This is a genomic window from Bacillus sp. FSL R5-0434, assembly GCF_038004745.1.
Lineage (GTDB): Bacteria > Bacillota > Bacilli > Bacillales > Bacillaceae > Bacillus > Bacillus halotolerans.
Window position 1 is genome coordinate 1,852,545 of record NZ_JBBORV010000001.1, and the last position, 114,427, is coordinate 1,966,971.

Consider the following 114,427-nt stretch of genomic DNA (forward strand, 5'->3'; position numbering starts at 1 on the left):
AAAATCCCCCTTTAAAAGGGGGATTTTTATCTGCTGGAAGAAATCAGCTGAGGTGTGAAAGTGAATCTTTCCTTGCAAGTGAGACCGGAAGACTTTCTAATCCTCTTAAAAAAGCATTTTTTCTCCATTTCAACTCTTCTGGCGTTACCGTAAGTTCAATTTGCGGAAATCGTTTCAGCAGTGCGTTAAACGCAATTTGCCCTTCCAATCTTGCCAGTGGCGCTCCTAAACAGAAGTGTATCCCAAAGCCGAAAGAGATATGCCGATTAGGTGTTCTGGTTATATCGAATGTTTCTGGATTTTCAAATCGTTCAGGATCTCGATTGGCAGAACCGATTCCTATAAAAATCATGTCTCCCTTTTTGATAGAATGGCCTTGGTAGGAGAAGTCTTCAATGGCCCACCGATTTGCCATCATAACGACAGGGGAGGTGTAGCGCAGCAATTCTTCAACGGCTGTATCTATCATTTCAGGATGCAGTTTCAGTTTCTCTAATTCTTCCTTGTGCTGAAGCAATGCAAGGGTGCCAGATCCGATTAAGTTAACCGTCGTTTCAAGCCCTGCTACCACCAAAAGGAACAGCATAGAGTAAAGTTCTTTTTCACTTAACGTTTGGCCGTCTTCTTCAGCATGCACAAGTTTACTGATCAAATCGTCTTTTGGCTGTATTCTTCTTTCATGAATTAACTTGCCAACATAGTCTTTAAACTCCCGAAGAGCCTGATTGGTCAGTTCTCGGTTGGCCTCTGAAGTATCAACCATGGCATTGGTCCATATTTGAAACTGTGCCCGATCCTCTTTCGGTATGCCCATCATTTCAGAAATCACGATAAACGGTAACGGAGAGGCAAAGGATGCCATAAAGTCTGTTTCATTCTCTTTTTCCATTTCATCTAACAATCGTTCAGTAATTTGTTCGATGCTGATGCGTAGATTTTCAATGGCGCGGGGGGTAAATGCTTGGTGAACCAGTGACCTTAAACGAGTATGGTCAGGTGTGTCTTTTGCCAGCATATGATCTGATACAAAATCAACGTCTTCACTGACATTGAGCATTTCAATTTGTTCTTTACTCATTACATTTTTAACGTCTCTTGTAATTCGGTTGTCTTTAAGAAATGCCATGCAATCATCGTAACGGGTGATTAACCACGCCGGATATGTACTTCCAAAACGGTGTAATTCGAATCGATGAATGGGTGCGTGTTCTCTAAAACGGCCTAAAACTGAAAAGGGGTTTTCATGAAACTCTTTAGCATGCGGATGAAACATCAAATTTTCCATTTTCCATTCTCCTCGCCTAATAGATTAAGACAGATGCATTTATTCAGTTTAGACCAGATGTAAAAGAAAGCTTTGCGCAATCTGTATAACAGAATCCCATTGGAAACGACAACCTGTTATGTCTAAAACTATATATCTATTTTAGGTGCCGTTCAATAGTTTTGGGACGAAAATATCGGCTTGCGGGTAAGGAAATGATTCCATGCAAAAAAGCGCCTTTGGGGCAATTTCAAAGGCGCTGTATTCTTTCGACCAGGTGAAAGTTTCTTCATTTGTTTTGTACATCAATAGTATATACCGCACGATCTGTCAGTACCTTCAATCCGCCATTTTCTTGGTGAATGTGAATATCCCCTAATAAAGGAATTTCATAAGCGTTCTGCGGAAGCGGTACGTCTCCAGCTTCAGTAAAGGTTGTTCCTTCGCCTTCCAGGACGAGTTCGTCATTTGCAACGTAGTCGTCAGGGTGGTTTGCGCTGCGTATGCCCACTTTTTGAAGGTGAAGAACAATCTGATCCAAATCTGAAATCTCGTCTTGGTTATTGGTCAGTTCGCCTTTTCTAATATCAAGCGTCTGGCCGATCCGCTCTCTCAACCATTCAGAAAGCTCAGTGTTGTTGAGTGCCATCAGTCATTCCTCCTTTTGATCTATACTGTAACTATTCCCAATTGTTTTATGTTTTACACTCTGCTGGGATATACCGGCTTATGTATGCTAAAAAACACTGCTGACCCTTTAACGAACCAGCAGTGTTCACGAAGATCATGAAATCTTATTCACCAGGAATAGCTTTCTCAGCATTGATTGCTCCGGCACCGTAAATATTCGGGTCTTCGCCTGTCCATTTATCAGCCCCATTTTTAAGCAGCTCTTTCACTTCGTCCGGCGTAAGATCTGGATTTTGCTGGAGTATTAAGGCGGCGATTCCCGCACAGATCGGCGTTGCCATTGATGTCCCCGACATTGTAAAATAATGAGACCCTACACGGCTTGATTTTTGCAGCTTATCGATATATGAATTCGGTGAGCGAAGGGATATGATGTTTACGCCCGGTGCTAAAATATCGGGCTTTTCTTTCCCGTATACAGTCGGTCCGCGGCTTGAGAAAGAAGCAACTGTATCATCTTCGCTGCTTACTGTATTGTTATCGTCAAACGCGCCGACAGTAATGACTTTTTCGCTTACACCAGGGCTTGAAATTGTCTGCGGATCAGGGCCTGAATTTCCGGCAGCAACACAGACGACAATCCCGGCGTTCCAAGCTTCTTCAACTGCTTTGACTAATGGATCTTCCAGTTCATTGTCATAACGCAGCGCATCGCCGCCAAGGGACATGCTGATAATATCAATTGGTTCATCCGGATTGTCCTCATTATATTGAATACACCATTCGACGCCTTCAATAATGTCCGCTAACGTGCCTGAACCTTGTTTGTTCAGCACTTTTACTCCGATTAAATTGGCTTCCGGTGCAGGTCCGCGGTATTGGCCGGAAGATGACGCGCCGCTGCTTGCGACATCACCTGCGCAGTGTGTGCCATGTCCATTATCATCATACGGCTCTGTTTTTTGGTTTACCATATCGGCAAATCCAATAATTCTTCCCTCTAAGTCAGGGTGCGGGTAGATTCCTGTATCGACTACTGCGACTGTAACGCCTTTACCGGTTAAGGTTTGCCCGCTTCTGACGACTTCCTTTGCATGGCTTGCTTCGGCTGCTGTGTCAAGAAGCGCTTTGACTTCGCGGTTTAAATACACTTTGCGAATATCGCTGCATTCAGAAAGAAGAGAATGCAATGCTGAAGGGGTAACCTCTGCGCTGCAGCAATTGATTTTGTTAAAACGGTTTTTTAGCTTGCTGCGTTTTTCTTTTTGTAAAACCCGTCCCGCCATTTGAAAGCCGGCCTCATGGCAGCCTTCCTCGAATTCAATGATGACCGACATTTTTTTTCTGTTTTTTAATTTTGTTTCAAAAAACTGATGTAAAAAGCAAGGAGTCCACTTGAAGGGCTTGTAGAGCTGCAAGACGCTTTCACGCAATGGCCAATCAAGCTTATGAGCGTTTGCTCTCACCATTTGTACCATAGAGTAGCCAAACATAGATTTTCCTCCTATTATGAAGTTCTCTGTATACTCTATGAGTGGATCATATGTTTGGTAAGTTTGTTTGTCCTTTAGAGGAGGCGGACAAGAGTTTGTTTTTATGAATCTTTTGAATCTGATACGAAAGAATCATGTGTACTGTTAATCATTAGGTATTGAAAAAGAACGTTTGTTCGTATTATCATTTATATATATCAAACAGGAGGAGCGATAATCGTATGAATATCTTCTTACGCCGGTCTTTGGAAGATCAGATACCAATCAGCATTATATATATGAAGAAAGACGGCACCATAACAAAAAGAACGATTATCGTCAGGCAGAAAAGCAAAACACAAATTAAAGCTTTTTGTTTTACGAACCATCAGATCAGAACGTTTTTATTAGACTCTATCCTCTCCTGTGACTTTGTGCGAACAAGGAAGCAAGAACCCCGGTTCGCAGGACTATAACAGGCCGTCCGCTTCAGCATCCCGGACAGCCTGGTTTTTAGTAAAACCTTCCTTATTCCTCTATACATTTAATTACCAAGTGAGGTTATTCCTACCTTTTTCGTTTTTCCTCTCAATCTTTTTTCACTGATATTTGAATATAACCGCTGATAAATGTGACATTCAATTGATTTTTTGAAACCGGGAACTTTTTCACTGATGATATGGTGTATACAATGGTAAGATAAAACCTATTGACTATACCTCATATAATGAACCTTGCCATTCTTGTGAAAGGAGTTTAACATGAGAAGATTTTTACTAAATGTCATATTAGTCTTAGCCATAGTCTTATTCATAAGATATGTTCATTACTCATTAGAACCTGAACCATCCAACCAGCCGGATACATATTCAAATTTCAGCAGTCTGGCAGAGAATGAGGACCCTGCTGATTATGATATTTCTTATCAAGAGAAAAAAGGGAGCAAAGTTTTAATCATGTCTCCGCACGGCGGAAGAATTGAAGGCGGAGTAAGTGAGCTTGTGCGTTATTTCAACGATGACTACTCGACTTACCTGTTTGAGGGCTTAAAGTCACATGATAATCAAACGCTGCACATTACAAGCACCAACTTTGATGAGCCATTGGCTGAAGAGAAGATCAAGGAGCACCAGTACGTTGTCGCTTTTCACGGATATAAAGGAGAAAAGAAAAATACACTTGTCGGAGGAACAGACCGTAAGCGGGCGAAAATGATTGTCAGAGCTCTTGAAAAAAGAGGGTTTTCCGCTGAATTAGCGTCCTCTCAAAGCGGCCTTGCAGGATTAAGTGCAGATAACATTAATAACCAGGGGGAAACCGGGCTGAGTATCCAGCTGGAAATCAGCCGTGAACAGAGAGAAGCCTTTTTTGATGATTTTTACTATAAAGATAGGAAATACACGAAAACCAGTGAATTCTACTCTTATGTCCGGGCGATAAAACATGTACTTGAAAAAGAATATTCCTAATAAGCAAATCAGAGGACAAAATCAAGGAAGATCAGTAGACTGAAATGGAATCCATTGAAGGAGGCAATCAAATGGCAGATCATCATTTTTATTTAAAAGCGAATTGGCCGGGAAAACGCAATGATGTCGGCACAATCGAAAGCGGGAATCTCATCACGTCTATTTCTATTCCTAAAGAAATGGACGGACCGGGGGAGGGGACCAACCCGGATGAAATGCTTCTCGGGGCAGCGGCAACCTGTTATATTATTACGCTTGCTGCTATGATGGAAAGAAGCGGACTGGAAAAAGAAGATCTGCAGATGGAATCAGAAGGCATAGTCGATGTGACAAGAGGGATCTTTACATACAAAAAAATCATTCACCGCCCCGCAGTAGTCCTCAGACACGATGCCTCAGAAGAAGACGTTGCGTTAGCCCACAAGCTTTGTGAAAAAGCGGAGTCTTCCTGCATGATCTCACGAGCCATTCAAGGAAACGTCGAACTGCAGCTAGAAGCTTCTGTAAAAATATCGGAGCAATCATAAAAAAGCAGACGGTCACTGACAGGCCGTCTGCTTTTTTTCTTTATTAGGGGCTTTTGACTGATTTAACAGCACAACGCCTGCAATAACGAGTGTCAGCCCAAATATACCCTTCAAGCTGATGGTTTCGCCAAAAAGCAAAAAACCGACTACAGCTGTAAGCGCCGTCCCGATACCGGACCAAGTGGCGTAAGCGCTTGATAAGTCTATGGTTCTTAAAGAAAAGCTTAAAAACGTGAAGGCGGACAGAAATCCGGCAGCCACTCCGATAATAGGCCAGAATTGCGTAAAGCCTTCGGAGAGTTTGAGCATTGTGCTCCCAAATACTTCAGATAATATGGCAAGAGCCAAATAAAGAAATCCTCTCATATACAACACTCCCTTACTGCCAATTAAGCAGCACAACACCTGAAATTAATAGAGCAATCCCAATAAGTCCTTTTACATTCAGTTTTTCCTTGAAAAATTTCGCACCGATAACGGCCGTCAGCACCGTACCCACGCCGCTCCATGTCGCATATGAAAGGCTTAGAGGGATGCGGTTTAAGGTAAGCGACAGCATATAAAAGGCAAGGGAATAACCAATCACGACCAATGCACTCGGCTTCCACTTTTTGAAGCCGTCAGACACTTTCAGCATGGCCGCTCCGATTGATTCTGAGCATATGGCAATTGTGAGGAATAAGTAACCGATCATCATCGTAATCCTCCTCACTCAAAATATGATAAATGTTAGGTAATGAAAAGATCATCAGCTAGAAAAATATTAGTGCAAACCTATGTATGAGTCAAGAGATTCATTTCAACTCAGATTCGGGGGATAAAAAAGACCCCTTTTATAAGGGGTCTGCCGGGTTTAGTAGTAATATGGGTACGGGGGATAAGGATATCCGCCATAAAAATAAGGGTTAAATAAAGCACTTCCTACAAGTCCGCCTACCAGCCCGCCAAAAAAAGGTCCTCCGTAAAATCCAAACGGCCGTCCAAAGCCATAGCCAAACCCAGGTCTTCCAAATCCAAAACCTGGCCGTCCAAACCCGTAGCCGAACCCTGGTCTGCCAAAGATTCTTGCATCATTTTCGTCAATGAAATATTCCACTTCGTTCATTTTTTCTTTCCTCCAATAATAAAGTGTAGATGATGCAGTGTATTCAGCCTACCCAAATTTGATTGGGCGTTCAGCTGAAAAAGAAGGAGAGTGAATTGATTGGGCCTGTATCAGTCTGACTGGGCCATGGCGCCGCCTCACGTACATGCTTATCGTGCTAAAACAACCAGTGAACAGGGGCATTATCATATCATTGAAGGTTTTACTCAGCCGGCAAACGGAACGAATACGGATCGCCATACACACTACTTCACTGGGATTACTTCGTTTGAAAATGGTCATTTCCACCGCTATTACGGGATCTCGGGCCCTGCCATTCCCAGGGCTGACGGAACACATTATCACAAAATTGAAGAAAACACTTATCTCGCTTATAACGAGCCGATTCAGATCCGTTACGGAGGCGTTGTGTACGATCCCCGAAATCACAGCAAAAAAACGCATCGCCATCATTTGAAAGGCAAGACACGGGAAATTGTCGGAAATGAGCCTCTTGGCTGGTAGAAGAAATGTTTACTGCTGCAAAAAAAGGGCAAAATGGATAGGTGGTTATATATGATGAGTGCTATAATGGGGGGAGATTTGTAAAAGAGAGTGATACATAGTGAAAAATAACAAACAGCCCGTTGTCATATTAGTCGGACCAACGGCAGTGGGGAAAACCAATTTAAGCATTCAGCTTGCTAAGGCTTTGAACGCGGAAATTATCAGCGGAGATTCCATGCAGGTTTATAAAGGAATGGACATCGGGACAGCTAAAATCTCTGAACAGGAGACAGAAGGTGTGCCGCATCATCTGATTGACATTCTAGACCCGGCAGATTCTTTTTCCACCGCGGATTATCAAGGCTTGGTCAGAAATAAAATCAGCGAGATCGCAAAAAAAGGAAAGCTTCCGATGATTGTAGGCGGTACAGGGCTTTACATTCAATCCGTCCTTTACGATTATACCTTTACGGAAGAGGCGAACGATCCGGCGTTTCGGGAAGAAATGCAGAAGGCTGCGGCGCAGGAGGGAGCTGAATTCCTTCATGCTAAGCTGGCTGCGGCTGATCCGGAGGCAGCAAAAGCGATTCATCCGAATAATACAAGAAGAGTGATTCGCGCACTGGAGATTTTACATACATCTGGTAAAACGATGTCGCAGCATTTAAAAGAGCAAAAGCGGGAGCTGCTGTACAATGCTGTATTAATCGGGCTTACAATGGACAGAGACACGCTTTACGACAGGATTAATCAGCGAGTCGATCTGATGATGGAAGCCGGACTTCTTCCGGAAGTGAAACAGCTCTACGACCGAAAATTGAGAGACTGTCAATCGATACAGGCGATCGGCTACAAGGAGCTGTACGCATATTTTGACGGATTTGTGACACTTTCTGAGGCTGTCGAGCAATTAAAACAAAACTCCAGACGGTATGCGAAACGCCAGCTGACGTGGTTTCGCAACAAAATGCCGGTTGACTGGTTCGATATGACCCCGCCTGTTGATATGGAGCTGAAAAAAAAGGAAATTTTCACACATATAGCAGGAAAACTGCAACTTTAATCGAAACTGTATGATATAGAGAATCAAGGAGGACGAAACATGAAACCGATTAATATTCAGGATCAGTTTTTGAATCAAATCCGCAAAGAAAATACGTATGTCACTGTTTTTTTACTGAACGGCTTTCAATTGCGCGGCCAGGTGAAAGGCTTTGATAACTTTACCGTATTGCTAGAATCGGAAGGTAAGCAGCAGCTTATATATAAACATGCGATCTCAACTTTTGCACCGCAAAAAAACGTCCAGCTTGAATTAGAATAGACCATAAAGATAAAACGAAATAGAAAAACCTCGGGCTGAAAGCCCGAGGTTTTTTGTGTCGCAGAAGTTCCTATAGAGATTACAAAAAATATAGGAAATTGGTTATTTGTGTAAAACTCCTATTGTTGTACAATGATTTGTGATCATGCTGGAAAGGGGAGAGGGAAATGAATCACAAACGAAAACGTGCCATATCATGGGGTCTGGTGTTTTTCTTAACATTGCTGTTTGTCACGCTGCCGGTATCTAAAACTTGGGCTGCAAGCGTAAATGGCACGCTGATGCAGTACTTTGAATGGTACCTGCCTAATGACGGACAACATTGGAAACGCTTGCAAGAAGATGCGGGGCATTTATCTGAAATTGGAATCACTGCTGTATGGATTCCGCCTGCATACAAAGGAACGAGTCAATCTGACAATGGATATGGCCCATATGATTTGTACGATTTAGGAGAATTTCAGCAAAAAGGGACGATGCGCACAAAATACGGCACAAAACCGGAGCTTCAGTCAGCGATCAGCTCCCTGCATTCGCAAAACATCCAAGTATACGGTGATGTTGTTTTGAATCATAAGGCAGGCGCGGATGCAACGGAAGATGTAACCGCGGTCGAAGTGAATCCAAACGATAGAAATCAGGAAACATCAGGAGAGTATCAAATAAAAGCATGGACAGGCTTTCATTACCCGGGCCGCGGAAGCACGTACAGCGATTTTAAGTGGCATTGGTACCATTTCGACGGAGCGGATTGGGACGAATCCCGAAAGCTGAACCGCATCTATAAGTTTCGAGGGGATGGAAAGGCATGGGATTGGGAAGTATCAAGGGAAAACGGCAACTACGATTATTTGATGTATGCAGACGTCGACTATGATCATCCGGATGTTGTCGCAGAAACGAAAAGGTGGGGTACCTGGTATGCAAACGAGCTTCAACTCGACGGTTTTCGGCTCGACGCTGTTAAACATATTAAATTTTCTTTTCTGAGTGATTGGGTAAAGGCAGTCAGACAATCAACAGGAAAGGAAATGTTTACAGTTGCAGAGTATTGGCAAAATAACCTGAACGAGCTCGAAAACTATTTGAATAAAACTGATTTTAAGCAATCTGTTTTTGATGTCCCGCTTCACTATCATTTGCAGGCTGCATCCTCACAGGGGGGCGGCTATGATATGAGACATTTGCTGGATGGCACTGTCGTATCGAAGCATCCGATGCAAGCGGTAACATTTGTGGAAAATCATGATACACAGCCGGGGCAATCATTGGAGTCGACTGTACAAACATGGTTTAAGCCCCTCGCTTATGCCTTCATCTTAACAAGAGAGGCTGGTTACCCGCAGGTTTTCTATGGAGATATGTATGGAACAAAGGGTTCATCGTCAAGGGAAATTCCGTCGCTCAAAAATAAAATAGAACCCATTTTAAAAGCGCGTAAACATTATGCATACGGGACCCAGCATGATTATTTTGACCATGAGGATGTGATTGGCTGGACGAGGGAAGGTGATCAATCGGCCGCCCAATCAGGATTGGCTGCATTAATCACAGACGGTCCTGGCGGGTCAAAGAGGATGTACGTCGGAAAGCAAAATGCCGGCGAGACATGGTATGACATTACTGGGAACCGCTCCGATCCTGTTACAATTCATTCTGATGGATGGGGAGAGTTTCATGTAAACGGAGGTTCAGTATCCATTTATGTACAGAAGTAAGAAAGGGAGGGGCTGAAAGGCTAACACAGCAGCCTCTCTTGTTTTTTATCTTGCGTGGTCTTTTTTATAATGAGAACATAAGAAGGAGGAAAGTGTATATAATGTAAAAAAATTTGAACGTAAGAGGAGTGAACGAATGTTTTCTGAATCTGAAGCGGAGTTGAGACGAATCAGAATTGCACTTGTCTGGATTGCTGTGTTCTTATTGTTTGGTGCGTGCGGGAGAGATGAAACAGTGATTGAAACAGATAGCGGAGATTCTTATGAAACGCCCCAGCCAAGTTCATTTCCGCTCGAAAATAATCATTTTGGAATCGTAAATGACGGCAATATAGAAATTTATGAGTATAATGAGGCTGATAACAAGGTAAAGCTTAAAAAAGCGTTTCCGTCTGATGAGCTTGAATAAAATTCACAAGCATGGAATTTTACAAAGCAGACGCAGGCCGCTAAACTGAATACTGACACAGAACATACAGAGGGTGAAATGATGAAGCATAAGATTATTGTCAATCACTGGGAAGAAATCTGTGAAGACGATTCCTGCTATGAATATGGAACGAGTATTATTGTTAATGGAAAAGAATTAATCAGAGAAGCCTCAATTATAAGCGCATTGAAGGCAGTTTTAGAAGAAATCGGCGCTGATGCAGAAATAGAAGAAACAGTCGAAAGCGAAAAATGCTGTGACAGTATAAGAAAAAAAAATCTAGACTACTAAGCAGTTTTTTTTCATGTTATGATATACATCGGCTTAAAAACGACACTTCGAGTAGGATGAGAGATGATTCTCGTTCTGCTCTCTTTTTTGGGCCCTGATGAGGGTGCCAGAGAGAAAATATGAATTTTTTATTAAAACGAATCTATATATTGTGTTTTTACCAGAGGGTAGTATACTATATATAGTGTTAGTGGTTGAGAGATTCATATTTTTTGATAGGTCGTGATAAAACGTGGTACAAATCATATTTGATTCAAAAACAGGGAATGTTCAGCGCTTTGTGAATAAAATAGACTTTCAGCAAATACGCAAGGTGGACGAAATTGACCACCTGGACACTCCGTTTGTTTTGGTCACCTACACGACAAACTTCGGCCAGGTACCGGCATCAACACAATCATTTCTCGAAAAATACGCCCATCTCTTATTAGGGGTCGCTGCGAGCGGCAATAAAGTATGGGGCGATAACTTTGCGAAAAGCGCCGATACCATTTCAAGACAATATCAGGTGCCGATTTTGCACAAATTTGAACTCAGCGGCACATCTAAAGACGTTGAATTGTTTACTCAGGAGGTAGAAAGAGTTGTCACAAAATCAAGTGCCAAAATGGATCCAGTTAAATAACGAAATCATGATCCAAAAAGATGGAAAATTCCAGTTTGATAAGGATAAAGAGGCTGTACATAGTTATTTTGTAGACTATATCAATCAAAACACAGTTTACTTTCACGATCTAAAAGAGAAGCTGGATTATTTGATTGAAAATCAATACTACGAAGAGGAATTCTTAAGCCTTTATTCTTTTGAAGACATTAAAGAAGTGTTTAAGACAGCTTACGCTAAGAAGTTTCGTTTTCCTTCCTTCATGAGTGCGTTTAAATTCTATAATGACTATGCTTTGAAAACGAATGACAAGAAAAGAATCCTCGAGCGTTATGAGGATCGGATCTCAATTGTTGCGCTGTTCTTCGCAAACGGGGACACTGAGAAAGCAAAAGAATATGTGAACCTAATGATCAATCAGGAATATCAGCCCAGTACACCGACATTTTTGAACGCCGGCAGAAAACGCCGCGGTGAACTGGTGAGCTGCTTCTTGCTCGAAGTCAATGATTCATTAAATGATATTTCAAGAGCGATCGATATCTCCATGCAGCTTTCTAAACTGGGCGGCGGGGTTTCTCTTAACCTGTCCAAGCTTCGCGCGAAAGGTGAAGCCATCAAAGATGTTGAAAATGCCACAAAAGGTGTTGTAGGCGTCATGAAGCTTCTTGATAACGCGTTCCGTTATGCTGACCAAATGGGACAAAGACAAGGATCTGGTGCGGCGTATTTAAACATTTTCCACCGCGATATCAATGATTTTCTCGATACGAAAAAGATTTCTGCCGACGAGGATGTGCGCGTCAAAACACTTTCTATCGGTGTAGTCATTCCGGACAAGTTCGTTGAGCTTGCGCGTGAGGACAAAGCGGCTTATGTATTCTATCCGCATACCATCTATAAAGAGTACGGACAGCACATGGACGAAATGGACATGAATGAAATGTACGACAAGTTCGTCGACAACCCTAGGGTGAAAAAAGAGAAAATCAACCCGCGGAAATTGCTCGAAAAACTGGCGGTGCTTCGTTCTGAATCAGGCTATCCATACATCATGTTCCAGGATAATGTCAACAAAGTACATGCGAATAACCATATTTCAAAGGTGAAATTTTCTAATCTTTGCTCTGAAGTGCTGCAGGCATCTCAGGTTTCTTCTTACACTGACTACGATGTAGAAGATGAAATCGGTTTGGATATTTCCTGCAACCTGGGATCGCTTAACATTCTCAACGTGATGGAGCACAAATCGATCGAAAAGACTGTTAAGCTTGCGACTGATTCCTTAACTCACGTATCTGAAACGACTGATATCCGTAATGCACCTGCTGTAAGACGGGCAAACAAAGCGATGAAATCAATCGGTCTCGGCGCTATGAACCTTCACGGATACCTTGCGCAAAACGGCATCGCGTATGAAAGTCCAGAAGCGCGCGACTTTGCGAACACATTCTTTATGATGGTGAACTTCTACTCTATCCAGCGTTCTGCAGAGATCGCAAAAGAGAAGGGCGAGACGTTTGATCAATATGAAGGATCAACCTATGCAACTGGTGAATACTTCGATAAATACGTTTCAACTGATTTCTCGCCGAAATACGAAAAAATCGCAAATCTATTTGAAGGTATGCATATCCCGACGACAGAGGACTGGAAACAATTAAAAGCATTTGTGGCTGAACACGGCATGTATCACAGCTACAGATTATGCATTGCGCCGACAGGCTCGATTTCATACGTTCAGTCAAGCACGGCATCTGTCATGCCGATTATGGAACGGATTGAAGAAAGAACATACGGCAACTCAAAAACGTACTACCCAATGCCTGGGCTTGCATCTAATAACTGGTTCTTCTACAAAGAAGCCTATGATATGGATATGTTCAAAGTCGTAGATATGATCGCGACAATCCAGCAGCACGTTGATCAGGGAATCAGCTTTACATTGTTCCTAAAAGATACAATGACGACTCGTGATTTAAACCGGATTGATTTGTATGCACATCACAGAGGAATTAAAACCATTTACTATGCAAGAACGAAAGATACTGGGCAAGACAGCTGCCTTTCTTGTGTTGTTTGATTAAAGGAGAGTTTATAGTGACGAAAATTTATGACGCAGCAAACTGGTCAAAGCATGAAGACGACTTTACCCAAATGTTTTATAACCAAAATGTGAAACAGTTCTGGCTTCCGGAAGAGATTGCTTTAAACGGCGATCTCCTCACTTGGAAGTACCTCGGGAAAAACGAGCAAGACACGTATATGAAGGTACTGGCCGGATTGACTCTTCTTGATACAGAGCAGGGGAATACAGGAATGCCGATCGTGGCTGAGCACGTAGACGGCCACCAGCGGAAAGCCGTGCTGAATTTTATGGCGATGATGGAGAACGCCGTTCACGCAAAATCGTACTCTAATATTTTCATGACACTGGCACCGACTGAAACGATTAATGAAGTATTCGAATGGGTCAAACAAAACAAATTTTTGCAGAAAAAAGCGCAAATCATCGTCGGACTCTACAAAGCGATTAAAAAAGATGACGAGATTTCACTGTTCAAAGCAATGGTTGCATCTGTGTATTTAGAAAGCTTCCTATTCTATAGCGGTTTCTATTATCCGTTATATTTCTACGGACAAGGAAAACTGATGCAAAGCGGTGAAATTATCAACCTGATCCTTCGTGATGAAGCGATTCACGGTGTTTATGTCGGACTTCTCGCTCAAGAAATCTACAATAAGCAGACAGAAGAGACAAAAGCAGAGCTTCGCGAATTTGCCATTGACCTTTTGAATGAGCTTTATGAGAATGAGCTTGAGTATACCGAGGACTTATACGATCAAGTCGGACTCTCGCACGATGTCAAGAAGTTCATCCGCTATAATGCGAATAAAGCGCTGATGAACCTTGGATTTGATCCGTACTTTGAAGAGGAAGACATTAATCCGATCGTTTTAAACGGATTAAATACAAAAACAAAATCACATGACTTCTTCTCCATGAAGGGGAATGGGTACAAAAAGGCGACCGTTGAGCCGATCAAAGACGATGACTTTTTCTTTGATGATGAAAAAGAGCAGATATAATATCTGCTCTTTTCGGCTTGAAGGTTGAAATAGGAGGACGCAGTAATCATGGGAAAAATGGATGAAATCATCTTGGTCGCTCCGCGCGATGAAGTGTTTAAAAAAGAAAAATTGACTTTTCAAGGCGTAAACAGTGAAGATGCCCGAGTAGCAGAAATTATGGCTCAAATTGAGGCGACCTATTCTGAAATGAGAAGGGGAGACGCAGAAGAAGATCCTCATTATAAGCAGCCGATTCCTTATGTCGTCATTAAACGCGAGGATGAAGTTTTCCTTTATGAGCGGCTGGCTGGCGGCGGAGAATCACGTCTTCACAATAAGCTTTCTCTTGGCTTTGGCGGCCATATGAATCATATTGAAGGAGCTGCTTCCTTTGCCGAGGTCTTAAAGCTGAACACAGACCGGGAGCTTGATGAAGAACTGCAAATCGAAGAAGAGGATAAGCAGGCCATTGTCACATTAGGTTTGATAAATGATGATGACAACAGTGTCGGCAAAGTGCATATCGGTATTCTATCTGCGCTTCAATTAAAGCCAGGCTCACATGTGGAAGTCAAAGAGAAAGAGCAAATTGCGGGTAAATGGATGAAAATTTCTGAACTAAAACAAACAGACATTTATAACCGTCTGGAAACATGGTCGCAATTCGTGGTTGACATTCTTGAATAAAAAAACCCGGTTTCTCATGAAGAGGAACCGGGTTTTTTTATCAGGCATGCTCGTCCGCAAACAGTATTATGATTCTAGGAAGACCATAGCGTCAAAGCCGGTATTCTCAGCTCTGGCAGCAAGGGCATCGGCATTATCTTTGGAAGAAAAAGCGCCGATCTGAACCTTATATAATCCGTCCTTTAAGAGCACAATGGCGTCAAAGCCCTTAGACTCTGCGCTGCTTGCAAGATTGTCCGCATTTGCTTTAACCTTAAAAGCCCCGATTTGAACCTTATATAACCCTGAGTCGGATGTTTTCTGAAGGCTGAAGGATTGCTCTAACCCGTTTGCATGTCCTCTTGCCAAGCTTTGAATAAAACTGCTCGTTTTAAGCTTGTTCGCATCTGTAACCGTATCAATAAAACCGTTTTCCGTAAGCAGGGCAGGCATTGAGGATTCCCTTAATACGTGGAAGTTTGCTGTTTTTTTACCGCGATCGGAAAAGTCGACAGCTTGTATGACTTCAGAGTGAATCTCCGATTGGTAAGTCGTTGTCGGTGCTCCGACTCCCGGATAAATGTAGCTTTCGAAACCTGTTCCGCCCCCGGAATTAATGTGAATGGATAAAAAGAAATCGGCTCCCCAGTTATTTGCAGCATTTGTCCGGTCGCTTAAGCTGACATATTGGTCGCTTGTCCGGCTCAGCAGCACAGTAACACCCTCATACTCATTCGTCAATATAGTGCGTAAAGCTAAAGCGATTTGCAAGGTTAACGTTTTTTCTTGGAGACCATTGCCTGTTGCGCCTGGATCGGACCCGCCATGACCTGGATCAATAAAAATTTTAACCATTCTCCATCACCTCATTACAGGATATGAAAAAAGACGGCTTCTGCTTGTACGATTATCATCCGGCAGAAAAATGAGGAAATAACCCCTGTTACCCGAAAAATTATTTCTCGGGAAAGCGCACAATTCAACAGGATGTGACAGGAAGGTTGCTAAAAGTTTGTCTTCTAGTCGGTTTAATAAAGGTGGTTATTCAATCAAATTCAGCAGAAAGCGGAGGGGTATCTCTGTAAATGATGCTGACATACACAACGGTCTCCATGCTGCTTCAGTCTTTTTGACTGTGGTTTGGGAGGTCAGTCAGAACGTACTCAATGGAAATAACATTCAGACATTCTTTTTGTTTCCTATTAATATCACTCACTCTTGGTTGCATGGGTTAACGTTTATACTCACTCTTTTCCTCGGTGCCATTATTTTGCTCTCCAGTTCTTCATCGGATTATTGGGCATTTGTATTTGAAGAAGTATGGGGATTTGACATCATCCTAGGCTTAGTCTCTCAGGAAAGTTGATTTCCCGGGTGTTTTACCCGGATTTGTTCCAAAAAGTTGCTGGCTTTTATACATCATCCCAAAATCCTCACTCTGATGAGCCGACAATCGGTTTAGATATCCTGCGCGAAAAGAAGAATACCCAGAAATTTCTTCATCATGTAAATACTGAGCATAAAACGACGATTCTTCTCACCTTCCATCAAATTGATGACGTTGAACGTTTATGTAAACGGATCATCCTGATTGAGGAGGGAGAAATATTCGACGGACCGAAAGAAAAGCTGTCACAATTGACGAACAGTAAGAGAAGCTCAGCTGTTGAAGTAGACGCCGTTCATGCAGACTGGGGTTTACTTTCATGTCAACCTACTGAAGTGAAAGGGAAGTATATCTGATAATTCATAAATTCCTCAGCTCATTACAAGCATATCTGCGCATTGAAAATATCCTAACTGAGGTTTATACATCGAAGAAATATCACTTTCATAGCTGATTGTTCTAACAAATTTGCTTAAAATAAAATCTCTTGGTTTGTCCACCCTGTGTTCGTGAATACAATAAGAAATAAAGTATTTCTCGGGAAAGCGCAGGATTCCCCATTGTTCCCGAAAAAAAAGCATTTGTTTCGACACATGATAGGCGTTTGTCACATAAGGCATACGCTTGAATATCATATAGAGAGAACTGAGAGGTGAAAATGTTGGAGCGCGCTGTGACTTATAAAAACAACGGACAGATCAACATTATTCTTAACGGACAAAAGCAGGTGCTGACAAACGCTGAGGCAGAGGCGGAATATCAAGCGGCTTTGCAAAAAAACGAAGCTAAGCACGGCATTTTGAAGGAAATAGAAAAAGAGATGAACACACTGGTTGGAATGGAGGAAATGAAACGAAACATTAAGGAAATATACGCTTGGATTTTTGTCAATCAAAAACGTGCGGAACAGGGCTTGAAGGTGGGAAAGCAAGCGCTGCATATGATGTTTAAAGGAAATCCGGGAACTGGGAAAACGACAGTTGCACGGCTTATCGGCCGGCTGTTCTTTGAAATGAACGTACTGTCAAAAGGCCACCTGATCGAAGCGGAACGTGCTGACTTGGTCGGGGAATACATTGGCCACACCGCCCAAAAGACGAGGGATTTAATCAAAAAGTCATTAGGCGGCATTTTGTTTATAGACGAAGCCTATTCCCTTGCAAGGGGCGGCGAAAAGGACTTCGGGAAAGAAGCGATCGACACGCTTGTCAAGCATATGGAAGACAAACAGCATGAATTCATTTTAATTCTTGCCGGATATTCACGGGAAATGGAGCATTTTTTATCATTGAATCCCGGTCTCCAATCCAGATTTCCCATCTCCATCGATTTCCCGGATTATTCCGTCAATCAGCTTATGGAAATTGCGAAACGGATGATCGCAGAGCGGGAATACCAGCTCAGTCAGGAAGCTGAATGGAAATTAAAGGATTACTTAATGACAGTCAAAAGCACAACAAGTCCCATTAAATTCAGCAATGGCCGTTTTGTCAGAAATGTCATAGAAAAATCGATCAGAGCGCAAGCCATGAGACTTCTAATGGGCGACCAATACTTAAAAAGCGATTTGATGACCATTAAAAGCCAAGATCTTTCAATTAAAGAAGATACCGCTGGCTCGATATAGACCTCTTCCTGTGAGAGGTCTTTTTTTCTAATGTATTTCTTGTTTTCACAGCAATCGATTTGTGGTATACACATGCAGGGTTTGGTATGATAATACTACTGCCCAATATGCAATAGAAAGGAACATCCATTTGAAAGAACAAGAAACAAGACAGGAAAAGGCCATTTTAGTCGGATGTCAGCTGCCGCATATCACAGATGAGCATTTTGAAAATTCCATGGAAGAGCTTGCATCACTGACAAAAACAGCAGATGGAACGGTATTGACCAGCGTCACGCAAAAACGAAACCGGGCTGACGCAGCTACATATATAGGAAAAGGGAAGGTTGAAGAGCTGAAGACGCTCGTTGAAGAGCTTGAAGTCGATCTTCTTATTTTTAATGATGAACTGTCACCAAGCCAGCTAAAGTCCTTGGCAACTGCGATTGAAGTAAAAATCATCGACCGCACGCAATTGATATTAGATATTTTTGCGAAAAGAGCAAGAACAAGAGAAGGAAAGCTTCAAATCGAGCTGGCTCAGCTCCAGTATGCTCTCCCGCGTCTGACTGGACAGGGGATCAACCTTTCCCGGCAAGGCGGAGGGATCGGCGCGAGAGGACCGGGGGAAACAAAACTGGAGACCGATCGCCGCCATATTAGAAATCGCATTCATGAAATTAACACGCAGTTGTCCGCTGTCATTCGCCATAGAAGCCGCTACCGTGAAAGAAGAAAGAAAAACGGTGTGCTGCAAATCGCTCTTGTCGGGTATACGAACGCGGGGAAATCAACGTGGTTTAACCGCCTGACAAGCGCTGACAGCTATGAAGAAGACCTTCTGTTTGCCACGCTGGACCCTATGACCAGAAAAATGGTGCTGCCAAGCGGCTACAGCGTGCTCCTGTCAGATACGGTCGGATTTATTCAAGATCTTCCGACGACACTGATCGCTGCATTCCGCTCAACGCTTGAAGAAGTAAAAGAAGCGGATGTGATTCTGCATCTGATTGATTCCTCAAATGAGGAGTACACAGGGCACGAAAAAACGGTGCTTCGCTTGCTGGAAGAGCTTGAAGCAGATGATATCCCGGTGCTGACGGCTTATAACAAACGCGATCAAAAGCTGCCTGACTTTATCCCGTCCGTTGGAAAGAATCATATCATGGTCAGTGCAAGATTTGAGGAGGATACTGAAAAGTTTAAGGAAGCCATCCAGCGTTATTTGCGCCAAGAACTGTTAACGCCTTTTGAAGCGCAGGTACCGGCAAGTGAGGGCAAGCTTCTCTCGAGAATCAAATCCGAAACGATGGTTGACCGTTTTCATTTTAATGAAGAAAACGAACAGTACGACATATCAGGATATGTACAAGAAGAGCAAAGTATCATCGGTGAATTGAAGAAGTATATGTAAGAAGGGAATACAAGGACATGTTCGAAACTTTAACACACGGAGATTTATTAAAAAAAACAGCAATGGAAGTGGAAACGGAAATTGCCGGCGTTCATAAACAAATAGAAGAAATCAGTGAACGCAATGAATGGAGAGTGCTTCAAAGCTATAGAAAACACAAGGTGAGCGACACTCATTTTACGCCGTCTACAGGATACGGCTATGATGACATCGGAAGAGATACACTTGAAAGCATTTATGCAGATGTGTTTGGGGGCGAAGCCGGGCTTGTCAGGCCTCAAATTATATCAGGCACACATGCGATTTCCATTGCTTTATTCGGTGTCCTCAGACCGGGGGACGAGCTGCTTTATATCACAGGCAAGCCGTATGATACGTTAGAAGAAATTGTCGGCGTCAGAGGCGGAGAAAATTCTGGATCGCTAAAGGATTTTCAAATCGGCTACAATGCGGTTGAACTGACTGAAGACGGAAAAATAGATTACGATGCTGTCGCTGCAGCTATCAATCCGAAGACAAAGGTGATCGGCATTCAGCGCTCAAAAGGATATGCCAATCGTCCTTCTTTCTTAATTAGTGAAATCAAAGAAATGATCCGCTTTGTAAAAGAAATCAATGAAAATCTTATCGTATTTGTGGACAACTGTTACGGAGAATTTGTAGAAGAGCTGGAACCTTGCCATGTAGGCGCCGATCTCATGGCGGGATCTCTTATTAAAAATCCGGGAGGCGGTCTTGCCAAAACAGGCGGGTACCTCGTTGGAAAATCTGAATGGATCGAGGCTTGTTCATACCGAATGACTTCACCGGGCATCGGCCGGGAAGCCGGAGCGTCTCTTTACTCGCTCCAGGAAATGTATCAAGGCTTCTTTTTGGCGCCTCACGTTGTGTCACAAAGCTTAAAGGGAGCGGTGTTTACAGCGAGATTCCTTGAAAAACTGGGCTTCACTTCAAACCCGAAATGGGATGCGAAAAGAACAGATTTGATACAATCCGTTGAGTTTTCCGACAGAGAAAAGATGATTGCCTTTTGCCAGGCCATTCAATATGCATCGCCGATCAATGCCCACGTGACGCCTTATCCAGCCTACATGCCGGGATACGAAGATGATGTGATTATGGCAGCGGGCACATTTATACAAGGAGCAAGCATTGAATTATCAGCTGATGGCCCTATCCGCCCGCCATATGTAGCGTATGTCCAGGGAGGATTAACCTATGCGCATGTGAAAAATGCCATATGCAGTGCAGTGGATTCTTTAATGGATAAGAAATTAATTTGAATAGTTTAAAATTTTCACTGAATTTCATGTTAAGAATCCTTACATGTTATTGACACAAAATATAACATCACCTATAATGAAACTAAGTTAAGAAAAGGAGGAAATTGAGATGAGTGATAACATTCGCCGCTCAATGCCTTTATTTCCAATAGGAATTGTCATGCAATTGACCGAATTATCAGCAAGACAAATTCGGTATTATGAGGAAAATGGACTGATATTTCCAGCTAGAAGCGAAGGAAATAGACGATTATTCTCATTTCACGATGTAGATAAACTGTTAGAAATTAAACACCTGATTGAACAAGGTGTAAACATGGCAGGAATTAAACAAATTCTGGCGAAAGCTTCGGCTGAGCCGGAACAGAAACAAAATGAGAAGACGAAGAAACCAATGAAACATGATCTGTCTGATGACGAACTGAGACAGCTCCTGAAAAACGAGCTTATGCAAGCCGGCCGTTTTCAAAGAGGAAATACATTCCGTCAAGGCGACATGTCCCGCTTCTTTCATTAATCCGTTAGCAACTGTTTTGCTATATACATTTACCTTTTAGAGGAGGAGTTTTACGAAATGGCAAAGTATACAAGAGAAGATATCGTAAAATTAGTAAATGAGGAAAACGTCAAGTACATCCGCCTGCAATTTACCGACATTCTTGGAACAATCAAGAACGTTGAGATTCCTGTAAGCCAGCTTCCAAAAGCACTTGATAATAAGGTCATGTTTGACGGATCTTCTATTGAAGGTTTCGTTCGCATCGAAGAATCAGATATGTACCTGTATCCTGATCTAAATACATTTGTTATCTTCCCATGGACAGCTGAAAAAGGTAAAGTAGCACGTTTCATCTGTGATATTTACAATCCGGATGGCACACCTTTCGAAGGTGACCCGCGAAACAACTTAAAACGGATTCTGAAAGAAATGGAAGACCTGGGCTTCAGTGATTTCAATCTAGGACCTGAGCCTGAATTCTTCTTATTCAAATTAGACGAAAAAGGCGAACCGACGCTTGAATTAAACGACAAAGGCGGATATTTCGACTTAGCGCCAACTGACTTGGGAGAAAACTGCCGCCGCGATATCGTTCTTGAGCTTGAAGAGATGGGCTTTGAAATCGAAGCATCTCACCACGAAGTAGCGCCTGGCCAGCACGAAATCGACTTTAAATATGCTGGTGCAGTCCGTTCTTGTGACGACATCCAAACGTTTAAACTAGTTGTTAAAACAATTGCCCGCAAACACGGTCTGCATGCGACATTTATGCCAAAACCGTTGTTCGGTGTGAACGGTTCAGGTATGCACTGCAATCTATCACTCTTCAAAGATGGCGTTAACTCATTCTATGATGCAAACGCAGATCTTCAGTTAAGTGAAACAGCGAAACACTTCATTGCAGGTATCGTGAAGCATGCAACAAGCTTTACAGCAGTAACAAACCCGACAGTGAACTCTTACAAACGTCTTGTTCCTGGCTATGAAGCACCTTGCTACGTTGCATGGAGCGCGCAAAACAGAAGCCCGCTTATCCGTATCCCGGCTTCCCGCGGCATCAGCACACGTGTTGAAGTGCGCAGCGTAGATCCAGCTGCGAATCCGTACCTAGCACTTAGCGTCTTGCTTGCTGCAGGTTTAGATGGAATCAAAAACAAACTAGAAGCGCCAGCTCCAATCGACCGCAACATCTACGTGATGAGCAAAGAAGAGCGCATGGAAAACGGAATCGTCGACCTTCCTGCAACACTTGCTGAAGCATTAGACGAATTCAAATCAAACGAAGTGATGGTCAAAGCTCTAGGCGAGCACCTATTCGAGCACTTCATCGAAGCAAAAGAAATCGAGTGGGATATGTTCCGCACGCAAGTACATCCTTGGGAGCGCGAACAGTATATGTCTCAGTATTAATCTGATAAACCTTGATTTGAGAGGGTTTTAGATTAATAACTAGGTGGTCAAGTTAAGTGGGATAACTAGAAACAACTAGTTTGACCACTTTTTGACCACCAAAAAAATTAAAAAAATTTAGGACAAAAGTGAATTCATGTATTCTTCATAACCATCCACTGATGTATTTTCAAGCTTCTCAGATATATGAGAGTATACGTCCGATGTGATGGTTATATTTTTATGTCCGAGTCTTTCTTGAACAAACTTCATACTTGCACCTGATTCTAGAAGAAGGACAGAATGAGTATGTCTTAAACCATAAATTGCCATTTTTTCTAATCCAGCTTTCTTCAGAATGCGATTGAGTGCATTGAATTTTGGGTATTCTAAATCAATAAGGCTGCCGTTCATACTTCCGCAATAAAAAAGGAAGGTAAACAGCAGCCATCTTTATTATTGTGGGAAACTTGTGTTCTAACAGCAGGAGATGCGAAACATGAGCCAAAGGAGGACAACACTGTGTGGAAAGTTTTAAGACAGTTACTTAAGAAACAGAAAAATCAAAGTTCACTCGATGAAGGTTATTTACAGATTATGGAAAAGGATATAAATCTAGAATTTAAATAAATGATATTTGAGCTGGAGAGCCTGGGGGAAGTAGTATCCGAAAAGCTGCAAAATAAGTATATAGATGTTTTTAAAGCTCAGGGTAAACCAAATCTTAGCATCAAAGTTTGTAGAGACATAGATGGACAGGGAAGTGTAGTGTTAGCTGCATCTCCTGCACTTAAAAAAGATTTTGGAATCAAAACAGGATCAAGACTTTTTGAGATATCTGAGGATCCAAGAATACACATTGTAAATCCGCAAATGAAGCTTTTCATCAGAGTTTCGGCTGAGATTACAAAGCTGTTTTACAGATTTGTTCCTGAAAAATGTGTCCATACGTATTCAATCGATGAATCTTTTTTAGATGCAGGAAAAGAAGATCCTGAAGAAATGGCCAAAGCAATACAAAGTAGCATGTGGAGAGAGTTTGGCCTGATGTGTACAGTTGGAATTGGTGAAATACATATGAATAATCAATCCAGAAATAAGGAAAATTAACTAAAAAATTGTGAGGAACATTCAATGAAACGATTTATTTTAGTTTTATCCTTATTGAGTATTATTGTTGCCTATCCCATTCAAACAAACGCCAGTCCAATGCCTTGCAGTGTAATACTGGAACCGGTAGATAAAAATTTTAAAAATGCTAAAGGTGTAGCATTAATCTATAAGGTGCAATTGAACCCACCGAGTGCTGCCAGAACCAATATAAGCATTCTTGCTGTCCATCTTCCTGCTCCTTCTTCTTTTGGAACTTACGACAGTTACGAAGGATTTGCTACTAAACCTGGTGAGATTAGTTGGCGGTTTAAACTTTATCCTACTCCTGAGGAAGAGAGCCCTAGTTGGGCGGGAAGATTTGACTTAATTACAGCCGAAATGAAGAATGTTAAAGTTCAAGTACGTCTTTCTAATTCTAGAACTCAACAGTTGGGGCCAAGTGTATTAACGAATAATATTCAATCTTGTGATTAGAAGTTATTTGAGGGCACAACAGTGAAAATAAATTTGGATTGGGTTGAAGTGGATGATTAAATCGATTATTTTGTCTGAAGAGAATACAAAAATAACTGTCGGAAAACCAATAAGCGAAGAATCGATAATGAGCATTGTCGCTGCGGTAATGTATTGGTTCTGGGACTCCACATTCCTTTGTTTAACTTAAATCACGTATTTTACAACGTTCACAACAAGTATAAAGGCCGCTGATCCGAACAACAAATACCCTGACCTTGTTTGTTTATTTGAAAGTATTCCACTCCCACTAAAACAAAGAGAAGTGCAACTAATACTTGGAGAGAAATCAAGAGGAATTCACTTTGACTATATAGAGAATACACACATAGTATCAAAGCTGCACATGAAATAAAAATTTTTGAAGCTTTAAGCAAAGAACCACTCCTAATGAAGTTTTTATTAAACCTTAACACGTTATATATTATTGGAGAGGCAAAGGGATCAAGATAACGAAGTATTTTAAACAAATTTAAAACAAAAAGAGCATTAAATTACATGCTCTTTTTTTCAATTTCCTCGCATCAGATCCGACCGTCTCATTTGCTCAAGCCGGGTTCCTGATTGAAGCTGTATGAAATAGTTTCAAATTATTTTTTGGATTGATGTATTTGTCGTTTTCGGTTTTATAAAAAACGCTGTATAGAAATCTTTCATTTTCTCTAAAGGCTTTGGAAATTGTTATTACTAAATACCACTCCCGAGAAATGTATATACATTCACACTTTCTGTCGTGAAAATTTAAATGTATTCATAAAGATGCCGCAGCATATCAGCAGTGCGCCGATGATGATGTTTATGGTGATCTGTTCGTGCAATTGCAGCCATCCAAAGAATAGAGCCAATACGGGAACGAACATTAGTGCCATGGATGCTTTTGACGCTTCGATTTGATTGAGTACCCAAAACCATACGACAAATGTAAAGCCGGTGGAAAGCAAACCATTAAACACCAATGACCATATCGCCTGATATGTCCACTCGGCTGAATGCACCGGTTCCAATATAAAGGAGAAAACCAATAACATGACGGCTCCCATCAGAAGATGCCAGGCATTCATATGAATGATATCGATATGCTTGAATTGAAGCTTGCTAAACACATTTGCGATTCCCCAGCTAAGCGCTGCCGCAAGGACGCATAGTTCTCCAAATAAAGCGCTTTGATTGACATGCAGCATTTCTTTTCCAAATATAAATAAAAGTCCGAAGAAGCCGCTTATCAGCCCGATCGTTTTATACACATTCATTTTTTCGTTTAATGTAAAATGGCTGATCACCGTAACAAATATAGGCATCGTATACACCAAAACAGAGGTTTTTCCTGAATCAACAAATTGCATTCCATACGTTAAGATCCCCATATAACCCAGACCCATTAGCAGGCTCATGATGATATAGCTTTTGACATGTGCTTTTCCTATTGAAAGTTTCTTTCTTTGAATGAAGAGAATGAGAAATAAAGGAACCGCCCCGATGAACAGGCGCAAAGCCGAAAACAAAAGCGGGGGGAGGTCATGAATTCCAACTTTCATCGCTACCCAAGTATAGCCCCAAATAAGTGTGACAGATATGATTCCCAGCATGACTTTTACCATTATAAAGCCGCCTTTCTTGTTTATATATTCGTGCTGGTTTCTATCATATGTTACATTTATATATAACTGAAATACATTTTTATTATTGGGGGTATAACCAAATGGTTATGAACATGAACCACCTTCACATATTTGTAAAAGTCGGGGAGAAATTGAATATTACCGAAGCGGCAAAAGAATTGTTCATCTCTCAGCCAGCGGTTAGCAAAGCGATTAAAAATCTGGAAAGCTCGCTGCAGCTGAAATTATTGATCAGAGATAAACATCATGGTTTAATGCTGACTGATGTCGGAAAGGAAATTTTGCTGCTGGCGAGGCAAATGAAGGGGATTGAAAGCAAAATATATCAAGTAGCCAACCGGGAAAACAAGCTGTTAAGCGGGAAGGTGAAAATCGGTTCATTTCCTGCTGTTTCAACAAATATCATGCCGCAGGCGATTGCGGCATTCAGATCAAACTACCCGCTGATCCGCATAGAATTGGTCGAAGGGACCTCTGATCAAATCAAAGGATGGGTCGAGGATCGAACGGTTGATATTGGGGTCGCAGCATCTCCATTTGAACCGTTTGACCATCAACTATTGTGCAAAGACTATATGGTGGCTGTCATCCCACCGCAATATGACGAATTAAAACAGGAAAAGCATGTTGACCTCAAAACATATCAAGATGACCTTATTTTTTGCAAAGGCGGTCATGAAATTGCGATGTCAAACACGTTTCAGCGGCACCACATTGAATTAAAGGAAAACTTAACTGTGCAAAATGCCGAAACCTTGATCAATATGGTCAAAAACAACTTGGGCATAGGCATTATTTCAAACTTTACACTGTCATCTGTCCCGCATCAATTGATCAAAAAAGACATCTTTCCGCGGATCACCCGTGATATTGGCGTTATGGCGCATTCTTTTGATGAAATAACGCCGGCGGCGCAAGAGTTTATCAAGGTGTTGAAAGCAGATGTGATTTAAATCCGTACACAAAAAAACATAAGGCGGTCAATCATAAGAAAAAAGCAACAATTCGAACGTTGCTTTTCCCATCACCTTATTGAAACTTTGTGCCCATGGATAAATATGATTATGATTGGAAAAGCCTTTTTTAAAATCAAAAAGCTGTTAAGCTGGGTTAATTATAATCCAGCTTTAAAATTGACATAAGAAGGATGAGTCTATGCCAAACATTATTTTCAAAGAACAAGATAAAGTATGGTCTGCAGATCAAAAAATGTGGTATAAACGTATGCTTGATGTAGCAGATGAGATTATTAATATTGAAGAATTAGATAAATATAAAGTTAGTGGAGATGAACCAGGAGAGTTTTCACCAGCTAAGATGCAAAAACGAAATGAATACATGATTGATCACAGTGAAGCAATAGTAGCTGTTTATGATGGAACTAAAAGTGGCACAAGGACTGCTTAAATTATGCCCAAAGAGGTCATTTAGGGCATCAACTATGGAGGCTTCATCCCGATTATAGCTTTGAATTGGATATATCTTATACATCTTAATAACCCAGCGGGAGGTAATAAAGCATTGAATCCTTTTAACTACAGATCTGAACAGAGAGGATATGAGCAAGAATACTATGGGGGTTATTGTAATCAAGTGAGAAACCTTGGTTTAGTACCTATCCCATTTCACAGGTTTCAGGACTTTTTAAGAGAAAGCTACTATTCAACAAGAACAAAGAAGGAAAGAATGAGATTTCTAATTAAGATCACAGAATCACAATAAAAGGATTATTTTATCTAGAGAGGACTGGACAAAATAATCAATAATAATACTCTATCGTAAGTTCATATTTGAATAACATTGAATTTAAAAAGGGAGCTAGAAGCCCCCAATTGCGATCTTATATTCGTACACCTTCATAGTGCCCAATCCAATATCCATCTGAAACTTTCGTAATACCTTTTAAATACCAGCGATATCCGCCGTCTTCAAATGAGTTGGCAAAAATACCTGTACTGCTAGGTAAATCCCAAGTGATAGCTTGAGCTTTAAAATCATCACTTGCAACATTAGCTATTCCCTGATCCGGGCTTGGGCTTGTACTTGCAGCGAATGCTGGAGATGCTGAAACAAGTAAACCTACAGATAATGCAATACCTGTTAATGCTTTTTTGTAACTCATGTAAATCCCCCATTCTTATAATTTTTTCTTGCAATTACATTATATGGTTTTGGCCGATAGGGAAATAGCGAAATTACTCCCATATATATGGAAATTGTGTGTCGGTTAATGTCGTGATAGATGAGAAGGCAAATGGAGAGATGGATTATAGGATGGAATCATAAAAAATATAGAATAAAAATAAAATAAGTGGAGGTTATATTAGTGATAAAGAGGAATCTTCTTAGAAACCACGTTGATGAGATTATCGGAGAATATTACGCTGCTAAAGGACATTCAGTTCAGAGTATTGATCGCCAAGAAAATGGTCAACTAATTGTTGTTACGCAGCGAGCAGCTAAAGAACAGAAACAAGAAAAAGTCGATATTGCATTTGATTTTGTACATAGAAGACAGCATAAAAAGAAATGCCTTTCTTAAAACAAGAAAAAAGGAGCTAAAAAGCCCCTACCTTTAAATTTAAACAACTTTTGTATAAATAGCCGTATAAAACTGAATTGAGTAATCGAAATAATATCTTGTAAGAGTATAAGTATATCCGTTGTATTCAATAGAAGGCTTGAAGTTTGGTATTGGGCTAAGCTGATATATGGTGTCATAATCATATTCATCACTTTTTACTACCACTTCAGACGAAGAACTTGTTGCCAAGGCAGGAACAGCGGATATTAGCATGCCGAATGTTAAAGCAGAACTCAATAAAATTTTTCGAGGGTTCAATTATATCAACTCCATTAACATTTTATACATTAATTATGAGGTAAATGGAAGTTGCTTCGGAAGTGAATAATGGATCATAAATAGTTAAAATCGTGATTTTAATTAGATTAGGGGGAAACGAATGAATCAAGATATTCAGTTTTTAAAAGAGCTTCAGAATGAGTTGAAAACACAAGACAACGATTGTCAAGCTTCACCGCGGTATTGGACAGTCGGTGATTATGAATGGGCTGAAGCTCGGGAGGAAAACGCAGAACGCTATTCTGTATACCTGCCATATATTGCAGAATCATATGTTTTAGATGATTATCTAGAAGAAATAAAAGATGATAGTGAGCTGTCTAAGGAAGCCCTTATAGAGTTGCAAGAAATTGAGGATGACTATGATGATGTCATTGAGTGGATTCAAAAATACATTGATGAAGGAGCAGAACTAATTCCAGAAAGAAAGGTTCACATTATACAACCAGATACAATGTTTTTGACAAAAGCAGAAGCAAAGAGCCACTCAAATTGAATAAGCATCATTATACTTCAGAAGCTCATACGTACGCGATGACATCTTGGAGAGCGCCAAAAGTTGAAAGGTTGCTTAAAATTCTCGAACCGTTTGATTGGAGTTCAATAACGATATCTAAAAAAAAGATAGTTTTTAACCAGATAACTCAAGGGTACGCTACCCGCAAAAGATTTAGATTTTACAGGTAGCGAGTAAATTACAGATAGCGTCTTTATAGCCTGAAACGCCGTTTATCTTGAAAGTGATCGGGGTACTTCTTTTTTGGATTAAATGCAAGAAAAATTACAACAGCAATAAAACTATCCCAGCTCTTTTCAAACAACCAATTAAAGAATAAATCAAGTAAATAATTCATAACTATCTCCTCCATTAATTAAAATAAATTTGACATTCAACTTAGTAAGCAACAAAGGTATTTACAATTAACCTATTGGAAATTAAGGTGAAAATTTAAACGGGAAATTAAAAAAAGGGGGAAATTTAAATGACGAAAAGCAATCAAAATGTTCACGTACTGGCTGACGAAACACTTGGCGGCATCAAGCGCGAATATGTAGAGGTCAAAAGAAAGGCAAAAATTGGTGAGAAGGTAATTATCGTAGACGCTGATGTTCAAGACGAGGAACCGTATGATAACGGAGATATTTTCAAAGTAAAAAAAAAGTACGGGCTTTCTGAAACGGCTAGGAATAGGTGGTAATCCAATTGTCGGGAAATATATTTCTGCATTACACTTTATAATGTCTTCCTTTTCTTCTTTAGTTTGATCGCTATTTAGAAACTCTTCGCAATACTTTACTGTAAATAGCAAACCTTCTTTACTAATTTCCCTCAATAAATTCGTCTAATGCGTGTTCAGGGGATCGGATATCTTGATGAAATGTTGCACCTAAAAAATTTTCTAATTCGTCTAAGAAATCATAACTTTCATCCATGATACTTCCTCTCTTTCTATTTGGTTGGATATCCTGTAAGAATAAAGTTACCGTTGTTATCTTTTTTGAGTATAATTTTTGCGTTTGTAACGTTTTCTACTAGTTCTGAATTTCTTGATACACTTCTACCGATTATTTCTCCATCGCCCTTGTATCTTAACATTAATTTAGGTTTTTTAGGATCATCAATCCAATTTTCGATTTTCTTTATATTTTTTGGATCGTTTAAAACTGAATTAGCAATTCTCTCAGCGGTAGCCCTGTCTTTGAAAGTAGATGAAGCTGTAATATGTGGGTTAGGATCAGTTCTCAGTCTTTCTATTAATTCTTCGTCGGTCCTTCCAACGTGTCTTTCAATAAAATAAAAGAAAAAGCAAAACTTGAATCATTATTGAAGTGGCAAAAGACCCTCTCATAGAGAGGGTCTTTTAACTAATTAAGGTGCTGTTCCGCAATCAACTTTGTATTCGTCCTCTGTTACTTTCTTTGAATAACAGAGATAAGGAGTTTGACCAGTTTCACTTTTCCAAGCATTAAATAACATCAAAGAATAAAGACTCCCTGATGATTTGTCACTTTCCCTTTTTTGAAGGATTGTGAAATAGCTTTGGTATGGGTATCCCATTTTATAGATTTCATGTCTTATGGCTCCTTTTTCTGAAGAAGTATTGAAAAAAACTGGTGAAAGGGGAGGCATTAAAATTAATATGATTAATACTGTTGCTAAAATAGATAGCAATATTTTGGTCCTTTTTCATTTTTTTCTACTATCCTTTTTTGTATTTGATTTTACGTTTTATTATTCATGTATTTTATGCCATATTTCCGTTGGTGTAAATGTAAAAGTCTCCTATATTCTGAAAACATGGATGGTGTTAAGAAAAAAGTTCTGTTGACTTCTTTATTTTGTTGCCTGTTGCCTTTACTGTTTTTGTCGAATCATGTATTTGCCGCGTCTTCTGAAAATGAAGAAAAAGATAGAACGTATGTATCAAATGACATTGGTATGAAAGAGCTTAATACAATGTTAGAACAACAAAAAAGAGATTTTGAGAACAGTGAGCCTTTTGCTCATAAAGATGTTTCAAAATTAACTGATTCTGATGAAGGTATTTTGTTGTATTATGCTTTCACCACAGTTGACAAACAAAAGCTGCATGAATTTACATATAAAATTAGTGATGTCACTACTTATGAAGAAAACAATAAAACATTTGTAGAGGCCTATATTGTTAGAAACTTTGTTTTTGGTGAAGAAAAAGTAGATACAGGGTTAGGAGACAATATTAAATTAGAGATTTCTAATAATAATGTTTCCAAGAAACAAAGTCTTTCATCAGAAAGCAAAGTGGCACCTAAGACAAAAAAATCTTCTACGCTTCATTATGAGAATGAAGGTGACGATTCGTCAAATATAAAATTGGATGAGTTTTTAAAGAATTACAAGCAAGAAGTTGAAGAAAATAAGGAACTGTCAACGCAACAAAAATCTGAAAAAAAGATCAACGGGGCGGAAGTCTCTGCATCTGCTGTAAAAGGATATAATCGTTGGAAAGCCATGGAATACGCTGACAAATATGCTTTTTCTCCAAATAAAAATTATAAATATTATAAAAATGGAGACTGTACTAACTTTGTATGTCAGGCTTTAAGAGCGGGTTCAATGCCTTATTTCAAAGAGTGGAAGCCTTATACAAATGCATGGATTAATGCAGGTTATTTTAGAAACTATATTTTAGAACCTGGCGGCATAAAAATGAAAACTGTAAAAGACGTTTATACGAATGTTGCGCTTGGTGATGTATATCATTATGATACTAGGAATAAAATAGGTCTTTCTCGTTCGATGGTTGGATGGAGCACACTGCTATTGTTACTAGCCGAGCTAATAATAAGATTCTTGTGAGTTACCATACTACCAATAGACACAATGTCCCTAGAGAGTATTACACTTCCAAAGAGGGTGGAAAACGTTACGCAAGTAGCATCCGTATGTAATTAAGATTTTTGATTTGATGAAAATTATATAATTTTAGGACGTGGTGGCGCTGTTGGACTTTTCATTTCCAAAATCGCCACCACTTTTTTTGTTTAGTGGCTGCGTGATATATCAAAATATCAAAAATAATCAATTATAAAAATGGAAAAGGGGAAGCCCGAGAAAATGCATATTTTTCATAAAGAAAAAGCCACCATTTACCTTCCATGTCCAAGCTCTTTTTAACAAGTGTTTGGTATAATTATCACAGGTAAAATAAACCGCTTTTAAGGACTTTCTGCCTAATTGAAAGAAATTATATAGTACATGTATGTTGTTAATTCTTTTGCTAATGAGCTGCTGAATTAAATTCTTATGTTTTTGTTTCCACGAATATTTCTTCTCCCTTATGCATCCCTGGAAGATGCAGTACAAATAATGATCTTGTCTGTGATATATCAGCCACTATAGGCCTGAGAGTTCCCTCACATACTCTCTGACTTTTTTTATAAAAACTGTTTTCGCAAGGAGTTATTGATTCATCCTATAAATGACATATAATAGAATCTAGGTGTTCTTGAGCAAAAGAGGCAGAATAGTTGAAAAAAGCCGAAGTGAAAACGATATAATACAAGTTGTACTACAAATCAATTTCGTTTGGAGGCAGTTTGATGTGATAATTAAAATGACTCAATTTAATATGAAGGATTTTAATAAACCAAACGAAAGTTTCATTGTATCAGGGAGAATTATCCCAACATTTAAAAACAATGTTTGGAAATATACAGAAGAGATATTTTCTGAACCTTATTTCAAGAAATATGAAGATGATGAAATTGATATCAGTTATATTCAAGAAGAGGAGAAAGCTGTATTTTTTTATTACGTTGAAAACAACTGCGTTGGTCGGATTAAGCTTCGTTCTAATTGGAATGGATATGCACTAATTGAAGACATTGCTGTTGCAAAAGATTATAGAAAAAATGGTGTTGGGACAGCATTATTAAATAAAGCTATTGAGTGGGCAAAGGAGAATAGACTTAGTGGTCTTATGCTTGAAACACAAGATATTAATGTTTCAGCTTGTCATTTTTATGCGAAAAATAACTTTGTAATAGGTGCAGTCGATACTATGCTTTATTCAAACTTTCCAACAGCAAATGAAAATGCAATTTTTTGGTACTATAAATTTTAGTTTTAATAGATGCATTTCAATTATTTGAGAGAATTTGATGTATCGCCTTGTTGAAATGATGGACCATCAAACGGCGGTCTTTTTATTCCCTTCAAGAATTCCACTGTGGTTTTATTTTTTGGGCGCTAGAATAAGCATATGGTCTTTTATTTGCCTTTTCATAAATATAGTCCACAGCATGTTCTTTTTTCAGTCTATGTTTGATCAGATCATGTTAAAATTTCACTGAATTCAAGTCAAAAGGGGAATGTGTTTATGCTGGGAATCAAAGTTGAAAAATCAAAAGAAAACTTAATAATCAATTGGCAACTATTCAAAATGGAAATTCCAATCAAAGAAATTAACAATGTATTTCTTGGCCAAAAAAATTGGGTTTCCTTATGGATCTACGGATAGGGTAGTGATTAAAACAGCAAATAGCACTTTTATTTTGTTCACCCCTAATGCTGCTTCAATAATGAATAAAATCGCATTCTTTGAATCTTAATCAGTATGTAAAAGTAAGTTGGTGAGACTATATGTAATTTCTGAATAAAATTCTTCTTTTATTTAGAAAAACCATAACAAAAAAGATAGAAGGTGGAACCTCCTATCTTTTTATCCTTCCTATTCTTACGAACTCGCCAATTAAAGAGCCAACAATGAAAATAGCCAGTGGAATCACAGTAAACTTGTTCCCCAGTACCCCCATGTAAACGAAATAGCACGCACATAAAACAAGGAACAAAAGGATATATCTTTTTATTATCCTATTAATAACTGTTGTTTTTTCTTGTTGCATATTTTCACCTCGTTTTTATGGCCAACAATTTGCCGGAATTGGTCTGCTTCCAAAGAATTTAGCGCTGTCTGCTGTTCTTAAGACTTTCTTTCTTGACGAGTCTTCATAGAATTTTGTCCTATTGGCATAAGGATATGCATTACATTTAAAGGCATAACAATACTGGAATACCGTATAATATGCAGTTGTTTGTGTACCTGCTAAAAATGATACAATACTTAGTATGACATTGTAAGGTGCTTTTGAGACTGCGGCGATTGCTGCGGTAGCAACACCAACTGAAACTCCCTTCAAATTGTATTTATAATTGTATTTACCCATGTATTTTCCACCTGGTGGAATTTTCATAGTTGATGCATTTGAAGGTGATGAAATTCCATCTTCTTGCTTGATCAGATTATCGATAAATTTGAATTAGGAGATTACAAATGCAAAAAATTGAAACCCACCGATTAATTTTAAGAAATTTTTGCGAGGCAGATTCTCAAGGCTTGTTGGAATATTCGGCTAATCCAAGAGTGAACTGCTTTCTTGATGACAGAATTTCTACGTTAGAAGAAGCTGTCTTAAGAGTGCAAAATAGAAGCAAAGATGACTCTTATATTGCAGTCTGCTTAAAAGATAGTGATGATATAATAGGAGAACTATTTTATTTTAAAGAAGAGCCAGATACCTATTCTATTTGTTGGAATTTCAATACTCAATTCGAAGGGATGGGATACGCAAGTGAAAGTGCGAAGGCTTTCTTAAAGTATCTCTTTATGCAAAAAGGAGCAAGAAGGCTTTATGCATATGTTGAAGATGATAACTATAGGTCTCAAAAATTATGTGAAAGATTAGGTATGCGTAAAGAAGGTTATTTTCTTGAATTTATTTCATTTACTAAATACGAGGATGGAACACCTAAATATGAAAACACTTTTCAATATGCATTGCTAAAAAAAGAATGGTTAAAACAACAGCCCAGTTAATAGAATTTAGGGGGAATAGTCTCTCTCTTTTCACCCTAAAGTTTATGAAGAAATATACTTAAATAAAACGGGGAGCTATAAGGAGACTTATACGAATTAAACACAATGTTAAAGTATTGTTGCTTTTCCGAGTAAGCATCCTCAATCTAAATAAAATAATGGTTTTATCCATAAAACAAAAGTTTGCAAATTAGGGAGAGAACATGCTTAATGCAGGTTCTTTTTTTATTCAATTATTAAATCATTTGAATAATTGTCGATATTTAACATGTATAAAGATGGAAAGGTTGCTCTAAGATTATAAAAAGCTCTGAAAGGATTGTGGTTATCGGTGGTAAATGTAAACTCAAGTGATCTTATTTATGATCCAAAATTCTTAGCATTTTGCAGTTTGGCTACTGAAGGGTATGGAGGGAATAATCCAACACCTTCATCCATTAGTTTTAGTGAATTCTGTGAAAAACTTGAGAAAAATGAGGTAGTTGAACCCGAGAATAAAAAAAGCTCACTTGACATAAATAAGTCTTTAGATTATTGGAAATCTAGATTAAATGGTGGAGGTAGTCTTTCTGCAATGGATTTGAAGGTATTAGATATTATTAAAAAAGCTTACAACTTAGGTATGGTTAACAAAGATAACATGTTACTACGTAACGAAGCAATTAGTGCTTACAAGAACTCAATTTGAATATGAAAATAGCGCCCTTTTAATTATTGAATTTATTTTCTTGTATATGCTCCTCATGTTCTCTGATGCTGCTATGTCTTGTTTGAATAACAATTGCTATGACCGCAGATTAAGTTGGTGCATAAAGAGGAAGGGTATGAACCCTTTCCTTTTTATATTAGTATTATTGATAATAGCTAAAACAGTTTTTATGGCCAGTATCGTTGCGTGTTGCCATCTTCCCCCTCAAACACCCCTCATCAAACAGTTGTATTTGTATATGGAACTTTCCAAATAATCTGTTGATGAAAGTGTTATTTCCTCTTCTTGAAAAATCCTTCTTTCTTTTCTGTTTTTAATTTAATAATTACTATACTATTTTTACGCTTGACTTTTTTACTGTAGCCTTTTAAAGTATGGAATGTTGTTTAGACTATGTTTAACGACTTTGATACTGAAATTAAAGGTGGCTACTTAGATGAAACAAAATGGAAATCCTTGGGCGCTATTGCCGCTAGTCTTATTTGTAGGCCTTTTTGTCGGCTCTGGTGTATTGACTGGAGATTTCTATAAATTGCCGATATTGATTGCGGCAATTATAGCATCAGCTTTCGCGCTTTCATTTAACCAGAAGCAATCTCTCAATCAGAAAATAGAATGGTTTGCTTCCGGGGCGGGACATCCTGATATTATTATGATGGTTATCATTTTTATATTAGCGGGTGCTTTTGCTTCTGCAGCTGAGACGATGGGAGCGGTACACTCAACCGTCAACCTTGCTTTGAGCATTATTCCGAAGCAGTTTATACTGCCAGGGCTTTTTATCATTGCTTGTTTTATTTCTGTTTCGATGGGAACATCGATGGGGACAATTGCCGCAGTTGCTCCAATTAGCGCCGGTTTGAGCGGAGAACTCGGCTTGTCTACTGCAATCGCTATTGCAGCTGTTGTCGGCGGAGCTATGTTTGGAGATAATCTTTCTTTTATTTCGGACACCACCATCGCTGCAGTACGGTCACAAAAAACACAAATGATGGATAAATTTAAAACGAATTTTTTGATCGTTTTGCCTGCTGCTATCATAACTATCATTTTATTATTTTTTATACCGACAGGACACGTAGGACATACCGGAGCTGAATCTTACAGCTGGTTTAAAGTACTTCCTTATGTTGCCGTGTTAGTCTTTGCGTTAATTGGTTTTAATGTGGTGGCTGTCATTTTTGGAGGATTGATCTTAACAGGAATTATAGGGTTTGCAAGCGGCAGCTTGACGCTTGAGTCTTATTTTAAAGCAATTACGGATGGAATTGCCGGAATGTCTGATCTTATCATCCTTTCAATGTTAATTGGCGGAATGGTCGGCGTCATGAAACAAAACGGAGGGATTGACTTTTTGGTGGAATTCATTTCCAAAAGAATCCATTCGAAAAAAGGTGCTGAAGCCGGTATTGCCGGATTGGTCAGTGTTACTAACCTAGCTACTGCCAATAATACGATTGCTATTATTGCAGCCGGACCGATAGCCAAAAATATCTCTGATGAATTTAAAATCGACAATAGAAAGTCGGCAAGTATCTTAGATATCTTTTCCTGCGTGATACAAGGCTTAATTCCTTATGGCGCCCAGATGTTATCGGCCGGGAAGTTTGGGAATATTTCACCTGTCAGCATCTTGCATTACTCTTTCTATCCTGTTTTAATCGGGATCTGCGGCATCATAGCAATTATATTCGGACTGCCAAAATTCACAAGAAATGAGAAATAAATATAAAAAAGGTACCAAACGGTACCTTTTTCTTTTTTAACCAAAATTCGTAAAAACATATAGAAATGATGAAAAAGGAAGATAGAGAGTGTAATGAAAACAAGCTTTCACAAGGGTTTTAAAGCTCTTGTTATTTTTTATGTCTTCTAATTTTTAGAGGTTTATTTATTTGGAGACGTGTAGATTGTTTTAAGTAAGGATCATTCGAGGATATGGAATAGCATTACCAACATTTACATCGAACTTTTGTTCTTGTTTTATGTTAAATAAGGAACTTTTATTCTATTGATATTAAAACAATAAAGGAGCGAGACAAATTGCTTCATTCGTTGTCTAAAATGTGGGGATAGGAGGGAGGATAGAAAGAAACCTGATCCGAATGGAGATATCGACTGTAGACCAGTTAGCCAAGTTTCCCTTAGAGCTGCTTGAAAAAAGTTTGGAATAAAGGGTAACAAGTTGTGCTACCATGATCACGGAAATTGATTTATCAGAAATTGGTGCTCCTTTGATGCAGAGGCAAATTAGTTTTGGTAAGAGTCAGATTTTTCTGAGGGAGTATACAAAGAGGGAAGAGATTAAAGCTGTTCTCTTGGAGATTTGCAAGAAGGGCACGTACACATAACAAAGTTGGTCGAACAATAAGCTTGGGGATTGGTTACAGTAAGGATGAGCTTGGGGGGGATTTCATCGATCCAAAACAATTGATCTTCCTACAAATATCACGATGGACTACAGATGCTGCTTGATGCTCTTTCATAAGTTTTACTCAGGTAAGATAGTGAGAAGTATCTCGGTTACGTTATCAAATATTGAAGATGAAGTTAATCAACAGTTGAGTTTATTTGAAGTGGATAATGAAAAGAGAAGAAAGCTTGGATTCGTTATGGATGGGATTAGAAGCAAATATGGCTCGAAAGCGATTCTGAGAGCAGTTTCTTATACACCTGCAGGAACTGCGCTTCACAGAGCTAGGCTTACTGGTGGGCATAAGTCATCACAAAAAGTGACTAAAAATATAATCGTTTTTTGTTATCATTTAGTTAAGAAACTAACTCATATAAATTTAAACTTCTATTTGCTCTTCAGTTTCACTATAGGGAACGCCAACAATTTTCTCATTACAATCATAAGAGCCTGGCTATATTGAGGCTGCAGGCTCTTATCACATATGGTATTATTTTTTTGTATAACGCACCCAGTCGTAATGAGCGTATAGAGGTGTTACACCATTGTAGGAACCGAGCCATTCATCTACACCCGTACCATTCCACAAGTTCATCATGATCTTTCCTGGTGTTGTCGGAATTTGGCTTGTCGCAGTATGTTTTAATTGCCCATCGACATACCATTTAATAGAGTTTGGCTGCCAATCGAACGCATACGTATGATTGGCATTTGCTGCATCAAATCCGAGATCCACAATCTTCTCATGGTTTCCTACACCATTTGTATAATAGTTAAATTGAACCTTTGTTGTGTCTTTTCCTAAAAATTCGATATCAATCTCATCCCAAGGAGTTCCATCCGTGGGACCTGTGTAGGTGAAGAACGATGAGACGATCCCTGCGTTTTTAGCTGGTTTCATTCTGACTTCATAAAGTCCATAGCCATATGTTTGAACAGAGCGGTTTTCCCCGCAGTCAAACTTGTTATAAGATGGACTTGTTAGCGCCAAACGCATTTCACCTAATGACGTCACTGATACGTTATTTGCACGCCAAGTGCAGTTGAACATATTTCCATTCGAATAACCATTTGCTTTTTGCCATAATCCGGAGTTATAGCTGTTAAAAGGGTCAAAAAACGATCCGCCGGTTTGAGCCGAGGCAGTAGAAGTGACTGTAGACAAACTCATAAACAATCCAGTGATAAAAAGCAACAACACTCGTTTCATACGATTAGACATGTTGGTATCCCCTTTCTTTGAAAGCGTTTTCTATATCGATCATACATGATTCTTTTAAAAGGGAACATCAGTCAAAATAATGATAATAACAATCTTCTTACTAGAATCATGTAAGTAAGAAGTATCTCAGTTATTCTGTCTAATATTGAAGATAACTCTAATCAGCAAATAAGCCTATTTGAAAGAAGAAAGCTCGGGTTTGTAATGGATGGGAAAGAAACAAATTTGAATCGAAAGCGATCCTGAGAGCAGTTTCTTATACACCTGCAGGAACTGCGCTTCAGAAAGCAGGTCTAACTGGTGGACATAAATCGTAAAAATAACCCCTTCAAAATTTGAAGGGGGAATGATGCATATTTAAGAAGTATGACCTCTACTAGCAACTTCAAATGAATGTCCATCAGTGAAATAACCAATACTTGCTGTATGCCCTCTACGTGCTTCATGGACATCTTTTTGAGTGTTAGTTAAATAAATGCTGACAAATCCAATTAAAACAATGGCTAAAATAAAGACAGATGCATGCTTAAGTTTCATAAAGACAATCCCCTCTCTGAATTTGTTTACGGGCATAAAGCACTTTCTCATAAAAAACATTAGCTACTTTATGGTCTTCTTTTTCATTATAATACTTCGCTGCATCTGAGGCTAAATCCTCCACGTCTGAAAGCATTGATTTCGATTCTAAATAATTTAGAATCGAATTTAATTTTTCTTTGTCGTCATCAACATGTAAGGCATTAATGAATTCAAACATTTTAGCCATAATTTCATCATTTAAATTCTTGGACAAAGACAGACCATGTGCACACCAAGAAATTGCTTCTGATTGATTCCTCATTTTAAATGTGGTTTTTGATAACATTAACAAGATATCTAATAAACGATTTGAATGCTCGTACCCGTTGTTTTGGTATACTAGTATACCTTCTTTAAAGTACTCAGCTGCCTTTTCATAAACTTCCTCAGCAAATGAACATAAGCCAAGGTTATATAGGGACGAACCTATTAAACGTGGCATGTCGATTTCTCTCGCTTTGTCTAGAGCTTCTTTAAAATGAGGAATCGCTTTTTCAGGATATTCCATATCTAAATAGTTAAGTCCAATAACAAACGAACATTGAATAACCCTTACAGTATAAGTTTCATGTGCTTTATAACTTTCTATTGCTTGAACAATATGATGCATCGACATATGTGTCTGCTTCATATGATAATAAATCTCTGCAACTTTGTAGTGGAATTCTGCTCGCTCTATCTCATCTGCGACAAGTGATAGCTTTTTCTCGGCTTGCTTATAGAAGCTTATGGCATTAAGATATTCGTACTGTTCAAATTCATACATACCCCGGAAAAAGTTAAAATAATATTCAAGAATTCCCTTCAAATCAGTTTGGTTACTTTCGATCTTTTCTAATAAGTCTGAAATTTTAGGGCGTTCTTCGTTCATTGTTTTGGGTTCAAGGTAATCCAGCATCAATTGGTGACGAAAACACATGAGAGAATAGTACAACAATAAATCTTGGTCTTCCTTCATATGCCTTATTTCTTCCTCGACCTCAGCTTTCAATATTTCCGAATCTGGGACACTAAACAATCTTATGTATTTATACCACTCATTTATTTTCACTCCGACTTTAGAAGAAGAGATCATTTGCTCCAAGACAAGCCCTCCTATATTAAATATGTAATATTTTATCATATTTAAATGAATAAGGAAGATTAATGTTATCTTAAAAACGAAAAAATACCCTCCTCAATTAAGAGAACGTAGGGGTTTATTGTGCAGATTCGTAATCCATTGCTTGTTCACTGTCAGAAATGACTTGAGTTGTGGGTCAACCACAATTCCCATTGCAGTTAAAAAAGTTAGAAGTGCATTAATTTCTCTGTCAAATTGTCAACAAATACAATCAAGTCATATATCGTACACGAATAACATGCTTATCGTAAAAATTAAAAAAGAGTTTAAAAAGGCGATAAACATAAGGATATTTGCTAATTGGATTGGTGAATAGGGATTAAACGAACGTAAAACGTAAGAGGGAGTAGGGAAGTGGCTGCTTTAAGTAAATATTGAAGAAAAAGAGGGAATTTTAAGAGAGAAAAACATTGGCACTATGCGGTTTTACGATAGCGATTACGATATAAAATAGGGTGATTTTGAGGCGGAATTAGGAAAATGAAAATATTTGGGTAGGGTGTGGAAATGGCAGTGCTATAGACACGTTTGTTCTTGTTTTTGAGTATTTAGATGTAAATATGCCCCCATATATTTGGTAGTTAAATCCCGATATAATAGCTCTTTTACATGCAATTTAGTTACATATAATGAATATGAAATAATGTTTTATGAGTGCATATATAAATGCGAAAATTCAAGAATGTTTTTTAAAAAAACAAAATGATTTCTGGCTTGAGTAGAGACAGATATCTATGTATTTGATCGTTTTCGTAACAGGAAAGATTAAAACAAACACTTATTTTATACTTTTATAAGAAATAGTTGTTCTGATGAAGCACTGCATATATTCAATCTTGTCTTTAATAATGAAGATGGAGAGTCCATCGTTTTTCATATATGTAGGCTTGAATTTTAGAGACGAACTTATACAGCAATCACATCAATGGTATGATCAAGTACTTATATTGCAGCTAAGGGTGAATCAGTCGAGACCATAACAGAAAAGAAGGAATTAGGGAAAGTTTATATTGCATTTGATTTCATACATAAGATACCAATAGAAAGAGGCAATTAGCATAAAAAAGGCAAAGAGTTAAAACTCTTTACCATGAGGTGTTTTCCTTAACCGATTCGCAATAAGCTTCATTAAGTTTACTGCAATAGATACCAAAACAATGATCAAAGCGATCTCAAGTAAGATGATAAGTCCAATATTTAAGTTTAGCCTCTCAAAGTAATCACCGATAAAGGAAAGGAGTTGATAAATACCTAGCATTAGAGCTATAAAGATTGCTCCTAAGACAATTAGAGATTTTTTAGAGAAATCCTTGGCATGTTCAAAATGATAAATGATTAAGAATACAAATAGACAAGCCATAGCAATCTCATGAGTCAACGAATCACTTGCTGAAAACCCTTGCACAATTAAGGAAGCAATTAATCCAATTATTCCGATTATTTTATTCAAGACATCACCTGCTTTGTATGATCCTAGGTGTCAGCTTACCAATTAAAGGGGAATTTCTCAAGACGATGTACTTTAAAGTTAACTTAAAATCATGATTCCAAGGAGCGAAGATAATGAACGCTTATGTAGTCGATGACAGCAAGTATAAATGTATTTATGTAGGAACTGAATAAGCAGCTGCTTTAAATAATGAATTTGAAAGTGAAACAAGAGTAAGGGTTTGATTCGGAGGCAATCACATAAAAACATTTGAGAAAGAACTGTTAGATACTATACGACAAGCTGAACAAGTCTAAATAAAAGATAGTTTTTTAACTAAACATATAAGGATGGATCGTTATCGGAAAAACACACGTATCGATAACGATCATAGAAGGATGATTTAGTTTATATGGCGGCGTCTCTCTTCGAAGTGATCATGATACTCATTCTGTTTTGATTTGGACTTGAATACAAACCATATTACAGCAGCTAGTGTATAATCCATGACTTTATCAAAAGTCCAATTCGCAAAAAAATCCAGTAGAAATCTCATTACATTTCACCTCCGAGACAAAATGTACAATCTCTTGAAAAGCATACGTATGAAATGCCTTTCATTATTAAAAAGTGAAATGAAATATGGGAAACTAAAAAGGATTTAAAAAAAATCACATTACAATCAAAATAAAATATTTATTTTATTGAAAGGGGGGAAGGGCAAATTAAACGCATGAATGATATTAATGACCTGATAAAGCTTGTCGCAAGCATTGATCGTCGAACTTTTTATAGCAAAGAAAACATCTCAGGAAAACCCAATCAAAAAGCGTATTTCAAATTCAGAACACGCTATTCTTTGTTGATAATTACACGGGGGAAGACGTTTATCCGCATGAATTACGCCACGATCCAAACGGCTTCTCACACGGAGGTAACGTGTGGCAGCTGATCAATAGTTTTAGAGAATTCATCATAACAGGGAAATGCGGCGACCTGAGGGATGTATGAAAATTCACAATAAAAGGGAAAGGAGATTGGATTTATGAAAAGTATCGTTTACCCTTATAGTTTGATGAATAGATGAAAATTAAATAAACAAATTAAACTATGTACTAAATTTTCATTAAGCTTTATAGGACTTGGCACTAAGGAGTTAAGTAACGGAGAGTTTATACTCTCCAGGATTCGAAGGAAGGTATGCGGAGTTTACCGTGTTTAGTCTTAAATCTGTGCTTAACCTTACATTAGATAGGCTCAATAAATACATATTCATCAGATTCAGAATTTACTTGTTTCATAGAGAGGAACTTACTTCGTTCTGCATGTGGCATGAATTCCATAAATCCAGCTGAAGTTCCATCGGGATAGGATAGAAGGAATTTTATATCCTTCTTGGTGTAGCCGGTTATGAGAACTTCAGTGTAATCATAATTTATCACTTTCAGCCAATTGTGTGAACGTTTATTGATTTCATAAGGAGAGTCAGCTTTCTTGAGCACGATTCCCTCTAATTTTTTTATTTGGCTAAGGTAAAGTAAGTTAGTCCGTTACCTTGAAATTCCTTCGATAACAAAGACATTAGGATGATTCAGTTCAAGTGAATTCAAAACTGTCTTACGCACAGTGAGCGGCTTAGAGGCAATTGACTGACCGTCTTTGCAGATAACATCGAAGACACAGTAAACAATCTTATGAGCTGGATTTTTTGGACATGATATGTTCCATTACAGCTTCAAAGTCAGGAGCACCTTCTGGGGCAGCTACAATGACTTCACAATCTCTAATGTATATCTCCTTTAAACGAAATGGTTCGAATGGAGGTTAATTACAGATATTACTCCATCAGATTTAGAAACAAGAATTGTGATTCTGCGAAAAAAGGATCAGGCTAGGCGGAACAAGACCACTTATAATATAATTTTTTAGGTATTTGTAATTAAATTACAAATATTCTTAATATTTGCTTGTGAATTCGTGATATTATATTGAAGGGGACGATCAAAAGCTTTGGGGCGTAGTAATTAAGGATGTTTTAAATAGATACGAGTGCTACCTCATGTCAAAGTCAGAAAAAATATTATAGGAGGTAACATATGTTTAAGTTTACAAAGAAATTCTTAGTTGGGTTAACGGCAGCTTTGATGAGTATTAGCTTGTTTTCGGCAAACGCCTCTGCAGCTAACACAGACTACTGGCAAAATTGGACTGATGGGGGCGGAACAGTAAACGCTGTCAATGGGTCTGGCGGGAATTACAGTGTGAATTGGTCTAATACCGGGAATTTCGTTGTTGGTAAAGGTTGGACTACAGGTTCGCCATTTAGGACGATAAACTATAATGCCGGAGTTTGGGCGCCGAATGGCAATGCATATTTGACTTTATATGGTTGGACGCGATCACCCCTCATAGAATATTATGTAGTGGATTCATGGGGTACTTATAGACCTACTGGAACGTATAAAGGTACGGTTTACAGTGATGGGGGTACATATGACGTGTACACAACTACACGTTATGATGCACCTTCCATTGATGGCGATAAAACTACTTTTACGCAGTACTGGAGTGTTCGCCAGTCGAAGAGACCAACTGGAAGCAACGCTACAATCACTTTCAGCAATCACGTTAACGCATGGAAGAGATATGGGATGAATCTGGGTAGTAATTGGTCTTACCAAGTCTTAGCGACAGAGGGATATCAAAGTAGTGGAAGTTCTAACGTAACAGTGTGGTAACAGATTATCTTTAATCAGGGGTAGCTAACGGGCTGCTGATCGTTCCTTGAGAAATTTTATAATCGTTGTTATTGTGAGTTTACTAAGAAGCGACGGCCTTTTAGTTGGAATCCCAATATATGGATCGAGTATGGTGAATGATTATTAAAATCGTTAGGAATGGTTAAAGGTCGTTTTCTACTAGGTGAACGGCCTTGGCATTGCTGGAGGTAGGGTATTCTCCAGCAGGTTTTATAACTTTCCCTATAAGTGTAATAGAATAGTATTAATTTTTTGTTTAATAGCGATATTTTTTGTAGTCTGCGCTTGCTCACAAGAGACACCTTCATTAAATTAAATTTATCAGATAAAGATTTATACATATCGTTGATTAATTTCGAATTGCTTAGAGACAAAAATGAACAATATGCCAATGTTCTTTAGGAGCTGTAAAAAGATGATCCTTATTTGTTTATTAAGGCTTTAAAAGAAGGATATGCCGTTAATCAACCAATTGAATTTGATGAGGCCATTGTACGTTTCGTTAATGGAGAAGAACTGGCTATTGTCCATAAAACAACCGGCAAGAGGTTCAATGATTGTGAAAATGAAGAATTTTCCTGATGGATTTACTTTACAGACAATGGATATGTGGTTGTGGAGTGAAATTGTTGAATGCACACAGCTCTTAGTTTTTGATCAGTTAGAAGCTTATTTTAAGAAAGAGTCAGCAACTTCAGAAGATATAGTTTGAAAATCCGGATAACTCTGAAATGTCGTTATATGTTCATATATTAAGAAAGTAAGCGTACCGGCAACTGAAGCTAGGACGCTTTTTTTGTGATGGCACCTCAATAAAACAACAATTTTAATCAGAAGGGAAGTGGGATATACAGGAATTTGAAACAATAACAGTTATAGAACGTATAGTGACTGTAGGGGTTATATTGCTTCATATGAATGTTGTGAAAGGAGTATCCATATGCAATTTCATCATACCCAAAGCGGAAAACAAAACAATCATCCAAAATGGTTGGTAACTATCTTGCTAAGTTGGGGAACATTCGTATTTGCTTTGTTTTTTGCTACTTTAATCGGTTCAATAGCCCACCAAGCAGGAGCTTCTAAACTCTTACAGCAAGGTATACAATCAGGCTTAGTAACATTAATTACTGTTCCATTACTCTACTTTCTTCTCAAACGGACGTCTAGTAGGCCATTTTGCTCTATCGGACTGTCTGGGTGGAGGCAAGCCGTTCCGAAAGCCATTATGGGTGCAATGTACGTCATTATTCTTTCCGGATCTGGATTCACAATCGCCCATTTATTGGACTGGGTCAAAATTTCACAATTTCATTTCTCTATCCATTTAGTTTCAGTATTGCTCTTAAATATGATTATCGCTTTCTATTATGAAGCTTTTCCAGAGGAATTAACTTTTCGTGGGGCGGTGTACTATGCTCTAAAGAGGCGATTTAACTGTTTCATGGCCTTGCTCCTGCAGCCGATTCTGTTTGTGCTTGCACCAATAGCTGTAAGTGGTTTGCAGTATATAGCTGGAATTAAGTCACCTGCTATCACATTAGATTACATCGTTTTATTGTTGTCTTTTGGATTCATCCTTCAACTCCTGCATATTGTAACAGGAAGCTTATGGACGTCAATCGCTTTTCATCTAGCCTTTCTCGAACATTCTCGGTTCTTCGTCCTGCAGGGGGAGGAACGCTTTATTACCTATGAAGAAATTGTTCCGGGAACAGGTGCGTTGTTTGTGGTCTTTTTTATGTTGCTTATTGTCGGTACTCTGCTATTAATACCTGTTGCAATAACTCGCCGAAATGCTATTCAATGGTTTAAGAATAAGAAAGATACCCAAGATGTTTGATATCTGAATAAAACAGCAGTTTTAATGAGACATAAATCTCTTGGCACAAAGGGAATAGTGCGGAGGGATTGCCATGAAAATCTTAAACTTTAAATTTGATAATTCTTTCTTTTGAAGTACATGCAGCGTTTACTGCTAATGTGGCTTTTCCAACTGATTAAGATATTCAGATGGATATGCTCATGATGAGTAAAGCGATACTCAAGACAGCTGGCTACACAAATTTCTTCATCCGGGATACATACTTTATAGATAGAGATCACAATTCAGTTTATTGTTCTTGTCACTTTGAAGAAACAAAGTAAATCTATTTGTAAAGTTCGGACGTGACGGAGCTTTAGTCTAGTCTAGATTTAATTCAGGAAGTAGGTATGTCAATTTTAACAATAATTGAGATCATCATAGTGATGCTTACATTGTGAAAGGGGATTTAAACATGCAAGTTTTAAGGATCATATTTGTTCATGTCTTGTCTGCATTATCAGCTGCTGTTGTTTATGTTTTTGGCATTGATTATGATGGCTACATTCCATACTTCTTAATAAGTGTTATTCTGTTTATCTTTTATGTAATCTTTGCTGCACCTGTTCAATATTTCGTAAATCGCAATCCAAAGAGGTTTAACCCGAAATATTTCCTCATATACATATTCTTTTCCTTCTTAGTATGGTTATTCTTCACTGTAATTACTGATCCAAAGAACACCTTAGAGAACACCTTAGACTTTCTAATGGAATACGAAGTTTACTTATTTAGTATATCATTTGCTGTAATCTTTTGGATCTGGGACTCTGTTTTTCTGCAAAACGAGAAAAAGGCAGCAACTAAGTAGCTCAAGTATTCATAATGCTTATTCTTAATCAATCGAGAAATAACACCTAAAATTCCTATTTGGTATTGTGATCCTCTTTCTAAAATTGCAGACGATAGGGGGATAAGTGTGTAAAACTGAATCCCTCTTATTATAGGATCTTAAATCAGCATAAAAGAGGGATTGACCTCACATTTGCAAAAAAATGAAAGAAAAAATCTACACGTACATTACTGGAGTTGATATCTTAAAAATCTCGCCATCTCTTATATAAAAACGGGGGATGCGGCGGCTTAATGTAGACACCACTTCATAGTTAATCGTATTAAGCATTTCAGCAACTTCATCAACGGGAATCTCAGCTCCCTTTTGGTGACCGTAAATCACAACTTCCTCTCCTTGTTTGCCTTCACTCTCTCCTAAACTAACCATGATCATATCCATTGTCACTCTTCCCGCCACCGGCACTCGTTTTCCGCGATGAAGAACAAACCCGCGATTGGAAAGCGCGCGAGAATAACCGTCAGCATATCCGATCGGGAGTGTAGCAATGACTTCACCGGGATTTGCGATGTATGTAGCACCATAACTAATGGTCCGGGGTTCTGTCAGCATGGTTTTCACATAAGCGATACGCGCCTTTAAACTTAATGCAGGTTCAAGCTTAACGAGATGTAGTTGTTTTATATATGCTGAAGGATATAATCCATATAAGCCTATACCTAAACGAATCATATCAGCGCTAAATTCCGGAAAAGCGATAGCCGCAGCCGTGTTGCTCATATGCACGGTGGGCAGCTCAATGTCTTGGTTTTTTAAAAAACGGAGAAAACGGAGAAATTGATCGTGCTGCAGTCTGGTTAGAGTGGTGTCTTCTTCATCGGCTGTTGAAAAATGTGTAAAGATACCTTCCCATCTTAGGAGTTTACTTGCTGTTAATGCCTTCACTACTGCTAAAAGTTCTTCTTTTGTACGTACACCTAATCGGCCCATACCAGTATCCACATTAATATGAATACCCAATCGGTTAGTGCTCGCTTCACTTTCCAATATATCGTTAGCTTTTTTAATCCAATCAACCTGAAATGCTGATAACTCTATATTCCAAGCTGCTGATTTTTTCACACAACTAAGGGATGTAAAACCAAGCACAAGGATAGGCGCTGTAATTCCCGCTTTTCGTAAAACGATTCCTTCCTCCACGCTGGCAACAGCGAGCTCACTAGCCCCGTGTTCCAGTGCATGGCGCGCCACTTCTACAGACCCATGACCATAACCGTTCGCTTTTACGACAGCCATAATTTTGGTCTTTTTTGGTATATGATGGCGTATTGCTCGCAAATTTTTTTTAATGGCATCAAGATTTACTTCGATCCAAACTTCTCGGCAGAGCTTTGTCATCGACGCTTCCTTCCTTCTTATAGAATAGTGTAAAGCGCATTTAGCCGTTAATAAATCCTGTAACATTGATGGTTGGATGCTTTCAATCTGATTTTATTCAACCTTAACTGAAATCATTCAACAGCAAACTCTTGATCTAACGAGAAGATGCTAACCGATGGCCGAAGTCGACAGTACTTTCATTTTTTTATATTAGCTGATTAGTTCAATTTTGATTTTCTTCACTTAGGTGAGGATTGATACGGTGACCGAGGATCAGATAGTACATCTAAACAAAAATAGCCTGCCTATGGCAGTACATTTACTGATTTAATTCAACGATTGCTTGACAACATTGGTATTGGTTAAGGCATGATTTCATAACACTAGGCGTTGTGGATGCTGAAGTAGACATTGATTACTCACTTAAGTCAAAGCTCTATTAGCGAGGGCTCACGTTGTGCTCAAACAAAGACCAGACGCTTAAGAACGATATGATAAGACGAGATACATCAAAGGATAAAGTCCTGTTCATACTAATTGTCGGGAGGTATGCCGACTTATGATACATATTTGGATCACTGGCCTTTTATTATTGGCTCAGCCCAGCGAGCCATCTGACAGTTTAGCGATCACACAACAAGGACGGACGATTGCTACTGTTCACCGCGAAGATTTTACGATGCCTCTTCCCGGTACCCCAATGATTGATCATGAAAAATACCGTAAGTTTATCAAACGGCTTGATCAACAAATTTACCGGGAGCCCATAAACGCCAAGCTTAACGATCAAGGAATCATCATCCCGGGGAAAATGGGTTACAGACTTTATCAACAAGCGTTTAAGGAGAAATTTTATGCCTATTTCTTTGGTCATGGCCCATACAAAATAGAAGTGCCGGAATTGAACATTTATCCGAAAGTTGACAGCGAGTTGCTTGCTCACATCAGTACGCAGCAATTAGGCCAGTATGTAACTTATTTTAATTCAAGCAATAAAAGCCGTTCACACAATATTTCTCTTTCTGCAAAAGCAATTGACAATCATGTTGTTTTTCCAAATGAGACGTTTTCATTTAACCAAGTTGTTGGGATGAGAACTCAGGACAAAGGATACATGCGTGCACCTATTATCGTGAAAGGTGAGTTGTCTGAAGGTGTAGGCGGGGGAATTTGTCAGGTGTCATCAACATTATTTAATGCTGTCGATCGTGCAGGGCTGCAAATCGTTCAGCGCTATTCTCATACAAGAAGCGTACCATATGTGCCGTCCGGACGTGATGCAACCGTAAGCTGGGGAGGCCCTGACTTTCGCTTTCATAATCAATATAACCAACCGGTCCTAATCCGGGCCAAACGATATGAGGGAAGTATGATTGTTACACTTTATTCCTCTGATGTCATCAATATCAAACTGCGAAAAGTTCCCAAAGCGCCATCACAGCTACCAAAAGAAATAAATGCCGAGCGATAAATCATAAGCTATTCATTCACCTTATGCAACCTGACGACTTCTTTTATGGGAGGGTGAGTTAGAGAGACATAAGGTTAAGTCCAAATGCTGAGTTCTCTAAACGAAAGCTGATTTTGATTAAATCTTTACTTCCTGGTCGAAATCTTACTGAAATAGCCCTCTATAATCCGGCAGCTATTTATAAAGAAAAAAGCAACAATTCAAACGTTGCTTTTTCCACTTTATCTTATTCAGAATGTTGTACGCCAATTCCTTACTATGTGGGATTCGACTTTTATTAAAAAAGATTCTTAACGATTATAAAAATGGACTAGTATCTATCCTGGTAGAATTTTTCCCCTTAACTTGTTTTAACGTCGCTACTATAAGAAAGCTGACAATCACTAACAAGAGCCATGAACTCACTTTTCCTAGATGAACGAGACTCCATGTATCGGTTTGGTTTGGGTATTCCCAAGCCCCAAAAAACGTTGCGATATTTTCGGCTATCCATATAAAGAATCCGATGAGCATAAATGAAAGGGCGAGCGGCATACGGTAACGAGTCCCATTCACCTCGTATGTGACCCATGATTGCCAAAAGACGATCAAGACAAGTCCAGATAACCAAAAGCGGACGTCAATCCAAAAATGGTGGATGAAAAAATTCAAATAAATCGCAGCGGCGAGAGGTACAACGGCCCAAAACGGCGGCCACTTAACCAGTTCAACCTTAAGCCTCCTCCATGCCTGGCAAAGATAACTGGCTACACTTGCGTACATGAAGCCGCTATACAAAGGCACTCCAAAAATTTTGGAATACCCCTCCTCCGGATAAGACCAAGAGCCCATATGTACCTTGAAAAGTTCAAGAGCAAGTCCAATAAGGTGGAACATTGTGATCACCTTTAGTTCATCACGTGTTTCAAGCCCTGAATACACCATCCACCATTGCATGAGCAGGCAGATGATGAGCAGCCAGTCATACCGTGGCAGAAGGGGAAGCGGTATGATTTGTGTAATTGCCAAAGAGGCAAAAATAACGACAGGAAACAGACATGATAGGGCCTGCTCCCAGCCAAAACAAACGAGCTGTTTAAATGCTTTCATGAATTTTTGCCTCCAAAGGTTTTTTTGATTAAATGGAAGGCCTGTTTAGTATAGTACTAAATAGACATAGGGTTATGTGCATAGAATCACCGCCGAGCAACTATCTTTTCCTTTCATGATTATTCCTGCTTTATTAAGCCTGGGTGTCATCATCACTTCGGTATTCCAAAATATCTCCGGGTTGACATTCTAAAGCCTTACAAATCGCCTCTAAAGTTGATAATCGAATGGCCTTTGCCTTTCCATTTTTCAATATAGAAAGATTAGCCATCGTGATTCCAACCTTCTCAGACAGTTCCGTTACGCTCATTTTCCTTTTAGCCAGCATCACATCAATATTGATTATAATTGCCATTGTTTTCACCTCAGACTGTTAAATCATTTTCTGATTTTATATCTATAGCTTCTTGCAAAAGCCTTTGGAGAACAGCAGCAAAGACTGCGATAACCATTGAGGCAAAAATAAGGACCAATCCGATTAGTATAATACCTGGAGCGTCGTCCATCTCCGCGATGAGATAGAAGAGTGGCATGCCTGCCACAAGTAAAAGACTGATGGTGATTGCACAGTATTTTATTTTCTTTAAAGCTCTTACTGATAATTCCGAGAAAGCTTTATTCCGGTCAATATAGCTTAAAAGTGTAAAGGCTTGATACAGAGCGAAATAAAAAGGTATCGCCGCTGCATACAAATCGATATAAACAAGATATTTCAGATAAGAAATATCTGGATACAATTCCTCTGCAAAGTTCGCTATCTCCGGCACTAAAAATATGCACAGAGCAAGAACTGGAATTCCAATAAGAATAACAGCTATCTTTAAAAAAAGTGTTGATCCTCGTTTCATAAAAAGCACCTCACCTAATATTGTCGATTTGAATTTAACATATTATTTATCGTTTTACAATAAAAAAGTATTGATATAGATTATTTTCTTGTTGTTTTAAAACTATCCTTTTCACTTTGAACAAGAAAAAAGCATTCCTCATTACAGAGAAACGCTCTATATCTTTAATCGATTCAATTTAAAAATTGGGCAGCTGACTGAATCATTGACTAACTATGGTTTAAAAATAACGCATGGCACATAAGGGGTTGTTTTTGAATCATGTACACGTTCGTTTATTTTGCTTAGGCGAAGGTGATATATAAAGCAATCTGGCAGGGTACTTAATGGGCTTCAATAAGCTCAGGTGAATTGTTTTTAGGTGAGTTAACTAATGATGAAACCTGGTATGCTTCCATGTCATCAGCATCATATGGCAAAAGCAAGCTTTTGAGAAAATCGGGATCTGTATTTTTAGGGTTCAGCCATTCTTTTTCATGATCGTGACTCAATATAACCGGCATTCGATCATGGATATTTTCCATAAGCGCATTAGGTTTTGTCGTAATGATTGTGCAAGTGTAGAGCGGGTAACCTTCAAGCGTATTCCACTTTTCGTATAAGCCGGCAAAAGCGAACAGATTGGATGATTTCAGCTTGATTCTCATAGGAATCTTAGTTTTTGGATCAAGGCGTTTCCATTCATAAAAACTGTCGGCCGGAATGATGCAGCGTTTGCTGACAAGCGGTTTTCGAAAGCTGGGTTTCTCGGCCAATGTTTCAGCACGAGCATTGATCATTTTATAACCGATCTTTTCATCTTTAGCCCAAGGAGGAATGAGACCCCATCTTAATTTTCCAAGGCGGTTGCTTGATCCATCATTAATAATGGTAAGGATGTTTTGTGATGGCGCGACATTATAGCTGGGGTGATATTCGTCTTCAGGCAAGAAGTGATCTATGTTGAATTGCTCAATGATGTCGTCAAATTCTGAGAATAAAGTGAATCTGCCACACATGTTCATCATCCTTTTGGTTTTTTGAATATTGTACAGGGTTGGTATATGAAAATCAAAAAGGGGAATGTGATGCAGCAAACAGTGAATGTTAAAGAATTAAAGTGTGGTTTAGATCCGAAGTGGAAATATAAAAGTTCACAGCTATTAATTAAGGCAGGCTTTTTGAAGAGAACGGAATAGCAAAGATCTGAAATACATAACAAGAACAGATCTATATTGGGTTGGTAATTTCGAAATCTGTTAAGCTAAACACAAAAAGGGTGTGGTATTGAGTTAATCAGTGTGAGTTTATATGGATTTACATTTATCAGGCTTCTGAGGACAAATAAAGTGTTCAGGTTATACAACAAAAAAGGACGCCGGCATTGCCAGCGCCCTTTACAGCATTCCTTATTTATTAACAGAAATCGTGACATTATTTCCAGAAGGGAGGACTTTTGCAAAATCCTGTGTATCTACGACAGGTGTCACTGCTTTATTGTCGATTGTGATATTGTTAAAAGTTGTTGAAAAAGTTGCTTTAATGGCAGAGCGTTGGCTTTCAGCTGAAACCGCAGCGGTGGCAAGCGTTTTCCATTTCGACAGAGTGCCGATGTTTGTTCCTTGAATTTCCATGATAATACGTCCGGTATAGCCGTCATTGTTCGTTCCCCAGAGGGTCATGCGAGTATTCCCGTTCAAGTTTTTGTAGATCGTCATTTGCACTGTGCTTCCGGGACGAAAGCCTTTATTATAAGTGAATTTCTCTTTTCCTTCGATATACGTTTCATCATTTTTAGAACCGACTTTCATGAGCGGTTTCCAGACGTTGTATTGTTTGCTGTACTGAAGGCCGATATCTGCCTCAGTTCCGTTTTTTGCGCTAAAGCCTGAATAAATATAAGGGGTAGAGACAGAGTCTTGGATGTTCACAGTGTCGGGAAGCTTAATTTTAGCCGTGAATACAGCGCCTGTACTGTTTAGGTAGGCGCGTCCGCCGATTCCCTTAGGCAGCTGAGAAGCCGCTTTTGCCACTTGAGTGTCTGCTCCTGGAAGACCTGGAACTCCTGGAACTCCTGAAGAAATAGTTCCTAAAAGAATAGCTGTTCCTACTGCACCTGCAATTAATACTTTTTTCAACAAAATTCCCCCTTTTAAAAGTGGTTTCTTCAATTATTATACCTTATTTTGGAACTTCTTTTATTAAGATAAATCGACAAAATCGTTAAAATCTCTTGTTTATGAATGGGTTATGTTTATATATTGACACCATAGATCTAAAAATAAACTAATTAAACTATGTACCAAATGTTCAATTTTTATTAAAAAAACGGCATTAAGGAGCAAATAATAATTGTAAGACATTCACCAAAGGTAAAAAAGCTTTATCCTTTTTTAACAAATTAGACCTATGATTCGTTTAGACATTGAAGTTACATAGTTTTTTCTGCAAAAAAACCCCCGGCCATTGACCGGGGAAGCAAAATTGAGGAGATTAAATGGAGTTTTAGCAGTGTTTCTTACGCTTTTTATACTCTACAACGTAGTCATAGTCTTTTTTGTCGTGATCATAATGTTTTTTGTCATAATCACAGTAGTAATCTTTTTTGTCATGGTGATCATAATGTTTTTTGTCATAGTCGTAATACTTCTTGTAATACGTTTTCTTAACCGTATAATACTCTTCTTTATATTTTTTGTAATAACCCATAAATACCCCTCCTTTTATGATCATACGCTTTATTATATGGAAGTTAGAGTTTGCGGATTGGACAGTTTAAATTGCAAAAGTAAAAAAGGGCTGTCCAAAAAAAGAAGTTGAGGAAAAATCAGAGGAAAACTGAGGGATCATGCAGAAACAACAATATAAAAAAAGCCGATATGCATCGGCCAAATCATTTTACCTTACATTTGCTTGTCTTCTTTGTTTTCTGAACCACTACTTCTTATGTCTTGAGTTAATCCGCTGGTCGCTTTTTTAAATTCTGATAAGGCTTTTCCGGCAGATCGGCCAAGCGCAGGCAGCTTATCAGGACCAAACACTAAAAAACCTACAAATAAAATAACTAAAATTTTTGTGACGCTTAATTCCATGATGCTTCTCCTCCTCTTGTTTGAAGTACGAACCCTTATTAACAAATTATAAAAGATGGCGGTTCAAATGAGAATACGTCTGTTTTGAATATTTTGTATAACACAGGCGAAGGGAGAATGATGTGATTTATTCAGGAAAAATGCTGATGATAAAACGTATGGCTTCCAATGCCATAGACATACCTGCAATTTTATTTAAAGGGGGGTGATATATATATAACTGTAAGTTGCTATGATCAAAATAAGGGGGAGATATTAATTATGAGATGCAATAAGCTAATAGGGTGCCTGTCTGTTTTCATGTTCGCTGTCGCTTTTCCATTATCTGCACATGCAGAAAAAGCGGGAACTGCTGGAGCCGGAGAGTGGGATAAGCTTGGGACTTACACTTATACTTATTCAAGTCCGACGGTATACTCGAGCGGAGGTGATTTTAGAGTTTGTCTTTCAGGAAGTACACCTTTCTCCGTATCGCTGCATCTATATGAGGATGATGCTGGTGACAACCCTGATGAATATGTGGGTTCTAATTATTTTTCACCCGGAGAATGTCATACCTTTAGCAGTATCGGGAAATTTGTAGATGGAAGCAATAACAAGGCAGAGTTCTTTGTTACTGATTACTCTGGTAAATCAAAAACAGTTACGTTTTACGATTGATTGAAGATATAGTTCAGTGAATTTAACTTTGTCATGAATAAAAGAGAGAGGGAGCTCTCTCTTTTTATACTGTATGAGCAATGAAATACCTTACTCTTGAACAGCTTTGCCAAGTCGTTCATTCACAATGCCTGTCCAGCCGCCATCCATTTTATCCCGAATGACTGAGCTTTTCTCGTTTACCTTACCGATCATTTCATCAGGCTTCTTCCAACCGCTGTGGATGAGAGTGAATTCTGTTTTGTTCCCTACGTCTGTTAATTGAAATGTAACAATCCATCCATCAGTATCCCATTCAAAAGAAAGCTCTCCGGGAGCATGAACCGTCAAAACTTTGCAAGGTGATGGTCCAAATGGTGATTGTAAATGAAATTTATATCCTTCCTTCAGCTGAAAATCATTCGGCATAAACCACTTGGCTATGCCTTCTGAAGTTGAGACTATCTCCCAAACCTTTTGAATAGGCGCCTCTAATGTTACATGTTTCGTAATGTCCGGTAATGTTTTTTCTTGATATTTATCCATATATTGCTCCTCTTTATCCAATATATACTTTCAAGCAAATTTTATACATCTAACGAAATCATGTCCATAGTGAGCATGAATTATGCTGAATCTGTTGTCCGGTGTTTCATTCTATAAATTTCACGATCTTGATGATTTATCTGGCTGCAATGGGCTTTTATGAACAAAGATTTCTTTTTAATCAATTAGCATTTCGGGTATTTGTGCACTGATCAGTTTTGTGTTATTGGCCAATGTGCTGTTTTTCTGGAAAAAAAGAAGAGCATAGCATATGTCTCAGGCATTTTGACTGTAGTTAATGTAATTATGCTGATAACTCTGCTTTTTCTATTGTGATGAGAAGGTAAAGAAGGAGGGTTCTTCGTGCTCGGTAAAATAAAAGCGGCCATTGATAATAGTCCGGGAAAACCCGCGAAAATTGTAGTTAATGAAAGCACACTTCAGCAGTTAAAAGAAGAGATGCGTTTTGTTTATGTTTCCAAACCTAAAACCATTATGGGGATACCTGTGGAGGTTTCAGATGATGTAGAAGGCTTTGAACTCAAATTTTAACGTTAATATATTTTAATACTATAAATATGCTAATATAGGAACTGCTAGAAAAAGAAGGGAGGAGGGGCTGTGAAACAGAAGCCGATTTATGTCGAAATCGAGATGACATCTGACCTAGACAAGCTTTGGGAATATACGCAAAACCCATCGCTACATAAGGAATGGGATCTGCGGTTTTCTGATATTACATATTTACACAGAAGCGTAAATGAAGCGCAGAGGTTTCTTTACGAGACAAGAATTGGCTTTGGATTAAAGGTGTCAGGTGCTGGTGAAACCGTGGGTACGAAATTGCATTCCTCTCAAAGAGTATCCTCCCTGGCCTTTTCCTCCAACCATCCGTTATCCCTGATTAAAAAAGGCAGCGGGTATTGGAAATACATACAGCATGATAACGGGAAGCTTACATTTATGACGCAGTATCAATATGAAACGGCATATGGCTTTCTAGGAAGATGGATTGACCGTTTATTATTTCGGCCGCTGTTGGGCTGGGCAACAGCATGGAGTTTTGATTCATTGAGACTTTGGATTGAACAAAATAAACATCCGAAACAATTGATCCGTTATGCGTTTGTCTATATGCTGACGTGCTTGTTTTTTAGTCTGTTTTGGTTTTACCACGGGTTTATAGATCTTGAAACGAACAACATGGCAGGAGCTGCGAAGATAGGATTGGGCATTTTATGGCTGAGTCCATTAAAGAGAAAATGGACACTTCATGCTGTGCAGACCTGTATCTTTGCTGTCTTCGCTTTTCTAGATGCTGGAATATATTCTTTACTGTTAAGTGTGATTACTGCGGCAAGCGGCTTGATCAGTCTCCGGCTTCCAAGTGCTCGGCATACGAAACGAAAAAGAAAGAAGTGAAATGGTGAGTTCAATGTATAAAAAAACAATTATAAATTATCATCTATTACATCCCAAGCTGCAGAAACGTTATCAATTAGACAGGTCACATACATTCAGCGGAAGAGGAACGATGTCAGAAATAAGCGGAGGTTCTTTTTTTGTCAGAATGCTGCTGAAGTGCGGGGTGTTTTTTAGATGTTTCTTTTCAGAAAGAGGAAAGGACATCCCTTTTACAATTAAAAACAGAACATGTCTTACGAAGCAGGAACATACGGGGATTGAATGGAATCGGACTTTTGTCTTTAAAGATAAAAAGCGTTTCTTTGATGCAGTTATGGTATACGACGAAAATGAAAAACGAATACTTGATTTTTTCGGCCAACCTCATATTATGCTGTCCGTTTTAACTTTTGAAGCACTCTCTGACGGGTCTCTCTACATTACATCAGGAAAGCAATGGCTATTAATATGCGGAAAAAGAATTCCTTTGCCAAAATGGCTGAGCGGTAATTCCACTGTTTGCGAAACTTTTGATGAAAGCAACAACTGTTTCACTATTCAAGTTCATGTGGAAAATGCAATTCTGGGAACTCTTTTTTATTATAAAGGGACGTTTCAGGAAACAGAGGGAGAAGTATGTTAAAACGAAACGGCATCATTAGTGCGCTTTGTATCATTTGGTTTCTTGTATCTGAAGCTCCCGACATATCAGTTGCGGAGGCGCTTGTCTTGTTTTCCATTCTCTTTTTTGTGCCGGGAATTTTTCCTTTTGTTTTTCATCAATCAGCTCACAGGACTATTCAATTTTCGGAAAAATTATTGATGCACATCTATCCGGCAGCAGCTGTTTTCGCGGTGTTAGCCCTTGTGACCGACGTGGGGTATTTTGCACTGATCTGGTGGATATACACTGCTTTGTTGGCTTTATATGGTTTGTTGCGGCTCTTGAAAACAAAAATACATAGAATCGAAGAAACATCTATTTTATTTGGACTCGTTTATTTAGGAGGAGGGGGATTTTGGTTTTTTGCCTATGCTGCGCATTTACATATCCTGCACTTCAGTCCTCTTATTATTTTGCTCACAGCTGTTCATTTTCACTATTCTGCTTTTCTGATCCCGATCTTTAATGGTTTACTTGGCAGAGTCAATAGAGAAAAACGGGTTATGTACGGTTGGGTGACATGGATTATTTTACTGTCGCCGCTCCTCATCGCACTCGGAATAACATACTCAAAAACACTTGATATCTTGGCGGTTGGTATCTATATGGCGGCACTTTATCTTAACTCATACTTAATATTTAAGACAGCTTTTCGCAGTAAGACAGGAAAAGTGCTTATCCGACTGTCTTCTGTCGTGTTAATGATAACGATCTGTTTCTCTTTCATTTACTCATTCGGTGTATTCCGGCAAGAAGTCACGCTGACCATCAGCCAAATGATTTGGATACACGGTGTCGTGAACGCATTCGGTGTTATTTTGCCGGCTCTTGCAGGATGGAGAAAAGAAAATCCTCAGCTATCGGATGCGAGTGTCAAGGTTTTCAGCCGTATATACGGAAAGAGAACAATCGGAAAGAACTTTTTGCGCAACATTCACGCTGAAAATAACATTCAATATAGCGGACTTGTGGATGATATGAGAAGCCTTCGTTCAAACGATTTTTCACCGGAGCATTTGACACCGTTGATTGTTTCTTTTTATGAACAGACGAAAGATTATGAGGTAAAAGCAAAAGTGACGTGGAGCACTTGGTTTCAGCCCTTTGCGAAAATGTATGAATACATCAGCAAAAGAACCGGACAAATACATCTGTCAACGAATCCTGACTGGTATAGGATGCACAGTACAATAAAAGGTGTCCATTCAAAAAAAGACGGAAGAAAAAAGGTACGTGCCTGGATCAGAACAAATGAAAAAAACGAAACCATTTTTACCGCGCTGTATTCTATATATCGCTCAAAAGGGGAGGGGTACATGAATATTTCTCTGCCGCTTCCTTTCAGTAACATGACAGGCATTTTAAAGCCTTATCATCACAAAGAGAACCTGATTTTGACCAGCAGGCGGAGAAAAAGCGGTGCTGGGGATGAAGGGATTTATCTTAGAACAAAAGTCGGGACCTGCCCGCTTCCATTATCTGAAACCTTTCTTATAAAGGCGCCGGCGGGTGCAAGCAGGTTAACAGCTGTTCACGAAATGTGGCTGTTTGGGATTCAATTTCTAACTGTAGATTATGACATTACATATTGCCCGTCCAAATGAATAATATAAAACAAAGACAATAGTTCATCTGACAGTCTCTCGTCCGGTAAACAATCGGTTCGGCACATTTTCATGCTGCACCTCATACAGACGGGGAAGGAAGGGTTTTTATGTTTTATATCAGTTTGTTTCTGATTGTATGGCTGGCTGCGGGATTTGCAGTGGGGATGAAGCAAGTTTATGTCGATCAGCTATTCGATAAAGATGTAATCGAAAGGCTTGAAAAAGAAGCAGGTGACTATGATCTTGTTGACCGTTTTATCAAACACCGTTTCATTTATATTGCAGCAGTGACTTTAAGCGGATTTATTGCTGTTTACAGTGAAATAAAAGCCATGCCGCAAAAGCGGAGAATAAGAAAAATTGAAAAAGACATTAATAAGCTCAATAAAGTAAAGAAACGCAGGAATAACAGAAAGTAAAAGGTGCACAAGCCAGCAGGCGAGTGCATTTTTTTATTTAATGGGGGAATGAGAATAAAGCCGGTGCGATCTTACTTTCTTGCTAAGGAGTATAAATTCATAAATGTGAAGAACAGCGCCCGGGCTAATGGTATATAATATTGTGAATTTAACAAAAATTTAACAAGGAGGACGAGATAATTCGTGCTAAAGCCTCAAAGAGTCCAGCATCCTGTGTTTTTGGTTTTGAGGCGGAGTAGATGAAACCGGCCAAAGTATCCCTGCTCCGCCGTTTGCTCCATTCCTTGAAGCATGTTGATTGTAACATAGTCAAACGTTTTCCATCAACTTTAAAAAATGTAAAATTATTGTTAATTTTCTTGTTGTTTGTTCCGGTTTCTTCTGTATATGCAGAGGATATCTATCAGAATTTCGAGGAACTAAAGAATCACGAAGATCCTTCAGATTATAACATTGCCACAAAAGAAACCGGCAGCTCTGTGCTTGTTTTAGCTATTCACGGAGGAGGTATTGAAGGCGGCACAAGTGAATTAGCGAGAGAGCTCAGCAAAGAATATTCCATGTATTTGTTTGAAGGTTTGAAGACGTCTGGAAATTCAGTACTGCATATAACAAGCACACATTTTGATGAGCCTCAGGCACTGAAGCTTGTAACAAGTCATGAGTATGTCATTTCATTGCATGGATATGCAGGAGAGGACCAACAGATACAAATCGGCGGAACAGACCGATCAAGAGCGGCAGAATTAGTTTCAAAACTGCAAAAAGCCGGTTTTCCGGCTGAATTGCTTGGTACGGATCATCCGCATGCAGGCGTAAGTCCAAACAATATAGCGAATAAATCAAAAACCGGTTTGAGCATCCAGTTAGAGATGAGTACAGGTTTCAGAGAATCTTTGTTTGGCATCTTTTCTTTAAAAAGCAGATCCACGACTCAAAATGAGAGGTTTTATGATTTTACAGAAGTGATGACCCATTTCATAGAAAACAGCTATTAAAATAAGGAGGCTTTGCGCCTCCTTATTTTTCGTCCTTCTGATCATTGGCTTCAGGAAACAATTCATCTGATGCCTCAGTTTGATATTGCAAAGTGTTATCTTTGACATTCAGTTCGTTTCGGAATGTTTCATCGAGCACATTTTTCAGTAAATACCGGTGAAAAAAATATTCAAAAACAGTAAGGCAGACAGACGCAATCAGAGCGGCTGCAAACGGTGAGAAACCGTTTCTAGTTTGCGTTTCAAGAAAGACCCAAAGAATAACGAGTGAAAGTCCGAAGTCAGCCAGTGAAGCTATCATATTGCTGGTTCTCGGCAAGATCAGGATGTCACCGGAAAGGTATGTTACAAAGCTTAAGAAAAATGCAATAAACAGCACACTTAAAAAGGAAGCATGGTAAACTCTATCCAAAATCACATACAATAGGGCAAGAGTTAAAGCTGTCTTAGAAGCAAGAGCGATAATATGTTTCATTTGATCACCTATATTTGTGGCAAATCTTTAGCGGTATCTGCAGCCTCAAGATCGACACTTATTTGCTGAGTTAAATCTTTAGAATGATAAAAACCCTTTGCAGCCATATAATGAAAAATTTGTTCATGGGTATTCATCGCGTCATGTAAATATTGCTGCAGCGTTTCCCTGACTTCTGGGGAAGAAGATTCTGTGATGGCAGCTGCAATATTCCTTACGCCTGTCTTTGCCGATATTAAAAAATCCGTTGCGATCACTTGTTCGGTCATGCTGCCCATTCCGGCTAATTTTTGAAAGAACTCATTCACGCTTGTTCACCTCTCACTGACAGCAATTCCTGCAAACGCGCAACCTGCTGTTTTGTTTTTTGAGCATCCTGCTCAAGAATACTCTTTAATTCTTCATCTTGTACAAGTCCCGTCATGGTTGAAGATTTTGTCAAACAAAGATTCTTAAACGTAAGCAATTCGTGCAATTCCAACGTTTCATGAAGGCCGTAGCCATTCATAATGGTCATTCCCTTCTGAAGTAATATGGTTTATTTTGAACAAATTGTTTTTGTTTACACTGGTATTTTTTGCTGGTCGTTTGAAACTTTCTGGCTGCAATGCCCGTACACAAGGGGTGGGGTGAGCTTCTGTTAAAATAATCAATTATTCACTGGTTTTTAATCATCTATCTTTAAATACTAAGGAGGAGACACAGTGGAGATCAAAGGGATCAATCACTTGTTATTTTCTGTTTCTGATTTACTGACTTCCATCGAGTTTTATCAAAATGTCTTTGATGCTAAACTGCTGGTTAAAGGAAAGAGCACTGCATATTTCGATTTAAACGGCATATGGCTGGCTCTCAACGAAGAGCGTGACATTCCCAGAAATGATATTAACGCTTCTTATACCCATATCGCTTTTACAATTGAGGAAAGCAAGTTTGAAGAAATGTCCGCAAAATTAAAAAACCTTCATGTTACTATTTTGTCTGGGAGAGAACGAGATGAACGGGATCGAAAATCAATTTATTTCACTGATCCTGACGGCCATAAATTTGAATTCCATACAGGAACTCTTCAAGACAGACTTCAATATTATAAGCAAGCTAAAACCCACATGGATTTTTACGATTGAAAAAGTACGGGAAACAGAGTAACAGGGAATATACATATTTATCTTCTGGGTTTAATATATGGTAAAGGAGGGGGATTGCAGTTGAGAAATAAAATATTGCTCATGACAGCTGTTTTGCTATGTGTTTTTGGAACCGGGACCATTCATGCAGCAACTTCACATTTTGAGCATAAAACCGACTTTATTCTAAATGACGGAACAAAAGCGCTTTATGTAGAAAACATTAGTGATGTACCGGCAATGGATTATTTTTTAGGATACCAATTTACGATATTAGGAGTGAACACTTGTTCAGTTAACATTAAGCTTCAGCGAATGGGACTTGCAGGGGATTATACTACGTTAAGCACAAAACAATTCACCGGTAATTGGTTTGACTTTAGCGCTCACGATAAGGTTTCCATTGAACCGTATCACCGGTATCGAATATTAGCTGAAGAACATTCAGAAAACTGTGCAAGTGTTCATGTAAAAGGCCGCTATGGTGTAGAATATTTTAATTTTGATTGATGCTCACATTTTTGAAAAGAAGTGAGCTTTTTTTGCAGGATAAATTAACTAAATAAACTATGTACTAAATATTCAGTATATTTCCTTTTGCCTCGCTCAATATAAAAGAGGAGAGTATAACTCATCTTTTCACGTCCGAAAATCGAAACATTTATAAGAAAAGAACGTCTAATTTTTTAAACAGAACTATTTTTTAAAAAAGTTTCGTTAAGGAAAGAAAATTTCTTGACTTCAACAATTGAATGATGGATAATTATGGTGTAAACATGATGTTCTTTTTCCTCCTATTCAGGTTCGCACCTAAGCCAGGGCGAACCTGCTTTTTTTAAAAACAAAACCCCCACTCCGCAAAGGAAGAGGGGGTTTATTCTTTGTAACTGATAGTTCAATAGTTTAATGGACAGTTCTGAACACACCAATTACTTTTCCTAATATGCTGACATTCTGCAGTATGATCGGAGCCATGGTTGGATTTTCAGGCTGTAAGCGAATGTGTGTATCCTCTTTATAGAAACGTTTTACCGTAGCTTCATCATCTTCTGTCATCGCCACTACGATTTCACCGTTATTCGCCGTGTTTTGCTGTTTTACAATAACATAGTCCTTATCAAGTATACCTGCGTCAATCATACTGTCACCCATGATCTCCAGCATAAACACATGCTCATCCGGAGGAACCATACGGTCAGGAAGCGGGAAGTATTCTTCAATGTTTTCAACCGCTGTAATAGGTGAGCCCGCCGTTACTTTTCCGATTACCGGCACATTAACGACTTGGCTTTTTGGAATCTCTACTTCTTCATCCAGAATTTCTATCGCTCTTGGTTTTGTCGGATCGCGTCTAATCAGCCCTTTTGTTTCCAAACGGGCCAAATGGCCATGGACAGTAGAACTGGACGCAAGGCCGACAGCCTCTCCGATCTCTCTAACCGAAGGCGGATATCCTTTTGATTTAACCTCTGCTTTAATAAAACGGAGGATATCAAGTTGCCTTTTTGATAGCTTCGTCATTTTTTGCACCTCTAAACGTCGATTTTAAATAGATTATAGCATGATTTTCCTGACAGTACAAACATAGGTTCGAAAAAAACAATTGACAGAAACATTTGTTCGTATATACTGAAATTATAAAAAAGCGAACAAACATTCTTGTCGGAGGTTGTTATCATGAATAAAGAATCTATTATTTTTGTCGGCCTGTTCACTGTGATTCTAAGCGTGGTTATCCTTCTGTTGTCATATACAAGCAGCGACCAGGAGCTTAATCAATATGTTAAAATAAAAGTTCAGTCTGGGGATACGCTCTGGTCGCTTGCTGATCAGGTGGATGACTCAAAAAAGATAAATAAAAGTGATTTTGTTGAATGGGTAGCTGAAAAAAATAATCTCCAGACGTCTGAGATTCAGCCGGGGGATGAATTGGTGATTCCATTAAAAAAGGAACACCCGGCTGCATACGAACTGGCTACTGTTAAATAGAGAGGAAAGGTAGAAAGGTGAAAGCACTCATTTATGCCCGAGTAAGCACAAATAAAGAACAGCAAGAAACCTCATTAAAGCGGCAGGAGGAGGAGCTTACGGCCATTGCTGCCGAGAACGGCATGGAAGTCGTCAAAGTGATTTCTGAAAAAGCCAGCGGATATGAAATGGACCGGGATGGTGTATTTGATTTGCTTGATCATATCAAGAATTCAAATATTGATGTGATTTTAGTTCAGGATGAAACAAGACTCGGCCGGGGAAACGCAAAAATTGCACTTCTTCATTGTATTTACAGGGAAGGTGTAAAAGTATATACGACCGCTCACAGAGGTGAGCTGGAGTTATCAGAGGCTGACTCTATGGTGCTGGAAATCGTCAGCATTGTGGAGGAATACCAGCGGAAAATCCACAACATGAAAATTAAACGCGGAATGAAACGCGCAGTGAAAAATGGTTTTAAGCCACAAAAGAACCTGAAAAACCAGCATGAAAACAGCGGAAAAGAAAGAATAGAAGTTCCGATCTCGGAGATTGTCCGGTTGAGAGCGAATAAACTGACGTTTGCTGAAATCGCGGCTACGTTGAGAGGTTTTGGCTATGATGTGTCAAAGGCGACAGTCCATCGGCGTTTTCAGGAATACATAGAGAATGAGCAGACAGGCGAGTGAATCAGTTGTAAAACTCCTCTTGTTTTAGTAGTATATAGACAAAATGCAATAAAGGAGTTTATCATGATTTCAAACGAAAAAATTGCCAGAATCAATGAACTTGCCGCAAAAGCTAAAGCTGGCGTTATTACAGAAGAAGAAAAAGCTGAACAGCAAAAGCTCCGTCAAGAGTACCTAAAAGGATTTCGTTCTTCTATGAAAAACACATTAAAAAGTGTAAAAATCATTGATCCTGAAGGCAATGACGTAACACCTGAAAAGTTAAAAAGAGAAAAAAATAATAACAGACTTCACTAATAGAAGAGGAATACGGCAATATCGTATTCCTCTTTTGTATATACTACAAACAACAGCGCTTTCTTCAAGCGACAAAATTCATCAAGTTTCTCTCAAATTTAAGCTGAAACAGTTGAGAAAAAGTCGTCAGACATTTATGATGAAAGGGTACAACATATAAGGAAGGGGATTTTTATGGATACAATTGAAAAGAAATCAGTTGCTACCATTCGCACACTATCAATAGACGCTATTGAAAAAGCAAACTCTGGTCACCCTGGTATGCCTATGGGGGCAGCGCCAATGGCATATACGCTATGGACAAAATTTATGAATGTAAATCCGGCAAACCCTGGGTGGTTTAACCGCGACCGTTTTGTTTTATCTGCGGGACACGGATCAGCACTTTTATACAGCATGCTTCATTTAAGCGGGTATGATCTCAGCATTGAAGATCTTAAGGGATTCCGCCAGTGGGGCAGCAAAACACCGGGGCATCCGGAATTCGGACATACAGCCGGTGTTGATGCAACAACAGGGCCGCTTGGACAAGGAATCGCAATGGCGGTCGGAATGGCTATCGCAGAACGCCATTTAGCCGAAACTTACAACCGCGATTCATTCAATGTAGTCGATCACTATACATACAGCATTTGCGGTGACGGCGATTTAATGGAAGGTATTTCTTCTGAAGCCGCTTCACTTGCAGGCCATCTTCAGCTTGGCCGTCTGATCGTATTATACGATTCTAATGACATCTCATTGGACGGAGATCTGGATCGTTCATTCTCTGAAAACGTGAAACAGCGTTTTGAGGCGATGAATTGGGAAGTTCTTTACGTTGAAGATGGAAACAATATTGAAGAATTATCTGCGGCAATTGAAAAAGCACGCCAAAACGACAAGAAACCTACATTGATTGAAGTAAAAACGACAATCGGTTTCGGTTCTCCTAACCGTGCCGGCACTTCCGGTGTTCACGGTGCTCCGCTTGGCAAAGAAGAAAGTAAATTAACAAAAGAAGCTTATGCATGGACGTATGAAGAAGATTTCTACGTTCCGTCAGAAGTATATGAGCATTTCGCAAAAACAGTAAAAGAATCCGGCGAGAAAAAGGAACAGGAATGGAATGACCAATTCGCTAAATATAAAGAAATTTACCCGGAACTCGCTGAACAGCTTGAGCTGGCTATCAAAGGAGAACTTCCGAAAGACTGGGATCAAGAGGTGCCTGTTTATGAAAAAGGAAGCAGTCTGGCATCCCGTGCCTCTTCAGGTGAAGTTCTGAACGGCCTTGCGAATAAAATTCCGTTCTTTGTCGGCGGTTCTGCAGACTTAGCAGGATCAAACAAAACGACGATTAAAAATTCCGGTGATTATACAGCGCTTGATTACTCAGGCAAAAATTTCTGGTTTGGTGTTCGCGAATTTGCTATGGGTGCAGCCTTAAATGGTATGGCGCTTCACGGCGGACTTCGTGTATTCGGCGGAACATTCTTTGTCTTCTCTGATTACTTGCGTCCGGCCATTCGCCTTGCAGCATTAATGGGTCTTCCTGTGACATATGTCTTTACTCACGACAGTATCGCGGTCGGTGAAGATGGACCGACTCACGAGCCGGTTGAGCAGCTTGCTTCATTACGCGCAATGCCTAACCTTTCTTTAATCCGCCCTGCAGACGGTAATGAGACAGCAGCGGCTTGGAAGCTTGCGGTGCAGAGCACAAATCAGCCAACAGCGCTTGTATTGACACGTCAAAACCTTCCTACAATCGACCAAACAGCTGAAGAGGCATTGGCTGGTGTAGAAAAAGGTGCTTATGTTGTTTCTAAGTCTAAAAACGAAACACCTGACGCTCTTCTCATCGCTACGGGCTCAGAGGTTGGCCTCGCAATCGAGGCACAGGCAGAATTGGCGAAAGAAAATATTGATGTTTCTGTCGTCAGCATGCCTTCAGTAGATCGTTTTGAGAAACAATCGGATGAATACAAAAACTCCGTGCTTCCGTCAGATGTGAGAAAACGTCTTGCGATTGAAATGGGCTCATCATTTGGCTGGGGCAAATACACAGGGCTTGAAGGAGACGTGCTCGGTATTGACAAATTCGGCGCCTCCGCTCCTGGCGAAACCATTATCAATGAATACGGCTTCTCAGTTGCAAATGTTGTGGATCGAGTCAAAGCATTAATCAATAAATAAGTTTTTCAAAGGGGATGAGTCAAATCATCCTCTTTTTCTTGTTTATCCGACAAAAATAGTATTGGCTGTTTAACAGTAATAGACAATTCTTTCTTCTCTTCTTTTGTATAATAGAATGCAAATGAAATGCTGCTGGAAAAGGGGATGAGAAGATGGAACGTCACTACTATACGTACCTGATCAAAGAGGAATTTGCCAATCACTATTTCGGGCGGGAATCGGTTATGTTTGAGCTGTTTCAAGACTATCATTGGACAAGCCTGACGAGGCAGCAGTATGAAATGACAGAGAAACAAATTCAATATATCACGAAACCCATTCCGATTTTACATATGCATCAGCGGTTAAAAATGAATTTGAACAATACAAACTATACACAGCTGGATTATATTTATAGATTATCTCTCCCGAAAGCAAAGGGACAAGCGTCTTTTATGATGAAAGAACACATGATTGAAATTGTAGCTAACGGAGATTACGAGGCGGAAACGATATTTTTTGAAGTTCTTCGTAAAGTAAGCCCTTGCTTTCTCGCAATGGATTTCAATACGAAGCGGTATGGGTGGTTAAATCCGGTGAAAGAAAGAAATTTTGTCTAAAACCGAAGAAAAAGAGATGTAAATGTTGTATAATAGCTTTTGGTTTAGTACACTTTAAACTAGACAACATGAAGGAGGAAATAAAATGACTTTATGGGTTGGCATCCTAGTGGGCGTTGTTGCACTGCTCATAGGTGTTGCACTCGGGTTTTTTATTGCTCGTAAATATATGATGAGCTACCTTAAAAAGAATCCGCCTATTAATGAACAAATGTTACGCATGATGATGATGCAAATGGGAATGAAACCTTCTCAAAAGAAAATCAATCAAATGATGAAAGCCATGAATAATCAAACGAAATAATACGTAAAGATTATGATATAGAGAAACATGGTTATAAAATAAAAAACCCTTTATCGGGTTTTTTATTTTGCAATCATTCATCACCCGCTACTGCTCGAAGGCGCTGCTTTTGATATTGTATGAGAAGATGGTCAAGCTCCTGACTGAGTTCTATCGTAATATGAGATGTCATTCCGTTCGCCATGACAATTTGCAGCAGCTCTGCTCTTTTTTTTTCAATTTCATTTAATAGATGCTCTCTAATCACAGGGATGTATCCTTTCATACATTAGATCTTCAAAAGTGAATGTTTATATTATATCCATATTTATACTAATTTTCAAATGAGAAGGAGTACAATGTCTCAATGTCAAATTAAATTATATAAGTTTTTTTTGAAAATAGAAATCCTTCGAGTGAAAGTGTTAAAAAAATGAAATGATTTTGTCATAACTTGAAGGAATGTCAAATCATGAAGGGATGATGACATGGGAGATGTGAATTATTTTCTGACATTCGGCGCGGGATTTTTATCATTTATTTCGCCTTGCTGCCTGCCGCTTTATCCGGCTTTCCTGTCATATATTACAGGAGTCAGCATGGATGATGTGAAAACAGAGAAACTATTGCTACAAAAAAGAAGCTTGGCCCATACGCTGTTTTTTTTGCTGGGGTTTTCAGTGATTTTTATAGCTTTAGGATATGGAACATCTTTTATTGGAACCCTGTTTAGGGATTATCATGATGCCATTCGGCAAGTTGGCGCTTTGCTCATTATTCTGTTCGGTTTTATTACGCTTGGCGTGTTTCGGCCTGAAGTTATCATGAAAGAACGCAGAGTCCATTTTAAGCATAGGCCAAGCGGTTTTTTCGGTTCCGTTTTAATCGGTATGGCTTTTGCGGCCGGATGGACGCCTTGCACCGGTCCCATTTTGGGGGCTGTTATCACATTAGCAGGTACGAATCCTGGCTCAGCGATACCGTATATGATGCTATATGTTCTCGGATTTGCCGTTCCGTTTGTATTATTGTCGTTCTTCATCACGAAACTGAAGTGGATCAGGAAGAATCAGCTTTTGATCATGAAAGCGGGCGGTGTACTTATGATTGTTATTGGGGTACTGCTATTTTTTGACTGGATGAACTTGATCATTATTTTACTGTCGGATCTTTTTGGTGGATTTACAGGTTTCTGACTGTTAAATTACTTTTGCACTACTACTAATCCTTTTGTTTTTGGTACAATAAGACTATTACCTGAGGAATTCGATTTTTGGAGGGGAATATGACAAGAGTTTTAGTTGTAGACGACGCCAAGTTCATGAGAGTAAAAATCAGAGAGATCTTGGAAGAGGCAAATTACATAATAGCAGGCGAGGCGGCGGACGGCGAGCAAGCGGCTGACCTGTATAAAAAACTTCGGCCGGACTTAGTGACCATGGATATTACGATGCCGGTGAAAAACGGCATTAAGGCGCTTCGTGAGATCATATCCTTTGACCCTAAAGCAAAGATAATCATGTGTACCGCAATGCGCCAGCAAAGAATTGTGACGGAAGCCATTGAACTTGGGGCAAAAGATTTTATTGTCAAACCGTTTGAGGAGTCCAAAGTATTAGAAGCTGTCAACCGCGTTATGGGAAATTGAAAGTCATTTCTTTTCAAAATGGTTTTTTTTATTGTTTTGGAGTATAGTATATAGTGTCAACACTCCGAGAAAACAAAGGAATGATAAGTATGATGATTATAGTTTCATCAATTGTTGCTGTTTTAATGGCTGCAGCTGTGATGGTGGTCAGAATTAAGTCTTCCGATAAGCCCGTTTCACCGAAAAAAATCATTCTCCCGCCGATTTTTATGAGTACGGGGGCGTTAATGTTTTTATTTCCGGTTTTTTGGGTAACGGGTGAAGAGTTTTTAGAAGCGATCACTTTAGGCGTGATTTTCTCTATTTTTCTTATAAAAACTTCAAAGTTTGAAATTAAAAATAATGAAATTTACATGAAACGCTCTAAGGCATTTGTCTTTATATTAATCGGCCTTTTAGTGATCAGAATTGTGATGAAATCAATTTTAAGCACATCGGTTGATTACGGCGCACTGAGCGGAATGTTTTGGATTCTGGCTTTCGGTATGATTGTGCCGTGGAGAATCGCCATGTATCTGTCATACCGAAAACTTCAAAGCGAGCTGCAGTCAGCAGACATTCAAATGAATTAAAAAACCTTTCCTCCTTGCGGGAAAGGTTTTTTATTTAAGAAGGGCCTGATAAGGTTCAATATCGATTTTCTTGTCTCTTAGATGTTTCTTTAAAAAGGTATGGTCTCTTTTCGGAGTAGCCAGGATATAACCTTTGATAATAAGCCGCTGATCAATTGCTGCTGCGTTTTCTTTTAATGCCAGCTCTCCGATTTTTCCGGCAATTTTTGCTCGAGCTATATCTCTGAACAGCTCCGGAACAGGTGTGACCAATTCATCGAGAAATTGTTTGTTTTCATTGCTCCATAGATGTCTGCTGTTTTCAATATAGTAATCCTGCCAATCCAGCTCAGATTTGCCGTCCTCTTTTGGTAAACGCTTTAAAAACTTTCGAAACATAAAAAAACCGCCGATTGATAACAAGACAATCATCGTGATCACCCAAAACAGAATAAACCACAAAAACCAGCCTTCCAGCATCAATCATTCCCCCTTATACTAACCATATTGTATATGAAGAAAGAATAGAAGAACAATGTTTTAAAAAAATAGAAAAAAATGATAGACGTCTAGTCAAAAGAGATGGTAGATCATATTCTATTGTATAGTGAATCTGCTATTTGGCCATGGGAGAGTCACTAGAGGGTATTTGACGATAAATGGACGGAAAAAAAGTCACTTTCATTATAGGGGATGAAAGTGACTTTTGATTTTAGCTGAGAGGGAATTGAAGAGAAAAAGAAGAGCCATCATTCGTCTCTTTATTGACGGCAACTGTGAGAATTTGATTTTCACATTCAGTCTCAATCGACTTGTCATTCAAATAAAAAGGAAGCATCATTTGTTTTTCAAGAGTCTGTTCTGAGGATTTAACCGTCAGGATGAACTCACATCCGGACAAGGTAATTGTGATTTGTGTCGGCTGTATAGCCGACAGATCTGCTTCAATAATATATTGCTGACTTGTTTCATATAGATCAATAGGTAATGTTTCGTCGTACCAGGCGAACGGATCTTCAAAAAATTGCCGAAGCCATTCCTCCATGCCATCGAAATCATTAGCATCGTTTCGTTTTGAATGGGTCATGGAAGCATTCCTCCATATATCAACCTTGCTTTAGCTTATGCAGTTGGTCAGAAATGGGTGAACGCATAAAAAAACAGACGCTAAGGTCTGCTTTTATTACATATCATGGCTTGAATTGTGCTTTTGTCTTGTGTGATTTCTGTTTTTCACTTTCTTGCTTCCGCTGAGGGGTTCCGGCTGACCCGGATTGTGTCCTTTAGGAGCGTTTTTATGCATATCTTTACTTGTATTTTTATTGGTCATAAAATGAGAACCTCCTTAAAAGAGTTCAACGTTATTGATTGGTTTTTCTTTTTTTGTTATTTTGGCGTTCTGCTTCAGTCAGTACAAGCTGATCGTTTTCTACATAGCCGGCGCCTTTGCCTTGGCTTTTCGCGTCATTCATCCCATTTATTACGTGATTTGCTTTTCGTTTGACCATCATTATCACCTCAATCATAATATGGCTTCTTTCAATGAGGAATATGAGAGAGTGCAGACAGTAAAATTTCCCGATTTTTCGCCCTGATAAGCCGATCTTATTGTATTTAATAAAAACATTGATATTTACTTATGTATGATTTTGTTTTAATATGAAATTGTGAGAAAATTGTGATGGAATGTAATGTTCATCTGAGAATGAACTGATCTGAAGGGGGATTTTGGAGAATGGCAAACGAGCAAAAAACTGCAGCACAAGACGTTTTCCAAGCGAGAAAATCGTTTACTACAAATGGGAAAACTTATCATTACTACTCTTTGAAAGCATTGGAAGATTTGGGGATCGGAAATGTGTCGAAGCTTCCTTATTCCATTAAAGTTCTTTTAGAATCTGTATTGCGTCAAGTGGACGGATTCGTCATCAAAAAAGAACACGTGGAAAATTTGGCAAAATGGGGAACTGCCGAGTTAAAGGAAATCGATGTTCCGTTTAAACCATCTCGCGTTATTTTACAAGATTTCACTGGGGTACCGGCAGTAGTTGACCTTGCTTCATTACGTAAAGCAATGGCAGCTGTCGGCGGAGATCCTGACAAAATCAACCCTGAGATTCCTGTTGATCTTGTCATCGACCACTCTGTACAGGTTGATAAAGCGGGCACTGAAGATGCTTTGGCTATTAATATGGACTTGGAATTCGAAAGAAATGCAGAGCGTTACAAATTTTTAAGCTGGGCAAAGAAAGCGTTTAATAACTACCAGGCAGTACCGCCGGCAACAGGTATCGTTCACCAGGTAAACCTTGAGTTCTTGGCAAGTGTTGTCCACGCAGTCGAAGAAGACGGAGAACTGATTACGTATCCTGATACGCTGGTAGGAACCGACTCGCATACAACAATGATTAACGGAATCGGTGTTCTCGGCTGGGGTGTCGGCGGAATTGAAGCGGAAGCCGGAATGCTTGGGCAGCCTTCTTATTTCCCTGTTCCTGAGGTAATCGGCGCGAAACTCGTCGGAAAGCTTCCGAATGGAACAACAGCCACTGACTTGGCGTTAAAAGTGACACAAGTACTGCGTGAAAAAGGCGTAGTCGGTAAATTTGTTGAGTTCTTCGGACCGGGAGTTGCTGAACTGCCGCTGGCAGACCGTGCGACAATCGCTAACATGGCTCCGGAATACGGTGCAACATGCGGATTCTTCCCTGTAGATGAAGAAGCTCTAAATTATCTGCGTTTGACAGGCCGCGATGCTGAACATATTGACGTAGTAGAAGCATACTGCAGAAGCAACGGCTTGTTCTACACTCCAGATGTAGAAGACCCGCAATTTACTGATGTCGTTGAAATTGATTTGTCTAAAATTGAAGCAAACCTTTCCGGCCCAAAACGTCCTCAGGATTTGATTCCGCTTTCTGCTATGCAGGAAACGTTTAAAAAGCACTTAGTCAGCCCTGCGGGTAACCAAGGATTCGGATTAAACGCCGAAGAGGAAGACAAAGAAATTAAATTTAAATTGCTTAATGGCGAAGAAACAGTCATGAAAACAGGTGCAATCGCTATTGCTGCGATTACAAGCTGTACAAATACATCTAACCCATACGTCTTAATCGGCGCCGGCCTTGTGGCGAAAAAAGCGGTTGAATTAGGACTCAAAGTGCCTAACTACGTGAAAACATCACTTGCACCGGGTTCTAAGGTTGTTACAGGATATCTTGTTAATTCAGGCCTTCTTCCATACATGAAAGAGCTTGGTTTTAATCTCGTTGGATACGGATGTACAACATGTATCGGAAACTCAGGTCCGCTTTCACCGGAAATTGAAGAAGCAGTTGCGAAAAATGACCTGTTGATTACGTCTGTTCTTTCTGGAAACCGTAACTTCGAAGGACGTATTCATCCGCTTGTGAAAGGTAACTATCTTGCTTCTCCGCCGCTTGTAGTAGCTTATGCGCTGGCTGGAACAGTGAACATTAACCTGAAGACGGATCCGATCGGTGTCGGAAAAGACGGACAAAAAGTGTACTTCAACGACATTTGGCCGTCAATGGACGAAATTAATTCACTTGTTAAACAAACTGTTACACCGGAGCTCTTCCGCAAGGAGTACGAAACAGTATTCGATGACAACAAACGCTGGAATGAGATTGAGACAACAGATGAAGCGTTATACAAATGGGATAATGAGTCAACATATATCCAAAACCCGCCATTCTTCGAAGAAATGTCAGTTGAACCAGGCAAGGTTGAACCTTTAAAAGGCCTTCGTGTTGTCGGTAAATTCGGCGATTCAGTCACAACCGACCATATCTCTCCTGCAGGGGCAATCGGAAAAGATACACCTGCCGGAAAATACTTGCAAGCAAAAGGTGTGTCACCTCGTGACTTTAACTCCTACGGTTCACGCCGCGGAAACCATGAGGTTATGATGAGAGGAACATTTGCAAACATCCGCATCAAAAACCAAATCGCGCCGGGCACAGAAGGCGGATTTACAACGTACTGGCCGACTGGTGAAGTGACATCAATCTATGATGCCTGCATGAAATATAAAGAAGATAAAACAGGCCTTGCCATCTTAGCGGGCAAAGATTATGGTATGGGATCTTCCCGTGACTGGGCTGCAAAAGGAACAAACCTGCTCGGCATTAGAACTGTAATTGCTGAGAGCTTTGAAAGAATTCACAGAAGTAACCTGGTATTCATGGGTGTGCTCCCGCTTCAATTTAAACAAGGTGAAAATGCGGATACACTCGGCTTAAGCGGTAAAGAAGTGATCGAGGTGGATGTTGATGAAAGCGTACGCCCTCGTGATATCGTTACAGTAAGAGCAATTGATGAAGACGGAAGTGTAAAAACATTTGAAGCACTTGTGCGCTTCGATAGTGAAGTTGAAATTGATTATTACCGCCATGGCGGAATTCTGCAAATGGTGCTTCGCGAAAAAATGAAGCAATCATAATGTATGAAGAAGAGAAGGCAGCCTGCTTTCTCTTCTTTTTATGAAATAAGATAGCTCCGGGGGTGAATTGATGCTGAAAAAATGGGTGGCAGGAATCCTGTTGATTGGGCTTGCCGGATACATGTGCTGGAACATCTATCAGCAATTTAGCAAAAAAGAAATAGGCATTGAAGAGGGACAGCAAGCGCCTGACTTCACTCTGAAAACGCTATTAGGAGAAAGGACCTCTTTATCAGATGTCAAAGGCAAAAAAGTTCTGCTTAACTTCTGGGCAACTTGGTGCAAACCGTGCCGACAGGAAATGCCGGCGATGGAGGAACTGCAAAAGGAGCACTCAGATGTAGCGGTTATTGCAGTTAATTTCACTTCAGCTGAGAAAAGCGAGAAAAAGGTGCAAACCTTTGCTGATACGTATCATTTAACCTTCCCCATTTTGATTGATAAAAAAGGAATTAATGCTGACTATAATGTGTTTTCATACCCAACTACGTATATTTTAGATGAAAAAGGCGTGATTCAAGACATACATATCGGGACCATGACAAAAAAAGAGATGAAAGAAAAACTGGATCTTCATTAGATTCAGTTTTTTTATGTGCAAACATGCTTACAAATTTTCAGAATTGGAAAAAATAAAAGAATACGCGGAGGTGAGAAGAGTGAAGAAGATGAGAAAACGATCTTTTCATGAGCTCGTCATGGAAAACAAAAAAGAGCTGATGACGAATACGGAATATTTAAATCAGCTTGAGGAAAAGCTTGAACAGCGATTTAAGCAAAAATAACCTTTAATTTGTATTCATGTTTGCCCCTCCTTTTGAGAATCCTATTTGTTGAGGAGGGATAAACATGGGAAACAACAAGAAAAACGGTCAGCCTCAATATGCTCCAAGCCACTTGGGTACGAAGCCTGTTAAATATAAACGCAATAAAGGGGAAAAAATGCACGATACTTCTGGTCAGCAGCCAATTATCATGCAGACGAAAGGCGAGTAGCGCCGGATTGATTTTATTCTAGGAGGTTCATCCCAATGACAAAAAACCAAAATCAATATCAGCAGCCTAATCCTGACGACCGTTCCGACAACGTAGAGAAACTGCAGGATATGGTCCAAAATACAATCGAAAATATAGAAGAAGCAGAGGAATCAATGGAGTTTGCTTCAGGAGAAGATAAGCAGCGCATCAAAGAAAAAAACGCAAGACGGGAAGAGAGCATCGAAGCATTTCGCAATGAAATTCAAGACGAATCCGAAGCGAGAGAAAACGGATACCGTTCGTAAAAACCAGGGAAACCTGGTTTTTTTCTTTCTGATTTGGATGTGGTAAAATGGGGCTAAACTGATTAAGGGAGCAGAGTATCTTGCATGTATCAAAAACAGAAATAGAAGTGCGTTACGCCGAAACAGATCAAATGGGGATCGTGTATCATGCGAATTATCTTGTTTGGATGGAGGTCGGAAGGACGGCACTCATTAAAGACCTAGGCTTTTTATACAGTGATATGGAAAAGAAAGGCGTGCTTTCTCCAGTCGTTGATATCAATATTTCCTACAAAAAACCCCTCCATTATGGAGAAACTGCGGTGGTGCACACATGGATTGAGGAATACAACGGCTTTAAAACCATATATGGCTACCATATTTATAATCCGGCTGGTGAGCTATCTATTCAAGCGAAATCATCTCATATTTGTGTGGATAAAGAAAGTTTTAAACCGATTCAGTTTCGTAAGGCTTTCCCCGATTGGCACGCAGCATATGAAAAGGCCAAAAAATAGGAAGTGAATGACATATGGCATTTGGCGTGAAACGGGAGGAAGTTAACCGCTGGAAGAAGGCAGTCAAAAGAGGGGAAATCGCATTTTTAACACATTATTGGCTGGATGACCGTTTCCCGGAATCTAAAACCGTGACAAAAGCAGGCTGTGCAGATATTGATAAGCTGGTTCAATGGGGTGCGGCGTACGGTTTGAAGGAAGAATGGATACATAAAAAAAGCGAATTTCCCCACTTTGATCTATTGGGCGAGACGCAAAAATATATCTTAGAACAAGAAAAGCTGACCGACCATCTCACACGTTTTCATTTATAAAAAAGAACGCATATGATATGCGTTCTTTTTCTTAATGGTATTCAAATACAGGCTCATCAGCCGACTCTGAATAGCTGACGAGAAGATCATGGTTGTCAAAGTACCAAAGATCACTTTCTTCAATAAAGAAGGTAATGCCGCCGACTTCTGCCGTGACTCCTGCCTCTTGGGGAGCATCTTTCGCCACTCCGAGAGAAAAGCCTTTTTGAACGTTGCTGCAGCCGCCATAGCGGACGAAAAATCGAACTTGGTCTCCGTTTTGTAAATCGAGCTCTTCTTTATACCAGTTCAGCGCGTCTTCGTTAACTGTCATATTCATAACAGGACCCCCTTTTCCCTTTGTTATCATTTGATTTTCTCTATTATAAACGTATAAGGCTATCTCGTGTCAAAATAGAAGTTTTTGAAACATTTATAACCATTATAACCATTTGACTTTAGGTTCTGTTTTATTGATAATTCGTTTGATATTCGCCCGGTGCCTGTATATTACAAAAACAGTGAGCAGCGTGACGACAATCAATAAATACTTATCATGTACAAAGAGACTATATATGACAGTATATATCCCTGTTAACATTGATGACAGAGAGACAAATTTAGTCAAGTATAAAAAGATGAAAAAGACCGCAACCATTGTAATGAATAACAGAGGTGCATAAAACAGCAAGACGCCTCCCGAAGTTGCTACGGCTTTGCCGCCTTTAAATTTGGCGAACACAGGAAACACATGGCCAAGAACCGCTATGACTCCCGCAAGGAGCGGATGAATATCAACATGCATGAGGTAAGGCAATGCAGCTGCCAGTGTCCCTTTTAAAATATCTCCGGCTATGACAACCGAACCAGCTTTTACGCCCAGTGTACGGAACGCGTTGGTAGCGCCTAAGTTTCCGCTTCCATGCTCCCGAATATCAATTCCCTTGGCAAGCTTCCCTACGATTAAGCCAGATGGAATGCTGCCTATCAAGTAGGCCAAAATAATCAATAAAGCAATTAACATCTACATTTCTCCTTTTTTAATGTCCCTAATCTCTATTTTAACATGAGATATCATGATCTGATGATAAGTTTTTTTGTAAAGTTTGCTTACAAATCTAATCAGCCATACATCATATTTTGATTTCTTCCTTTTCGGTCGTGTAGAATAAACAAAAAGGAGTGGTCTATCATGCAAAACCCTTCAAAAGCGGAAATCAAAGAAATTCTTGATGGAAGTAAGAGAATTGCTGTAGTCGGGCTTTCAGACCGTCCCGATAGAACATCGTATATGGTATCAAAAGCGATGCAGGATGCGGGATACGAAATCATACCAGTAAATCCGACGATCGAAGAGGCGCTTGGTGTAAAAGCCGTATCATCGTTACAAGAAATTGACGGTCCGATTGATATCGTAAATGTATTCAGACGTTCAGAACAGCTTCCTGATGTCGCTAAAGAGTTTCTGGAGACAGATGCCCCGGTATTTTGGGCGCAGCAAGGCCTGGTAAACGAAGAGGCTTATCAGATGCTGAAGGAAGAAGGCAGAACGGTCATCATGGATCTGTGCATAAAAGTGGCACACGCTGTAACAAAATAGGTGCAGAGCTGCAAAAATCCTTGTGAATTCAAGGATTTTTGCTTTTTCATGTAAAGATATTGTTTGCGAATTACTGTGAAACAGATACAATAAAGCTTGAACAGCTTTTTTTGAATGCCTTGCTAAGCTGGGTTCCGGCCGTTCGATTTGCGAAGGTCCGCTGCTTTATATATAATAAACAAACATACGTTCTCATCTTGGAAAAACAGCACTTTTGGATGTTTTACGGAATGATTCGTTAGCTGTATGTTGAGAATGGGATGACATTGGTTATAATGGAGAGTCCAAGGCAGAAGCGCACCGGGGCAAGGATTATGAAAAATACTTTTATACAATTGACAAGTAACAATGAAAAAGAGAATGTTAGTTTTTTGAAAGGGGTTTGTACGTTTGGCTAGAAAACAGCAATTTGATTACAACGAAGATGCCATACAGGTGCTGGAAGGCCTTGAAGCCGTAAGGAAAAGGCCGGGTATGTATATTGGCTCAACCGACGCGAGAGGCTTGCATCACTTGGTTTATGAAATTGTAGATAACTCCGTCGATGAGGTACTTGCCGGCCATGGAGATCACATTATCGTTAAAATACATAAAGACAACAGTATTTCTGTACAGGATAGAGGCCGCGGCATGCCGACTGGAATGCATAAACTCGGCAAACCAACCCCTGAGGTCATTTTAACGGTGCTTCACGCAGGCGGAAAATTCGGTCAAGGCGGTTATAAGACAAGCGGAGGGCTTCACGGCGTCGGCGCATCTGTCGTGAATGCTTTATCTGAATGGCTAACGGTTACGATTGAGCGGGACGGCTTCGTCTATCAGCAGCGTTTTGAAAACGGAGGTAAACCGGTCACATCTCTCGAAAAGATTGGCAAAACGAAAAAGACAGGCACACTTACTCACTTTAAGCCTGATCCGACAATGTTCAGCACAACAACTTATAATTTTGAAACGCTTTCTGAACGCTTACGGGAATCAGCGTTTTTATTAAAAGGATTAAAAATTGAACTGATTGACGAGCGGAACGGCCAGCGTGAAGTCTTTTATTATGAGAACGGAATAGAAGCGTTTGTTGCTTACTTAAATGAGGAAAAAGATGCTCTGTCTGAAGTGGTCTCATTTGAAGGAGAGCATCATTCCATCGAAGTGGATTTTGCGTTTCAGTTTAACGACGGCTATTCAGAAAATATCCTGTCGTTTGTTAACAACGTCAGAACAAAAGACGGCGGTACTCATGAGTCAGGTGCAAAGACAGCGATGACGAGAGCCTTTAATGAATATGCGAGAAAAGTGGCTTTGCTGAAAGAAAAGGATAAAAACCTTGAAGGCACAGATATAAGGGAAGGGCTTTCAGCTATAATCTCTGTCCGTATTCCTGAAGAACTTCTTCAATTTGAAGGACAAACAAAAGGAAAACTCGGCACAAGCGAAGCAAGATCTGCTGTAGACGCAATCGTATCAGAACAGCTTGCTTACTTTTTAGAGGAAAATCGGGACACCGCTACTCTTCTTGTGAAAAAAGCAATAAAGGCGAGCCAGGCGCGAGAAGCGGCACGTAAAGCCCGGGAAGAAGCCAGAAGCGGCAAAAAACGAAAAAAATCAGAAGCGACATTAAGCGGTAAGCTGACACCTGCGGGTTCGAGAAATCCGGCAAAAAATGAATTGTATCTCGTTGAGGGTGACTCTGCGGGCGGTTCAGCAAAGCAGGGAAGAGACCGCAGATTCCAAGCGGTTCTGCCATTGCGCGGTAAAGTCATTAACACGGAAAAAGCAAAGCTTGCTGATATCTTTAAAAACGAAGAGATTAATACGATCATTCATGCCATCGGCGGCGGTGTCGGGGCTGATTTTTCAGTCGACGACATTAACTACGATAAAATCATCATTATGACGGATGCCGATACTGACGGCGCTCATATTCAAGTGCTGCTTTTAACCTTTTTCTATCGCTATATGAAGCCGCTCATTGAGAATGGAAAGGTATTTATTGCACTGCCTCCTTTATATAAGGTCAGCAAAGGCAGCGGGAAAAAAGAAATCATTGAATATGCATGGTCTGATGAAGAGATGGATGATGTACTGAAAAAAGTCGGCAAGGGCTATACAATCCAGCGATACAAGGGTCTTGGTGAGATGAACGCAGATCAGCTGTGGGAAACGACGATGAATCCGGAATCCCGTACGCTTGTAAGAGTCAAAATTGACGACGCGGCACGTGTTGAGAGACGCGTGACGACATTGATGGGCGATAAAGTAGAGCCGCGCAGAAAGTGGATTGAGAAAAACGTAGCTTTCGGCTTAGACGAAGAAAGCAATATTTTAGAAAATGAAAACTTATCGGTCGCTGAGGAGGTTTAATGATTGTCACAGCCAGAATTATTTCATGATTTACCATTAGAAGAGGTGATCGGCGACCGTTTTGGACGCTATAGTAAATATATTATTCAAGACAGGGCGCTTCCTGATGCGCGCGACGGTTTAAAGCCCGTACAGCGCAGAATTCTGTATGCGATGCATACGGACGGAAACACATTTGATAAAAATTTCAGAAAAGCGGCCAAAACGGTCGGTAATGTCATCGGTAACTACCATCCGCACGGTGACAGTTCGGTGTATGAAGCAATGGTGCGGATGAGCCAGGATTGGAAAGTGCGGAATGTATTAATTGAAATGCACGGGAATAACGGAAGTATAGATGGAGATCCTCCGGCGGCCATGCGTTACACAGAAGCGAAGTTGTCTTCGATTGCATCAGAGCTTCTGCGGGATATTGACAAAAATACTGTTGAATTTGTCCCAAACTTTGATGATACAAGCAAGGAGCCTGTTGTACTTCCGGCTATGTTCCCTAACTTGCTGGTCAACGGATCTACCGGTATATCTGCAGGATACGCGACTGATATACCGCCTCATCATTTAGGAGAGGTCATTGATGCTGTTATTAAACGCATTCAAATGCCGTCATGCTCTGTAGACGATCTCATGGAAGTGATCAAAGGGCCTGACTTTCCGACAGGCGGAATTATCCAGGGCGTTGATGGCATTAGAAAAGCCTACGAAACCGGAAAAGGGAAAATTATTATCCGCGGAAAAGCTGAGATCGAAACGATCAGAGGCGGACGTGAGCAAATTGTGATTACAGAAATTCCGTTTGAAGTCAATAAAGCCAACCTTGTGAAAAAAATGGACGAGTACCGTATTGATAAAAAGGTTGAGGGCATCTCCGAGGTTCGAGACGAAACAGACCGAACCGGCCTTAGAGTGGTCGTAGAACTAAAGAAAGAAGCAGATGCCAAGGGCATTTTGAATTACTTATATAAAAATACTGATTTACAGATTACGTATAACTTTAATATGGTGGCGATCCACAACCGCCGTCCAATGCTGATGAGTCTGCCATCTATTTTAGATGCATACATCGGCCACCAAAAAGAAGTTGTGACAAACCGATCCGTTTACGAGCTTCAAAAAGCAAAAGACAGACATCACATTGTAGAAGGTCTTATGAAAGCTTTATCGATCTTGGATGAAGTTATCGCAACGATTCGCTCCTCAAGCGATAAACGTGACGCCAAAAACAATTTAATGGCGAAATATGAATTCACTGAGCCTCAGGCTGAAGCTATCGTGTCCTTGCAGCTATATCGTTTAACAAATACCGATATCACAGCGCTCAAGGAAGAGGCTGAAGAGCTCAGCAAAAATATTGAAGAGCTTGAATCGATTTTGAGCAATGATAAAAAGCTGTTAAAGGTCATTACAAACAGCTTAAAAGCGCTGAAAAAGAAATATGCGGACACGAGACGCTCTGTCATTGAAGAAAAAATTGAGGAAATCAAAATTAATCTTGAAGTCATGGTTGCCTCTGAGGATGTATACGTGACCGTTACAAAAGATGGCTACTTAAAGCGCACAAGCCAGCGTTCCTTTGCCGCTTCAAACGGACAGGATTTTGGAATGAAGGACACAGACAGGATGCTGCACCAGTTTGAAATGAATACGACAGATGTGCTGCTGCTTTTCACGAATAAGGGAAGCTATATCTATTGTCCGGTTCACCAGCTGCCTGATATCAGATGGAAGGACATGGGCCAGCACTTTTCTAACATAATCACGATTGAACGTGACGAAACGATTGTAAAGGCCATACCGATAAAAGAGTTTGATCCATCTGCTTATCTTTTATTCTTCACGAAAAACGGCATGGTGAAAAAGACAGAACTCACCCATTACAAAGCACAGCGTTATTCTAAAGCACTTGTGGCGTTAAATCTAAAGGGTGAAGACGAGCTGATTGATGTACATGTGACAAATGGTGACAGTCAGATCTTGATGGCGACACATCTCGGATATGGCCTATGGTTTGGAGAAGATGAAGTAAATGTTGTGGGCGCACGTGCAGCTGGCGTTAAAGGAATTAACTTGAAAGATGGAGACTTTGTCGTGTCAGGAGAAATTCTGAATGAGTCTGATTCTCTCGTATTGTTTACACAGCGGGGAGCGGTCAAACGTATGAGTCTTTCTGAGTTTGAAAAGACCTCCCGTGCAAAACGGGGAGTCGTTATGCTGCGTGAACTGAAGAAAAATCCGCATCGTGTCGTTTCGCTGTTCGCGTGCGGACTAGATGAATGGTTTATGGCAGAAACGGAAAAAGGGGACAGAAAAGAACTGCAGGCTAAAGAGCTGCGAACAAACGACAGATACAGCAATGGTTCATTCTTTATTGATGAAGAAGAATCAGGCAATGTCACAGCTGTCTGGCGTCTTACAACTGAATAATCATTAAAAAACCCGCCCACATATCGTGAGCGGGTATATTTTGTTTTTCATCAGCTTTCATGGCTGGTGAATAAGTCTGTCACGGCATGAATGACTTCAATACCTTGCCATACAAATAAGTTCAGCGCTGTGAAAGAGAACAAGCCTAAAATCACCATTCTTAAGATAAACAACATGTTAACAGCCTCCTCATATTTTCGTTATATATTCGGGTGATGTTGAACATGAAGTTTGTCGAAATAAGACGATTGATAAAATTTGGCCAGTATAAAGCTTTTTCTTCGCTGCCGTCTCCGGGAGTAACATATATCTTTGTTTTCCGCGGTCATCAGCAGCACAGCCATTGAGAAGGCAGTCAGCGCAAAAGCTCCGGTGATGGATTTCTTTTCATCATCTGCATTTTGGCCAGCTTTCATCTCATGCATTTCCTGCTGGTCGGCTACCGCTTTATAATGATGGCCAATATCAAAGGCGTGGGGAATTGAGAACAAATGAAAACTGGCAATCGCCAAAAATAAGATGGACGCTTTAAGTATCGTTACTTTTTTCAAATGATCTCCCCCCTTCGATATTACTGAATATTTTTATAATGATACCCCAGACCATCTTAAAAGTAAACCTGATTTATTAAATTTAAAAATAAAATTCACTTTGTTAAGTATATATCGTTTCAGTTCCTTTTTAAAGTGAAATGTCTTTTATTAGTATATGTATACCCGATCTAGGGTGTGATTCAAAACATATTTTAAAGATATGTTTGCAGCTCAAACATTATCACGATATACACCCTAAGGTTAGGGAGAAACAAGCGGAGAATGAATAGAAAGGGAGACTCTTTTTATTGATTTCTAATGATTTTATTCATAGAAAATAAAAAATCAAACTAACATAATATTCTTCCGAAAAAACTTTCTAATTCGACATATTGTGATATAATAATACTCGTTGTGTTAAAAAATCTAACATCAAAAATGAATTCAGCATGAATTGCAAAAACGGGAGGTAAGTATGGAGTCTTTTTTCAGCAAAATGATTAATATTCCAAGTGCCTTTATTTGGGATTATTTAGTCTATATTTTAGTAGGACTTGGATTATTTTTTACAATTCGCTTTGGTTTTATCCAATTCCGATATTTTATTGAAATGTTTAGAATAGTAGGTGAGAAGCCTGAAGGAAATAAAGGCGTTTCATCTATGCAGGCGTTCTTTATTTCTGCGGCATCCCGAGTTGGTACAGGAAATTTGACTGGTGTGGCCTTAGCAATTGCGACAGGCGGACCAGGAGCTGTATTTTGGATGTGGGTTGTAGCTGCTGTAGGGATGGCTTCAAGCTTTGTTGAAAGTACGTTAGCGCAGCTTTATAAGGTGAGAGACGGGGAGGATTTCCGCGGCGGACCGGCCTACTATATCCAAAAGGGGCTTGGAGCTAGATGGCTCGGCATTGTATTCGCTGTTTTAATTACTGTATCGTTCGGTTTAATCTTTAACGCTGTTCAAACTAACACAATAGCGGGTGCCTTAGATGGCGCTTTTCATGTGAATAAAACAGCAGTAGCCATCATTCTTGCTGTTTTAACTGCGTTTATTATTTTTGGCGGTTTAAAACGTATTGTGGCGGTATCACAATTAATTGTTCCGGTAATGGCAGGCATTTATATTCTTATTGCTTTATATGTAGTGATTACTAACATTTCTGCATTCCCAGGAATTATCGCAACAATTGTCAAGAACGCTTTCGGCTTCGAACAAATTGTCGGCGGCGGTTTAGGAGGCATCATTATAACCGGCGCAAAACGGGGACTATTCACTAACGAAGCAGGAATGGGAAGCGCGCCGAATGCAGCTGCGACAGCTCATGTTTCGCACCCGGCAAAACAGGGTCTTATTCAGACATTGGGTGTATTTTTCGATACATTTATTGTCTGTACATCTACTGCGTTTATCGTATTACTTTACAGCGTAACGCCAAAAGGTGACGGTATTCAAGTAACACAGGCTGCATTAAATCACCATATTGGAAGCTGGACGCCGACTTTTATAGCCATCGCAATGTTCTTGTTTGCATTCAGTTCAGTTGTCGGAAACTATTATTATGGTGAGACAAATATTGAATTTATTAAAACTAGCAAGCTATGGCTGAATATTTACCGTATCGCGGTTATTTTTATGGTTGTTTACGGATGTATGGCAGACTTTCAACTTGTTTGGGACATGGCGGATCTCTTTATGGGGCTCATGGCGCTAATTAACTTAGTTGTGATCACACTGCTGTCAAATGTAGCATACAAAGTCTATAAAGATTACGCGAAACAGCGCAAACAAGGACTTGATCCTGTGTTTAAAGCAAAAAATATCCCAGGATTGAAACACGCTGAAACTTGGGAAGATGAGAAACAAGAAGCATAATTTATAAAGAATACGGCTGCATTCAATGACTTGAATGCAGCTTTTTATTTGCCGAAAAAAAGCGGAATCTTTTGATTTCATCAAAAAATAACGTGTAAAGTCCTGATCAAACACTTTTATCCCTGATATACACGTGTCAGCTGTATAGGAAGCAACACAAAAAGAGTCAATAGACAGGCTTTTAAGCCGCCTAAAAACAAGAAATTAGGTTGATAGACAATCATGAGAAAGATTTTTACAATGAGTGCGTGTTTAAAAAAAGAAAGGGAGGGAGAGCGGCAGCTATTAGCCATACGTTCTACATGATTATTTGAAGGAGGAGAGAATGCTATATGAAACGTTCAGTCTCTATCTTTATCGCATGTTTATTAATGACAGTATTAACAATTAGCGGTGTCGCGGCACCAGAAGCATCTGCAGCAGGGGCGAAAACGCCTGTAGCCCTTAATGGCCAGCTTAGCATTAAAGGTACTCAGCTAGTCAATCAAAACGGAAAACCGGTGCAGCTAAAAGGAATCAGCTCACACGGTTTGCAGTGGTTCGGCGATTATGTCAATAAAGACACTTTAAAATGGCTAAGAGACGATTGGGGAATTACCGTCTTCCGGGCGGCAATGTACACGGCTGACGGCGGTTATATAGAGAATCCGTCTGTGAAAAATAAAGTCAAAGAAGCTGTTGAAGCGGCAAAAGAGCTCGGAATATATGTCATCATTGACTGGCATATTTTAAATGATGGCAATCCAAATCAAAATAAAGAGAAGGCAAAAGAATTCTTTAAGGAAATGTCAAGCCTTTACGGAAGCTCACCAAACGTTATATATGAAATTGCTAATGAACCGAACGGTGATGTAAATTGGAAGCGCGATATCAAACCGTATGCGGAAGAAGTGATTTCCGTTATCCGTAAAAATGACCCGGATAACATCATTATTACCGGAACAGGCACTTGGAGCCAGGATGTCAACGATGCTGCGGATGATCAGCTTAAGGATGCAAACGTCATGTACGCGCTTCATTTTTATGCCGGTACACACGGCCAGTTTTTAAGGGATAAAGCGGACTATGCGCTCAGCAAAGGAGCTCCGATTTTTGTAACGGAATGGGGGACGAGTGACGCTTCCGGAAATGGAGGGGTATACCTTGACCAGTCGAGGGAATGGCTGAATTATCTCGACAGCAAGAAAATCAGCTGGGTAAACTGGAACCTTTCTGATAAGCAGGAATCATCCTCAGCTTTAAAGCCGGGGGCATCTAAAACAGGCGGCTGGCCGTTATCAGATTTATCCGCTTCAGGGACATTTGTAAGAGAAAACATCCGCGGTCTCCAAAATTCGAGTGAAGACAGATCTGAGACGCCAAAGCAAGAGAAACCCGCACAGGAAAACAGCATCTCTGTGCAATACAGAACAGGGGATGGAAGTGTGAACAGCAACCAAATCCGTCCTCAGATCAATGTGAAAAACAACAGCAAGACCACCGTTAACTTAAAAAATGTAACTGTCCGCTACTGGTATAACACGAAAAACAAAGGTCAAAACTTCGACTGTGATTACGCGAAGATCGGATGCAGCAATGTGACGCACAAGTTTGTGACATTACATAAACCTGTAAAAGGTGCAGATGCCTATCTGGAACTTGGGTTTAGAAACGGGACGCTGTCACCGGGAGCAAGCACCGGAGAAATTCAAATTCGTCTTCACAATGAGGACTGGAGCAATTATTCACAAGCCGGTGATTATTCTTTTTTCCAGTCAAATACGTTTAAAGATACAAAAAAAATGACATTATATAATAACGGAAAACTGATTTGGGGAACAGAACCCAAATAGTGACTGTTTTGACGGACATCACAATTGGTGTCCGTTTTCATTATCTAATCAGCGGCAAAACAAGGAGGTACAAGCTGTGGACGAAACATTGAAACAGTATATGTTGCTGTTCAAACAAAACAGCGACTTGGTTAACGGACCGGACTATCCAGGAAAGGAAAAAGATATCCAAAACCAAAAAGAACAGATTGAAGCCTACGAAAAACTTCTGCAGCAAGGCTTTACCAGCGATTATGATTATGATGAGTTTGCTGATTCGGTGATCAAATGCGCATACGGTGATATGACATTGGAAGATCTGGAAGCCGTATATTATGGGTTGACTTCGCCATTTTAAAGTTTCTTAATAAGACTTCCTGAAGCTCAGGCATTTGACACTTGAAATGAAAAGCAATCGAAATTGGCCAACCTGCAAGTAATTTTCTTATTCTGTCTCACTAACTTAAGTATACTTTGTTATTGAGACGGAATTTCTTTGAAATTAATTACTTCCTAGAATATATATTATGTTAACTAAAATAAGTCGTAAATCCACACCATTGTTGTTCAGCCTCTCTTATGCCAGGATTATTATCTGTATAAGAAAAAAACTTTAAAGTAGCTCGCGAAAACAATAATTGTTTAGGTGCAATGAAATTTGACAAATCATTGCACCCTTGAGCTTGTAATAATAATCTATTTCGTCAGTTGATTTTTTTAATTGTTTTGCCGCTTCCAATGCCCAATTCGGTTATGTCACTTGTTGCTGGTCTTCTTGATCAAGTCCACGCCATCGTATGCCAGACTCTCCACACTTGCAGCCTTCTGCAGTATGTAATGATCAAAAAAGTTCTTCGTATAGTCTGTAACAAGATTTCGCATCTCTATAGCATCCCGTTCGCCTCTGAGTTCCTCATTAACACTGGTAAACACGATGTCGCAGTAATCTAAATGCGCAACACGATCAACAGAGAAATAATAGGTTTCCATGCTATTGTTAGCGCCAATTATCGCATTCATGTTATAGTTAGGTTCACAAAACAGTAGCAAAAAGGGTTTCTTAAGGTCGCTGTCGAGAAGGTCGAACGCACCGCTATCCAAGCCAATCCCGCAGGCGAACCGGTCGTCGTCCCGGCAAACAATCGCCGTCGCAGGCCCTCCATAAGAATGTCCGACTATGCCCATGCCGATGTCAAGCAACAATCTGCCCTTAAAGATGGAATTCAGCTCTCCAGAGTCCAATTTGTAAAGATAATCGGCTACATACCTTACATCTTCTGCCTGTAATTCACTATACTCTGTTAACTTGGCAAGTATCGGCAGTGTAAGCACGTTATGGCACATCTCAATGGCAGTTTCATCGTCAGGCCGCATCTCCATCTTACCAGCCAACGCCAGCATCTCCGTATCTTCAGAAAACGCCATAATGACATCCGAAAAATCCTTTGATACATTAAACAGGCGCCCATCTTTACGCTTATACATTGTGCTATTCTGATGGCCGATGCTTACCACAACATATCCCATGCTTGCCAAGTCTGTACAGATCACTGTACCCCATTCTGGAGAACCGCCACCGCCGCAAACATAGAATAACACCGGATAGCGCTTTTCCTTCCCGGAGAGAGCAATGTCGTCGTAACACTGGGTCTTGATATCGATAGAGAAAAAATCCTTCTTTTTAAGATACTCAGTGACAAGTGGCTGATCATTAAGCATCTCATAGACTTCAGAAAACATGTACGTTGATGTAGTCTTCCCTTCGCTGCTGTCAGATGGATAATACACAAACGCCGTCAGTTCTCTTTTTGAGTGATCTGATGCCGTGTACTCAACATCCATCTGGGTTCGACCAACAGCATAGCCGCCAATTGGTTCTGGAAATGCGTCATAAGTTTTCACTTTCTTGTTCCCCCTTCATTAATAAAAGTGGCGAATGTGAAATACATACATTGCGCTATAAGCGCTTTTCAAAACTGTTTTAGGGTCTGTTTCAACAAGAACCCAAAAATCGTATTCTAGATCACTGAACAAGCGAACATTCCTTTTTAGTTAAGGACTATATAATTCCCAATAATTATTTCCAAACTTGCTGCTTCTTTTCATGTTAATGAGCGAATACATGTGCACATCTCTTTTAACAAGATTTTTCTATAAAATTTCGACAAGGTTCTACAATACCCTTCTATAAATATTCATAATATCTCAGTGATAGTGCATCGGTCGTTCAGAATGGATCCACTTTTACTTTCCCAAATAATAAAGGGTAATACAACTCTGTCATTTTCAGAAACAGAATTGTATTACCAAAAATTCAAAAAAACCCATCAAATTAAATATATAATTTCTTCCTCTAGTTTATTCCTCTTCTCTGGTTTTGCTATATGGATTTTTGGCAAAACATGTCCGCGGGCCCGCTTGCCTGAGGTCCCCTTAACGATTTGTGACAAATGTTGTCACGCTTTGAGCTGGAAGATGGGCCCAAAAATGATTGCCCGTTACATTGAGATTCGTTCCAGGTTGAAGATTGCTGCTTCCGCTTGTTATCCACCTAGATACCTGAGAAGCAGATCCATTCTGCAACACAAAGTTTTGGTTGACCCCTGTATTGCTTTTGTTAATGGCAACAATAACGACCTTGTTGTCACCTTTATAGGCTGACACGTAAACGTTCGCATTAGGATTTTTCGTTGCATCTACCCTTACATAGCCGGGACGCACAAACTTCGAGAAATGAGCCATATTGTAACCGCGTTTGCTGATCGTACCGTCCTCTTTCATAGGACCGTAAGATCTGCGGATGTACCACCAAACATAAGATTGAAAATCTCCCTCCACCATTGAATGGTGAATATGCTCTGAAACGCCTAATGCCTCGGGCCAGCGATCCGCTGAATTGTTGTCACTGTTTGGATAGTATACTTCCGTCATCCATAGCTCTTTCCCTGCTCCTTTTTGTTTGAATAGAGGATAAGGAAACTGACTGACCTGAGTACCGTACAGGTGAGTTCCGAGAATATCCATATTCCTAAGCGCCTGTGGATCGTTCAAAATGGGGTCCGATATATTTTTAAAGTACTGAAAAGATTCTGGTGCAATGACACGTGCATTAATGGAACCGGCATTTTCTCTCATGAAACGAAGTATTTCTTGCGGAGTCCACCACGTCCATTCGTGCGCATAATCAGGCTCGTTTTGAACAGAAATCGCATAAAGATTCACGCCATTATTCTTCATGTAGGTAACAAAATCGTTAAGATGCTGCGCGTATGCGGCGTACTTATCGTATCTTAGCCGTTTAGCTGATGTGTCACCATTACGATTGAAAGTCTCAACCATATCGCTTGGAGGATTCCAGGGAGAAGCAAAAACGATTGCTCCATGTTTGATCGCACTCTTTGCAGTCTCCACTTCTCTGTACCAATTATTTCTATTTTCATCCACATGAATTCTTAAGATTGAAAAACCTAACTGATTCTGTCCATTGCCAAAAGCGGTTTCTCTTTGAGCTGCTGTCAAATCTCCAATCCAAGCCGGGTGGTTCATGCCTCCAAAACCGCGGATCACTTGTTTTTCTGCAGATAAATTAATTGTTACATCACTTGCTGCTAAAACTTCAGTAGCACCTGGCCCGGCTAACATGACTGACAGCATAGTGAAACATACCAATAATACACAAATTGGTTTTTTTACGCTTGAAATCATTTTTTCCTCTCCTTCATATGTCTTTTACGGTATTAGAAGAATCTGATCTGTCTTCTTTTATATTGCAAACAAAAGGTTGTATATCAAACTTTTCCTTATATCCATAATGGGGGCTGCTCCGGCGTTGGTCAGTTCTGCACCCTTCTCGTTTCTTAAGCGGAGCCATTACGGTGCTATCTTTGCGTAAACTGCCAGTAATCAAAATTAAACAAGTTTCCTGTACCTGTTCCGGTAAATACAAAGAAAACTTTGTGTACACCGGTTGCACCGCTTACCGCAGTTTCTATTTCTCTCCAGGTTTGCGCTCCGCCTGTGGAAGGTACATTCAGGGTTCCTGCAAGCTTACCGTTTGCACTGTCTAGACGCACTTCTATTTTCCCGCCTATAGTGGATGCTACATTTGCTTTAAACGTTCTGGCACCGCCCGCCCCGAAGTCTGCATTTCCTACAGCAATCCAGTCTCCGTTATGAACGCTTGTTACATTTTGATTATTTACCGGCCCGCCGGTTGCTGAAGATTTCTCGGTCAATATGCGTCCATTCCAGGCAAACGTTTCAGCTTCTACCCGGTTAAATGGATTCAAATTGGAAAGCTGTGTTACGCCTGCATAATTTGCCGCAACCTCTTGAATGGATCCATCTGCATTATGCACCAGTTGATTAATATGGGGAGAACGGTATCCTTTGCCGGCCCCGAACAGAGCGGAACTGACAGTTTGAGCATGGTACACCACATACCACTCATTTTTTAAATTGAAAACAGCATGGTGGTTGTTTCCGCCACCTCCGAAAAATGCTCCCGGATTTTTCAGGAAGTGCCCTCTATATGTAAAGGGACCCATGGGACTTGAGCTGGTCATATAGCCGATCTCACCTGGGGGTTTATCGGCCGGGTGCGTGCCCCCGAAATTAATGCAATAGGAATAGTAATATTTTCCGTTATGCTTATGCATTCCCGAATCTTCAAACATAAAAGGCGCATCAATTGTAGCTGCACTTCCAACAACACTGGTCATATCAGGCCCCAATTTCATGACTCTTGCTGTTTTAGGATTGGCCCATTGTCCCTGCGTTGGATTTGAACCGCCAGGAACGCCTCCCCCGGCATACAGGTAACCGGTGCCGTCATCATCTACAAATACTGCCGGATCAAAAAGCCATACAACACCGGACATTCCTGGCGTACTTGGCGTTACGAGCGCTTTTCCGATTGGGTCGGTCCATGGGCCAATCGGGCTGTCTGCGGTGAGAACCCCGATACCTCCGCCGCTGTTTGCGAAATAAAGGAAGAATTTATCCTTACCATTTATCTTTTTAACTGCGACTGACGGGGCCCAGGACGCACCTGCCCATTTCGCAATCCCCCGGCCGCCATTAGCCCCGTTGGCACCTGCTACCGGAATGGCTCCATGGTCTGTCCAGTTCACCATATCCGCTGAAGAGATGACGAATACTCTATTCAAATTGGCAAATGAGTTATCCTTAATCGTTCCGTTGCTATTATATTCATAGTCATCACTTGACATATAGATGTAGACTCTTCCGTTATAGGTCAGCGCAAACGGATCTGCTCCCAAATGATGGTCTATAAGGGGGTTTGAATTCCCTGCATGTTTTGCAATTGTAGTACTGGCTGCATACGCAGACTCCCCAAATAAGCAACTCAATAATAAAGCAAGAACCCATAAACATACGCTACACTTTTTACTCATGACTTAACATCCTCCTTTTTTCTAAAAATGGGGGGTGATCACACAGGTCATGAAGGACACATAAATCGGATGCCGATCATATCATCGAACGGTGAAAAGCGCACTGACATTCAAATAAGTATATTTAGCCCCCCCCTTTTCCTCCGCCATCCTGATGACACGTACCACAGCTTGCCGATGCATGCTGCTGGCAGGAAATAAAAAGGCAGGATTTTTCAAGAGTTCCCTCCGATCACATTGAATAGAGATGCAATATTATACAAAATATCCCTTTATCTAACATCCTAGCATGATTATAATAAATGTGTATAGAATACTTTCGGAGGAATTATTGTTCGGTTTTACAAAGAAACTGGATACATTTATTCATTGAATATATAAGGTGGGAAAATCAGTCTTAAAAGGTTTTCAGGCGCAAAAAAACAGCCGTTCAGAGCGGCTGTTTTTTTTAGAGTACAAGAACTATTGCGGTATACCCGCCGTCCATAACTACGGCCTGACCTGTGATGCCTTTTGCTTTGTCGCTGTCCCTCTCGAGTGCGAGAAGCCTTTATGTAATAAGCCATTCACCCCTTCCTGTAAACCGCTGTAAGTGATGACCCGTTCTCCGCCTTGTTCATAGGGGGCGTCCTGGAAAGCTCTCATTCTGACGCTGTAATATGTTTCTTCCTGCATCATATTCCCCTCCTTTCTAACCTTGAGAATGAATGTTAACTAAACTCATTAAAGGTTAACACTTGTGCAATTAGTGTTCCTCGTAAAATATGCCAACCTGCACGATCAAACTATTAACTTAATGAATCTGCAAGGCCTCATTATTTTTTCATGTTTTGTTCATATTTTAGTAATTGTTTATTCAACACTGTCCTCTAAAGTAATCCATATCAACAAATGTGACAGCCATCTGCATTTTTTATGAAGGGAGGTCAAAACCGGGTGCCGTTATGTTGAGGAAAAAATAAAAACATTAGGCCGTTTTTGCACCGTGGGCGTCGGCAATACGCTGATAGATTTTGGTGTCTTCTTTCTTCTCACCGCTTGTCATGTCCCTTATCTGCTAGCACAGATCTGCTCCTATTCGGCAGGTATCATCAACAGCTATGTGTGGAACCGGAATTGGACGTTTCGTGTAAAACGTAAGGCTGACGGAAAAGAGATCGTGCGCTTTCTCATGATTAATATTGCCGCGTCGGGGATCACCTTTTTGCTGCTTTATTTGTTTCAAAAAGGCGGCTGTTCGCTTTTGGTGAGTAAGCTCGCCGCCACTATCGGTGGAATGATGATGAATTTTATAGGAAACCGAATCTGGGTATTTGGAGATTTGCTGAAAAACATACAGGATCAGGAGTGAAGATGAATGAGAAAAAAAGTGAGAAAAGCGGTCATTCCCGCAGCGGGTTTAGGAACGAGATTTCTGCCGGCGACAAAGGCGCAGCCGAAAGAAATGCTCCCGATTGTAGACAAACCAGCAATTCAATACATTGTAGAAGAGGCCGTAGAGTCAGGAATTGAGGATATACTGATTATTCCAGGGAGAAACAAACGCTCGATTGAAGATCATTTTGACCGGTCGGCGGAATTGGAATTCAATCTGCGGGAAAAAGGCAAGACGGAGACGCTTAAGGAAATACAGCAGATTGCCGATTTGGCCAATATTCATTATATCCGCCAGAAAGAACCGCTCGGCTTAGGTCATGCGGTGCTGTGTGCGGAGCATTTTATCGGAGATGAGTCTTTTGCCGTTCTATTAGGCGATGATATTATGGTGTCTGAAAAGCCGGCTCTTCGGCAATTAATGGATGTATACGCCGATTATGGCACAGAGGTTGTCGGCGTACAGTCTGTTCTCCCTGAGGATGTCAGCAAATATGGCATTATTCAGACATCAGGCTCTCAAAGCCATGTGTATGAAGTGAACGATTTAGTTGAAAAACCGTCTCCGGAAGAAGCCCCTTCCGAAACTGCAGTGATGGGACGATATGTACTGAATCCTTCTATCTTCCCTGTTTTGAAGTCGATCGGGAGAGGCGCAGGCAATGAGATTCAATTAACAGATGCACTTCGTGAGGTTTGCCGTACCCAGCCTATTCATGCGCGGCTTCTGGAAGGAAAACGATATGACATTGGCGATAAATTGGGCTGTTTTAAAGCAAGCACCGAAATCGGCTTAATGCGTCCTGAAATGAGATCTCAGCTTTTAGCTTATTTAGAAGAAGTGCTCAAACGGGAAACAAAAGAAGTGCTGCGATAAAAAAATTTGTAACCATCTTGCTCGTCAATCAGTCATATAATAGTGAAAAAGATAAGGACAGGTTGTGAAGAATGTGGGCAGTTTGATAAGCGAAATTTTAACTTGGCTGACGAATATGGGATATGCGGGCATTGCAATTGGGTTGATGATCGAAATCATACCGAGTGAAATTGTATTGGCCTATGGCGGCTATATGGTATCGGAAGGCACGATTGGATTTATCGGCGCCATCATTGCGGGGGTTATCGGGGGCACCATTGCCCAGATCTTTATTTATTGGATCGGACGCTATGGCGGCAGGCCGTTTTTGGACAAATACGGGAAGTACTTATTGATTAAAAAGCATCACATTGACATGTCAGAAAACTGGTTTCAAAAGTACGGTACGGGGGTTGTCTTCTCGGCACGTTTTATACCGGTTGTCAGACATGCGATATCAATTCCCGCAGGCATTGCCAAAATGCCGTTTCTCAAATTTGTGGTACTGACTGTACTTGCTATCATTCCGTGGTCTATCCTGTTTGTTTATTTAGGCATTCAGCTCGGAAGCCAGTGGGATGACGTTGAGAACATTGCGGGCACTTATACAACACCGATTATGATACTGGCTATAGTGGTCATTGCACTTTATTTTGTCATAAAAAAACGCACAGCCATTTTTAAACGATAGCTAATGGATATGCATAGGGAGGACTCTCCACTATGCATATTTTTTTGTTATTTTCGATGATGATTTGAAAGCTTCATATGTTCCGCTAAAAATGCGACAAACACTTCATCCCGTACAAGAGATGCCGCGTAATTCCTTTTAATAAACCATTCTGCTTCCTCAAAAGCCGAGAAGGTTTCATCCTGTGTCTCCCCGTTAATTTGAATGTTCCATGCGTTGTCCGAAGGAAACAGGAAGAATCTCATTTGTTCGCGATTTTCGTATAATGAGCCGTTTGCCGACCCTTTCAGATTATAGAAATTACGGAATGCATCTGGGCGGACCGGTTCCATTCGGAATGCTTCAGCTACAAACAAATCGTATACTTCGTCCGTTATGGAACAGCCTGAAGCCTTCGCATGCCCCCCGCCTCCGTACCGGCCTGCTACTTCTGAAACATCAATGTAATCATGAATGGTGCGCAAGCTGGCTCGTTTTGATCCCATGCTTAAAATGGCAATGTAATCAAGATGCGGATTGTCTTTTCCGAGTCTGTTTCCGAGTTCAGAATGGTACGATTCTGCGTGAACGATACCTACACAGTGTTCGTGAACAAAGGTTTGCACCATTTCTCTTTTTTTCCTGCGAAGGTAGCGCTCGATTTTCTCTTCTTCTAAATCAAGCAGTTTCACTTCAAATTCATCAAAGAAGAATTCGTCATGGTCAGAAAGCCGCTGAATCATTTTTTGTTCAAATTCATCGATTGAAAGCAAAAAGAAAAGGTCATTGAGCCGCTTTGCCTGTTTTTGATCGTACTGCTCCCATTCCCAAGTGTCGTATTGGCGGATGAGCTCTGTAAATTGATCTAAGGCGTTTGTCGGCTTCATCAAATCATTTTGGACAAGATAGTCGTATAAAAGAGATGTGGCCGATGCAAGACGTCCGTCATCGTATTCCACCTGGACAAATCCCCACTCATGCTCATTCAAATGAAGGGCTGTTTTATGGTGGTCAATCAGTTTCACTTTTCCGCCCGCATGGACATACTCGTTCAGCCTCTTTTCATTTTCTTCATTGACAGCAAGATCCGTGATAAATAAGGCATCGTGTCTGCTGCTCTCTTTTGCTTTTTCTAAGAAGTATTGGACTTGAGCATTTAAGCCGTTGACAGAGTTATAACGGACCTCAACTTCTTTCCCGAAAGCCAATTTCGCAACGATCCCGCACCCTACTCCGTCCAAGTCGTTATGTGAATATAAATGGTACATAATAAAGGCCCCTTTTTATCATACTGGAGATTGCCGCTATAGGTGTGCGGCAGCCTTTATTTACTATTGTAAAAAACAGAGGGTTTTATGCACAGTTGATTAGTTTACATAATAAAATTATCTAAAACAATAAAAAGAGCGCTTATCACGCTCCTGGTACTTCCTTTTAAACTGGATAGACCGGATGTTTTCGATTGGTGAATGTCACTTCCTTTGTCATGTACGCCATAAGCCGTTTGTGCAATTCCTCGCGCAATGAATTGGCTGGGATTACCGCGTCAATGATCATCTCTGAAGCCAAGCGGTATATATTGATGTCCTCTTTGTACTCCTCGCGTTTGCTGCTGATAAATTGAGCCTTCTCTTCTTTCGGCAGCTCGGAGATTTTTTTGGCATAGACAGCGTTTACGGCTGCTTCAGGGCCCATTACGGCGATTTGTGCGGTTGGAAGCGCTATGCAGCAATCCGGTTCGAAAGCCGGTCCGGCCATAGCATATAATCCCGCTCCATAGGCTTTTCTCACAATTACAGAAAGCTTGGGGACGGTTGCTTCTGACATCGCTGAAATCATTTTGGCTCCATGGCGGATAATTCCGGCCTGTTCTACCTTTGTGCCGATCATAAAGCCGGGAATGTCCGCTAAGAACAGCAAAGGAATATGAAAGGCGTCGCATAATGTGATAAATTTAGCGGCTTTGTCCGCTGAATCGTGGAATAAGACACCGCCTTTTACTTTTGGCTGATTCGCGATAATTCCGACAGGATGTCCGTGAATCCTCGCAAGACCTGTAATGATTTCCGGTGCGAATAAAGCTTTGATTTCAAAAAAAGAGCCTTCATCTATTACACGATCGATCAGCTCAAACATATTAAAAGGTGCATTTTGGTTTTGCGGAATAACGTCGGAAAGCGGTATGTCAAAGAGCTTTGGCGGCCGTTTTTCTTGTACAGGCGCTTTTTCTTTATAATTTGCCGGAAAGTAAGATAAATATGAGCGTGCCAAGTGAATGGCTTCTTGTTCAGTTTCAGCGAGAATATCTCCGCAGCCAGAAACTGAACAATGCATGCGGGCGCCTCCCATCTCTTCAAGTGACACCTTTTCGCCGATCACCATTTCCGCCATCCGCGGCGAGCCTAAATACATGGACGCGTTACCGTCTACCATGACGACAATATCGCAGAAGGCAGGAATATAAGCACCCCCAGCTGCGGACGGGCCGAATAGAAGGCAGATTTGGGGAATGCGCCCTGACAATTTGACCTGATTGTAAAAAATTCTCCCTGCGCCTCTTCTGCCCGGAAATACATTGATCTGGTCGGTGATTCTGGCGCCTGCCGAATCGACTAAATAAATGAGCGGACAGTTTAATTTTTCTGCTGTTTCTTGTATTCTGATGATTTTTTCGACTGTTTTTGCTCCCCAGGAGCCTGCTTTCACTGTAGAATCATTTGCCATGGCGCAGACGGTTTGGCCGCCGATTTTACCAATGGCGGTTACGACTCCGTCGGCGGGAAGCCCGTCTGACATACATTCTGCAAAAAAAGCGTCCTCAAGCTCGATGTCATCATCAAATAAAAGGGCAAGCCGCTCTCTAACAAAGAGCTTGCCTTTTTCTTGGTTGCTGCGATGATACTTCTCCGCTCCGCCTTTTTGTATCCTTTCCGCCCGTTCTGTTCGTTCTTTTTCATAATCCATAAGGTATTCCCTCCGATCTTTATTCTCCCGTGTATACGGCACGTCTTTTTTCTTGAAAGGCTTGAAGTCCCTCTGTCCTGTCCTTTGTCGGGATCGTGTGTTCATACGCTTTTTGTTCAATTGATAATCCCGTTGCAAGGTTTGTTTCCAATCCTTTATTGATCGCGAATTTAGCCTGGCGGACGGCAATTGGTCCGTTAGCTGAAATGGCTTCTGCCAGTTCCTCTGCTTTCGCCATAAGCTCACAAGAAGCCGTAACATGTTCTACAAGGTTTATCTCTTTGGCTTCATGTGCGGTTATGCGTCTGCCTGTATAAATGAGTTCTTTTGCTTTTCCTCTGCCGATCAGACGTGGAAGTCTTTGTGTCCCTCCTGCGCCTGGGATAATAGCTAAAGCCGTTTCCGGAAGGCCTAACGTAGCGTTCTCGGCTGCTATTCGGATGTCGCATGCCAATGCCAATTCAAGCCCGCCTCCTAAAGCACTTCCGTTTATGGCTGCTATCACCGGCTGCGGCAAGGCTTCGAGTAAAGCAGCGGTTCTGTGAATGAAGGATACACTTTTGAGAACCTGATCTTGTTTCATTTTTATTCTTTCTTTTAAGTCTGCTCCCGCACAGAACGCTTTTTCACCGGCGCCTGTCAGGATGACGCAGCGGATTTTCGTGTTGAATTCGATTTCTTGGAGAATGGATTGCAGGTCTCTAAGCATTTCTGCCGAAAGGGCATTTGCCGCATGGGGCCTGTTAAGGGTGATGACAGCAATGTGTTCTGTTTTTGCAGTGAAAAGAATAGATTCTCCCATTGGTATTTCCTTTCTTTTATAAAGATGATTTATACACCTGTAAGTTTCGGCTCGGAAGATGTTTCCCGATTTTCTCCTCGATCCATTTGGCTGCTGGAAGTAACTTGGCGAGCTTTACGTTTGTTTCGATTCCCATTTGATCAAGCATGTACACGATATCTTCTGTCGCGGCATTTCCCGATGAACCTGGAGCATATGGGCAGCCGCCAAGCCCGCCCGTTGAGCCGTCAAATGTGGTGATGCCCATTTGCAGAGCGGTGAGAATGTTGGCGAGAGCCGTTCCCCTTGTATCATGAATGTGGAGTGCGAGCTGGCTTGCCGGGAATCGTTTCAAAAGCGCTTCAAGTACGATTTCAACCTGTACAGGATTTGCCGCGCCGATCGTATCTCCAAGCGATAGTTCAGAAATTCCGAATTCAAATAAAGATTCTGCCAGGCGAATCACTTGTTCGATCGGTACATGTTTTTCATACGGACAGCCGAAAACTGTGGAGAGATAGGCTCTTACTGTAAGATTTGCTTTTTTTGCGTCGTCTGTTACTTGTTTGAGAACTTGGAGAGTGTCAGCAGTGGATTTGTTGATGTTTTTTACGTTGTGTGTTTCGCTTGCGGACATAAAGACAGAAGCTTCGTCAATACCCCCTTCCAGCGCATTCTCCAGTCCCATTTGATTAGGGACAAGTGCTGCGTACGTGATGCCTTTTACCCGGCTGATGCCTTTTGCCACATCTAGAGCATCTCGAAGCGCGGGAATCCATTTTGGATGAACGAAGGATGTTATTTCGATATAGGAGAGTCCTGTCTGGGAAAGCTGGTTGATCCAAGTGATTTTGTCTTCTGTTGCAAGCCACACCGGTTCGTTTTGCAAGCCGTCCCGCGGGCCGACTTCTCTTAACATGACTTTTTTAGGATAGGACATGGTAAGCCTCCCCAATTATTGAGTTGGATCGTTCAGTTCGAGCAGCACATCACCTTCATTCACGAAATCACCTTCCTTTTTTTTCACTTCTTTGACTGTTCCGCTTCTCTCTGCAACAATCGGGATTTCCATTTTCATTGATTCTAAAATGGCGACTTCCTGGCCTTTTTCAACGTGGTCTCCGGCTTTGACATGCACCTTCCACAGGTTCCCTGCCATTTGAATGTGTATCGTCATGACAGCTGCCTCCTTTATAAGTTGTTTTTCAAAAAATCAGTTGTGACGTCTCCTTTTTTGAATGCTTCTGATGAAGCAGCCTGTAAGAGAAGCGGAATATTCGTTTTGATCCCTTCTATCCGATAGTCACGGAGTGCCTCCTTTAGCCTCTCAATCGCTTCCTCTCTGTTTTGGCCTTTGACGATCATTTTGGCGATCATCGGATCGTAAAAAGGCGTAACTGCGCTCCCTGTTGTTACTGCACATTCGTGTCGGACTCCATATTGTTCCGGGAGAGAAAAAGCGGTGATTGTTCCCGGTGACGGATAGAAGGTTTTCGGATCTTCCGCATATATTCTGACCTCTATGGCATGCCCGTTTCGTTTTATGTCCTGCTGAGCGAATCTGAGAGTCTGTCCCTCCGCAACCCTTAATTGCTGCTCAACTAAATCTAAACCTGTAATTTCTTCAGTCACGGGATGTTCTACCTGCAATCTCGTATTCATTTCCAGAAAATAAAAGTTTTTATTTTCATCGACTAAAAATTCGATCGTTCCCGCATTGGCATAGCCAATCGCTTTGGCTGCTTTCACTGCCGTTTCTCCTATCTTCATTCTCAGCTCATCATCAACAAATGGAGATGGGGCTTCTTCAATGACCTTTTGGTGGCGCCTCTGGACAGAACAATCACGTTCAAACAGATGCACGGCATGCCCGTGGTGATCGGCAAGAATTTGAATTTCGATGTGGCGGGCGTGTTCAATCACCTTTTCTATATACATGGACCCGTCTCCAAAAAAATCTGCTGCTCGCTTTTTGTTTCCTTCATACGCCTTTATCAATGCTTCTTCGTCAGGAACGAGCTGCATTCCGATGCCTCCTCCCCCTGCTGAAGCTTTCAGCATAACGGGGTAGCCGATTTCACTCGCGGCGAGGCAGGCTGCCTGAATATCTCCAAGGGATTCGGAAACACCCGGCACTACAGGAACACCTGCCTCCTCCATTGCCTTTCGTGCTTCAATTTTACTTCCCATTTTGGCAATCACAGCGGGTGAAGGACCGATAAATACAATGTTTTCTTCTTTGCAGCGTTGCGCGAAACGGCTGTTTTCAGACAATAATCCATATCCAGGATGGATGGCGTCGGCATTTGCCTTTTTCGCCGCCTCTATGATTCTCTCAATATTTAAATAGCTCTCACTGACTCTCGATTCTCCGATATAATAAGCCTCTGTTGCTGCCTTTGTATGGAGCGCATCTCTGTCTGCTGCAGAATATACCGCTGCCGTTTTGATCCCAAGGCGGCTGCACGTACGTATGATTCTCATTGCGATTTCTCCGCGATTGGCAATCAGCACTTTTGTAAACAAATGAAATCACCCCTCATTGACTTGATGGTAAGTGAAACAGCTGAATCGTTTTTTCACGCAGCTTGTATTTTTGAATTTTGCCTGAGGCCGTCATAGGATACTCGTCTGTAAAGATGAAATAACGCGGAATTTTGTGGCGGGCGATTTTCCCTTTGCAATAGGTTTTCAGCTCTTCGGGTGAAGCTGTTTTTCCCTCTTTCAGCTTAATCCAGGCAGCTGCCTCCTCCCCGTATTTTTCGTCAGGCACACCAACTACCTGTACATCTAAAATATTAGGATGACGGTATAAAAATTCTTCTATTTCTCTCGGATAAACGTTTTCACCGCCTCTGATGAGCATGTCTTTTAATCTCCCGTTGACGCGGCAGTATCCGTCTTCATCCATCACAGCGAGATCACCGGTAAATAGCCATCCTTCTGGGGTGATTGCCTTTTGGGTAGCTTCTTCGTCTTTATAATAGCCCTTCATCACATGATAGCCGCGGGTGCAAAGCTCTCCCTGTACGCCTCTTTGAACCTCATTAAACGTGCCGGGCTCCACAATTTTCACTTCGACCTCTGGCAAGGCTCGGCCGGTTGTTTCCACTCTTCTTTGGAAGGAATCATTAGCTCTTGTTTGTGTGATCACCGGCGAAGCTTCCGTTTGTCCGTAGGCGATTGTGATGTCTGTCATGCCCATTTTTTCAATGACAGCTTTCATCACCTCACTCGGACAGGATGATCCTGCCATGATGCCTGTTCGCAACGATGACAGATCATAAGAATCAAAATCTTGAAGATGAAGCTCCGCGATAAACATCGTCGGTACACCGTGCAGTGCTGTGCATGTCTCGTTTTCAACCGTTGTAAGGACTGTAGCAGGTTCAAATTCTACAACAGGTACCATGGCTGCTCCGACGGACACACATGCCAAAACGCCAAGCACGCAGCCGAAGCAATGGAAAAACGGAACCGGAATGCACATGCGGTCAGATGAGGTTAATTTCATACATTCAGCGATATTTGCGGCGTTGTTGATGACATTAAAATGAGTCAGCATCACTCCTTTAGGAAATCCTGTCGTTCCTGACGTGTATTGCATGTTAATGACATCATCTTTTTCAAGGCTGCTCATTCTTGCTTCCAGCTCGGCATCTGACACTGTTTGTGCCAACATCTCTGTATCGTCCCAATGATACATACCAGGTAAACGTTTTTCACCGATATAAATCAATGTTTTTAAACACGGATAGCGTTCTGATTGCAGCTGCCCGGGCTCTGCTTCCTTCAGCTCGGGAATTAAGCTGTTCAGGATCTCTGTATAAGAAGTGCCGCGATATGAATCCATGACGATAAGTGCATCCGCATCTGATTGTCTCAGCAAGTAATCAAGCTCTTGGGATTGGTAATTTGTATTTACGGTAACGAGCACAGCCCCGATTTTTGCGGTGGCGAATTGAGCAGCAAGCCATTCCGGTATATTCGAGGCCCATATGGCCACGTGGTCTCCCTTTCTAATTCCCATCCCCATGAGCCCTTTAGCGGTTTGGCGGCACAGCCTGTTGAATTGCGCGTACGTATAGCGGAGATTCCGGTCGGGATAGACAACCGCTTCTTGATCAGGATAGGCTGCTGCCGTTTGTTCCAGCAGCCTGCCGATTGTGCAATGGATGAGTTCAGACATGTGTCGGTCCTCCTTTCACGAGATTAGAAAGCGTTTACATTTTATTTTAGAAGCTGTCTGGCGATCACGATACGCTGAATTTCTGATGTGCCTTCTCCAATTTCCATCAATTTTGCATCCCGCAGCATCCGTTCAACCGCATATTCTCTCATGTAGCCGGAACCGCCATGGATTTGAATCGCTTGGTTGCATGCCCTTGTTGCCATTTCAGAGGCAAACAGCTTGGCATAAGCCGCTTCTTTCGTAAACGGGCGCTTATGATCTTTCAGCCAGGCAGCTTTTAATACCATTTGCCGGGCAAGATCGATTTCCATCGCCATGTCGGCAAGTTTAAACTGAATGGCCTGAAAGGAAGAGATCGGCTGTCCGAACTGCTTTCGTTCTTTCGCATAGGCTAAGGAGGCTTCAAGTGCCGCTTGGGCAATGCCGACTGCAAGAGCGGCAATTGAAATGCGTCCGCCATCCAGGGTATGAAGAAACTGTTTAAATCCTTTTGAAGGGTCGCCGAGCAGGTAACTTGCGGGTACACGGACATCCTCAAGCAAAATTTCCGCTGTATTTGATCCGCGCACGCCCATTTTATCGTACGGGCTCGTTATGGTAAGGCCGGGTGTGTCTGTCGGAACAATTAATGCGGAGATGATATTATTTCCGCTCTCATTTTTGCCTGTCACTGCCGTCACAATCACCGTACGTGCATAGCTGGCATTTGTGATCCAGCATTTTTCGCCGTTAATCACATATTCATCACCATCTATCACCGCTTTCGTTTGCGTGCCTCCTGCATCAGAGCCGGCATTTGGTTCTGTCAGGCCGAATGATCCGAGTGCTTTTCCGGAAGCCAGAGGAATCAAATGGTCCCGTTTTTGTTCTTCTGTCCCGAAGTAATATAGAGGGCTTGCACCGAGTGAAACTGCAGCTGCATAGCTTAATCCTGTACTGCCGCATGCTTTGCCGATTTCTTCAACAGCTAAGGCATAGGAAATCGTATCTCCGCCTGATCCTCCATATTCCTCAGGAAAGGGGATGCCCATCAGTCCGAGATCACCCATTTTTTGAAACGTTTGTATCGGGAATTCACCCGTTTGATCTACATGTTCTGCGTGAGGAGCAATTTCTCTCTTTGCAAAATCCTTTACCATTTCACGAACCATTTGCTGTTCTTTTGTCAGCTCAAAATTCACTTGGTTTCCTCCTTCACATCTTTGTAACATCCTATTAAGTGAATTCAGGAATCATTCCCTGACAAAAGAAGTCTGAAAATTAAAACGTCAGCGTTAAAATTAACCGGTGATAATAAGCATTTTCCTTCGTTCGGGCTTTTGCTGATTTTAGCTTTTCGGTTGGCGGACGCTGATTGTTCTTTACGTTTGCCCATGAACTGTCGCACACATGACGAACCACCTCCAGCATCAGGTTCTCTTTTGTGCGAAAATGATAATAAACGGTTCCTTGCGTGACATTTGCTTGTTCGGCAACTGATTTTAACGTCATTGTAGTCCCTTGATACTTCTCATAAATCCCCCACTTTTTTCTGATAATCTCGTTCAAAATGGCTAATCATTTTATGTACTGTCTTTATCTTATGTTTAGGAATGATGCCGCAGTTTTTAAATACTTCGTCATGTTCATAGATTGAAAATATATTTTGCAAGTGTGCCTCTTCGATCTTTTTTAATACGAAATGCTCAGTTTCCAATACAGATAATTCAGCACCGGCAATACGTTTCTTGTCTCATTCATAAAAACGCAATTTGTTGAAAAAGACGGCTAGTAAACAGCCGTCTCTGCGGGCTATTGTTTTATTTTTCTTTTCGAGGCCTTGCTTTCGTTATGAAGCCGGTCTGCGGACGTGACATAATACGTATATGTTTTATTTGGTTCTGCCGTGTCATCCAGGAAGGTTTGCTTGTCGTTTGTTTTTCTTGCTGTGGCCAGCAATGTTTGCTCCTGTTTTCCTTCAGCCCTGTATATCGCATAATAGGCTGTTTCCTTTGTTTTTCGATTTGATGAGTGGTCTTGTATGTGCAGGAGGTTTCCGTTATCGTCTGCGGTTACTTTGGTCAGTTTCGGTTTTTTCGGCGCTTTGCTGTCGAGCCAAGGCATTTCGGGTACCAATGCAGGCTTGCTGTACAGGTCGGTGATGAGTCTGTCTTTGATGCCGAGCGGATTTTTATTGAGGTCTTTAAGGCTGAAATGCATGCTTCCTTTCACCAGCTCCAGCTGACGGTTGAGATTGATTTGTCTGGCGTATTCTTCAGGGTCGGACCAAGGCGGGTCAAAATTGTTATTGATTTTATAGGCTGCCTGCCCGATGTATAAATGAACGGGTCTGTTTTTGACCTCGTTGCTCCACCAATCAGCCAGCACGTCATAAGCGGCTGCGTTGAAGCCGATGCTCCAGTAAATTTGCGGGGCAATATAGTCGATGTCGCCTTGCTGGATCCAGTGTCTCGTATCTGCATAAAGGTCGTCATAATTTCTGACACCTGCTTTGGTATTCGATCCGGTTGGGTCGTCTTCTGCGTTTCTCCATACACCGAATGGACTGATGCCGAATTTGACATATGGTTTTTCAGCTTTGATTGTTTGATTGATTTGGCTGACAAGCTGGTTTACATTATCTCTTCGCCAGTCATCAATATCGGGAAACGTGTCTTTCCCGTATTGTTCATACTGTACGGTATCAGGAAATTCCTGTCCGGCTATTTTATAAGGGTAAAAATAATCATCCATATGAACGGCATCAACGTCATAATGCTTTACGACTTCTTCAATGCCTTTGATGATAAAATCCCTCGCTTCAGGGATGCCGGGATTATAATAAAGCTGCTTACCGTAAGCCACGACCCAGTCCGGATGCTTTCTTGCCGGGTGATCATCAGACAATTTATTGAGATCTGTATGGTTCATCGTAATGCGGTAAGGATTAACCCAAGCGTGAAATTCAAGATTTCGTTTATGGGCTTCTTCAATCATAAAAGCGAGCGGATCATAACCTGGGTCTTTTCCTTGAACACCAGTCAAATATTCAGACCAAGGCCCGTAAGCGGACGGATAAAAGGCATCGGCCGTCGGCTTAATTTGAACGATGACGGCATTCATTCCCATTGACTGAACGTCATCCAGCAGGCTGAGATACTCCTGTTTTTGCGCTTCAATCGATAAGCCTTTTTTTGACGGCCAATCAAGGTTTAGTACGGATGCAATCCATACGGCTCTCAGTTCCCTGTCCGTTTGTGCTTTGGCCAGATAAGGAACCGATATGATTAACGTTCCGATGAGCAAGCTGACAAGAATACGTACAATCGGCTTTTGACAACCCTTCATTCTGTTTCTTCTCCCCCATTACATCGCTTTCACTATTCGTTATTACGGTATTCCCGGGCTGTAAAAGGGTGCTTAATCGGATTGAAGAAACCGGATTTATAACCGGCTGAACGTAAAAAAGTCCCGAAGCCTCTTTACCCTGCTTTAGGACTTTTTATCATTTATGAGAATTTGGACACTTTTTAACACGTCTACGAGTTTTACGCCGACGCCGACAGCTGATTCAAGAATGGCCTGTGCGCCTGCGATCGATAATATGAAAATCACCGGAACAGCGATATCAGGTAAAAAAAGATAGCCAAGCCCGATCAGGATGGCACACCAAACGCCCGCGCACCAGTAGCAATTTAACATATAGCCAAAGTTTGAGGCCGGCACGTTTTTTTCATTCACATGCCCGTTTGCATCAACGGTTCTTTTCTTTTTCATAAAAGGTTTTCGGATGAATTCAGTAATTTTGTCGAATACAATTAAGTGTGTCAGCCTGTAACTCGCCAGTATCAGCATAAAAAAAGTAAGCCAAGAAAGATGTTCCATGACAAGCCTCCAAGAAAAAGGATGATGTTATCATTCCCCGCTTTTTTGCATCCATTCTTATGCGCGACTCTCTTGCAAAAAGAAAACCGGACAGAGATACGCTTCTGTCCGGCAAGTATTTGTTTAATGTTTATTTGGCAGCACTTTTTGATCTGAATTGATCTTGTCTAAAATATCGAGGATAATATTTGCATTCTTTTCAGCAAATTCACCTTCCAGCATGTCTTTGTGCGCGCCGTACCCGGTGTATTCGGCATAGCCTTCCTCAGCGGCGTCTTGCCATTTCTGTAATACCATAGCCCCGCTCGTTTCGGTTTGAATGCCAGCTTCAATGAAATGAATGTTTGACTTGATACGGCCTTCATTTATTAACTGAGCCCAATATTCCTGATAGCACCTTTTTTTCTGCATCACTGTTTCTCTGACTGCTTCTGGCAGGTATGCGGCTGAGTCGTCGTTTTCGGTATCTGCTGTTATAGACTGATCCTTTTTGTAGGCGTCTACGATAATGAAGTCACTGACTTCTAGTCCTTTCTGCTCCATAGCCTGTACGACCTCAAAAGCCAAGTTTCCGCCCGCGGAGTAGCCTAATAGAACGTACGGCCCTTCTGGCTGTATTTCGGTAATGCGGCTGACGTATTGTTCAATGCGGCTGTCTTCCTCAATAAAATGAAAGCCATACACGGCTGCTTTGTGATTCAGCTGCAATGCCAGGTCTTTAAAATAAATCCCGAAGCCTGAAATCGGCGGGAAGCAGAACAGGTTTTTTCCGCCTTGCTGGTTCAGTTGGATCACATGCTGTTCACCGGCCGCTGACAGCTGATTAGAATAAAGCTTTTCCGCAAGCTGGGCGATCGTCGGATTTTCGAATAAGACATCAATCGGTATATCAATATGCTGATGATGTTTAAGCATGTGTATCACTTGAAGCGCTTTTAGTGAATGTCCGCCAAGACCGAAGAAATCATCATGTATTCCGATCGTTTTAACGCCGAGTACGCTTTTCCAAATTTGCGCCAATTCCTGTTCGACCCAGTTTCTGGGCGGTGTGAGGTCCTGACGATTTTCAGACTCGTTTTCTGGAACAGGGAGTGCGCTGCGATTGATTTTTCCGTTTCCGGTAAGCGGCATACGGTCAACTCGAACCCAGCGCTGCGGAATCATGTAGTCAGGAAGCACTCGTGCTAATGCAGCGCGAATTTCCTTTTCGTTTCTGCTTTCATCACTAACATAATGCATGTATAGCTGCGCCTCTCCATCTGTTTCCAGCAAAGTAACTGCCGCTTCACGTACCCCTTCGATTTCTAACATCCGCGCTTCAATTTCAGCGGGCTCAATCCGTTTTCCGCGAATTTTAATCTGTCTGTCAATCCGGCTGATATATTCTAGGTTCCCATCAGGCAGCCACCGCGCCAAATCACCGGTACGGTATATTCTTTCTCCAGGTATGAAAGGATCAGAAGAAAAAACGGCAGCTGTTACATCATCTCTGTTTAAATAGCCTTTTGCCACCCCGTCACCGCCGACACATAGCTCTCCGGGAACGCCTATTGGCAAGAGACATCCTTTTGCATCTAAGATGAAAGCGGTACAATTGCTGATCGGTTTCCCGATCGGGATGGGAGTGGCGTAGTCTCTTTTAATCTCAAAAAAGGTTGAGAACGTCGTGTTTTCTGTCGGTCCATAGATATTATAAAGCGAAAGCTTCGGACACGCGCGCCTGACAGCGTTTATAAGCTCAGGTGACAGCGCTTCGCCCCCGACATATAGCGTATGAAGCCTGCGAAACATGTCAGCCTGAGCTTGTGCCAGCTGATTAAAAAGAGCGGTTGTCAAAAACAGCACTGTGATGTTGTTTTCAATTAAATACGCGCCAAAACGATCTGGTGTCAGCATTGTTGATTTATCAATGATATGCAGAGTTGCTCCTTTTAAAAGCGCTCCAAACATTTCAAAGGTGACGGCGTCAAAGCTGATGGACCCTGTCAGGATAAACCGGTCATTTACAGAAGCTGATGTGTAATTGCTGTTGCAAACAAGGGACACGACATTGCGATTGGTAATCATAACGCCTTTAGGCCGGCCTGTCGAACCGGAAGTATACATGATGTACGCGAGATCATCCGGGCCAGTGACGATTTCCAAAGGTTTCGTATGTTCTTCAATCATCGCCTCTGCATCTGCAGAAATGAAGGTTCCAGCAAACGCTGTGTTTGGCTCCAGTCCTTTTTGAACAATCAGCATAGCGGCTTTTGTTTCGTCGAGCATATAGCTGATCCGTTCAGGCGGAAGCTCCGCGTCAAGAGGAAGGTATGTCCCCCCTGCTTTTAAAACAGCCAGTACACTAATGATGAATTCAGGAGAATGACCAGACAAAATACCGGCTGTTCCGTTCCGGCGCAGCCCGTTTTCATACAATGTTCTGGCCAGTGCATCCGATTTTTGATCGAGTTCACGATACGAAATGGACCTATTTCCGTAAACCAGAGCTGTTTGATCCGGTGTTTTTACTGCCTGTTCGCGGAATATATCTATCACTGATTTGTTTTTCGGATACGCCGTCGAAGTGTCATTACATTGTGTTAAAATCTGCTCTTTTTCTTTCGGATCAAGAAAGGAAAAGTCTGCAACGGGAATGTCAGGGTGATCTGCAGCTGCTTGTAACGCTTGTGTCAGCTGTCTTTGGATACAGGTCATCCAGGCAGCATCATACACGTGCGCATTATAGCTGAACTTGATGACGAGTTCATCACCCGGAGCAACGACAAGGTTGAAATTGTATCCTGACTGTTCAGACACTTTTACATTGTCTATTTGCAGAGGTGAATCAATCTGATCAGCTGAGTCAGCCATTTTTTGCTGTAACGGATAATTTTCAAAGACAATAATGTGGTCAATCAGTTCCTGTTTTAAGGCGGTGTTTGCCTGAATATCGAATAAAGGATGGCAGGTAAACGGCTCAGCGTCCAGCATATCTTGTTGACAGCGGCTGAGCAGTTCTGCAAACGTTTCTTCTTTGCCTGTTTTAACACGAACCGGAACTGTATTGATAAACAATCCGATCATTGACTCAACACCCGGAATTTCAGATGGTCTGCCTGAAACGACCGCGCCAAAAACGACATCGTCCGTTCGGTTGTAGCGCTGGAGCATGACACCCCAGACCGTTTGAATAAAGGTGGCAAGCGTGACGCCTGTTTGTTTGGCAGTCTCTTTCAGCTTGTCCGTCAGCTTTTGATTCAGAGTGAAAATTAATTCTTCACGGTAATACCCTTCTTTTGCTTCTCTGTCCGTCACCCGAGGCAGCTGTGAGGGGGTGCTGTAATTTTTCAGATAAGCACGCCAGTAGTCTGCTGCCGTTTCTTTGTCTTGTTTTGTCAGCCAAGAAATATACGTGCTGTAGGGGCGAACAGGCTCCAAAGCAAGGTGATTTCCTGTATGGATAGATTGATAGATTTGCATAAATTCCTGCAGAATGATTCCGAGACACCAGCCGTCCATTAAGATGTGATGGTGGCTCCAGACACAGACATGCTCATTTTCCGCTGTTTTGAGCAGAGAAATCCGCATCAGCATGTCTTTTTGCAAATCAAACCCTTTTTTCTTATCTTTCTCCTTAAACTGTTCAATATAATCATTCTGCTCATTCGTTTGCAGGCTGTAAATGTCCTCAGTGTGCAAATGGAATTTCCGTTCTGTCATCACGACCTGCCGAGGCCCCGACAGATTGGGGACGTGCGGCAGAAATACAGTTCTGAAAATATCATGGCGGTCGATGATGGCTTGAATACTGCGCTGAAACATCTCATAGCTAAGGCTTCCTTTTATCGTAAAGAGCGACTGCTCAACATAAGCTCCCTCCTCTTTATGGAGGAAGGAATGAAACAGCATTCCCTCCTGCATATGGCTCAGAGGATAAATGTTCTTGATTTTTTTGGTTTTAACCATATCGCCTGCACCTTTCTATACGGTTTCATTAGTGAAAACTGAGCATATCAGCGATTTCTTGGAGTGCGTCCTCGGTCAGTTCATGATCATCAAAATCGCTGATGGTTTTTTCTGTTTCTGTTTTGTTCAGACAGTGATCAATCAGCTTCAGTAAATAGTGATGGCAATTCTCACAAAGCTGTGCGATTGTTTTATGCTGGAAACGGGATGTTTCGTACGTCATGTTGACTGTCATTTTTCCTTCTGCTGCCATCGCACTGATGTCAAGCGTTTGCTCACGGTTCCAAGAAGTGCTGATATCTTCTCCGGTCCCGAGCGGAGAAAACGAGAAGGTGTTTTCATCAGGCGCTTCAGTTGTACGGCTGTTTTCAAATTGACCCAGATAGTTGAAGCTGATGTCCGCCGTGCCGGTGAAATCAAGGTCAGTTTTCTCAGGCGGGGTCAAATATTTGAGTACACCGTAGCCGAATCCTTTGTCCGGAACGCGTCTCAGTGTATCTTTTGTTGTTTTTAACACATGAACCAAGTATTCTTCTTGATCCTTGTCGGACAAGTCTGAATCTAGTTTGACGAATAATGGATAAATGGCGGTAAACCATCCAACCGTGCGGCTGACATCTATGCCGTCTAACACATCCTCGCGTCCGTGGCTTTCTAATGACAATTTGACGGCGGATTGTTTTGTCCAATCCCGCAAAGCTAGAATCACGGAAGCCAGCAGCATATCTTGCGTATCTGTGTTATATATACTGTTGACGCTTTTTAAAAGCGCATCCGTCTCTTTTGTATTTAGAGAGAATGAAACTGTATCCCGTTTTCTCTCATTTAAAGTTTGAGCGTTCATTTGATCAAACGGCAGTGCTTCTGTTTGATACTCTTCAGCTTCGCGCCAATATGCGAGCTGTTTCATAAGCTGACGGCTTTCAGCATAGTCAGCGAGTTTTTCCGTATATGCTTTGAAAGAGCTTGTTTTAGGCGGCAAATCAATGTCTTCTCCGTTTACAGCCTGACGGTATCCGGTTGCCAAATCCTCCAGCAGGACACGCCATGAGACGCCGTCAACGATGAAGTGATGAGCCGTTAGGAACAAAAAGTCTCCATCATCTGTACGGAAAAGTCCGGCCTGCAATAGCGGCCCTTTTTCCAAATCTATGTTCTGCTGAATGTCACGTACATGATGTTTAATCAGAGATTCATATTCATTGACTTCTGAACCTTTAAGATTGATGATCTGAAGGCTGTACAGCGCGTCGTCTGAATGACTGACCGGCCGATTATA

123 protein-coding genes and 16 pseudogenes (1 of these 139 running past the window's edge) are annotated in these 114,427 nt (G+C 40.6%); 76 read left to right on the forward strand and 63 right to left on the reverse strand.

Features of this window, described 5'->3' with window-relative positions; genetic code table 11:
• Positions 1-43: 43 nt before the first annotated feature.
• From NYE43_RS09295 to NYE43_RS09305, 3 genes are all read right to left on the reverse strand, one after another.
• Positions 44-1,285 carry a cytochrome P450 family protein gene (locus NYE43_RS09295; RefSeq protein ID WP_024121483.1) on the reverse strand — a complete coding sequence of 414 codons (1,242 nt, stop codon included), beginning with the start codon at positions 1,283-1,285 and terminating at the stop codon, positions 44-46.
• A gap of 268 nt (positions 1,286-1,553) precedes the next feature.
• Complete coding sequence (locus NYE43_RS09300; RefSeq protein ID WP_024121485.1) at positions 1,554-1,913, reverse strand: hypothetical protein; 360 nt, start codon at positions 1,911-1,913, stop codon at positions 1,554-1,556.
• A 145-nt stretch (positions 1,914-2,058) separates the two neighbouring features.
• Entirely contained in the window at positions 2,059-3,387 is a 1,329-nt protein-coding gene (locus NYE43_RS09305) for a S8 family peptidase (RefSeq protein WP_101863298.1), read from the reverse strand.
• A gap of 221 nt (positions 3,388-3,608) precedes the next feature.
• Here NYE43_RS09305 and NYE43_RS09310 point away from each other — a divergent pair, with 221 nt between their 5' ends.
• The 3 genes from NYE43_RS09310 (at position 3,609) to NYE43_RS09320 (ending at position 5,362) form a co-directional block, all read left to right on the forward strand.
• On the forward strand, positions 3,609-3,842 hold the full coding sequence (locus NYE43_RS09310) for a hypothetical protein (RefSeq protein WP_024121487.1): 234 nt from the start codon (positions 3,609-3,611) through the stop codon (positions 3,840-3,842).
• Positions 3,843-4,127: 285 nt separating this feature from the next.
• Positions 4,128-4,835 carry a poly-gamma-glutamate hydrolase family protein gene (locus tag NYE43_RS09315; RefSeq protein ID WP_024121488.1) on the forward strand — a complete coding sequence of 236 codons (708 nt, stop codon included), beginning with the start codon at positions 4,128-4,130 and terminating at the stop codon, positions 4,833-4,835.
• A gap of 71 nt (positions 4,836-4,906) precedes the next feature.
• A complete protein-coding gene (locus NYE43_RS09320) occupies positions 4,907-5,362 on the forward strand; it encodes an OsmC family protein (RefSeq protein ID WP_101863296.1) in 456 nt (151 codons plus the stop codon).
• A gap of 12 nt (positions 5,363-5,374) precedes the next feature.
• On the opposite strand, the gene erbB is transcribed toward NYE43_RS09320, so the two are convergent.
• The 3 genes from erbB to NYE43_RS09335 all read right to left on the reverse strand — a co-directional run bounded on the left by erbB (position 5,375) and on the right by NYE43_RS09335 (position 6,467).
• Entirely contained in the window at positions 5,375-5,728 is a 354-nt protein-coding gene (gene erbB / locus NYE43_RS09325; RefSeq protein WP_024121490.1) for an SMR family multidrug efflux transporter EbrB, read from the reverse strand.
• Between the two features lie 13 nt (positions 5,729-5,741).
• Positions 5,742-6,059 carry a multidrug efflux SMR transporter subunit EbrA gene (gene ebrA / locus NYE43_RS09330; RefSeq protein ID WP_024121491.1) on the reverse strand — a complete coding sequence of 106 codons (318 nt, stop codon included), beginning with the start codon at positions 6,057-6,059 and terminating at the stop codon, positions 5,742-5,744.
• A 156-nt stretch (positions 6,060-6,215) separates the two neighbouring features.
• Complete coding sequence (locus NYE43_RS09335) at positions 6,216-6,467, reverse strand: hypothetical protein (protein WP_024121492.1); 252 nt, start codon at positions 6,465-6,467, stop codon at positions 6,216-6,218.
• A 126-nt stretch (positions 6,468-6,593) separates the two neighbouring features.
• On the opposite strand from NYE43_RS09335, the gene NYE43_RS09340 reads away from it, so the two are divergent.
• The 10 genes from NYE43_RS09340 to NYE43_RS09385 all read left to right on the forward strand — a co-directional run bounded on the left by NYE43_RS09340 (position 6,594) and on the right by NYE43_RS09385 (position 15,079).
• Positions 6,594-6,971, forward strand: coding sequence for a YmaF family protein (locus tag NYE43_RS09340; protein ID WP_253295324.1), 378 nt, complete (start codon positions 6,594-6,596; stop codon positions 6,969-6,971).
• Positions 6,972-7,071: 100 nt separating this feature from the next.
• Positions 7,072-8,016: a tRNA (adenosine(37)-N6)-dimethylallyltransferase MiaA gene (gene miaA / locus NYE43_RS09345; RefSeq protein WP_024121494.1), complete on the forward strand. Its 945-nt coding sequence runs from the start codon at positions 7,072-7,074 to the stop codon at positions 8,014-8,016.
• Between the two features lie 39 nt (positions 8,017-8,055).
• Positions 8,056-8,277, forward strand: coding sequence for an RNA chaperone Hfq (gene hfq / locus NYE43_RS09350; protein ID WP_003221097.1), 222 nt, complete (start codon positions 8,056-8,058; stop codon positions 8,275-8,277).
• Positions 8,278-8,444: 167 nt separating this feature from the next.
• Entirely contained in the window at positions 8,445-9,995 is a 1,551-nt protein-coding gene (gene amyS, locus NYE43_RS09355) for an alpha-amylase (protein WP_103671442.1), read from the forward strand.
• A gap of 136 nt (positions 9,996-10,131) precedes the next feature.
• The gene (locus tag NYE43_RS09360; RefSeq protein WP_024121496.1) at positions 10,132-10,404 is read left to right on the forward strand and encodes a YmzC family protein; all 273 of its coding nucleotides are present in this window, start codon (positions 10,132-10,134) and stop codon (positions 10,402-10,404) included.
• Positions 10,405-10,485: 81 nt separating this feature from the next.
• On the forward strand, positions 10,486-10,716 hold the full coding sequence (locus NYE43_RS09365; protein WP_024121497.1) for a hypothetical protein: 231 nt from the start codon (positions 10,486-10,488) through the stop codon (positions 10,714-10,716).
• Between the two features lie 232 nt (positions 10,717-10,948).
• Complete coding sequence (nrdI, locus tag NYE43_RS09370) at positions 10,949-11,341, forward strand: class Ib ribonucleoside-diphosphate reductase assembly flavoprotein NrdI (RefSeq protein WP_024121498.1); 393 nt, start codon at positions 10,949-10,951, stop codon at positions 11,339-11,341.
• Complete coding sequence (gene nrdE / locus NYE43_RS09375; protein ID WP_024121499.1) at positions 11,301-13,403, forward strand: class 1b ribonucleoside-diphosphate reductase subunit alpha; 2,103 nt, start codon at positions 11,301-11,303, stop codon at positions 13,401-13,403. The genes nrdI and nrdE overlap by 41 nt, the downstream gene beginning before the upstream one ends.
• A 17-nt stretch (positions 13,404-13,420) precedes the next feature.
• Positions 13,421-14,410: a class 1b ribonucleoside-diphosphate reductase subunit beta gene (gene nrdF / locus NYE43_RS09380; RefSeq protein WP_044155791.1), complete on the forward strand. Its 990-nt coding sequence runs from the start codon at positions 13,421-13,423 to the stop codon at positions 14,408-14,410.
• 48 nt (positions 14,411-14,458) lie between these two features.
• Positions 14,459-15,079 (forward strand): hypothetical protein, encoded by a 621-nt coding sequence (locus NYE43_RS09385; RefSeq protein ID WP_044155790.1) that lies wholly within the window; start codon positions 14,459-14,461, stop codon positions 15,077-15,079.
• A gap of 66 nt (positions 15,080-15,145) precedes the next feature.
• On the opposite strand, the gene NYE43_RS09390 is transcribed toward NYE43_RS09385, so the two are convergent.
• The gene (locus tag NYE43_RS09390; protein WP_101861257.1) at positions 15,146-15,913 is read right to left on the reverse strand and encodes an N-acetylmuramoyl-L-alanine amidase; all 768 of its coding nucleotides are present in this window, start codon (positions 15,911-15,913) and stop codon (positions 15,146-15,148) included.
• A gap of 534 nt (positions 15,914-16,447) precedes the next feature.
• On the opposite strand from NYE43_RS09390, the gene NYE43_RS09395 reads away from it, so the two are divergent.
• The 6 genes from NYE43_RS09395 (at position 16,448) to glnA (ending at position 22,657) form a co-directional block, all read left to right on the forward strand.
• Complete coding sequence (locus NYE43_RS09395) at positions 16,448-16,801, forward strand: hypothetical protein (RefSeq protein ID WP_142367113.1); 354 nt, start codon at positions 16,448-16,450, stop codon at positions 16,799-16,801.
• Positions 16,802-17,103: 302 nt separating this feature from the next.
• Positions 17,104-18,072 carry a stage V sporulation protein K gene (gene spoVK, locus NYE43_RS09400; protein ID WP_049809927.1) on the forward strand — a complete coding sequence of 323 codons (969 nt, stop codon included), beginning with the start codon at positions 17,104-17,106 and terminating at the stop codon, positions 18,070-18,072.
• Positions 18,073-18,202: 130 nt separating this feature from the next.
• Positions 18,203-19,465, forward strand: a complete 1,263-nt coding sequence (gene hflX / locus NYE43_RS09405; RefSeq protein WP_216394459.1) for a GTPase HflX — start codon at positions 18,203-18,205, stop codon at positions 19,463-19,465.
• Between the two features lie 17 nt (positions 19,466-19,482).
• Positions 19,483-20,748: a methionine gamma-lyase family protein gene (locus NYE43_RS09410; RefSeq protein WP_024121508.1), complete on the forward strand. Its 1,266-nt coding sequence runs from the start codon at positions 19,483-19,485 to the stop codon at positions 20,746-20,748.
• 109 nt (positions 20,749-20,857) lie between these two features.
• On the forward strand, positions 20,858-21,265 hold the full coding sequence (gene glnR, locus NYE43_RS09415) for a transcriptional repressor GlnR (RefSeq protein ID WP_010334345.1): 408 nt from the start codon (positions 20,858-20,860) through the stop codon (positions 21,263-21,265).
• Between the two features lie 57 nt (positions 21,266-21,322).
• Complete coding sequence (glnA, locus tag NYE43_RS09420) at positions 21,323-22,657, forward strand: type I glutamate--ammonia ligase (protein ID WP_024121509.1); 1,335 nt, start codon at positions 21,323-21,325, stop codon at positions 22,655-22,657.
• A gap of 117 nt (positions 22,658-22,774) precedes the next feature.
• On the opposite strand, the pseudogene NYE43_RS09425 reads toward glnA, so the two are convergent.
• Positions 22,775-23,014: pseudogene (locus NYE43_RS09425) on the reverse strand (tyrosine-type recombinase/integrase); the annotation flags it as partial.
• A 372-nt stretch (positions 23,015-23,386) separates the two neighbouring features.
• On the opposite strand from NYE43_RS09425, the pseudogene NYE43_RS09435 reads away from it, so the two are divergent.
• Together NYE43_RS09435 and NYE43_RS09440 are read left to right on the forward strand one after the other, a co-directional pair.
• Positions 23,387-23,707: pseudogene (locus NYE43_RS09435) on the forward strand (Y-family DNA polymerase); the annotation flags it as partial.
• Between the two features lie 63 nt (positions 23,708-23,770).
• On the forward strand, positions 23,771-24,223 hold the full coding sequence (locus NYE43_RS09440) for a hypothetical protein (protein ID WP_024121513.1): 453 nt from the start codon (positions 23,771-23,773) through the stop codon (positions 24,221-24,223).
• Between the two features lie 186 nt (positions 24,224-24,409).
• Here the strand turns inward: NYE43_RS09440 and NYE43_RS09445 are convergent.
• Positions 24,410-24,639 (reverse strand): annotated as a pseudogene (locus NYE43_RS09445) (hypothetical protein).
• Positions 24,640-24,981: 342 nt separating this feature from the next.
• Entirely contained in the window at positions 24,982-25,860 is an 879-nt protein-coding gene (locus tag NYE43_RS09450) for a DMT family transporter (RefSeq protein WP_024121515.1), read from the reverse strand.
• A 101-nt stretch (positions 25,861-25,961) separates the two neighbouring features.
• Between NYE43_RS09450 and NYE43_RS09455 the strand changes: the two genes are divergently transcribed.
• Positions 25,962-26,834 (forward strand): LysR family transcriptional regulator, encoded by an 873-nt coding sequence (locus NYE43_RS09455; protein ID WP_326323839.1) that lies wholly within the window; start codon positions 25,962-25,964, stop codon positions 26,832-26,834.
• Between the two features lie 205 nt (positions 26,835-27,039).
• Positions 27,040-27,377 (forward strand): annotated as a pseudogene (locus NYE43_RS09460) (SLOG family protein); the annotation flags it as partial.
• A gap of 344 nt (positions 27,378-27,721) precedes the next feature.
• Here NYE43_RS09460 and NYE43_RS09465 read toward each other — a convergent pair.
• On the reverse strand, positions 27,722-28,003 hold the full coding sequence (locus tag NYE43_RS09465) for an LCI fold-containing protein (protein ID WP_024121518.1): 282 nt from the start codon (positions 28,001-28,003) through the stop codon (positions 27,722-27,724).
• Positions 28,004-28,201: 198 nt separating this feature from the next.
• Here NYE43_RS09465 and NYE43_RS09470 point away from each other — a divergent pair, with 198 nt between their 5' ends.
• Positions 28,202-28,423, forward strand: coding sequence for a hypothetical protein (locus NYE43_RS09470; protein ID WP_081638308.1), 222 nt, complete (start codon positions 28,202-28,204; stop codon positions 28,421-28,423).
• A 39-nt stretch (positions 28,424-28,462) separates the two neighbouring features.
• Here NYE43_RS09470 and NYE43_RS09475 read toward each other — a convergent pair whose 3' ends face one another.
• Positions 28,463-28,723 (reverse strand): hypothetical protein, encoded by a 261-nt coding sequence (locus NYE43_RS09475; RefSeq protein ID WP_101861265.1) that lies wholly within the window; start codon positions 28,721-28,723, stop codon positions 28,463-28,465.
• Positions 28,724-28,844: 121 nt separating this feature from the next.
• Between NYE43_RS09475 and NYE43_RS09480 the strand changes: the two are divergent.
• Positions 28,845-29,431, forward strand: a pseudogene (locus NYE43_RS09480) (hypothetical protein).
• Between the two features lie 23 nt (positions 29,432-29,454).
• On the opposite strand, the gene NYE43_RS09485 reads toward NYE43_RS09480, so the two are convergent.
• Positions 29,455-29,598, reverse strand: coding sequence for a hypothetical protein (locus tag NYE43_RS09485; RefSeq protein ID WP_326323840.1), 144 nt, complete (start codon positions 29,596-29,598; stop codon positions 29,455-29,457).
• A gap of 129 nt (positions 29,599-29,727) precedes the next feature.
• On the opposite strand from NYE43_RS09485, the gene NYE43_RS09490 reads away from it, so the two are divergent.
• Complete coding sequence (locus NYE43_RS09490; RefSeq protein ID WP_326323867.1) at positions 29,728-29,943, forward strand: hypothetical protein; 216 nt, start codon at positions 29,728-29,730, stop codon at positions 29,941-29,943.
• Here the strand turns inward: NYE43_RS09490 and NYE43_RS09495 are convergent.
• The 3 genes and pseudogenes from NYE43_RS09495 to NYE43_RS09505 all read right to left on the reverse strand — a co-directional run.
• A pseudogene (locus tag NYE43_RS09495) lies at positions 29,932-30,178 on the reverse strand (contact-dependent growth inhibition system immunity protein); the annotation flags it as partial. The gene NYE43_RS09490 and the pseudogene NYE43_RS09495 sit on opposite strands and share 12 nt — an antisense overlap.
• 16 nt (positions 30,179-30,194) lie before the next feature.
• A complete protein-coding gene (locus NYE43_RS09500; RefSeq protein ID WP_223203931.1) occupies positions 30,195-30,536 on the reverse strand; it encodes an RNase A-like domain-containing protein in 342 nt (113 codons plus the stop codon).
• A gap of 78 nt (positions 30,537-30,614) precedes the next feature.
• Positions 30,615-30,875 carry a hypothetical protein gene (locus NYE43_RS09505; RefSeq protein ID WP_232351020.1) on the reverse strand — a complete coding sequence of 87 codons (261 nt, stop codon included), beginning with the start codon at positions 30,873-30,875 and terminating at the stop codon, positions 30,615-30,617.
• A 327-nt stretch (positions 30,876-31,202) separates the two neighbouring features.
• On the opposite strand from NYE43_RS09505, the gene NYE43_RS09510 reads away from it, so the two are divergent.
• Positions 31,203-32,084 (forward strand): amidase domain-containing protein, encoded by an 882-nt coding sequence (locus tag NYE43_RS09510; RefSeq protein ID WP_326323841.1) that lies wholly within the window; start codon positions 31,203-31,205, stop codon positions 32,082-32,084.
• Positions 32,085-32,238: 154 nt separating this feature from the next.
• Here NYE43_RS09510 and NYE43_RS21720 read toward each other — a convergent pair whose 3' ends face one another.
• Positions 32,239-32,310, reverse strand: a complete 72-nt coding sequence (locus NYE43_RS21720) for a DUF3967 domain-containing protein (protein WP_350199499.1) — start codon at positions 32,308-32,310, stop codon at positions 32,239-32,241.
• 519 nt (positions 32,311-32,829) lie between these two features.
• Here NYE43_RS21720 and satA point away from each other — a divergent pair.
• Complete coding sequence (gene satA, locus NYE43_RS09515; RefSeq protein WP_103671483.1) at positions 32,830-33,351, forward strand: streptothricin N-acetyltransferase SatA; 522 nt, start codon at positions 32,830-32,832, stop codon at positions 33,349-33,351.
• A 255-nt stretch (positions 33,352-33,606) separates the two neighbouring features.
• Positions 33,607-33,838: pseudogene (locus tag NYE43_RS09520) on the forward strand (SunI/YnzG family protein).
• Positions 33,839-34,147: 309 nt separating this feature from the next.
• Here the strand turns inward: NYE43_RS09520 and NYE43_RS09525 are convergent.
• Positions 34,148-34,453 (reverse strand): hypothetical protein, encoded by a 306-nt coding sequence (locus NYE43_RS09525; protein WP_223255270.1) that lies wholly within the window; start codon positions 34,451-34,453, stop codon positions 34,148-34,150.
• A gap of 107 nt (positions 34,454-34,560) precedes the next feature.
• Here NYE43_RS09525 and NYE43_RS09530 point away from each other — a divergent pair, with 107 nt between their 5' ends.
• The 4 genes and pseudogenes from NYE43_RS09530 to NYE43_RS09545 form a co-directional block, all read left to right on the forward strand.
• Positions 34,561-35,103 carry a GNAT family N-acetyltransferase gene (locus NYE43_RS09530; RefSeq protein WP_024121535.1) on the forward strand — a complete coding sequence of 181 codons (543 nt, stop codon included), beginning with the start codon at positions 34,561-34,563 and terminating at the stop codon, positions 35,101-35,103.
• 331 nt (positions 35,104-35,434) lie between these two features.
• Positions 35,435-35,791, forward strand: coding sequence for a hypothetical protein (locus NYE43_RS09535; protein ID WP_024121536.1), 357 nt, complete (start codon positions 35,435-35,437; stop codon positions 35,789-35,791).
• Positions 35,792-36,248: 457 nt separating this feature from the next.
• Positions 36,249-37,538, forward strand: coding sequence for a Na+/H+ antiporter NhaC family protein (locus tag NYE43_RS09540; protein ID WP_326323843.1), 1,290 nt, complete (start codon positions 36,249-36,251; stop codon positions 37,536-37,538).
• 329 nt (positions 37,539-37,867) lie between these two features.
• Positions 37,868-38,535: pseudogene (locus NYE43_RS09545) on the forward strand (DinB/UmuC family translesion DNA polymerase); the annotation flags it as partial.
• A 180-nt stretch (positions 38,536-38,715) separates the two neighbouring features.
• On the opposite strand, the gene bglS reads toward NYE43_RS09545, so the two are convergent.
• Complete coding sequence (bglS, locus tag NYE43_RS09550) at positions 38,716-39,447, reverse strand: beta-glucanase (protein ID WP_326323844.1); 732 nt, start codon at positions 39,445-39,447, stop codon at positions 38,716-38,718.
• A 114-nt stretch (positions 39,448-39,561) separates the two neighbouring features.
• Here bglS and NYE43_RS09555 point away from each other — a divergent pair.
• Positions 39,562-39,764 (forward strand): annotated as a pseudogene (locus tag NYE43_RS09555) (UV damage repair protein UvrX); the annotation flags it as partial.
• Between the two features lie 40 nt (positions 39,765-39,804).
• On the opposite strand, the gene NYE43_RS09560 reads toward NYE43_RS09555, so the two are convergent.
• From NYE43_RS09560 to NYE43_RS09570, 3 genes are all read right to left on the reverse strand, one after another.
• Complete coding sequence (locus NYE43_RS09560) at positions 39,805-39,984, reverse strand: aspartate phosphatase (RefSeq protein ID WP_263463514.1); 180 nt, start codon at positions 39,982-39,984, stop codon at positions 39,805-39,807.
• Entirely contained in the window at positions 39,974-41,110 is a 1,137-nt protein-coding gene (locus NYE43_RS09565; protein ID WP_095713902.1) for a response regulator aspartate phosphatase, read from the reverse strand. Before NYE43_RS09565 ends, NYE43_RS09560 begins: the two co-directional genes overlap by 11 nt.
• 1,114 nt (positions 41,111-42,224) lie before the next feature.
• Complete coding sequence (locus NYE43_RS09570) at positions 42,225-42,599, reverse strand: YoqO family protein (protein WP_095713903.1); 375 nt, start codon at positions 42,597-42,599, stop codon at positions 42,225-42,227.
• Positions 42,600-42,712: 113 nt separating this feature from the next.
• Between NYE43_RS09570 and NYE43_RS21725 the strand changes: the two are divergent.
• A pseudogene (locus tag NYE43_RS21725) lies at positions 42,713-42,820 on the forward strand (hypothetical protein); the annotation flags it as partial.
• A 161-nt stretch (positions 42,821-42,981) separates the two neighbouring features.
• Here the strand turns inward: NYE43_RS21725 and NYE43_RS09575 are convergent.
• Positions 42,982-43,134, reverse strand: coding sequence for a hypothetical protein (locus NYE43_RS09575; protein ID WP_326323845.1), 153 nt, complete (start codon positions 43,132-43,134; stop codon positions 42,982-42,984).
• Between the two features lie 177 nt (positions 43,135-43,311).
• Between NYE43_RS09575 and NYE43_RS09580 the strand changes: the two are divergent.
• A pseudogene (locus NYE43_RS09580) lies at positions 43,312-43,665 on the forward strand (hypothetical protein).
• Between the two features lie 85 nt (positions 43,666-43,750).
• On the opposite strand, the pseudogene NYE43_RS09585 reads toward NYE43_RS09580, so the two are convergent.
• Positions 43,751-44,366, reverse strand: a pseudogene (locus NYE43_RS09585) (ATP-dependent DNA ligase); the annotation flags it as partial.
• Between the two features lie 24 nt (positions 44,367-44,390).
• On the opposite strand from NYE43_RS09585, the pseudogene NYE43_RS09590 reads away from it, so the two are divergent.
• From NYE43_RS09590 to NYE43_RS09610, 5 genes and pseudogenes are all read left to right on the forward strand, one after another.
• Positions 44,391-44,471 (forward strand): annotated as a pseudogene (locus tag NYE43_RS09590) (hypothetical protein); the annotation flags it as partial.
• 203 nt (positions 44,472-44,674) lie between these two features.
• Positions 44,675-45,316: a glycoside hydrolase family 11 protein gene (locus NYE43_RS09595; RefSeq protein WP_095713905.1), complete on the forward strand. Its 642-nt coding sequence runs from the start codon at positions 44,675-44,677 to the stop codon at positions 45,314-45,316.
• A 288-nt stretch (positions 45,317-45,604) separates the two neighbouring features.
• Positions 45,605-45,968, forward strand: a pseudogene (locus NYE43_RS09600) (hypothetical protein); the annotation flags it as partial.
• Between the two features lie 309 nt (positions 45,969-46,277).
• A complete protein-coding gene (locus tag NYE43_RS09605) occupies positions 46,278-47,180 on the forward strand; it encodes a CPBP family intramembrane glutamic endopeptidase (RefSeq protein WP_326323846.1) in 903 nt (300 codons plus the stop codon).
• Positions 47,181-47,616: 436 nt separating this feature from the next.
• Positions 47,617-48,012 carry a UPF0715 family protein gene (locus NYE43_RS09610; protein ID WP_326323847.1) on the forward strand — a complete coding sequence of 132 codons (396 nt, stop codon included), beginning with the start codon at positions 47,617-47,619 and terminating at the stop codon, positions 48,010-48,012.
• 198 nt (positions 48,013-48,210) lie between these two features.
• Here NYE43_RS09610 and alr read toward each other — a convergent pair whose 3' ends face one another.
• Positions 48,211-49,392, reverse strand: a complete 1,182-nt coding sequence (gene alr / locus NYE43_RS09615; RefSeq protein WP_095713908.1) for an alanine racemase — start codon at positions 49,390-49,392, stop codon at positions 48,211-48,213.
• A 541-nt stretch (positions 49,393-49,933) separates the two neighbouring features.
• Here alr and NYE43_RS09620 point away from each other — a divergent pair.
• Positions 49,934-50,845, forward strand: a complete 912-nt coding sequence (locus tag NYE43_RS09620; RefSeq protein WP_268544036.1) for a VanW family protein — start codon at positions 49,934-49,936, stop codon at positions 50,843-50,845.
• 297 nt (positions 50,846-51,142) lie between these two features.
• Here the strand turns inward: NYE43_RS09620 and NYE43_RS09625 are convergent, their stop codons facing one another.
• From NYE43_RS09625 to NYE43_RS09655, 7 genes are all read right to left on the reverse strand, one after another.
• Positions 51,143-51,934 (reverse strand): DUF817 domain-containing protein, encoded by a 792-nt coding sequence (locus NYE43_RS09625; protein WP_044155762.1) that lies wholly within the window; start codon positions 51,932-51,934, stop codon positions 51,143-51,145.
• Positions 51,935-52,067: 133 nt separating this feature from the next.
• Positions 52,068-52,289 (reverse strand): helix-turn-helix domain-containing protein, encoded by a 222-nt coding sequence (locus tag NYE43_RS09630; protein WP_101861278.1) that lies wholly within the window; start codon positions 52,287-52,289, stop codon positions 52,068-52,070.
• A gap of 10 nt (positions 52,290-52,299) precedes the next feature.
• Positions 52,300-52,782, reverse strand: coding sequence for a DUF2975 domain-containing protein (locus NYE43_RS09635; RefSeq protein WP_101861279.1), 483 nt, complete (start codon positions 52,780-52,782; stop codon positions 52,300-52,302).
• Between the two features lie 323 nt (positions 52,783-53,105).
• Positions 53,106-53,780, reverse strand: a complete 675-nt coding sequence (locus tag NYE43_RS09640; protein WP_326323848.1) for an SOS response-associated peptidase — start codon at positions 53,778-53,780, stop codon at positions 53,106-53,108.
• A 390-nt stretch (positions 53,781-54,170) separates the two neighbouring features.
• Positions 54,171-54,902: a YrpD family protein gene (locus NYE43_RS09645; protein ID WP_326323849.1), complete on the reverse strand. Its 732-nt coding sequence runs from the start codon at positions 54,900-54,902 to the stop codon at positions 54,171-54,173.
• 364 nt (positions 54,903-55,266) lie between these two features.
• On the reverse strand, positions 55,267-55,470 hold the full coding sequence (locus NYE43_RS09650; RefSeq protein ID WP_024121562.1) for a spore coat protein CotC: 204 nt from the start codon (positions 55,468-55,470) through the stop codon (positions 55,267-55,269).
• A 194-nt stretch (positions 55,471-55,664) separates the two neighbouring features.
• Complete coding sequence (locus NYE43_RS09655) at positions 55,665-55,853, reverse strand: twin-arginine translocase TatA/TatE family subunit (protein WP_024121563.1); 189 nt, start codon at positions 55,851-55,853, stop codon at positions 55,665-55,667.
• 261 nt (positions 55,854-56,114) lie between these two features.
• Between NYE43_RS09655 and NYE43_RS09660 the strand changes: the two genes are divergently transcribed.
• Positions 56,115-56,513 carry a hypothetical protein gene (locus NYE43_RS09660; RefSeq protein WP_059291751.1) on the forward strand — a complete coding sequence of 133 codons (399 nt, stop codon included), beginning with the start codon at positions 56,115-56,117 and terminating at the stop codon, positions 56,511-56,513.
• 90 nt (positions 56,514-56,603) lie between these two features.
• Here the strand turns inward: NYE43_RS09660 and NYE43_RS09665 are convergent, their stop codons facing one another.
• The gene (locus NYE43_RS09665) at positions 56,604-57,038 is read right to left on the reverse strand and encodes an SRPBCC family protein (protein ID WP_326323850.1); all 435 of its coding nucleotides are present in this window, start codon (positions 57,036-57,038) and stop codon (positions 56,604-56,606) included.
• Between the two features lie 363 nt (positions 57,039-57,401).
• On the opposite strand from NYE43_RS09665, the gene NYE43_RS09670 reads away from it, so the two are divergent.
• The 6 genes from NYE43_RS09670 (at position 57,402) to NYE43_RS09695 (ending at position 62,130) form a co-directional block, all read left to right on the forward strand.
• On the forward strand, positions 57,402-57,590 hold the full coding sequence (locus NYE43_RS09670) for a hypothetical protein (RefSeq protein WP_059335696.1): 189 nt from the start codon (positions 57,402-57,404) through the stop codon (positions 57,588-57,590).
• 69 nt (positions 57,591-57,659) lie between these two features.
• Positions 57,660-58,460 (forward strand): hypothetical protein, encoded by an 801-nt coding sequence (locus tag NYE43_RS09675; protein WP_106021654.1) that lies wholly within the window; start codon positions 57,660-57,662, stop codon positions 58,458-58,460.
• A 4-nt stretch (positions 58,461-58,464) separates the two neighbouring features.
• On the forward strand, positions 58,465-59,085 hold the full coding sequence (locus tag NYE43_RS09680) for a DUF4166 domain-containing protein (RefSeq protein WP_127695128.1): 621 nt from the start codon (positions 58,465-58,467) through the stop codon (positions 59,083-59,085).
• Positions 59,079-60,710 carry a YndJ family protein gene (locus NYE43_RS09685; protein WP_326323852.1) on the forward strand — a complete coding sequence of 544 codons (1,632 nt, stop codon included), beginning with the start codon at positions 59,079-59,081 and terminating at the stop codon, positions 60,708-60,710. The genes NYE43_RS09680 and NYE43_RS09685 overlap by 7 nt, the downstream gene beginning before the upstream one ends.
• A gap of 110 nt (positions 60,711-60,820) precedes the next feature.
• Positions 60,821-61,132: a hypothetical protein gene (locus NYE43_RS09690; protein ID WP_024121567.1), complete on the forward strand. Its 312-nt coding sequence runs from the start codon at positions 60,821-60,823 to the stop codon at positions 61,130-61,132.
• A 239-nt stretch (positions 61,133-61,371) separates the two neighbouring features.
• Positions 61,372-62,130: a poly-gamma-glutamate hydrolase family protein gene (locus NYE43_RS09695; RefSeq protein WP_326323853.1), complete on the forward strand. Its 759-nt coding sequence runs from the start codon at positions 61,372-61,374 to the stop codon at positions 62,128-62,130.
• A 22-nt stretch (positions 62,131-62,152) separates the two neighbouring features.
• Here the strand turns inward: NYE43_RS09695 and NYE43_RS09700 are convergent, their stop codons facing one another.
• The 3 genes from NYE43_RS09700 to NYE43_RS09710 are packed head-to-tail and all read right to left on the reverse strand — an operon-like array spanning position 62,153 to position 63,113.
• Positions 62,153-62,605 (reverse strand): YndM family protein, encoded by a 453-nt coding sequence (locus NYE43_RS09700; RefSeq protein ID WP_213418668.1) that lies wholly within the window; start codon positions 62,603-62,605, stop codon positions 62,153-62,155.
• 8 nt (positions 62,606-62,613) lie between these two features.
• A complete protein-coding gene (locus NYE43_RS09705) occupies positions 62,614-62,913 on the reverse strand; it encodes a spore coat protein (protein WP_059335692.1) in 300 nt (99 codons plus the stop codon).
• Positions 62,910-63,113, reverse strand: a complete 204-nt coding sequence (locus tag NYE43_RS09710; protein ID WP_024121571.1) for a DUF892 family protein — start codon at positions 63,111-63,113, stop codon at positions 62,910-62,912. The genes NYE43_RS09705 and NYE43_RS09710 overlap by 4 nt, the downstream gene beginning before the upstream one ends.
• Positions 63,114-63,309: 196 nt before the next feature.
• Between NYE43_RS09710 and fosM the strand changes: the two genes are divergently transcribed.
• Positions 63,310-63,732, forward strand: coding sequence for a FosM family fosfomycin resistance protein (fosM, locus tag NYE43_RS09715; RefSeq protein ID WP_268544055.1), 423 nt, complete (start codon positions 63,310-63,312; stop codon positions 63,730-63,732).
• Positions 63,733-63,813: 81 nt separating this feature from the next.
• Positions 63,814-64,242, forward strand: a complete 429-nt coding sequence (locus NYE43_RS09720; protein WP_024121573.1) for a hypothetical protein — start codon at positions 63,814-63,816, stop codon at positions 64,240-64,242.
• A 393-nt stretch (positions 64,243-64,635) separates the two neighbouring features.
• Here the strand turns inward: NYE43_RS09720 and lexA are convergent, their stop codons facing one another.
• Positions 64,636-65,253, reverse strand: a complete 618-nt coding sequence (gene lexA, locus NYE43_RS09725; RefSeq protein WP_010334405.1) for a transcriptional repressor LexA — start codon at positions 65,251-65,253, stop codon at positions 64,636-64,638.
• Between the two features lie 156 nt (positions 65,254-65,409).
• Here lexA and yneA point away from each other — a divergent pair, with 156 nt between their 5' ends.
• The 6 genes from yneA (at position 65,410) to NYE43_RS09755 (ending at position 69,770) form a co-directional block, all read left to right on the forward strand.
• Positions 65,410-65,721, forward strand: coding sequence for a cell division suppressor protein YneA (yneA, locus tag NYE43_RS09730; RefSeq protein WP_059291742.1), 312 nt, complete (start codon positions 65,410-65,412; stop codon positions 65,719-65,721).
• Positions 65,722-65,738: 17 nt separating this feature from the next.
• Complete coding sequence (locus tag NYE43_RS09735; protein ID WP_024121575.1) at positions 65,739-66,392, forward strand: YneB family resolvase-like protein; 654 nt, start codon at positions 65,739-65,741, stop codon at positions 66,390-66,392.
• A gap of 63 nt (positions 66,393-66,455) precedes the next feature.
• Complete coding sequence (locus NYE43_RS09740) at positions 66,456-66,689, forward strand: DUF896 domain-containing protein (RefSeq protein WP_024121576.1); 234 nt, start codon at positions 66,456-66,458, stop codon at positions 66,687-66,689.
• Positions 66,690-66,863: 174 nt separating this feature from the next.
• The gene (gene tkt, locus NYE43_RS09745) at positions 66,864-68,867 is read left to right on the forward strand and encodes a transketolase (protein WP_024121577.1); all 2,004 of its coding nucleotides are present in this window, start codon (positions 66,864-66,866) and stop codon (positions 68,865-68,867) included.
• 152 nt (positions 68,868-69,019) lie between these two features.
• Positions 69,020-69,466 carry a sporulation inhibitor of replication protein SirA gene (gene sirA, locus NYE43_RS09750; RefSeq protein WP_024121578.1) on the forward strand — a complete coding sequence of 149 codons (447 nt, stop codon included), beginning with the start codon at positions 69,020-69,022 and terminating at the stop codon, positions 69,464-69,466.
• An 85-nt stretch (positions 69,467-69,551) separates the two neighbouring features.
• On the forward strand, positions 69,552-69,770 hold the full coding sequence (locus NYE43_RS09755; protein WP_003221221.1) for a YneF family protein: 219 nt from the start codon (positions 69,552-69,554) through the stop codon (positions 69,768-69,770).
• A gap of 73 nt (positions 69,771-69,843) precedes the next feature.
• Here the strand turns inward: NYE43_RS09755 and ynzD are convergent, their stop codons facing one another.
• Positions 69,844-70,017 (reverse strand): aspartyl-phosphate phosphatase YnzD, encoded by a 174-nt coding sequence (gene ynzD / locus NYE43_RS09760; protein WP_024121579.1) that lies wholly within the window; start codon positions 70,015-70,017, stop codon positions 69,844-69,846.
• A 220-nt stretch (positions 70,018-70,237) separates the two neighbouring features.
• On the opposite strand from ynzD, the gene NYE43_RS09765 reads away from it, so the two are divergent.
• The 3 genes from NYE43_RS09765 to NYE43_RS09775 all read left to right on the forward strand — a co-directional run bounded on the left by NYE43_RS09765 (position 70,238) and on the right by NYE43_RS09775 (position 71,969).
• Positions 70,238-70,945, forward strand: coding sequence for a cytochrome c biogenesis protein CcdA (locus NYE43_RS09765; RefSeq protein ID WP_024121580.1), 708 nt, complete (start codon positions 70,238-70,240; stop codon positions 70,943-70,945).
• 89 nt (positions 70,946-71,034) lie between these two features.
• Positions 71,035-71,397 carry a response regulator gene (locus NYE43_RS09770; protein WP_010334411.1) on the forward strand — a complete coding sequence of 121 codons (363 nt, stop codon included), beginning with the start codon at positions 71,035-71,037 and terminating at the stop codon, positions 71,395-71,397.
• A gap of 80 nt (positions 71,398-71,477) precedes the next feature.
• Entirely contained in the window at positions 71,478-71,969 is a 492-nt protein-coding gene (locus tag NYE43_RS09775) for a CcdC family protein (protein ID WP_081638316.1), read from the forward strand.
• Positions 71,970-71,999: 30 nt separating this feature from the next.
• Here the strand turns inward: NYE43_RS09775 and NYE43_RS09780 are convergent, their stop codons facing one another.
• The 4 genes from NYE43_RS09780 to sspO form a co-directional block, all read right to left on the reverse strand.
• Positions 72,000-72,428, reverse strand: a complete 429-nt coding sequence (locus NYE43_RS09780) for a DUF2621 domain-containing protein (protein ID WP_024121582.1) — start codon at positions 72,426-72,428, stop codon at positions 72,000-72,002.
• 232 nt (positions 72,429-72,660) lie between these two features.
• Positions 72,661-73,053, reverse strand: coding sequence for an outer spore coat protein CotM (cotM, locus tag NYE43_RS09785; protein WP_081638313.1), 393 nt, complete (start codon positions 73,051-73,053; stop codon positions 72,661-72,663).
• Positions 73,054-73,131: 78 nt separating this feature from the next.
• Positions 73,132-73,278 (reverse strand): small acid-soluble spore protein P, encoded by a 147-nt coding sequence (locus NYE43_RS09790; protein WP_003221237.1) that lies wholly within the window; start codon positions 73,276-73,278, stop codon positions 73,132-73,134.
• Positions 73,279-73,309: 31 nt separating this feature from the next.
• On the reverse strand, positions 73,310-73,456 hold the full coding sequence (gene sspO / locus NYE43_RS09795; protein ID WP_003221239.1) for an acid-soluble spore protein SspO: 147 nt from the start codon (positions 73,454-73,456) through the stop codon (positions 73,310-73,312).
• Positions 73,457-73,683: 227 nt separating this feature from the next.
• On the opposite strand from sspO, the gene acnA reads away from it, so the two are divergent.
• The 7 genes from acnA (at position 73,684) to NYE43_RS09830 (ending at position 78,507) form a co-directional block, all read left to right on the forward strand.
• Complete coding sequence (gene acnA / locus NYE43_RS09800) at positions 73,684-76,413, forward strand: aconitate hydratase AcnA (protein ID WP_103671503.1); 2,730 nt, start codon at positions 73,684-73,686, stop codon at positions 76,411-76,413.
• Positions 76,414-76,483: 70 nt separating this feature from the next.
• Positions 76,484-76,993 carry a redoxin domain-containing protein gene (locus NYE43_RS09805; RefSeq protein WP_326323854.1) on the forward strand — a complete coding sequence of 170 codons (510 nt, stop codon included), beginning with the start codon at positions 76,484-76,486 and terminating at the stop codon, positions 76,991-76,993.
• 79 nt (positions 76,994-77,072) lie between these two features.
• On the forward strand, positions 77,073-77,198 hold the full coding sequence (locus NYE43_RS09810) for an FbpB family small basic protein (protein WP_003244964.1): 126 nt from the start codon (positions 77,073-77,075) through the stop codon (positions 77,196-77,198).
• 64 nt (positions 77,199-77,262) lie between these two features.
• Complete coding sequence (gene sspN, locus NYE43_RS09815) at positions 77,263-77,409, forward strand: acid-soluble spore protein SspN (protein ID WP_024121586.1); 147 nt, start codon at positions 77,263-77,265, stop codon at positions 77,407-77,409.
• Positions 77,410-77,444: 35 nt separating this feature from the next.
• Positions 77,445-77,696: a small acid-soluble spore protein Tlp gene (gene tlp, locus NYE43_RS09820; RefSeq protein WP_024121587.1), complete on the forward strand. Its 252-nt coding sequence runs from the start codon at positions 77,445-77,447 to the stop codon at positions 77,694-77,696.
• A gap of 80 nt (positions 77,697-77,776) precedes the next feature.
• Positions 77,777-78,193, forward strand: coding sequence for a YbgC/FadM family acyl-CoA thioesterase (locus tag NYE43_RS09825; protein WP_024121588.1), 417 nt, complete (start codon positions 77,777-77,779; stop codon positions 78,191-78,193).
• Positions 78,194-78,207: 14 nt separating this feature from the next.
• Entirely contained in the window at positions 78,208-78,507 is a 300-nt protein-coding gene (locus NYE43_RS09830) for a hypothetical protein (protein ID WP_024121589.1), read from the forward strand.
• Positions 78,508-78,538: 31 nt separating this feature from the next.
• Here NYE43_RS09830 and NYE43_RS09835 read toward each other — a convergent pair whose 3' ends face one another.
• Entirely contained in the window at positions 78,539-78,826 is a 288-nt protein-coding gene (locus NYE43_RS09835) for a HesB/YadR/YfhF family protein (protein WP_024121590.1), read from the reverse strand.
• A 102-nt stretch (positions 78,827-78,928) separates the two neighbouring features.
• Positions 78,929-79,510: a glycerol-3-phosphate 1-O-acyltransferase PlsY gene (plsY, locus tag NYE43_RS09840; protein WP_024121591.1), complete on the reverse strand. Its 582-nt coding sequence runs from the start codon at positions 79,508-79,510 to the stop codon at positions 78,929-78,931.
• A 168-nt stretch (positions 79,511-79,678) separates the two neighbouring features.
• On the opposite strand from plsY, the gene NYE43_RS09845 reads away from it, so the two are divergent.
• The 3 genes from NYE43_RS09845 to parC all read left to right on the forward strand — a co-directional run bounded on the left by NYE43_RS09845 (position 79,679) and on the right by parC (position 84,865).
• Entirely contained in the window at positions 79,679-80,086 is a 408-nt protein-coding gene (locus tag NYE43_RS09845; RefSeq protein ID WP_010334424.1) for a CoA-binding protein, read from the forward strand.
• 390 nt (positions 80,087-80,476) lie between these two features.
• Complete coding sequence (gene parE / locus NYE43_RS09850) at positions 80,477-82,444, forward strand: DNA topoisomerase IV subunit B (RefSeq protein ID WP_095713928.1); 1,968 nt, start codon at positions 80,477-80,479, stop codon at positions 82,442-82,444.
• A 3-nt stretch (positions 82,445-82,447) separates the two neighbouring features.
• Entirely contained in the window at positions 82,448-84,865 is a 2,418-nt protein-coding gene (parC, locus tag NYE43_RS09855) for a DNA topoisomerase IV subunit A (protein ID WP_341061715.1), read from the forward strand.
• A 50-nt stretch (positions 84,866-84,915) separates the two neighbouring features.
• On the opposite strand, the gene NYE43_RS09860 is transcribed toward parC, so the two are convergent.
• Positions 84,916-85,041 (reverse strand): hypothetical protein, encoded by a 126-nt coding sequence (locus NYE43_RS09860; RefSeq protein WP_010334426.1) that lies wholly within the window; start codon positions 85,039-85,041, stop codon positions 84,916-84,918.
• Positions 85,042-85,065: 24 nt separating this feature from the next.
• Complete coding sequence (locus tag NYE43_RS09865; RefSeq protein ID WP_044155717.1) at positions 85,066-85,416, reverse strand: hypothetical protein; 351 nt, start codon at positions 85,414-85,416, stop codon at positions 85,066-85,068.
• A 457-nt stretch (positions 85,417-85,873) separates the two neighbouring features.
• On the opposite strand from NYE43_RS09865, the gene NYE43_RS09870 reads away from it, so the two are divergent.
• The 3 genes from NYE43_RS09870 to NYE43_RS09880 all read left to right on the forward strand — a co-directional run bounded on the left by NYE43_RS09870 (position 85,874) and on the right by NYE43_RS09880 (position 89,440).
• Positions 85,874-87,271, forward strand: coding sequence for an alanine/glycine:cation symporter family protein (locus NYE43_RS09870; protein ID WP_024121597.1), 1,398 nt, complete (start codon positions 85,874-85,876; stop codon positions 87,269-87,271).
• A 332-nt stretch (positions 87,272-87,603) separates the two neighbouring features.
• Complete coding sequence (locus NYE43_RS09875; RefSeq protein ID WP_341061717.1) at positions 87,604-89,103, forward strand: cellulase family glycosylhydrolase; 1,500 nt, start codon at positions 87,604-87,606, stop codon at positions 89,101-89,103.
• Positions 89,104-89,179: 76 nt separating this feature from the next.
• A complete protein-coding gene (locus tag NYE43_RS09880; protein ID WP_101861294.1) occupies positions 89,180-89,440 on the forward strand; it encodes a YnfE family protein in 261 nt (86 codons plus the stop codon).
• Positions 89,441-89,838: 398 nt separating this feature from the next.
• On the opposite strand, the gene NYE43_RS09885 is transcribed toward NYE43_RS09880, so the two are convergent.
• The 4 genes and pseudogenes from NYE43_RS09885 to NYE43_RS09900 all read right to left on the reverse strand — a co-directional run.
• Complete coding sequence (locus tag NYE43_RS09885; protein ID WP_341061720.1) at positions 89,839-90,984, reverse strand: alpha/beta hydrolase; 1,146 nt, start codon at positions 90,982-90,984, stop codon at positions 89,839-89,841.
• A 531-nt stretch (positions 90,985-91,515) separates the two neighbouring features.
• Entirely contained in the window at positions 91,516-92,787 is a 1,272-nt protein-coding gene (locus tag NYE43_RS09890; protein WP_341061721.1) for a glucuronoxylanase, read from the reverse strand.
• A 173-nt stretch (positions 92,788-92,960) separates the two neighbouring features.
• Positions 92,961-94,499, reverse strand: coding sequence for an alpha-L-arabinofuranosidase (gene xynD / locus NYE43_RS09895; RefSeq protein WP_341061723.1), 1,539 nt, complete (start codon positions 94,497-94,499; stop codon positions 92,961-92,963).
• Positions 94,500-95,024: 525 nt separating this feature from the next.
• Positions 95,025-95,174 (reverse strand): annotated as a pseudogene (locus NYE43_RS09900) (6-carboxyhexanoate--CoA ligase); the annotation flags it as partial.
• 218 nt (positions 95,175-95,392) lie between these two features.
• On the opposite strand from NYE43_RS09900, the pseudogene NYE43_RS09905 reads away from it, so the two are divergent.
• The 3 genes and pseudogenes from NYE43_RS09905 (at position 95,393) to NYE43_RS09915 (ending at position 97,420) form a co-directional block, all read left to right on the forward strand.
• Positions 95,393-95,850 (forward strand): annotated as a pseudogene (locus NYE43_RS09905) (GtrA family protein).
• 6 nt (positions 95,851-95,856) lie between these two features.
• On the forward strand, positions 95,857-96,750 hold the full coding sequence (galU, locus tag NYE43_RS09910) for a UTP--glucose-1-phosphate uridylyltransferase GalU (protein ID WP_341061725.1): 894 nt from the start codon (positions 95,857-95,859) through the stop codon (positions 96,748-96,750).
• Between the two features lie 73 nt (positions 96,751-96,823).
• A complete protein-coding gene (locus NYE43_RS09915; protein ID WP_014113955.1) occupies positions 96,824-97,420 on the forward strand; it encodes a DedA family protein in 597 nt (198 codons plus the stop codon).
• A gap of 47 nt (positions 97,421-97,467) precedes the next feature.
• Here the strand turns inward: NYE43_RS09915 and NYE43_RS09920 are convergent, their stop codons facing one another.
• From NYE43_RS09920 to fenA, 13 genes are all read right to left on the reverse strand, one after another.
• Positions 97,468-98,667: a DHH family phosphoesterase gene (locus NYE43_RS09920; RefSeq protein ID WP_326323858.1), complete on the reverse strand. Its 1,200-nt coding sequence runs from the start codon at positions 98,665-98,667 to the stop codon at positions 97,468-97,470.
• Between the two features lie 166 nt (positions 98,668-98,833).
• Positions 98,834-100,363, reverse strand: a complete 1,530-nt coding sequence (locus NYE43_RS09925) for an acyl-CoA carboxylase subunit beta (protein WP_326323859.1) — start codon at positions 100,361-100,363, stop codon at positions 98,834-98,836.
• 19 nt (positions 100,364-100,382) lie between these two features.
• Complete coding sequence (locus NYE43_RS09930; protein WP_216394433.1) at positions 100,383-101,165, reverse strand: enoyl-CoA hydratase; 783 nt, start codon at positions 101,163-101,165, stop codon at positions 100,383-100,385.
• 16 nt (positions 101,166-101,181) lie between these two features.
• The gene (gene ldeG / locus NYE43_RS09935) at positions 101,182-102,084 is read right to left on the reverse strand and encodes a hydroxymethylglutaryl-CoA lyase (protein WP_216394432.1); all 903 of its coding nucleotides are present in this window, start codon (positions 102,082-102,084) and stop codon (positions 101,182-101,184) included.
• A gap of 15 nt (positions 102,085-102,099) precedes the next feature.
• Entirely contained in the window at positions 102,100-102,321 is a 222-nt protein-coding gene (locus tag NYE43_RS09940) for an acetyl-CoA carboxylase biotin carboxyl carrier protein subunit (RefSeq protein WP_024121611.1), read from the reverse strand.
• A gap of 14 nt (positions 102,322-102,335) precedes the next feature.
• Positions 102,336-103,670, reverse strand: a complete 1,335-nt coding sequence (locus NYE43_RS09945) for an acetyl-CoA carboxylase biotin carboxylase subunit (RefSeq protein WP_326323861.1) — start codon at positions 103,668-103,670, stop codon at positions 102,336-102,338.
• 13 nt (positions 103,671-103,683) lie between these two features.
• Positions 103,684-105,333 carry an AMP-binding protein gene (locus NYE43_RS09950; RefSeq protein WP_095713938.1) on the reverse strand — a complete coding sequence of 550 codons (1,650 nt, stop codon included), beginning with the start codon at positions 105,331-105,333 and terminating at the stop codon, positions 103,684-103,686.
• A 41-nt stretch (positions 105,334-105,374) separates the two neighbouring features.
• Entirely contained in the window at positions 105,375-106,517 is a 1,143-nt protein-coding gene (locus tag NYE43_RS09955; RefSeq protein WP_095713939.1) for an acyl-CoA dehydrogenase family protein, read from the reverse strand.
• Positions 106,518-106,596: 79 nt separating this feature from the next.
• Complete coding sequence (locus NYE43_RS09960; protein WP_049809933.1) at positions 106,597-106,827, reverse strand: TetR/AcrR family transcriptional regulator; 231 nt, start codon at positions 106,825-106,827, stop codon at positions 106,597-106,599.
• 300 nt (positions 106,828-107,127) lie between these two features.
• Positions 107,128-108,663, reverse strand: a complete 1,536-nt coding sequence (locus NYE43_RS09965; RefSeq protein WP_341061732.1) for a glycoside hydrolase family 10 protein — start codon at positions 108,661-108,663, stop codon at positions 107,128-107,130.
• A 144-nt stretch (positions 108,664-108,807) separates the two neighbouring features.
• Positions 108,808-109,200, reverse strand: coding sequence for a DUF1360 domain-containing protein (locus NYE43_RS09970; protein WP_010334451.1), 393 nt, complete (start codon positions 109,198-109,200; stop codon positions 108,808-108,810).
• A 123-nt stretch (positions 109,201-109,323) separates the two neighbouring features.
• Positions 109,324-113,148, reverse strand: coding sequence for a fengycin non-ribosomal peptide synthetase FenB (gene fenB, locus NYE43_RS09975; protein WP_341061733.1), 3,825 nt, complete (start codon positions 113,146-113,148; stop codon positions 109,324-109,326).
• A gap of 28 nt (positions 113,149-113,176) precedes the next feature.
• Positions 113,177-114,427, reverse strand: the end of a protein-coding gene (gene fenA / locus NYE43_RS09980; protein WP_341061734.1) for a fengycin non-ribosomal peptide synthetase FenA. It continues 9,546 nt past the right edge of the window; the window shows 1,251 of its 10,797 coding nt (coding positions 9,547-10,797); the start codon falls outside the window, past its right edge — the gene reads right to left on this strand; it ends in the stop codon at positions 113,177-113,179.

What these genes read in the sequence shown, in the direction of transcription:
- NYE43_RS09295 (WP_024121483.1), bottom strand. Translation starts at nt 1,285, where the DNA reads ATGGAAAATTTGATGTTTCATCCGCATGCTAAAGAGTTTCATGAAAAC.
- NYE43_RS09300 (WP_024121485.1), bottom strand. Translation starts at nt 1,913, where the DNA reads ATGGCACTCAACAACACTGAGCTTTCTGAATGGTTGAGAGAGCGGATC.
- NYE43_RS09305 (WP_101863298.1), bottom strand. Translation starts at nt 3,387, where the DNA reads ATGTTTGGCTACTCTATGGTACAAATGGTGAGAGCAAACGCTCATAAG.
- NYE43_RS09310 (WP_024121487.1), top strand. Translation starts at nt 3,609, where the DNA reads ATGAATATCTTCTTACGCCGGTCTTTGGAAGATCAGATACCAATCAGC.
- NYE43_RS09315 (WP_024121488.1), top strand. Translation starts at nt 4,128, where the DNA reads ATGAGAAGATTTTTACTAAATGTCATATTAGTCTTAGCCATAGTCTTA.
- NYE43_RS09320 (WP_101863296.1), top strand. Translation starts at nt 4,907, where the DNA reads ATGGCAGATCATCATTTTTATTTAAAAGCGAATTGGCCGGGAAAACGC.
- erbB (WP_024121490.1), bottom strand. Translation starts at nt 5,728, where the DNA reads ATGAGAGGATTTCTTTATTTGGCTCTTGCCATATTATCTGAAGTATTT.
- ebrA (WP_024121491.1), bottom strand. Translation starts at nt 6,059, where the DNA reads ATGATGATCGGTTACTTATTCCTCACAATTGCCATATGCTCAGAATCA.
- NYE43_RS09335 (WP_024121492.1), bottom strand. Translation starts at nt 6,467, where the DNA reads ATGAACGAAGTGGAATATTTCATTGACGAAAATGATGCAAGAATCTTT.
- NYE43_RS09340 (WP_253295324.1), top strand. Translation starts at nt 6,594, where the DNA reads ATGGCGCCGCCTCACGTACATGCTTATCGTGCTAAAACAACCAGTGAA.
- hfq (WP_003221097.1), top strand. Translation starts at nt 8,056, where the DNA reads ATGAAACCGATTAATATTCAGGATCAGTTTTTGAATCAAATCCGCAAA.
- amyS (WP_103671442.1), top strand. Translation starts at nt 8,445, where the DNA reads ATGAATCACAAACGAAAACGTGCCATATCATGGGGTCTGGTGTTTTTC.
- NYE43_RS09360 (WP_024121496.1), top strand. Translation starts at nt 10,132, where the DNA reads ATGTTTTCTGAATCTGAAGCGGAGTTGAGACGAATCAGAATTGCACTT.
- NYE43_RS09365 (WP_024121497.1), top strand. Translation starts at nt 10,486, where the DNA reads ATGAAGCATAAGATTATTGTCAATCACTGGGAAGAAATCTGTGAAGAC.
- NYE43_RS09385 (WP_044155790.1), top strand. Translation starts at nt 14,459, where the DNA reads ATGGGAAAAATGGATGAAATCATCTTGGTCGCTCCGCGCGATGAAGTG.
- NYE43_RS09390 (WP_101861257.1), bottom strand. Translation starts at nt 15,913, where the DNA reads ATGGTTAAAATTTTTATTGATCCAGGTCATGGCGGGTCCGATCCAGGC.
- spoVK (WP_049809927.1), top strand. Translation starts at nt 17,104, where the DNA reads ATGTTGGAGCGCGCTGTGACTTATAAAAACAACGGACAGATCAACATT.
- NYE43_RS09410 (WP_024121508.1), top strand. Translation starts at nt 19,483, where the DNA reads ATGTTCGAAACTTTAACACACGGAGATTTATTAAAAAAAACAGCAATG.
- glnR (WP_010334345.1), top strand. Translation starts at nt 20,858, where the DNA reads ATGAGTGATAACATTCGCCGCTCAATGCCTTTATTTCCAATAGGAATT.
- glnA (WP_024121509.1), top strand. Translation starts at nt 21,323, where the DNA reads ATGGCAAAGTATACAAGAGAAGATATCGTAAAATTAGTAAATGAGGAA.
- NYE43_RS09440 (WP_024121513.1), top strand. Translation starts at nt 23,771, where the DNA reads ATGAAACGATTTATTTTAGTTTTATCCTTATTGAGTATTATTGTTGCC.
- NYE43_RS09450 (WP_024121515.1), bottom strand. Translation starts at nt 25,860, where the DNA reads ATGGTAAAAGTCATGCTGGGAATCATATCTGTCACACTTATTTGGGGC.
- NYE43_RS09455 (WP_326323839.1), top strand. Translation starts at nt 25,962, where the DNA reads ATGGTTATGAACATGAACCACCTTCACATATTTGTAAAAGTCGGGGAG.
- NYE43_RS09465 (WP_024121518.1), bottom strand. Translation starts at nt 28,003, where the DNA reads ATGAGTTACAAAAAAGCATTAACAGGTATTGCATTATCTGTAGGTTTA.
- NYE43_RS09485 (WP_326323840.1), bottom strand. Translation starts at nt 29,598, where the DNA reads ATGAATTATTTACTTGATTTATTCTTTAATTGGTTGTTTGAAAAGAGC.
- NYE43_RS09490 (WP_326323867.1), top strand. Translation starts at nt 29,728, where the DNA reads ATGACGAAAAGCAATCAAAATGTTCACGTACTGGCTGACGAAACACTT.
- NYE43_RS09505 (WP_232351020.1), bottom strand. Translation starts at nt 30,875, where the DNA reads ATGCCTCCCCTTTCACCAGTTTTTTTCAATACTTCTTCAGAAAAAGGA.
- NYE43_RS09510 (WP_326323841.1), top strand. Translation starts at nt 31,203, where the DNA reads ATGTTAGAACAACAAAAAAGAGATTTTGAGAACAGTGAGCCTTTTGCT.
- NYE43_RS09525 (WP_223255270.1), bottom strand. Translation starts at nt 34,453, where the DNA reads ATGGGTAAATACAATTATAAATACAATTTGAAGGGAGTTTCAGTTGGT.
- NYE43_RS09530 (WP_024121535.1), top strand. Translation starts at nt 34,561, where the DNA reads ATGCAAAAAATTGAAACCCACCGATTAATTTTAAGAAATTTTTGCGAG.
- NYE43_RS09540 (WP_326323843.1), top strand. Translation starts at nt 36,249, where the DNA reads ATGAAACAAAATGGAAATCCTTGGGCGCTATTGCCGCTAGTCTTATTT.
- bglS (WP_326323844.1), bottom strand. Translation starts at nt 39,447, where the DNA reads ATGTCTAATCGTATGAAACGAGTGTTGTTGCTTTTTATCACTGGATTG.
- NYE43_RS09560 (WP_263463514.1), bottom strand. Translation starts at nt 39,984, where the DNA reads ATGAAACTTAAGCATGCATCTGTCTTTATTTTAGCCATTGTTTTAATT.
- NYE43_RS09575 (WP_326323845.1), bottom strand. Translation starts at nt 43,134, where the DNA reads ATGAGATTTCTACTGGATTTTTTTGCGAATTGGACTTTTGATAAAGTC.
- NYE43_RS09595 (WP_095713905.1), top strand. Translation starts at nt 44,675, where the DNA reads ATGTTTAAGTTTACAAAGAAATTCTTAGTTGGGTTAACGGCAGCTTTG.
- NYE43_RS09605 (WP_326323846.1), top strand. Translation starts at nt 46,278, where the DNA reads ATGCAATTTCATCATACCCAAAGCGGAAAACAAAACAATCATCCAAAA.
- NYE43_RS09610 (WP_326323847.1), top strand. Translation starts at nt 47,617, where the DNA reads ATGCAAGTTTTAAGGATCATATTTGTTCATGTCTTGTCTGCATTATCA.
- alr (WP_095713908.1), bottom strand. Translation starts at nt 49,392, where the DNA reads ATGACAAAGCTCTGCCGAGAAGTTTGGATCGAAGTAAATCTTGATGCC.
- NYE43_RS09620 (WP_268544036.1), top strand. Translation starts at nt 49,934, where the DNA reads ATGATACATATTTGGATCACTGGCCTTTTATTATTGGCTCAGCCCAGC.
- NYE43_RS09625 (WP_044155762.1), bottom strand. Translation starts at nt 51,934, where the DNA reads ATGAAAGCATTTAAACAGCTCGTTTGTTTTGGCTGGGAGCAGGCCCTA.
- NYE43_RS09630 (WP_101861278.1), bottom strand. Translation starts at nt 52,289, where the DNA reads ATGGCAATTATAATCAATATTGATGTGATGCTGGCTAAAAGGAAAATG.
- NYE43_RS09635 (WP_101861279.1), bottom strand. Translation starts at nt 52,782, where the DNA reads ATGAAACGAGGATCAACACTTTTTTTAAAGATAGCTGTTATTCTTATT.
- NYE43_RS09640 (WP_326323848.1), bottom strand. Translation starts at nt 53,780, where the DNA reads ATGTGTGGCAGATTCACTTTATTCTCAGAATTTGACGACATCATTGAG.
- NYE43_RS09650 (WP_024121562.1), bottom strand. Translation starts at nt 55,470, where the DNA reads ATGGGTTATTACAAAAAATATAAAGAAGAGTATTATACGGTTAAGAAA.
- NYE43_RS09655 (WP_024121563.1), bottom strand. Translation starts at nt 55,853, where the DNA reads ATGGAATTAAGCGTCACAAAAATTTTAGTTATTTTATTTGTAGGTTTT.
- NYE43_RS09660 (WP_059291751.1), top strand. Translation starts at nt 56,115, where the DNA reads ATGAGATGCAATAAGCTAATAGGGTGCCTGTCTGTTTTCATGTTCGCT.
- NYE43_RS09665 (WP_326323850.1), bottom strand. Translation starts at nt 57,038, where the DNA reads ATGGATAAATATCAAGAAAAAACATTACCGGACATTACGAAACATGTA.
- NYE43_RS09685 (WP_326323852.1), top strand. Translation starts at nt 59,079, where the DNA reads ATGTTAAAACGAAACGGCATCATTAGTGCGCTTTGTATCATTTGGTTT.
- NYE43_RS09690 (WP_024121567.1), top strand. Translation starts at nt 60,821, where the DNA reads ATGTTTTATATCAGTTTGTTTCTGATTGTATGGCTGGCTGCGGGATTT.
- NYE43_RS09695 (WP_326323853.1), top strand. Translation starts at nt 61,372, where the DNA reads ATGAAACCGGCCAAAGTATCCCTGCTCCGCCGTTTGCTCCATTCCTTG.
- NYE43_RS09700 (WP_213418668.1), bottom strand. Translation starts at nt 62,605, where the DNA reads ATGAAACATATTATCGCTCTTGCTTCTAAGACAGCTTTAACTCTTGCC.
- NYE43_RS09710 (WP_024121571.1), bottom strand. Translation starts at nt 63,113, where the DNA reads ATGAATGGCTACGGCCTTCATGAAACGTTGGAATTGCACGAATTGCTT.
- lexA (WP_010334405.1), bottom strand. Translation starts at nt 65,253, where the DNA reads ATGACGAAGCTATCAAAAAGGCAACTTGATATCCTCCGTTTTATTAAA.
- yneA (WP_059291742.1), top strand. Translation starts at nt 65,410, where the DNA reads ATGAATAAAGAATCTATTATTTTTGTCGGCCTGTTCACTGTGATTCTA.
- NYE43_RS09740 (WP_024121576.1), top strand. Translation starts at nt 66,456, where the DNA reads ATGATTTCAAACGAAAAAATTGCCAGAATCAATGAACTTGCCGCAAAA.
- tkt (WP_024121577.1), top strand. Translation starts at nt 66,864, where the DNA reads ATGGATACAATTGAAAAGAAATCAGTTGCTACCATTCGCACACTATCA.
- sirA (WP_024121578.1), top strand. Translation starts at nt 69,020, where the DNA reads ATGGAACGTCACTACTATACGTACCTGATCAAAGAGGAATTTGCCAAT.
- NYE43_RS09755 (WP_003221221.1), top strand. Translation starts at nt 69,552, where the DNA reads ATGACTTTATGGGTTGGCATCCTAGTGGGCGTTGTTGCACTGCTCATA.
- NYE43_RS09765 (WP_024121580.1), top strand. Translation starts at nt 70,238, where the DNA reads ATGGGAGATGTGAATTATTTTCTGACATTCGGCGCGGGATTTTTATCA.
- NYE43_RS09770 (WP_010334411.1), top strand. Translation starts at nt 71,035, where the DNA reads ATGACAAGAGTTTTAGTTGTAGACGACGCCAAGTTCATGAGAGTAAAA.
- NYE43_RS09775 (WP_081638316.1), top strand. Translation starts at nt 71,478, where the DNA reads ATGATAAGTATGATGATTATAGTTTCATCAATTGTTGCTGTTTTAATG.
- NYE43_RS09780 (WP_024121582.1), bottom strand. Translation starts at nt 72,428, where the DNA reads ATGCTGGAAGGCTGGTTTTTGTGGTTTATTCTGTTTTGGGTGATCACG.
- NYE43_RS09790 (WP_003221237.1), bottom strand. Translation starts at nt 73,278, where the DNA reads ATGACCAATAAAAATACAAGTAAAGATATGCATAAAAACGCTCCTAAA.
- sspO (WP_003221239.1), bottom strand. Translation starts at nt 73,456, where the DNA reads ATGGTCAAACGAAAAGCAAATCACGTAATAAATGGGATGAATGACGCG.
- acnA (WP_103671503.1), top strand. Translation starts at nt 73,684, where the DNA reads ATGGCAAACGAGCAAAAAACTGCAGCACAAGACGTTTTCCAAGCGAGA.
- NYE43_RS09805 (WP_326323854.1), top strand. Translation starts at nt 76,484, where the DNA reads ATGCTGAAAAAATGGGTGGCAGGAATCCTGTTGATTGGGCTTGCCGGA.
- sspN (WP_024121586.1), top strand. Translation starts at nt 77,263, where the DNA reads ATGGGAAACAACAAGAAAAACGGTCAGCCTCAATATGCTCCAAGCCAC.
- tlp (WP_024121587.1), top strand. Translation starts at nt 77,445, where the DNA reads ATGACAAAAAACCAAAATCAATATCAGCAGCCTAATCCTGACGACCGT.
- NYE43_RS09830 (WP_024121589.1), top strand. Translation starts at nt 78,208, where the DNA reads ATGGCATTTGGCGTGAAACGGGAGGAAGTTAACCGCTGGAAGAAGGCA.
- NYE43_RS09835 (WP_024121590.1), bottom strand. Translation starts at nt 78,826, where the DNA reads ATGAATATGACAGTTAACGAAGACGCGCTGAACTGGTATAAAGAAGAG.
- plsY (WP_024121591.1), bottom strand. Translation starts at nt 79,510, where the DNA reads ATGTTAATTGCTTTATTGATTATTTTGGCCTACTTGATAGGCAGCATT.
- NYE43_RS09845 (WP_010334424.1), top strand. Translation starts at nt 79,679, where the DNA reads ATGCAAAACCCTTCAAAAGCGGAAATCAAAGAAATTCTTGATGGAAGT.
- NYE43_RS09860 (WP_010334426.1), bottom strand. Translation starts at nt 85,041, where the DNA reads ATGTTGTTTATCTTAAGAATGGTGATTTTAGGCTTGTTCTCTTTCACA.
- NYE43_RS09870 (WP_024121597.1), top strand. Translation starts at nt 85,874, where the DNA reads ATGGAGTCTTTTTTCAGCAAAATGATTAATATTCCAAGTGCCTTTATT.
- NYE43_RS09875 (WP_341061717.1), top strand. Translation starts at nt 87,604, where the DNA reads ATGAAACGTTCAGTCTCTATCTTTATCGCATGTTTATTAATGACAGTA.
- NYE43_RS09890 (WP_341061721.1), bottom strand. Translation starts at nt 92,787, where the DNA reads ATGATTTCAAGCGTAAAAAAACCAATTTGTGTATTATTGGTATGTTTC.
- xynD (WP_341061723.1), bottom strand. Translation starts at nt 94,499, where the DNA reads ATGAGTAAAAAGTGTAGCGTATGTTTATGGGTTCTTGCTTTATTATTG.
- galU (WP_341061725.1), top strand. Translation starts at nt 95,857, where the DNA reads ATGAGAAAAAAAGTGAGAAAAGCGGTCATTCCCGCAGCGGGTTTAGGA.
- NYE43_RS09920 (WP_326323858.1), bottom strand. Translation starts at nt 98,667, where the DNA reads ATGTACCATTTATATTCACATAACGACTTGGACGGAGTAGGGTGCGGG.
- NYE43_RS09925 (WP_326323859.1), bottom strand. Translation starts at nt 100,363, where the DNA reads ATGGATTATGAAAAAGAACGAACAGAACGGGCGGAAAGGATACAAAAA.
- NYE43_RS09930 (WP_216394433.1), bottom strand. Translation starts at nt 101,165, where the DNA reads ATGGGAGAATCTATTCTTTTCACTGCAAAAACAGAACACATTGCTGTC.
- ldeG (WP_216394432.1), bottom strand. Translation starts at nt 102,084, where the DNA reads ATGTCCTATCCTAAAAAAGTCATGTTAAGAGAAGTCGGCCCGCGGGAC.
- NYE43_RS09940 (WP_024121611.1), bottom strand. Translation starts at nt 102,321, where the DNA reads ATGACGATACACATTCAAATGGCAGGGAACCTGTGGAAGGTGCATGTC.
- NYE43_RS09950 (WP_095713938.1), bottom strand. Translation starts at nt 105,333, where the DNA reads ATGTCTGAACTCATCCATTGCACAATCGGCAGGCTGCTGGAACAAACG.
- NYE43_RS09960 (WP_049809933.1), bottom strand. Translation starts at nt 106,827, where the DNA reads ATGACGTTAAAATCAGTTGCCGAACAAGCAAATGTCACGCAAGGAACC.
- NYE43_RS09965 (WP_341061732.1), bottom strand. Translation starts at nt 108,663, where the DNA reads ATGAAGGGTTGTCAAAAGCCGATTGTACGTATTCTTGTCAGCTTGCTC.
- NYE43_RS09970 (WP_010334451.1), bottom strand. Translation starts at nt 109,200, where the DNA reads ATGGAACATCTTTCTTGGCTTACTTTTTTTATGCTGATACTGGCGAGT.
- fenB (WP_341061733.1), bottom strand. Translation starts at nt 113,148, where the DNA reads ATGGTTAAAACCAAAAAAATCAAGAACATTTATCCTCTGAGCCATATG.